The sequence below is a fragment of the Micromonospora sp. BL4 genome (assembly GCF_003667505.1).
Lineage (GTDB): Bacteria > Actinomycetota > Actinomycetes > Mycobacteriales > Micromonosporaceae > Micromonospora.
Window position 1 is genome coordinate 1 of record NZ_RCVJ01000088.1, and the last position, 99,202, is coordinate 99,202.

Genomic DNA, 99,202 nt, shown 5'->3' on the forward strand with positions numbered 1-99,202 from the left:
GTGTCGGCCGCCGCCGCCGCGTCCTTGCCGGCGATGGCGTCGACGATCGGTTGGCCGACGATCTCGCGGCCTGGGCGACCTTGTTGACCAGGGGCCGGTCGTGGCCCACGCCGTCCTTCGTGCTGGCCGCGATGGCCTCGACGAGGTCCTTCGGGTACGTGGCGGTGCCCTCCGGGTTGGCCCAGACCGAGGTACGCGCGCCCGGCACGCCGGACTTCTGCTGCGCGAGCGTCTGCTCCTTGCTGGTCGCCCACTCGACGAACTTCCAGGCGTTGCTCTGGTTCTCCGAGTTGTCGTTGATGCCCAGCGCCCAGGAGGGAATGTTGTACGGCTTGGAACCGGCGGGTCCGGCCGGGAAGGGCGCGAAGCCGACGGTCTCGGAGACCTTCGACTTGGCCGGGTCGGTGGCGTTCTTGTAGAGCGAGTTCGCCTCGGTGTAGAACGCGGCCTTGCCCTGGGTGAAGATGGCCATCGCCTCGGGCCAGCTCATGTCGGTGCTGACGTTCGCCGGGCCGTGGTCCTTGAGGAGCCCGCCGTAGTACGCGTACGCCTGCTTGGCCTGCTCGCTGTTGACGGCGGCCTTGCCGCTGCCGTCGACGAAGTCACCGCCGAAGCTGTAGAGGAAGCTGGAGAACTGGGTGACCGCCGGCGACTTGCCGGTCCGCGCCACGAAGCCCGCGATGCTCGGGTCGGCAGCCTTGATCTTGGCGGCGGCCGCCTTGAGCTCGTCGAGGGTCTTCGGTGGGGCGGTCAGGCCGGCCTTGGCCAGCAGGTCCTTGCGGTAGTAGAGGACCTCCTGCTCGGTGATGATCGGAACGCCGACCGCCTTGTCCTCGTACGAGGTGGCGTCGACCGGGCCGGCCTGGAAGTCGCTGAAGTCCCAGTCCTTGTTGGACTTCACCTTGTCGGACAGGTCGGCGAGGTACTTGTTCTTGGCGAACAGCTTCCCCTCCTGCAGGGGGCGGTACATCATCACGTCGATGTCGCTGGAGCCGGCGTTCAGCTTGACGTTGTACTGGTCGGAGAGCTGGTCCTCGCCGAGCTGCGTGACCTCGACCTTCAGGCCGGTCTGCTTCTCGAACTCGGGCAGGGCCTGCTTGATGTTCTCCGTCCACACGTGGTTGGCCAGGGTCACCCGCACGGTCTTCGACGAGGCGCTGTCGTCGCCGTCGCCGCCGCACGCCGACAGGCCCATGGCGGCAACCACGGCCAGAAAAGTTCCCAATATGGATCGACGCCGCACGTCCATCTCTCCTTCTGTCGTGGTCGCCGCTTCGGGGGTAGAGCGCGACCTCGCTGTTAACGTCCGCTTAACGTCCGGATGCTAGGCCGATAAAGCGGATTTATTCAAGGGGTGATCTTCAACTGATATGCTCCAACGCGTGGACCGGTCCTCATCAGGGGTTGCAGCCGTCCAGAAGGCCCCTGCCGAGGCCGGGCTGCACGCACAAGTTCTCGACCACCTCGGCACCGCCATCTGCGGCGGCCAACTGACGCCCGGCTCCGTCCTCAACATCGACGAGCTGGTCGACCGGTACGGCGTATCCCGCTCGGTCGTCCGCGAGGTGCTGCGGGTGCTCGCCGCCATGGGGTTCATCGAGACCCGCCGCCGGGTGGGGGTGCTGATCCGGCCGACACGCGACTGGAACGTCTTCGACCCGCAGGTGATCCGTTGGCGACTGGCCTCGGAAGGCCGGATGGCGCAGATGCGCTCGATCACCGAACTACGGACGGCCGTCGAGCCGCACGCCGCCTGGCTGGCCGCTCGCCGGGTCGACCACGACGAGGCGAGCGACCTCGTCGGGTTGGCGGCCAAGATGTGGGCCGCCGGAAAAGCGGGGGACGAGGAGCGCTTCCTCCACCTCGACATCGAGTTCCACCGGCGGGTGCTGGCCGCCTCCGGCAACGAGATGTTCGTGAAGCTTCAGGACCTGGTGGCGGAGGTGCTCACCGGCCGGCACCACTACGACCTGATGCCGCACTACCCGCACGAGCAGGCCCTCCAGCTGCACGCCGACGTGGCGCAGGCGATCCAGCGCCGCGACGGGGACCGCGCCCGCGCCGCCATGGTCCAGATCATGGAGCAGGCGTTCGGCGAGATGAAGTCGATGTGGGAGCAGACCGGCGAACCCGGCCAGGGCTGAGCACGACCAGGGCTGAGCACGACCAGTCGGCGCCGCCGGAATGTGACAGACGCACCTCTGCGTGACCCGTCCCCGACCCCAACGGAGCCTGCTGATGACCGACATCTCCGTGCGTCCCATGGCCACCGCCGACGCCGAGCGGGTCCTTGCCATCTACCAGGCCGGGCTCGACGCCGGCGACGCGAGCTTCGAGGTCGCCGCGCCCGCCTGGCCGGCGTTCGACGCCGCGCGGCTGGCCGCGCACCGCTTCGTGGCCGTCACCGGCGAGGGCGCCGTCCTCGGCTGGATCGCCGTCGCACCGACCTCGACCCGCGCGGTCTACGCCGGCGTGGTCGAACACTCCGTCTACGTCGACCCGACCGCACACGGGCGCGGGATCGCCCGACTGCTGCTGGACACGCTGATCGCCTCGACCGAAGCTGCCGGCATCTGGACGATCCAGTCCGGAGTCTTTCCGGAGAACACCGCCAGCCTGGCCCTTCACGAGCGGGCCGGGTTCCGCGTCGTCGGAGTTCGCGAGCGGATCGGTCGCCAGCACGACCGCTGGCGGGACGTCGTCCTGCTGGAACGCCGCAGCCCCACCATCACCTGACGAGCGGCATCGTTGCCGCAGCGGCCGCGCCACGGCTGACGCGCGTCAGTCCAGGCAGAACTCGTTGCCCTCGGGGTCGGCCATCACGATGAAGCCGGCGCTCAGCGGGGGAGCGGGCTCGTCGCGGCGTACCCGCTTCGCGCCCAGCGCGACGAGCCGGTCGCACTCGGCCTCCAGCGCCGCCATCCGCTCCTCTCCCTGGAGCCCCGGGGCCACCCGGACATCGAGGTGGACGCGGTTCTTGGCGACCTTGTCCTCCGGCACCTGCTGGAAGAACAGCCGTGGGCCGTGCCCGTCCGGGTCCTCGATGGCCGATCTCGTGTTGCGCTCCTCCTCCGGTACGCCGATGCGCGCGAGGAAGTCGTCCCACGCGGCCAGCGGGTCGGCGCCCTCGGGCAGATCGACTCCGGGCGGGCCGGGGAGGACGTAGCCCAGTACGTCGCGCCAGAAGGACGAGAGCGCCCGCGGGTCGTGGGCGTCGAAGGTGACCTGGATGTGGCGGCTCATCGGGTGCTCCGTTCGTGGCGGGTGTCGTGGGTCGCGCAGCAAGGCAGACCGTCATCCAGGGCCACCCTGCCATGCCCGGCGGACAGAATCGGTCCGCTATCGCGGGACTCCCCGACGAAGGTCAGGTGTGTACCTTGTAGAGGTCCGACGCGGCGATGGGAGGCCCGGTGACCGGCCTGAGCGGGGAACTGTCAGCGGCGGACCGAATCGACACCACGGTCGCGCACCCGGCCCGCAGGTACAACTACCTGCTGGGTGGCAAGGACAACTTCGCCGCTGACCGGGAGTCCGGCGAAGCCCTCGCTGCCGCGATGCCCACCGTCCGGCTGGCCGCCGTCGAGAACCGGATGTTCCTCCAACGTGCGGTGCGTTTCCTGGCGCGGCAGGGCGTCCGGCAGTTCCTGGACATCGGCACCGGCATTCCGACCGCCGACAACACGCACGAGGTCGCCCAGGCGATCGACCCGTCAGCCCGGGTCGTCTACGTCGACAACGACCCGATCGTCCTCGCCCACGCCCGCGCGTTGCTGAGCAGCACGGCCGAGGGCCGGACCGCGTACCTCGACGCCGACCTGCGCGAGCCGGACACGATCCTCACCCATCCGGATCTGCGGACCACGTTGGACCTGTCCGAGCCCGTCGCGCTGATGCTGGTGGCGATCCTGCACTTCATCCGTGATGACGAGGACCCCAAGGGCATTCTCGACCGGCTCGTCGCCGCGCTCCCGGCCGGCAGCTACGTGGTCGCCTCGCACGTCACCTGGGAATACCTGCCCCCGAGCGTGACCGCCAAGCTGGAAGCCAGCAATCATGACGGCCGGTTCCGCGCCCGGAGCACGGAGCAGTTCGCCGACCTGCTCGACGGGTTGGACCTCGTCGACCCGGGCATCGTGTCCGTGGCGCGGTGGCACGCGGATGACGCACCGCAGCCTCGTCCGTCCGTGCAGGACGTGTCCTTCAACGGCGCCGTCGCCCGCGTCGTGCGATAGCGGCAGCGGCGGCTGACCGACTGCGGCGTCGGGCCCGCGAACAGGTGGCCCGGGCGCCCGACTCGGTGCGGCGGTGGTTCAGCCGGGACGTCTGCGCGTACTGGTGAGCGTGGCCAGCAGCCCGGGATGGTCGGTCGCCCCGCGCATTCCTATCGACCGTCGGCAACAGATCGTGACGTCGGTTGTCGCCATGACGTGTTGTAGCGCGCCGTCGTCGATCCGCAGGTAATCCGGGGGCACGCAGGACTGCACGACGGGGTGGTGGTCATGTCGGAGGTTGAGGTCGCCGCTCAGCACCGTGGGCGCGTACCCGTTGTTGCCGCGGATCGCCGGCACGACCGTGTCGAGCAGGTGACGGCACTGGGCGAGCGCGATGGTGCCGCTGGTGGCCGCCAGATGTGTCGTGCAGGCGTGCACCGCGCCCGGAACGTGGATGCAGAGCCAGGCGCGTTCCTCGGGGTCGGCGACGTCCTGCGTCGGGTAGATCCCGCTGCGCACCGTGTACGGGGTGGTCACCGCCTTGAGGCGGGTCAGCAGGCCGATGCCGTACGGCTCGCCGTTGCGGCACCGGGTGACGGCGCCGCTGGGACGGTCGCCGGCAGCCTGGAAGGCGGACACGACGGCGCCGCCGGGGTGGACGTTGCCGAACGCTCGCTCGAGTGCGGCCACATCGCCCCGGCAGATCTCGTTGAGGGAGACCACGTCGGGTGCCTCCGCGCTGATCACCTCGGCCGCCGCGGTCACCGACCGACCCGTGTAGCAGCCGGCGCGGCCGCTGTTGCAGAGGTTCATCTGGAGCACCCGCAGGGCCGCGGACTGGGTCGTGGCGGCCGCCGACGACCCGGCCGGCACCGCCCCAACGGCGATCAGGCACACGACGGCCAGTGCCCGGCGGGCCGTCCGGTACCGACGGTCGGCCACGCGCCGTCCAAAAAAACTGACCAAGGACGGAATCGCGCGGCGAACAGCACCTCCGGGGGCCGCGGTGACGTCGACGGCGGGCTGCTCGGGCACGCGGACTCCGGATGACGCGGGCGACAGTCTTCGCCGAGGTGCCAGCGATCCTACCGCCGGAGCATCGCTGGAAGCACCGTTGCGCGCGGGCCGTGTGGGGCGCGGAGCCCCACACGGCCCAGTGGTCGGTACAGCCGGACCGGTGGGTCAGCGGCGCGGCTTGGGTGCGATGCGGGGCAGGACGTACGGCGGGCCGGCGAAGATCAGGTCGGACTTCAGCTCGTGGTACGCCCGCTTGGGCTGGTAGTTCTCGTCGTAGATGGTGGCCATGCCCTGCGGCGGCTCGTTGAACCAGCCCGGCACCCAGGAGTGCCGGTCGGTGAAGCCCCAGACGGTGTACGACAGGCAGCTGCGTACGGCCAGGCAGGCCTTCATCAGCACGCTGAAGTTGGCGGCCGACGCCTGCAACCGGGGGTTGATCTCGGCCGAGTTGCCGGCCTGGACCGCCTCGGTCAACTCGCTGCGAACGTCGACCTCGGTGAACGCGGTGGCGACACCGAGCGAGGTGAACTTCTTCAGCGCGGCGGTCACCTGGAGGGTGTCGTAGTTGCCGTACTGCGTACCCAGGTGGCCCTGGGAGCCGATGCCGTCGACCGGGACGCCCTGGGCGCGCAACCCCTTGACCATGTCGTAGACGAACTGCGACTTGTCGTCGGCGGGGTTACCGGAGCCGAACGCCTCGATGTTGTAGTCGTTGTAGAACAGCAGCGCCCGGGGGTCGGCGGCCCGAGCCCAGCGGAACGCGTCGGCGATGTAGCCGGGCCCGAGGTTCTGCGCCCAGAAGCCCTTGTAGTGCAGGGTCGACGGGGTGTCCCACGGGTCGCTGACGGCCTCGTTGACGACGTCCCACTGCCAGATCTTGCCCTTGTAGCGGCTGACCACGGTGGTGATGTGCTTGCGCAGCAGCTCGCGCAGCTCCTGCTTGCTGATGGAGCCGTCGGCGACGCCGCTGGTCAGCCAGGTGGGCAGCTGGCTGTGCCAGACCAGCACGTGGCCGCGCACGCTCTGCTTGTTGCGCCGGGCGAACTCGACGAGCTGGTCGGCCGCGGCCCAGTCGTACACGCCGCGGGTGGGCTCCAGGCTCTCCCATTTCATCGCGTTCTCCGCGGTGACCGAGGAGAACTCGGAGGCGGCCAGTCTGCGGTACTGCGGGTCGTTGGCGTCGTTGAGGGCCGCCAGGTCCACCGCGGTGCCGACCTGGAGGCCGTGGCGCTGCCCGAGAGCGCCCAGGCTCTGGGCAGTGGGATCGTACGGCCGGTTCGCGGTGGCGGGCACCGCGTTCAGTGCCGCGACGGTCGCGACCGCGACCGCGCCGACAGTGATCCACCGTCGTTGCTTCATCTGCCTTCCTTTCGGCACCAATCGATATTGGTCGATCATGAAATGGAGGGTGCGGGCATGGTGCTGGCGGGCTGGGAGCGGGGGCGGTGCCGGGTGTCCGGGGCCTCGGGCCGACCGTGGTGGCGCGGACAGCTTCTGCGAGCGGGGACCGGAAACTTGCCCGAAACGTTAAGGCCGTCGATGCACCCCGTCAAGCGCGAACACTTCCGGAAATCCATTACGTGACCTGCGCGGCCCCCGTGGTGCTGGCTCCGAAACTTTCGAGGGTGGGATGCCGCTGGCAGGTCGGGAGGCGGCGTGGCCGACCGATCATGGCCGCGCGGGCCATCGTTGCGGGCCAACTGCCGCTCGCCGCGCCCAGGGCGCCGTTCGCCGCACCGGGTCGACCGCTCCCGGCGACTGTGTCGTCGCTCAGGTCGCGGCCCCGAACTGCGAGAACTACAGTCGGCAGGAGCGCATCCAATCGATCACCACGCATGTTTTGGTGAGGAGCGAGCCGATGACTGTCCCTGCCGGCGTCGAGGTCACGGGCCCGATGCACCCCCGGTACGACGAGATCCTCACCCCGGAGGCACTGGCCTTCCTCGCCGATCTGCACCGCGCCTTCGATTCGCGTCGCCAGAACCTGCTCGCGCTGCGCCGACAGCGTGAAGCCGAGCTGGCCAACGGCGGGCTGCTGGACTTCCTGCCCGGGACCCGGGAGATCCGCGAGGCCGACTGGCGGGTCGCCGAGCCGGCACCCGGCCTGGTCGACCGCCGCGTCGAGATCACCGGCCCCACCGACGCGAAGATGACCATCAACGCCCTGAACTCCGGCGCGAAGGTGTGGCTGGCCGACCACGAGGACGCCAACACCCCGCTCTGGGAGAACGTCATCTCCGGCCAGCTCAACCTGCGCGACGCCATCGACGGCAAGCTCGCCTTCACGTCCCCCGAGGGCAAGCAGTACGCGTTGCACGACGGCCAACTGGCCACGATCGTGGTCCGACCGCGCGGCTGGCACCTCACCGAGAAGCACATTCTCGTGGACGGTGAGCGCACCTCCGGCAGCCTCGTCGACTTCGGGCTCTACTTCTTCCACTGCGCCCGCCGGCAGCTCGACCGCGGCGCCGGGCCCTACTTCTACCTGCCCAAGATGGAGAGTCATCTCGAAGCGCGACTGTGGAACGACGTGTTCCTGACCGCTCAGGAGAGGCTCGGCATCCCTCGCGGCACCATCCGGGCCACCGTGCTGATCGAGACCTTCCCGGCCGCCTTCGAGATGGACGAGATCCTCTACGAGCTGCGGGAGCACTCCGCCGGGCTGAACGCCGGCCGGTGGGACTACATGTTCAGCGTGATCAAGAAGTTCCGCACCCGGGGCGCGGACTTCCTGCTGCCGGACCGGAACGCGGTGACGATGACCGTGCCGTTCATGCGGGCGTACACCGAACTGCTGGTGCGGACCTGCCACCGGCGCGGCGCGCACGCCATCGGCGGGATGGCCGCCTTCATCCCCAGCCGACGCGACCCGCAGGTCAACGAGACCGCCCTGGCGAAGGTCCGCGACGACAAGACCCGCGAGGCCGGTGACGGTTTCGACGGCTCCTGGGTGGCCCACCCCGACCTGGTGCCGATCTGCCGGGAGGTCTTCGACACGGTGCTCGGTGACCGGCCGAACCAGCTCGACCGCACCCGCGACGACGTGCGGGTCACCGCCGCCGACCTGCTCTCCGTGCGCGCCACCCCGGGCCCGCATAGCGAGACCGGGCTGCGCAACGCGGTCAGCGTCGGCGTGCAGTACCTGGCCAGCTGGCTGCGCGGCTCCGGCGCGGTGGCCATCTTCAACCTGATGGAGGACGCCGCCACGGCGGAGATCTCCCGCAGCCAGGTGTGGCAGTGGCTGCACAACGACCTCACCCTCGACGACACCGGCGCCCGGGTCACCCGTGAGCTGGTCGAGCGCATCGCCGACGAGGAGATCGCCAAGCTACCCGGCGACCCGGACGACTACGCCGCCGCCCGGACGCTGTTCATGGAGGTCGCCGTCGCCGACGACTTCGCCGACTTCCTCACCGTGCCGGCGTACGAACGGATGCCCTGACGACGACCGACCCGACGCGCGGAGGTGGGCGATGAGCACAGCCGGAACGGACCTCGAAGCTCTCACCGCCGCCCTGCGCGCCGCCATCGGCGCGGATCGGGTGATCAGCGACCGACAGCAGCTGCGCACCTACGAGTGTGACGGGCTGGCCCAGTACAAGGTGGTCCCGGCCCTCGTCGCGCTCCCCGCCGACGCCGCGCAGTGCGCCGCCGTGGTTCGCGCCTGCGTCGCCGCCGACACCCCGTTCGTGGCCCGCGGCTCCGGCACTGGGCTCTCCGGAGGCGCGCTGCCGCACGCCGACGGCGTCCTGATCGTCACCTCGCAGATGCGGGAGATCCTGGAGATCGCGCCGGCCGACGAGCGGGCGGTCGTGCAGCCCGGCGTGATCAACCTGGCGGTCACCCGGGCCGCCTCCCCGCACGGCTGGTACTACGCGCCCGACCCGTCCAGCCAGCAGATCTGCTCCATCGGCGGGAACGTGGCCGAGAACTCCGGTGGCGCCCACTGCCTGAAGTACGGCTTCACCACCAACCACGTCACCGGCGTCGAGCTGGTCGCCCCCGACGGCGACCGGGTACGCCTCGGCGGCCGCGCGCCCGACGCCCCCGGCTACGACCTGCTCGGAGCGTTCGTCGGCTCCGAGGGCACCCTCGGCATCGCCACCGAGGTGACCGTGCGACTGACCCGGCTGCCCGAGTCGGTGCGTACGCTGCTGGCCGCCTTCGAGAGCACCGACCAGGCCGGCGCGGCCACCTCGGCGATCATCGCGGCGGGAGTGGTGCCGGCGGCGGTGGAGATGATGGACGCGCTGGCCATCTCCGCCGCCGAGGAAGCCGTGCACTGTGGCTACCCGGCCGGTGCCGGCGCGGTGCTCATCGTCGAGCTGGACGGACCGGAGCCGGAGGTGGCCGCCCAGTTCGACCAGGTCGTACGGCTCTGCCGGGACAACCGGGCGTTCGAGATCCGGATCGCCGCCGACGACGCCGAGCGGGCGCTGTTCTGGAAGGGCCGCAAGTCCGCGTTCGCCGCCGTGGGGCGGATCAGCCCCGACTACATCGTCCAGGACGGGGTCATCCCGCGCACCGCCCTGCCCGCCGTCCTGCGCCGCATCGGTGAGCTCTCCGCCGAACGCGGCATCCGGGTCGCCAACGTCTTCCACGCCGGCGACGGCAACCTGCACCCGCTCGTCCTGTTCGACGCGTCCGTGGACGGGCAGACCGAACGCGCCGAGGAGGTCTCCGGCGCGATCCTCGACCTCTGCGTCAGCCACGGGGGGTCGATAACCGGCGAGCACGGCGTCGGGATGGACAAGGCGAAGTACATGCCGCGCATGTTCACCGACGACGACCTGGACACCATGCAGTTGCTGCGCTGCGCGTTCGACCCGGCCGGCCTGGCCAACCCGGGCAAGGTCTTTCCGACGCCCCGGCTCTGCGGGGAGATCCCCGGTCGACGCAAGGGGGTCCATCCGGCGCAGGAAGCCGGCCTGGCGGAGGCGTTCTGATGCCCACCGACGCGATCCTCGACCAGCTCCGCGCCGCCGCCGAGACCACGACCGACGGCCGGCGCCCGGACGGCTCGGAGTCGGTCCGGCCGGCCGGCGAGCACGACGTGATCGCCGGGATGCCCGCGCGCTACGTCGCCACACCCCGCGACACCGCCGGAGCCGCGACGCTGCTGCGGACGGCCGCCGCCCTCGACCTCGCGGTGACGGTCCGCGGCGCGGGCACGAAACAGTCGTGGGGAAGCCCACCCTCGCGACTCGACCTGATCCTCGACACCACCGCGCTGGCCGGGGTGGTCGAGCACGCCGCCGGTGACCTGATCACCGTGGTCCGGGCCGGCACCCGCCTCGACGAGCTGGCCGCCACCCTGGCCGGCGCCCGCCAGCAACTCGCCCTCGACGCGCCGCTGCCCGGCGGCACCGTCGGCGGGGCGGTCGCCACCAACGCCAGCGGACCCCGCCGGATGCTCTACGGCACCGTGCGCGACCTGATCATCGGGGTCACCCTGGTCCGCGCCGACGGGGTGGTCGCGCACGCCGGCGGCAAGGTGGTCAAGAACGTCGCCGGCTACGACCTGGCCAAGCTGGTCACCGGCGCGTACGGCACGCTCGGACTGATCACCGAGTGCGCGTTCCGGCTGCACCCGCTGCCGACCGCGGTCGCGTACGTCACCCGCCGCACCGACGATCCCGCGGAGGCGGGACGGCTCGCCGGCGCCGTACGCGCCGCGCAGCTCGTGCCCACCGCGCTGGAGGTGGACGCGCCGGCCGGTGGGGGAGCGGCGGTGACGGTGCTGCTGGAGGGCACCGCCGCCGGGGTGGCTGCCCGCGCCGAGGCGACCTGCCGGCTGCTCGGCGTCGACGCCACCGCCGCCGACGAGCCTCCGGACGGCTGGGGACGGTACCCGTGGCGGGACGGCGACACCGGGCTGAAGCTGACCGCCACGCTTTCCTGCGTACCGCGACTGCTGGCCGACGCCCGGGCGGCGGCCGACCGGCGCGGTCTGCCGCTCGCGCTGCGCGGCTCGGCCGGCGTCGGGGTGCTCTACGCCGGACTGCCCGGCACGGCCGACCCGGAGCAGGTCGCCGGCCTGGTCGACGCGCTGCGCACGGCGAGCGCCGCCGTCGCCGGGCACACCGTGGTGCTCACCGCGCCCCCGCCCGTGCGGGACCGGGTGGACCTGTGGGGGCCGGTCGACGGTCTGGCGCTGATGCGCCGGGTCAAGGAGCGCTTCGACCCCGATGCCCGGCTCGCGCCCGGCCGATTCGTGGGAGGGATCTGAGATGTCCGTTCCCCAGCAGCCCGACCCCCGCGACCTGACGAGCCCCGGTCGGCCCTCCGTCCCCGCGCCGCTCTCCTCCCCGGGCGGAACGCGCCCGGCCAGTGGACCCCGTGACGTGCTCGGCCTGGCCGGCCAACCGCCCGGCGAGGGCGCGTTCGACGCGCACCACCCGCCCGCCGCCGAGCTGGTCGCGGAATGTGTGCACTGCGGGTTCTGCCTGCCCACCTGCCCCACCTACGTGCTGTGGGGCGAGGAGATGGACTCGCCGCGCGGGCGGATCTACCTGATGAAGGAGGGCCTGGAGGGCGAGCCGCTGTCCGACTCCATGGTCACCCACTTCGACCAGTGCCTCGGCTGCATGTCCTGCGTCACCGCCTGCCCGTCCGGCGTCCGCTACGACCGCCTCATCGAGGACACCCGGCAGCAGGTCGAACGCCGACACCACCGCGGGCCCCGGGAACGGGCGCTGCGGGCGGCGATCTTCGCGATCTTCCCGTACCCGCGGCGGCTGCGGCTGCTGCGCGGTCCGCTGCGCGCGTACCAGGCCAGCGGGGTGCGCCGGCTGGTCCAGCGGACCGGGCTGCTGCCGCGGCTGGCGCCCACCCTGGCGGCGCTGGAGTCCCTCGCCCCCCGGCTCCGCAGGGCGGCACGCCCGCCGCAGCGGGTGCCCGCGGTCGGCCCCCGGCGGGCGGTGGTCGGCATGCTCACCGGCTGCGTACAGGGTGCGTTCTTCCCCGAGGTCAACGCCGCCACCGCCCGGGTCCTCGCCGCCGAGGGCTGCGACGTGGTCATCCTGCCCGACCGGCAGGGCTGCTGCGGCGCGCTGAGCGTGCACAACGGACGCGAGGCGGAGGCGCAGCGCTTCGCCCGCCGGATGCTCGACACGTTCGCCGCCGCCGGCATCGACTTCTTCGTGGTCAACGCGGCGGGCTGCGGCTCCACCCTGAAGGAGTACGGCGACCTGCTCCGGGACGACCCCCGGTACGCGGCGCTCGCCGCCGACTTCGCCGGCAAGGCGCGTGACCTGTCCGAACTCCTCGACGAGCTGGGCCCGGTCGCCACCCGGCACCCGCTGCCGGTGACCGTCGCCTACCACGACGCCTGCCACCTGGCCCACGCCCAGGGCGTCCGCGCCCAGCCACGCCGGCTGCTGCGCGACATCCCCGGGCTGGAGCTGCGGGAGATCGCCGACCCGGAGATCTGCTGCGGATCGGCCGGGATCTGGAACGTGCTCCACCCCGGGCCGGCAGCCGAACTCGGCGACCGCAAGGCCCGCACCGTACTGGCCACCGGGGCGCGGCTGCTCGTCACCGCCAACCCGGGCTGCCTCATGCAGGTCGCCGCCGCGGTGACCCGCGCCGGCGGCGAGATCGCGCTGGCCCACACCGCCCAGGTCCTCGACGCCTCCCTCCGCGCCCGCCCGGTGGAGGAGCTGCTGTAGGGCCGAACTCACCCACCATTCCCGAGCGTCGAGGTGACCCATGTTCGACCAGTTCACAGTCGTCACCGATCCCGTCAGTGACTCCGTCGCACTCTCGGCCATCTTCGCCGTCCTACCCCTGCTCGCCCTCTTCGTCCTGCTCGGCGTGCTGAAGGTGAAGGCCTGGCTGGCCGGGCTGATCTCGCTCGCGGTCGCGCTGGTGGTGGCGGTCGCCGTCTACGCCATGCCCGTCGGGCAGGCCGTGCTGTCGGCCACCGAGGGCGCCGCCTTCGGCTTCTTCCCGATCCTGTGGATCGTCCTCAACGCCATCTGGGTCTACAACCTCACCGTGGAGAGCGGCCACTTCGACGTGCTGCGCCGCTCGTTCGAACGGGTCAGCCCCGACATGCGGATCCAGGCGATCATCATCGCGTTCTGCTTCGGCGCGCTGCTCGAGGCGCTGGCCGGCTTCGGCACCCCGGTCGCCATCACCGTGGTGATGCTGATGGCGCTCGGCTTCCGCCCGATCCACGCCGCCTCGGTGGCGCTGCTGGCCAACACCGCGCCGGTCGCGTTCGGCGCGCTCGCCACCCCGGTCGTCACCCTGGCCACCGTCACCAGCGGCGTCAACGACGACTCCCGGCTCACCGTGGACACGCTCGGCGCGATGATCGGCCGGCAGACGCCGATCCTCGCGGTGATCGTACCGCTGCTGCTGGTGGCCCTGGTGGACGGACGGCGCGGTATCCGGCAGACCTGGCCCGCCGCGCTGGTCGCCGGCGTGACCTTCGGCCTGGCGCAGTTCGTCGCCGCGAACTACATCTCCGTGCCGCTGACCGACATCGTCGCCGCGCTGGTGTCGGCCGCCGCCGTCGTGCTGCTGATCCGCGTCTGGCGCCCGGTCACCCCCGCCGACCTGGGCCGCGAGCCGGAGACGGCGAAGGTGCCCGCCGCCCGCGAGCCCGCCGAGGCCGAGCTTGCCGACCCCGGCGCCGTCCGCGCCACCGCCGGCCGCCGCTCCGGTACGACCACCGCCGCCGCACCCTCGCTCGACGGCCCGGGCGGCGAGACCCCACCGGGCGACCCGCTGGTCTCCCACGACAGTCCCGGCGAGCACCGGGACCCGGCCGACACCGGCCCGCAGCGGTCGCCCGCCCCCCGGCTCCCCGACACCCCGGCGGAGGTGCTCCGCGCCTACGCGCCGTACCTGATCATCATCGCGATCTTCTCCATCGCCAACCTCGGTCCGGTGAAGGACGCCCTGGCGAAGGAGCCCTGGACGGTGAAGTTCGCCTGGCCGGGCCTGGACATCCTCGGTGGCAACGGCAACCCGCTGTCGTCGGCCACGTTCACCCTCAACTGGCTGCCCGCCGCCGGCACGCTGATGATCCTCGCCGGGGTGCTCACCGCGTTGGTGCTGCGGGTCTCCGCCGGCCGGGCGCTGCGGGCCTACGGGCGCACCTACGTCGAGCTGCGCTACGCCATCGTCACGGTCATGGCGGTGCTCGCCCTGGCGTACGTGATGAACCAGTCCGGGCAGACCAACACCCTCGGCGCGTTCCTGGCCGCCGCCGGTGGGGCGTTCGTCTTCCTCTCGGCGATCCTCGGCTGGATCGGCGTGGCGGTGACCGGCTCGGACACCTCGGCCAACGCGTTGTTCGGGGCGTTGCAGGTGGAGACGGCGGCCCGCGCCGGGCTGGACCCGGTGCTGCTGGCCGCCGCCAACTCCTCCGGCGGGGTGCTGGGCAAGATGATCAGCCCGCAGAACCTGGCCATCGCCGCCGCCGCGGTCGGCATGGCCGGCCGGGAGGGGGAGATCTTCCGCAAGGTCTTCGGCTGGAGCCTGCTCCTGCTGCTGTTCATGTGCGTGCTGGTCGCGCTCCAGGGCTCGCCGGTCCTCGGCTGGATGGTGCCCTGATCCCGCCCGACGGTGGGCCGTCCCCGCCCGACGGTGGGCCGTCCCCGCCCGGGGACGGCCCACCGGCCGGCTAGCGCAGACGGGACTCGATCGCGTCGATGATGCGCGGACGCAGTTCGGCGGCACGGACCACCGCGTCCACCGAGCCGACCTCGACGGCCCGCTGGATGTTGTGCACCCGGTCGAACTCGGTGGCCACCTCGCCGAGCTTCTCCGCGCGTACCGAGGAGCGCAGCTCGTCGAGCTCGGCGGTCAGCGCGGCGCGTTCGGTGCCGGCCGCGGCCGCGACCCGGGCCTCCAGGTCCCGTACGCGGGGGTCGGCGGCCGTGCGGGCGTTGACGTCACCGGCGAACACCACGGCGGCGGCGGGAGCGCCACCGAGCACCGAGGCGAACGAGCCTTCCAGCGCGAGCACCGTCATGTTCGGGTTCAGCGCCTTCGAGAACACCACGAACGCACCGCCGTGGTACCGCGAGATCACGCAGAAGACGATGGGCCCCCGGAAGTTCACGATCGCCCGGCCGATCTCGGCCCCGTACTCCAGTTGGAGCTTGCGCATCGACTCGGGTGAGCCGTCGAAGCCCGACAGGTTCGCCAGCACCACCAGCGGCCGGTTGCCGCTGGCCGCGTTGATCGCCCGCGCGGCCTTCTTCGACGACCGCGGGAACAGCGTGCCCGCGGTGTACGTGTCCGGGCCGTCGGTGGGCGGGAAGCCGCGCCGCGGCACCGATCGCGACTCGATGCCGAGCAGGCACACCGGGATGCCACCGAGGTGCACATCCTGCACCACCGCGGTCTCCGCGTCGGCCATGCCCGCCCAGCGTTCCAGCACCGGGTGGTCCTGGTCGGAGAGCGCCCGCATCACCGTGCGGATGTCGAACGGCTTCTTGCGGTCCGGGTTGGACTCGGCGGAGAAGATCTCCCCGACGGTGCTGAACGCGCTGCCCGCCACATCGTGCGGGAAGGCGGAAATGTCGCGGTCCACCGGGTCGGTGGTGGTCGCCCGCCGGGGCGCGTCCTCGCCGGGCGCGACGTACGTGTGGTCGTAGTGCGACATCAACACGTCCCGCGCGGCGGTCAGGTTCGGCGCCCAGTACTGCGCCTGCCCGTTCGGCCCCATCACCCGGTCGTAGCCGCCGATACCGAAGTTGTCCTCGGCGGACACACCACCGGAGAAGTCGAGCGACTGCTTGCCGGTGAGCACCATCGCCGACTCCGGCGTCATCACCAGGACGCCCTTGGTGTGCATGAGCATCGTCGCCTCGGCGTTCCAGTACGGCTGCGCGCCGACGTTGATGCCCGCGACGACAATGTTGATCTCACCTCCGGCCTGGGTGAACTCGACGATCCGCTTGAGCGCCGCGGCCACCCAGTCCATGTTCTCCGTGCCGGAGGTCATGGAGATTCGGGCCCCGGCGGACAGCGCCCACCACTCCAGCGGCACACCCATCCGCTCCGCCAGGTCCAGCGCGGCGATCACGCGCCGGCACTCCGGCTCCGACAGGGCGCCCAACGACTTCGTCGGATCGCCGAGCAGCACGACCCGGGTGACGCCCTGCGGATGCCGCACCGTCGGCGTGGTGACCACCCCGGCGACGATCGCGGCGCCGTTGCGCCCCTTCGGCCGGTCCACCGGCACCAGCGCGTGGTGGTCGTCGAGGTCGTGCTCGACGAAGTCACCGAGCCGGCCGGTCAACTCGTACGGGTACACCGTGTTGCGGCTGCTCGCGCGCAGCACCTTCAACCGGTACTCGTCGAGCGGTTCGACCGGCTCCACCGGCGGCGCGCCGATGGCCAGCTCGGCGCCGCCCGCGGCGTCGAACGAGATCCGCACGGCGATCTTGGTCAGCTCGCCGGTCCGCCGGTCGCGCTGCCGCGCGATGAACAGGATCTCCTCCAGCCCGGCGCCCGCGGTCGTTGGGCGCACGCGCCCGGCGATCATCTCCATCTCCTCGCGGGTCAGCTCGCTCGGCGGCCACACGTAGATGACGATCCGGTTGGTGTTGAAGCGCGTCTTCGACGGTCGCCGGGACTGGGCGCGGCGGATCGAGTCGAGGCACGCGGCGACCGCGTCCTCGGTCGTCGGCAGCGCGACCAGCCGGCCGTCGTGCTCGCGCAGCTCGGTGAGGTCACGCACCTGCGCGAACGCGACGAGGCGCTCGTCCGACCGGTTCTCCCGCGCCACGGCCTGGAAGAGGTAGACCTCCTCGTCCGACGACGGCAGCCGGGTCAGGTCGAACTTGTGCAGCCGCTCCAGCTGCATCCGCTGCGCGATGTACGGGTGCAGGCCCCGAATCAGCCGGTCCTCGGTCATCCCCTCCCCGGACGGCCGGAAGGTGAAGTGGTGGTGCATCACCGCTCCGCCACGGCCCGCCACGGTGGTGGTGAGTCGGCGCACCCCGGACGGCAGCGGGTGCGCGCTGATGACCTCCAGCAGCGCCACCGCCATCGCGTCGAAGTCCTCCGGCTGGTTCTCCCAGCCGAGGTAGATGTCGGCGTCGACGGCGTCCTCGCCGCTCGCCAGCTCGGCGAGCCCGCGCAGCGCGCCGCCGAGCGCGTCGAAGCTGACCGCGGCGGAGACGACGCTCGAGTCCGCGCGCTCGGCGACCACGAACGCGCAGCCCGCGACCTCGCTGGTACGCACGCTGGTGAGCGCCTTGTTGCCGTAGTACCGCCGGGTCAGCACCTCCAGCATGACCGCGTTGTCGAGGTGGTCACGGACGAGCCGCTGGCCGAGCAGCCGTACCAGTGGCTCGGTGCTGCGTACCATCTCCGCGATGCGCTCGGCGCGGTCCGCCGCGTCCGGCTGCGCGTCCAGGTGACGCAGGTGCCCACGGACCTCGGCGTAGACGCGGGCGCGGTTGCGGCGCAGCAGGGGCTGGGCGAACCAGGCGAACACCACACCACGGGCGAGGTCGGCGACCGAGGGGAAGCGAACCTGGGTCGCCGCCACCAGCCGCTCCAGCGCGAGACCGGCGGGCTCGCGCAGTGTCTCGTCCGGCGGGGTCTCCCGCAGCCAGGCGCGCAGCAGCGTCGCGACGACCGTGGCGTCGGCGGCCGCGCGCTGCTGGGCCAGGAAGATCCGGAACACGGCGGATTCGAGCTCGGGGGAGCGTTCCAGGTCGGTGACTCCGTAGTGCCCGAGCGCCTTCGCGAGCTTGGCCTGGAAGGAGTCCGGCAGCCCGGCCCGCTCGACGTCGAGGCTCTGCAGGTAGGTGTGGAAGTACTCGCGGGCGCTACGCGCGTGTGCGCCGCCGTCCTCACCCGTCGGCCGGTTGCGGCTCAGCTCGGTGAGGTCGGCGAACACGTCGATGAGGTCGAGCTCCTCGGCCAGCGGCCGGTGGCCCGCCTCGGTGGCCTCGCGCCGGGCGGTGAGGTAGTCGTCGAGCACGCGACGGTCGTCGTGCGGGTCGACGTCGAAACCGAGCAGCAGACCGCGCAGGTCCTCCTGGCCGCGCCCGCTGCGCAGGTACGCCGGAACGGTCTCGGCGGTGGCGGGCAGGTCCAGCTCGACGGCGACGGCGGCCGGGTCGTCCGCGGTCTCGGCGGCGTTGTCGGCGAGCGGCTCCAGCCGCAGCAGCGGCGCGCCGGCCTCCACCTGGCTGCCCACGGAGACCGCGCACTCCTTCAGCCGCGCCTTGAACGGCGCCCGCAGCACCGTCTCCATCTTCATGGCCTCCAGCACCAGCACGGGCGCGCCCGCCTCGACCTCGGCGCCCACCTCCAGCGGGGTGGCGACGACCAGCGCCGGCATGGGGGAGCGCAGGACGCCGCCCTCGTCCCGGCTGACCCGGTGGGTCACGCCGTCCACCTCGACCAGATGCGTAGGGCCGTGCGTGCCGGTGAGCAGGCGGAACCGGGCGCCGTTGACGACGATCTGGCCGGTGTGCCGGTCGAAGCGGTCCAGCTCGACGTCGGCGGTGCGCACCTCGGCGCCCACTTCGATGCCGACGCGGAACCGGTGCGCGCCGACCCGCGCCACGCGCATGCGGTAGGTGACCCCGCGCAGCTTGAGGTCCAGCGGCCGGCCGCTCTTGTGCTGCACCTGGGGGCGCCCACCGGAAGCCGTCGACAGCAGCCGCTGCCGCTCGACGCGCTCCTCCTCCTCGTACGCCTCGATGGCGGCGGCCGCCAACGCGACCCCGGAGTGCCGGTGCGCGACGAGCCGGCCCTCGCCACGGACACGGTCGATCCAGCCGGTGTCCGCGCTGGCGTCGATCACCTCGGGCTGGTCGAGCAGGTCGAGCACGAAGCTCTTGTTCGTCGCGCCGCCCTCGATGATCACGGTGGTGTTCGCCATCGCCCGGCGCAGCTTGCCGAGGGCCTCGGCACGGTCACGGCCGTACGCGATGATCTTCGCGATCATCGAGTCGAAGTCGGCCGGGATGGTGTCACCCTCGCTGACGCCGGTGTCCACCCGGATGCCCGGGCCGCTGGGCAGGTCGAGCCGCGCGATGCGGCCCGGCGACGGCGCGAAGTCGCGGTCCGGGTCCTCGGCGTTGAGCCGGGCCTCGATGGCATGTCCGCGCTCCACCGGCGGCGTGCCGTCCAGCCGGCCGCCTGAGGCGACGTGCAGCTGCGCCTTGACCAGGTCGAACCCGGTGGTCAGCTCGGTGATCGGGTGCTCGACCTGTAGCCGGGTGTTGACCTCCAGGAACGCGAACAGGTGATCGCCGGGGTGGTAGAGGAACTCGACGGTCGCCGCGCCGCGGTAACCGACCGCCAGGGCCAGCCGCTCGGCCGACGCCTTCAGCTCGGCCGTCTGCGCCGGGCTGAGCACCGGCGACGCCGACTCCTCGATGACCTTCTGGTTGCGCCGCTGCACCGAGCAGTCGCGGACTCCGAGCGCCCAGGCGGTGCCCTGGCCGTCGGCGATCACCTGGACCTCCACGTGCCGGGCACCGGTGACCAGGCGCTCCAGGAACACGATGCCGCTGCCGAATGCCCGCGCCGCCTCCTGGCTGGTGCGCTCGTACGCGTCGTCGAGCTCGGCCTCGCTGGTGATCACGCGGATACCGCGCCCGCCGCCGCCCGCGGTCGCCTTCAGCATCAACGGGTAGCCGATCTCGGCCGCCGCGGCCCGGGCGGCGGTCAGAGTCTCGACGGCGCCGCGGCTCCAGGGCGCGACCGGTACGCCGACCTCCTCGGCGATCAGCTTCGAGCCGATCTTGTCACCGAGCTGGCGCATGGCTTCCGCGTTCGGCCCGACGAACGTGACGCCGATCTTCTCGCACAGCTCCGCGAACGCCGGGTCCTCGGCGACGAAACCCCAACCGACCCACGCCGCGTCGGCCCCGGTCTCGGTCAGGGCGCGCTCCAGCACGGCGAGATTGAGGTACGGGCGGGTGGACGCCGGACCGAGGTCGTAGGCGATGTCCGCCTCGCGCACGAAGGTGGCGGTGCGGTCGACGTCGGTGTAGAGGGCGACCGTCTCGATCCGGACGCCGGTCTCCGCGGCCAGCTCTCGGACCGCGTGGATGAGGCGCATGGCGGCCTCACCACGGTTGACGATGGCGACACGGTTGAACACCCGACTGACCCCTTTGGTAGACCTGTGACCTGCGCGCCGCGAGACGACAGCTCCCGGCAGTGATCACCCTTCCGTCTGATGGCGGGCAGCGCCATGACGCAATCACCGAACCGCCCGCCCCTCTGTTGTAGGAAACCACCAAAAGTTTTTGGCTGCCAGGCGGCATCGGGGCAGTGAGCCCCGGCACGGGCGCCTTTCGCGTCGTACCGTGAGCGGGCAGCTACCAAGAGTAGGTAGCTTGATCGGCCGGGACACGGGCGCTCGCCCGCCACCTGGCTCGCCACCACACTCGGGAGGCACGGTTTGCCGTTCGACGCGAGCGAGTACGGCCGGCGCGTACCGGCCGACGTCTACGACGAAGCCTTCGCGCACCTGGACCCGACGTCGGCGGTCGAGCGGCTCGTGCAGCTCGCGGACGGTGGCCCGGTCTGCGAGTTCGGGGTGGGCACCGGCCGGCTGGCCCTGCCACTGCAGGAACGCGGGCTGACCGTCGCGGGCGTGGAAGGGTCCCCGGTGATGGCCGCCCGACTAAGGGAGAAGCCGGGTGGGGAACGGATCGAATTGGCCATCGGCGACTTCGCCGCGACCCGGGTGCCGGGCGAGTTCGCTCTGGTGCTGCTCGCGTTCAACACGATCTTCGCGCTGCCGGACCAGGCCACGCAGGTCGCGTGCTTCCGCAACGCCGCCGCGCACCTGCGCCCCGGTGGCCGCTTCGTCGTCGAGGCCTGGGTGCCGGACCTGGCCGCGTTCCGGGCCGGCGCGGCGCTGCGGCCGGTCCAGGTAGCGCAGGACGCGGTCATGCTGGAGGCGGCGCTGCTGCACCCGGCCGAGCAGCGGATGACCACCACCAAGGTCCGGCTCACCGGAACGGGGGTCGACCTGCTGCCCGCCAACCACCGCTACGCCTGGCCCGCCGAACTCGACCTGATGGGCCAGCTGGCGGGGATGGCCCGGGAACACCGGTGGGAGGACTGGACGGGCAGGCCCTTCACCGACGGCAGCCGGGATCACGTGTCGGTCTACCGGCGGACGTGAATCACCGCTGCGACAGTCGGTCGGCCAGCGTGGCGCGCAGGTCCTCGATGCCGGCGCCGGTCACCGCCGAGACCGCAACCGCGTCCGGGTGGACGCGCTGCAGCGCCAGCACCGACTCCGGCGGCGCCACGTCGATCTTGTTGAGCACCAGTAGCTCGGGAACCGAACCCGCCCCGATCTCGTGCAGCACCCCGTGGACGGTGGTGATCTGGTCCAGGGCGTCCGGGGCCGAGGCGTCGACCACGTGCATCGTCAGGTCGCTGCGGGTGACCTCCTCCAACGTCGAGCGGAACGCGTCGACGAGCTGGTGGGGCAGGTGACGGACAAAGCCGACGGTGTCGACGACGGTGTAGGTGAGCTCGCCGGTGCCGATCCGGCGCACGGTCGGGTCGAGGGTGGCGAACAGGACGTCCTGCACCTCGGCATTCGCCCCCGTGAGCCGGTTGAGCAGGGCGGACTTCCCGGCGTTGGTGTAGCCGGTGATGGAGACCGAGGGCACCCGGTTGCGGGCCCGCCGACCCCGGCTCCGCTCACGCCTCCGAGCCAACTCGGAGGCGTTGCGGCGCAGCCGGGTGGCCCGCTGACGCAGCGTCCGGCGCTGGGTCTCCAACCGCATCTCACCGGGACCACGTACGCCCATGCCGGCGCCGCCGGCCATTCGCCCACCACCGACGCGCGACATGGCCCGGCCGTCGCCGCGTAGTCGGGGCAACTGGTACGCGATCTGCGCCAGCTCCACCTGGACCCGACCCTCGCTGGTACGCGCGTGCTCGGCGAAGATGTCCAGGATCAGCGCGGTGCGGTCGACGACCCGAACTCCGACCCGTTCCTCCAGGTTGCGTACCTGCCCAGGGCTCAGCTCACCGTCGGCGATCACGACGTCCGCGTGTGTGCGCTCGGCCAGGGCGGTCAACTCATCGACCTTTCCCGAGCCCACATAGGTGCCCGGATCGGGTCGGCTGCGGTTCTGCACCACCTCGTCGGCGACGGTCAGGCCGTCGGTGTCGGCCAACCGGCGCAGCTCGTTCAGGGACGTCTGCGTGCCCGGTCCGCTGTCGCCCGCCCCGTCCTCCTGACGGACCGCCACCAGCACCGCCGTCGGGCGTTCACCCGGCGCGCCGGCACCGGAGCCCAACAACCAGGATCCCGCCATCGTCCACCTCGCCTCGTCTCGGTGCGCTCGATCTACCCGCGGTGCTGCCGGACATGCGGGCCGGGAGCCGGGCCGCCGCCGAGGCGGGTCGTTGTCGACCGCCGGCCCGGCCGAGCGGCGTGGCGACGAATGAGCAACGACCCGTCGGGTACGCGGACGGAGCCCGGACACGACCAGGAGAGGGTGACTGCGATGAAGGTCAGGAACTCACTGCGCGGGTTGAAGAACAAGATGAACTCGATCGTGGTACGCCGCCGCGGCCGGACTTTCGTGATCAACAAGTCCGATCGGCGTCAGAAGGCGCGCCAGGGCTGAGAGCCGGCAGGCAGGATCGCCCAGCACCGCACGGGGTGCCGGCGGTGCTGGACGACCCTGCACCGCACGGGGTGCCGGCGGTGTCCCGGAACGGGGTCGCCACTGCACCTCGACGGGAGGTGACCATGACGGGATTCGACAATTGTCGTGCGCGCCGCTGTTCCTCGGTCCGAGCGGACGGGCCCTGACGTGTCCTGGCTGGCCGGGATGCCCGGCGCGCTCCAGCAGCGCCTGATCAATCCGATCGTTCGGCGCGCGTGGGACTGGAAGCTCCCGATCCCTGGCGATGCCCTATTGGAGACGACCGGACGGCGTACGGGACAGCGGCGGTACACCCCGGTGTGTGACGGCCTGGACGGTGACGTCTTCTGGCTGGTCTCGCAGCGGGGGCGCCGTGCCGACTGGGTACGGAACGTCGAGGCCGATCCCCGTGTCCGGGTCAAGGTGGGCGGCGGGCCGCACGCACGCTGGCGGGCCGGAACCGCGCGGGTGTTGCGGGACGACGACCCCCGCGAGCGGCAGCGGATCCTCGCGGGGCGTGGTCTCCTGCGCCGGATCTGCCTGCGCACGTCGAAGGCGATGAACGCGAGCCCGCTGACGGTACGCATCGATCTGGATCCAGCCTGATCCTCCGCCGGGCGTGCCGCCCAGGACGGTTCCGCCCTCGGGCTTCCCAACCTCATCTTCCCGGTCGGCCGGCGGGAGCCGCATCCGCCTGATCTGCTGGGAGGTGTGCGGGCCGACCCCTCAACGGCTCGACGTCGGGCGACGGCCGTCCGGTACGGCGCCGACAAACTCACGAGGGGTGATCATGGGAAGAACCACCATTGGTGTCCGGTCGGTGACCGACAGCCTGGGAATCGAGCGGGCCGGGCAGGACCGCGGCTCGGAGGGGCTGGCCCGGTTCCTGGGCTGGCTCAGCCTCGGTCTGGGAGTGACCGCCCTCGCGCGCCGCGAGCAGGTCAGCCGGCTGACCGGAGTCGACGACTCGCCCGTCGCGCGCCAGGTGCTGGCGGCGGCGGGGATCCGCGAGCTGGGCCATGCCGCCGTGCTGCTGATCCCACGGCGCGCGAGGTGGGGCGCGTGGACCCGGGTCGCCGGCGACGTGCTGGACCTCGCCGTTGCCGGCCAGGCGATGAAGGGGCGGCGTGGCGAACGGCGCCAGCGCCTCACGTACACGACCTGGGCGTTGGCCGGGATCACCGCCGTGGACGTCTACACCGCGGTGCGGGCCACCCGTGGGCGTCGGGGGCGGGACGCCAACCGGGTGTACGGATCGGTGACCGTCAACCGCAGCACCGCGGAGGCCTACCGGTTCTGGCACGACTTCGAGAACCTGCCGCGCTTCATGTCCCACCTCCAGTCGGTGCAGACCACGGGCGACCGACGGTCGCGCTGGACGGCGAAGGCGCCGGCCGGTCGGAAGGTCACCTGGGACGCGGAGATCGTCGACGACCGCCCGGGCGAGCTGATCACGTGGCGCTCTGTCGACGGTGCACGAGTGCCCAACTCCGGCTCGGTGCGCTTCGTCCCGGCGGCCGGTGGACGCGGCACCGAGGTACGGGTCGAGCTCGGCTACCGGGTACCCGGAGGCATGTTCGGCGCGCGGGTCGCCAAGCTGTTCGGCGAGAACCCGCAGCAGCAGGTCTGCGACGACCTGCGCAGGTTCAAGCAGGTGATCGAGACCGGCGAGATCACCCGCTCGGACGGCAGCCCGGACGGCAGCACCGTCCACCAACAGCTGAAGCAGCGCCCGGCGCAGCCGCTGGCGACGCGCGGGTCGGGCAGGTAGGGGGAGCCATGCGAGCGAACTGCTGGATGGCACCGAACAACCTGGCCGTCAAGAACGTCCCCGACCCGCAGATCCTCAACCCGCGCGACGCCATCGTGCGGATCACCTCGTCCGCTATCTGCGGCTCCGACCTGCATCTTCTGCACGGGTACATCCCGGCGATGAAGAAGGGCGACGTGCTCGGTCACGAGTTCATGGGTGAGGTCGTGGAGCTGGGTCCGGGCGTACGGGACGGCCTGAGCCTCGGTGACCGGGTGGTGGTGGCCTTCCCGATCGCCTGCGGCAACTGTGCTTCCTGCGAGCAAGGCCTCTACTCGATCTGCGAGAACTCCAACCCCAACGCGGCGATCGCGGAGAAGGTCATGGGCCACTCGCCCGCCGGCATCTTCGGCTACTCGCACCTGCTCGGCGGCTACGCGGGCGGTCAGGCCGAGTACGCCCGGGTGCCCTACGCCGACGTCGGGACCATCAAGATCGAGGACGACCTGGCGGACGAGCAGGTGCTGTTCCTGTCCGACGTGCTGCCCACCGGCTACATGGCCGCCGAGATGTGTGACATCAAGCGCGGCGACACCATCGCGATCTGGGGTGCCGGGCCGATCGGCCAGTTCGCTGCGGCCAGCGCCCTCCTGCTGGGAGCGGAACGGGTCATCGTCATCGACCGGTTCCCCTACCGGCTACGAATCGCACGGGAGAACACCGGCGCGGAGACGATCAACTACGAGCAGACCGACGTCCTGGACGCCCTGCGGGAGATGACGGCCGGCCGCGGACCGGACGCCTGCATCGACGCGGTCGGCATGGAGGGACACCACGCGTCGGCGGCGCTGCACGCGTACGACAAGGCCAAGCAGGCGACGAAGACGGAGACCGATCGGCCACACGCGCTGCGGGAGGCGGTGTTGAGCTGCCGCAACGGCGGCACGATCTCCGTAATCGGCGCCTACGGCGGCTTCATCGACAAGTTCCCGATGGGCTCGTTCATGAACCGGTCGCTGACCATGCGGTCCGGGCAGGCGCACGTTCAACGCTACATGCGGCCGCTGCTGGAACGGATCCGCAAGGGCGAGATCGACCCGACCTTCATCATCACGCACACGATGGGGCTGGAGGACGCCCCGCACGGCTTCGACATCTTCAAGAACAAGCAGGACGAGTGCCTGAAGGTGGTCCTCAAGACGTAGCGCCGGGGCGCCAGCACGAGGGAGCGCGGCGGGCCTGGCCGACGGGCTCGCCGCCCCTCACTGACTGGCCCGTCCCGCCGCTTCCGTACCGGGCTTCAGTGGCCGCGGTAGAGGGCGTCGACGTCGGCGGCGAAACGGGACTGGACCACCTCACGCTTGATCTTGAGTGTCGGTGTGAGTTCGCCATCGGCCTCGGTGAGATCCCGGGGGAGGATGCGGAAGGTCTTGATCTTTTCGGCCCGGGACACCGTCTCGTTGGCCTCGTCGATGGCGGCCTGGATCTCCTTGCGCAGGTCGGGGCTGTCCCGTTGGTCCGCCACCGACGCGTGGGGACGGCCGTGGCTGGCTGTCCACCGCTCCCAGGCCTGCGGGTCGATGGTGATCAGCGCAGAGACGTATGGCTGGTCGTCGCCGATCAGGATGCACTGACTGACGAGGGGATGGGCGCGGATGCGGTCCTCGACCGGGGCGGGGGCGAGGTTCGTTCCTCCCGCCGTCACGATGATCTCTTTGGTGCGGCCGGTGATGCGCAGGAAGCCGTCGTCGTCGAGGCTGCCCTGGTCCCCGGTGCGCAGCCACCCGTCCGCGGTGAAGGTGTCCCGGGTGGCGTCGGGGTTGTTCCAGTAGCCGGCGAACACCATCTCCCCGCGTGCGATGACCTCCGCGTCGTCGGCGATGCGGATCTCCACGCCGGGTATCGGACGGCCGACCGTACCGATCCGCATCGCGGACGGCAGGTTCAGCGTCAACGCCGGTGACGTCTCGGTCAGCCCGTACCCTTCCAGCGCCGTCAGGCCGGCGCCGCGGAAGAAATGACCGAGCCGCTCCCCGAGCGGGGCGCCACCGACGATCGCGGTGCGACAGCGTCCCCCCAGCGTGGCCCGCAGCTTGCGATAGACGATCAGGTCGAACACCCTGCGCGCCAGCCGCAGCGGTCCTCCCGGCCCCGGCGGTGTGTCCAGGGCTCGGCTGTAGCGCACCGCGACGGCGTCCGCGATTCTGAACAGCCATTCCTGGTGTGCGTCGGCCGCCTTCTCCCGTGTCTGGGTGTGCATCTTCTCGAACACCCTCGGCACGGCGAGGATGAAGGTGGGGCGGTGCTGCTGTAGTTGCCCGAGTACGCCGGACATGTTGGAACTGTGCACCAGGGTGGCGCGGGTGAGCACCATGCCGACCTGGATCAGGCGGGCGAACGCGTGCGCCAACGGCAGGAACAGCACCGTCGACGCCCCCGGATGCAACAGCTCCGGCAGTACGGCGGTGGCGTTGCCGATGTCGCAGTAGATGTTGCGGTGCGTCAGCACACAGCCCTTCGGTCGGCCGGTCGTGCCACTGGTGTAGACGATCGTCGCCACGTCGCTGCCCGTGACCGCCGTGCGGCGCACGTCCACCTGGGCGTCGTCGACGCTCCGACCCTGACCGGCCAGCGCCACCAGGTCGCCGCCGTCGATCCGCCACACCTGACGCAGCGCGGGCAGACCAGCGCGTCGGTCGGCGAGCATCGCGGCGTGCTTGTCGGTTTCGACCACACATCCCACCGCGCCGGAGTCCGTGAGAATCCATTCCATCTGCTCCGGGCTGGACGTGTCGTAGATCGGGACGGTGACGGCCCCGATCGACCACAGCGCATAGTCGACGAGCGTCCACTCGTAGCGGGTGCGACTCATCAACCCGACCCGGTCCCCGTGCCCGATCCCGGCGTCGATGAAGCCGCGGGCGAGAGCGAGCACGTCACCGCGGAACTGGGCGCACGTCACGGGCACGTCCCCGCGTGCCGACGGCCCCGCCGGCCAGGCCGGGGAGACCGGGGACGGGCGCAGAAACTGCACCCCTTCGGGATCCTGACGCGCGTTGTCCCACACCATGTCCGCCAGGCCCGGCGAGGCGGCCCCCGTGACCACCGGCGCAACCGACATCTCCCGCACGTTCGCCGCACCCCCTCCATCACCGGAGCCCGCCTGGCACCGAAGCGGCTACGCGGTCATGATGACCGCACCGGCGGTCACGACGACGGTGAACGAAGAAACCGCCGCTCGCGCCGCCGTCCCGTGCGATGAATCAGGCGGTGACCGCTGCGGAGCCACCACGGCGGCGCTTCAGGTCGCGGACGGTTCGTGGATGGTGACGGTCCGGCGGTCGCCCACCATCAGGGTGCGCCCGATCCCGAGCATCCAGAGGATCGTGTACGCGATCACCGTCGGGTTCTTCACGCTCACCAGCACGGAACTCACCAGATTCTGCCACTCGTCCGGCACCAAGAGAGCGATGGCGGCGGTGGGCAGGATGTCGAGCACCACGAAGGCAGCCGCCAGGACGAGGAACTGGAACCAGAAGTCGCGTACCCGCTCGTTGATTCCTGCGGTCAGCCGTAGCCAGCGCTCACCAAGGGTCAGGTTGGCCAGGCCGGGTTCCCGGAACGCCAGCCGGAGCACGACGTAGACCAGGAGCAACCGGGCGAGCCCGGTGAGGATTTCGCCGCCGATCTGGGCGGCGGCCGGCAGGTCGTCGCTGTAGCGGACCGCGATGAACCGCTGCACGGTGGGGATCATCGACAGGCCGAACACGATCCAGAAGTGTCGGGCGTAGAAGTGCGTCGCCCACCGCAAAGCCGCCCAGCTGAGTGCGAGCCCCGTCCGCATGACGCTGCCCTCCGGTCGCTATACTCCAGAGAAATGAACTATCTCTGATAGTGAACTATCCATCAGGCTGAAGCAATGGGTGAGAGCGTGACAGATTACGGCTGGGAGTTGAGCACGGCGGTCGTGCTGTTTCACGAGGCGATCGCGCGACGACTCGGCCTGAACGCCGCCGAGCACAAGGCCCTGGGGCTGATCATGCGCGCCGGCCCGCTGCCGACCGGTGCCCTGGCACCTCAACTCGGGGTCGGCGTCAGCGCCGTCACCGGGATCGTCGATCGGCTCGAACAGGCCGGCTACGTTCGCCGGGAGCCGGACCCGAGCGACCGGCGGCGGGTGCTGGTCGTCGCGGATCCATCCCGGGCCCCCGACCTCACCGGCATCTTCGCCGACCTGAGCCGGGAGATGAACGCCTTCATGAGCCGGTACGACGAACGACAGATGGCCACGGTGGTCGACTACATCGAAAACACGGTGCGGGTGCTCCGATCCCAGACCGCACGGCTCACCGGCGAGGGGAGCAACGGGCCGGACCGACCCCGCTGAACGTGCGTCCCGCGGGGCCGACGGCAGCACCGCCGGCCTGCTACTTCACCTTTCGAGTCGATCGGGCCACGATGTCCTCGTACTGCGGGTGCTTGACCAGCCACTCGGCGAGGAACGGGCAGAGCGGCACGACGGTCCGGCCCCTGGCACGCGCGTCGTCCATGACCGCGCGAGCCAGGGTCGAGCCGACGCCCTTGCCCTCGAACTCCGGATCGACCTCAGTGTGGGTGTAGACGATGATGGCGCCGGTCAGCTGGTAGGTGACCACTCCGGCGACCACGCCCGCCTCGTCGCGCGCCTCGAATCGCTCCCGCGCCGGCGCGTCTGTCACGGTGAACTGCACCGGACCATCCAACCACGCTGTCAGCCGACCGGCCCGTGAGCATGATTACGCCGGCTGGCAGCGCCGTGATCGGCACGAGGCCGGCGACATCGCGGTGTCCGGACGGGTGGGATGCCCGACATCGGTGATCTCGTGTTGACCTTGCCGCGATCGGGTTCGGCGGACCGAGCGGGCCCGATCCGACGTCGTGAGCGGTCAGCTGGCGCGGGACTCAGCGAGCGCGAGCAGCTGCAGGGTGGCGCGGATGTGCTGCCTGTCGGCGGCGGAGGTGCGGGGGTCGGCGAGTCGGTCGCGGATGGCGGCGATGTGTGCCTCCGCCCTCGGATCCGTCAGGGGCGGGGAGGGCTGCGGTACGTCCGCCGGCGGCGGGGTGAGGGCGCGCAGCGCCGCGCCGAGCGGTACGTCCAGGACCGCGCAGAACGCGCGCACCTTGGGGAGCTCCGGGTGGTGCTGCCACTCGCCTGACAGCCACCGAAAGACGGTGGAGCGGCTGACGCCGCTGCGAGTCGCCACCTCGGCGACCGACCAACCGCGCTCGTCGCGGGCGGCCTCGACCGCTTGGCGGACGAACCGCGCGAACGCTGCCTGCGCGGTTGCCGGCGTCTCACCCATGTCTGGCCGTCGCTTCCCCCGTGGTCGATGCTCAGGCTAACCGCCATGTCCGACAGTCGCCATCTGGCGTTGCGCTCCGGCGCCGTCTGACCACCGGTGGTCACCGTAGTGGACGCCGGCGGACAGCCTTCTGGACGTCCTGACCATGCTGGCCGCTGACACCCGACTCAGCCCGGTGCCGGTGGATCCACACACGGTTGAGGTCGTCGGCTTGGCGCTGGTGCCGGGGCGTGATGTTGCGATCGGCCGGCATGTCCAGGCCGAGGAAATCCAGGATCCCGTACGTGGTGGAGAGCATGTCCTCATCCAGCTCCTCGTAGCGGACGATGTGCGGGCGCACGCCGGCCGCGGAGAACCACGCCTGCCATCCGGCGTTGTGCTCCTCGATCGTCTGGATCAGGGCGTCGATCCCGTCCGTGTCGAAGGTCGGCTCCTGACCGGTGCGGTCGCCGCCGCTGATCTCGCCGTTGCCGCCGATGTACCAGACCTGGGTCTGCTCGGCCCGCAGCCAGGACACCGCCTGGGCCAGCACGTCGTCACGCCGCAGATACACGAACCGGGTACGGCCGAACGCCCGTTCCAGCAACGCGACGTCCTGGCCGGCGAGGTCGGGGTGGGCCCTGCCGAGCTTGTCGACCAGCTCGTCGAGCGTGCCCCACATCAGCTTCGCGCCGAACACGCCGTTGTCGGTGCGGCCGGCGTCACGTGCCGCGCGCACGTAGGCCGCGTAGTCGAGGCCACCGTCAGCGGTGCGGGGGATCTGCCATCGCTCGGCCCACAGCGGCTCGTCCGGAGCGCGAAAGTACGCCTGCGGGTGGCCGGCGACACCCGTGGACTCCAGCAACCCCAGGAGCAGCGAACTGCCGGTGCGCGGGGTGCCGCAGATGAAATAGGAGTCGACCCGATCCCGGGCGTTCGGTGGCATAGGCACGAACCAACCGCGTCGGGGGGATGGTGGGCAAGGGAATTACGGCCGCGTCCCGGCCCCGCTCCGGCCAATCTGCCCAATCCCGTCCGACCGGCAGCCGGTAAGGCGAGACTGACAATGAACAGGCACGGGAGCCAGCCGACGGGGCCGGCCGAGGGGAGTGCGCCGTGACATCGGGATCGATGAGTCAACGGATCAAGGGCCTGCTCAACAGCCCACGGGCGCGTGACCTGATGCAGCGGGGTCGCCGCCAGGCGGCCAAGCCCAGCACGCAGCAGAGGCTTCAACAGCTCATGGCCCGCCTGACCGGCCGGTCGAGCCGGCGCCGCTGAGACATCCGGCACGGGAACCAGCGGGAGCTGCCATCGTGAGCGACACCAGTCTCGGCGTCGACGGCCAGCGGGGCAGCGACTACGCCGACCTGTCCCGGCAGGTCCGCGCAGCGGGTCTGCTGGAGCGGCGGCGACGCTACTACGCCGTGCGCATCGGTCTCGTCGTCGGTTCCTTCGCCGCGCTGTGGGCGCTGTTCGGACGACTCGGTGAGTCGTGGTGGCAGCTTGGGGTGGCGGTGGCCCTCGCGGTGGTGATCGCGCAGGCCGGGTTCATCGGTCACGATGCCGGGCACCGGCAGATCGGTCGCTCGCGCCGGGCGAACGACCTGATCGGCCTCGTGCACGGCAACCTGCTGACGGGGATCAGCTACGGCTGGTGGGTGGACAAGCACAACCGGCACCACGCCCACCCGAACACCGAAGGCAGGGACCCCGACATCACCGTGGCGCCCCTGTCATTCACTCCCGACCAGGTCCGGCGACGGCGCGGCCTCGGCGCACTGTTCGTCCGTCACCAGGCGTACCTCTTCTTTCCGCTGCTTCTGCTGGAGGGCCTGCACCTGCACGCCATCAGCCTGCGGGCTGTCCTCGGCCCGCGCCGCCTGGCGCGTCGGCCCGCCGAGGCGGGGCTGCTGGCTCTGCATCTGGGCGGCTACCTCGCCGCCGCGTTCCTGGTCCTGAGTCCCCCGCAGGCGGTCGCGTTCATCCTCGTCAACCAGGGCGTGCTGGGCCTCTACCTCGGCTGTTCCTTCGCTCCGAACCACAAGGGCATGCCGATCCTTGGCGCCGAGGACAACCTCGACTACCTGCGGCGGCAGGTCGTCACCTCCCGCAACGTCCGGGGCGGGAGGTTCCTCGACACCGTGTTCGGCGGCCTGAACTACCAGATCGAGCATCACCTGTTCCCGAACATGCCGTGCCCCAACCTGCGTCGCGCCCGGCCATTGATCCAGCGGTTCTGTGTGGAGCACGCCATCGGCTACCACGAAACCAGTCTGGGTCGCTCCTGGGCGGAAGGGCTGCGCCACCTGCGGAAGGTTGGTAGCCCCGAACCTCGAACCGACGTCGCGGTGCGCTGAGGGGCGATACAAGAGGGCCGATTCAAGCGGCCAGCTCGATGGCAGAGCCTGACAACAAGCACCAATCAGACAGAACGATTTCCGGGAGGGATCATGGCAAGCAGGAGACGCGCGACCAGGCGACCGGCCCTGATGCTCGCTTTCGCGGCAGGGGCGTTGACCGGGGCAGCCGGCATGCTGACCTTGCGGCGCCGCTGGCAGGAGGCCGACATCTCGGCGGACGCCGCCGGCGCCGAAGCGGGTCAGTCGACCCCGCCACTGGGCGGACGATACGACAACCCCACGCAGAAGAACGTCAGCGCGCCAGCGACCCAGCAGGGCTGAACCGGAAATCCACAGCCGCCGAACGTGTGTCATGGCGCGTGGCAAGCGCGGCGGATGGGCAGCATCACATCATCCTTTCGGTTAGGTTTCGGCTGCCCGTTGGTCTAGTCTCTGCTCAGACGGTTGGCGCCGGAGACGCTGGAGTGCGACCGCGGTGATGCGGAGGAACCAGCATGATCACCACCACTGATCGGCCCGCGACGACGAGTACCCACGTCCACCACGACGCCTCTTCCGACTCACCCGCCACCAAGCTGCTTCTCGCCATGGCGGCGTTGCCCGCCGACGACCCGTCCCGCCCCGCGCTGCGGGATCGGGCGATCGAGGCGTGGCTGCCGCTGGCCACTCACCTCGCCCGGCGCTACAGCGGGCGCGGCGAGCCGACCGGGGACCTGACGCAGACCGCGGCACTGGGGCTGATCAAGGCGGTCGACAAGTTCGACCCCTCCCGTGGTGTCGACTTCGCCGGTTACGCGATCCCCACGATCGTCGGGGAACTGAAGCGGCACTTCCGGGACCGCACCTGGGACATCCGGGTGCCGCGCCGGCTGCAGGAGATGCGGCTGGCGATCTCGGACGCCAACAGCACCCTGTTGCAGACGTTGGGTCGTTCGCCCACGGTCGCCGACATCGCCGCCCACCTCGGGCTCACCGAGGAGCAGGTGCTGGAAGGGCTGGAGGGTGCGCGGGCGTACAACGCGGTGTCGTTGTCCACCCCGATCGGCGACGGTGAGCGCGGCACCGAACTGGGCGAGATGCTGGGCGGCGAGGACAGCCAGTTCGCCCTGGCCGAGCTGCGGGTGGCTCTCGGCCCGGCGCTCGCCACGCTCGACGAGCGGGAGCAGAAGATCCTGACTCTGCGCTTCTACGGCAACCAGACGCAGAGCGAGATCGCCGACCAGGTCGGCGTTTCGCAGATGCACGTGTCCCGTCTGCTGGCCCGCGCGCTCGCCAAGCTGCGTACGCAGTTGGTCGACGCCTACTGACCGCCGCCCGTCCCCGGTGCCCGCGTCACCCCGGCCGCGCGCGTCCGCGGCCAGGGCCACCTCGCCCCTGTGGTAGACAGTCGGCGTGGTGGAGGCGAGCCAGTCCGCGGAACGTAGCGTCGACGACACGGTTCTCGACGCTGCCCGGGACTGCGTGCTGGCCTACGGCGTCCGTCGCACGACGATGACGGACATTGCGCGACGCGCCAACGTCTCCCGGATGACCGTCTACCGGCGCTGGCCGGACGTGCAGTCCCTGATCGGTGACCTGATGAGCCGGGAGTGGCATCAGGTGCTGATGGCCGCGGCGGACGTCGAGACCGGCGGCTCGGCCCGGTCCCGTCTGGTGTCGCGGGTGGTCGCGGTGGCGGGGCAGCTACGGGACCACCCGCTGCTGTGCAAGATCCGTGACGTCGATCCCGAGGTGCTGCTCCCGTACCTGCTCGACCGGCGGGGCAACGGCCAGGACGAGATGCTCCAGTTCCTCGCGGCGGCGCTGGCCGACGGTCATGAGGACGGCTCGATCCGGTCCGGCAGACCCGACGTTCTGGCCCGCGCGATATTCCTTACCACGCAGTCGTTCGTGCTGTCCGTCCGCACGGTCGCCGACGACGTGCCGCTCGCCGAGTTCGACCGGGAGTTGGCGCTGCTCGTCGACGGCTACCTGCGACCGGGCTAGCCGGCGATGACGCGCAGCGCCTGCGGGCGGACCTCGACGTGCAGCTCGTCGGTCCGGCCGACGGGATCACCGTCGCCGTACACCGTCATCGGACGGTCGGCGCACACGGTGACCGACGTGCCGCGGTAGGAGAAGACGTGCCCGCGCCGCAGGTGCCGGCCGGTGCGCATCTGTCGCAGCGCCACCGGGAACAGCAGCTTCGGTGCGTGTCCGATCACGACGACGTCCATCGTCCCGTCGTCGGGCTGCGCCGCCGGGGCGACGTGCAGGCCACCGCCGTAGTACCCGCAGTTGGCGACCACCACCGTGTAGGCGTACGTCCGCTCCGTCCGGCCGTCCACCGCGATCGTGTACCGGGTGCGCGGCCAGCGCAGCAGCGCCCGCAGGCCGGCGGTGGGATACACCAGCGGCGCGGGCAGACGCGACCGGTTCGCCAGCTCGTTGGCCGCCGCGTCGACGCCGACGTAGACGCTGCCGACGACGGTCCGACCCGCGACGCGAAGGACGTCGAGGTGCCGCGCCCGTCCGTGCAGCAGCAGGTCCGCGATCGCGTCAGGGGAGTGCGGCAACCCGAGCTGGCGGGCGAAGTCGTTGCCACGACCGGCGGGGACGACGCCGAGCAGACCGCCGGTGTCGGCGACCACGCCGCCGAGCAGCCGGATGGTGCCGTCGCCCCCCGCTGCGACGACGACCTCACCGGCCTGCACGGCCGACGTGGCGCACCGGCGAGCCTCTTCGGCTGTCTGCGTGTAGTCGACACGGATCCGAGCGCCGGCGGCGCGCAGCAGATGCGCCACCGGCATCAGGCGGGACAGGCCTCGGCGCGCGGTGGGCCCGAGGATCACTGCGAAGGACCGCACCTCACGGCACCAGGATGCCGGGATTGAGGATGCCGGCCGGGTCCAGCTGCTGTTTGACCGCCCGCAGCAGGTCCACGGCGACGTCGCCGATCTCGGCGGCGTACCAGGCCCGATGATCCGCGCCGACACCGTGATGGTGGCTGATGGTGGCACCGGTGGCAGCGATCGCATCGCTGGCCGCCGTTTTCGCGTTCCGCCAGCGCTCGACCGGGTCCGAGCCGGGGGAGCAGATCACCGTGAAGTACAGCGACGCGCCGGTCTCGTAGACGTGGGAGACGTGCGACAACACCAGCGCCCCGTCCGGCAAGGCGTCGAGGATCGCCTGCCGGACCCGGTCGTGCACCTCCGGCAGCGCCGACCAGTACGTCGCGGTCTCCAGGGTCTCCGCGAACGCGCCCGCGTCCAGCAGGGCGTCCCGCAGGTACGGGGCGTCGAAGCGGTGCCGTGCCCACTGGTGACCCGGCGCTTCGCCCAGCGGCACCCCGCCGTGCGCCGCCAGCACGTCAGCGGCCGCTTCGACGGTGGGAACCACGTCCGCGCCGTCGTACCCGACGATGAGCTGGCAGCCGCCTTCGGCGTGGCCGGACCCCGTCGCCCCGATCATGGTCTCGACCTCGTCGGACAGCCGCAGCACCGTCGGCCGTGGCCCGTCCTGCGCCAGCCGCCGTACGGCGTGCAGACCGTCGGCGAACGACTCGAACCGCCAGCCCTCGTGGTGTGACTGCATGGGTAGGGGGCGGATCCGGACGGTCACGTCGGTGATGACGCCGAGTGCTCCCTCGCTGCCGAGGAAGAGCTGCCGCAGATCGGGGCCGGCGGCCGAGGCGGGGGCGCGGCCGGCCCGTACGGTGCCTCGGGGCGTGGCGACCGTCAGCGCCACGACCATGTCGTCGAAGCGGCCGTAGCCGGCCGACGCCTGGCCGGACGACCGGGTGGCGGCGAATCCACCGATGGTGGCGTACTCGTAGGACTGCGGCACGTGCCCGAGGGTGAACCCGTGCTCGGCGAGCAGCTCGGCAGCCCGTGGGGCGCGCAGCCCGGCCTGGAGCGTGGCGGTCCGCGACACCGGGTCGACGGCGACGACGGCGTTCAGCCGGCTCAGATCGACGGCGACGTGTCGCGCCGCGGACGGCGTGAGCCCACCCACGACGGAGGTGCCGCCACCGAACGGGACCACGGCCACCCGGTGCCGGGAGCAGAGGTCGAGGACGGACAGCACCTCGGCGTGGTCGGCCGGGCGCAGCACGGCCTGCGGAGCCACCCGCACCTCGCCGCTGCGGTGACGGAGCAGGTCCGGCGTCGACATGCCCGACGCGTGTCGTGCCCTGGCGGCCGGGGCGGTGACCACGTGCTCGGCGCCCAGCACCCGTCGCAGCGCGTGCAGGACCGTGTCGTCCAACTCGAGGTCCGGCACCGTCGCCTCGGCCAGCGGTACGGCCGGCGGCGGGGGTGTCAGCTCGAGGACCTGCGCCAGCAGCGTCGAGGCGGAGCCCGGCAGCGCCTTCGCGTCCGCCGTGGTGCCCCAGCGGGCCCACCCGACGGTCGACGCTTCCCCTTCCATATTCATGTGTGACAGAGTGACATTGAACGTCACTACATCGCAAGGAGGCGTGTGAAAACCTCGCTGACCGTCTCCCGCCGGGAACGTGACCTCACCGAGCTGGCCACCGGGGCGCCCGTCGACGTCCTGGTCGTCGGGCTGGGTGTCACCGGCGCCGGAGTGGCGCTCGACGCCGCGAGCCGCGGACTGTCCGTGGTCGCCGTCGACGCCGACGACCTGGCCCACGGCACCTCCCGCTGGAGCTCCAAACTGATCCACGGCGGCCTGCGCTATCTCGCCCACGGGCAGGTCGGCATCGCCTACGAGAGCGCCGTCGAACGCCACCTGCTGCTGACCCGCACCGCGCCGCACCTGACACGCCCGTTGCCGATGCTGCTGCCGGCGACCGCGTACACCAGTCGTTGGCAGGCGGGCGCGGCGGCGGCCGGCCTGCACGCCGGAGACCTGCTGCGGACCTGGGCGGGAACCTCCCGACGGACCCTGCCCGGTACGCGCAGGCTCGGCTCGGCCGAAGCGGGCGCGATGGCGCCCGCCCTGCGGCCGGCCGGCCTCCGCGGAGCACACCTGTCCTGGGACGGCCAGCTCTGCGACGACGCCCGACTCGTCGTCGGCCTCGCGCGCGCCGCCGCCGCCCACTCCGCCCGCGTCCTGACCCGCTGCCGGGCGATCAGCCTGCACCGGGAGGGCGCCACCATCGAGGACACCCGCACCGGGGCACGCATGCACGTCGCCGCCCGCGCCGTCGTCAACGCCACCGGCGTGTGGGCCAGCAGCCTGACTCCCCACGTCCGCCTACGCCCGTCCCGGGGAACCCACATCGTCCTGTCCGCCGCCCGTCTGGGCGGGCTCTGGGCCGGCCTGACCATCCCGGTCCCCGGCGAGTTCACCCGCTACGTCTTCGCCCTGCCCCAGACCGACGGCCTGGTGTACGCCGGACTGACCGACGAGCCGGTCGACGGACCGGTCCCCGACGTGCCGCAGCCCACCGACGCCGACATCGCGTTCCTGCTCGACGTCCTCAACAGCGTCCTCGATCAGCCGCTGCGACCCACCGACGTTCTCGGTGCCTACGCCGGGCTGCGGCCACTGCTCGCCGACTCCGACACCCGGACCGCCGACCTCTCCCGCCGACACGCCGTCATCGACGACCCCGACGGGATCATCAGCGTGATCGGCGGCAAGCTCACCACCTACCGCCGGATGGCTCAGGACGCCGTCGACACCGCCATCCGTCGACGCCACCTCGCCGCCGGCCCCTGCCGCACCCGCCGCCTCCCACTGCCCGGCGCGGCGAGCAGAGCACAACTGGCCCGGGTCCCCGCGCCACGCCGGCTCGTCCACCGCTACGGCACCGAAGCCGTCGACGTCCTGGCCGACGCGCCCGCCGAACTCCGGAAGCCGATCGGCCCCGACATCCCGGTCACCGGCGCGGAACTCCTCTGGGCCGCCCGGCACGAGCTCGCCCTCACCGTCGACGACCTGCTCGACCGGCGCACGCGCATCGGTCTCGTGCCGGCGCACCGCGAGGCCGCACTGCCGACGGCGCGAGCCGCCCTCGCCCTGGCCGCCGAGCGGTGACCGGAAATTCCGTCCGAAGTCGGACCATTTCCCCCCGCCCTGCTAGCGTCGTACCTGGCCAGGAAGGCTGCGCGGACCCGGTTCACAGGGATCGACGCCGCCCGGACCAGCAGGGGTGCCGCCTGGCAGGACCGGCGACGACGGTCCTCACGAGCCGCGAAGGGTCCGGGCGATGTTCGAGGGATTCGAGGAGTTCGACATCCCCACGTCCGGGGCGACGATCCACGGCCGCCGTGGCGGAAGCGGGCCCCCGGTCCTGCTCCTGCACGGCATCCCCGAGACGCACCTGATGTGGCACCGCGTGGCGCCGCAGCTCGCCGAGCACCACACCGTGGTCGTCACCGACCTGCGCGGCTGGGGCGACAGCGGCAAACCGCCGAGCAGCGCCGACCATGAGCCGTACAGCATGCGAGCGATCGCCCGCGACCAGATCGAGGTCATGCGAAGCCTGGGCCATGAGCGGTTCGGGCTCGTCGGGCATGATCGCGGCGCACGGTGCGCCTACCGTCTCGCGCTGGACGAACCAGACGTCGTCAGCCGGCTCGCGGTCCTGGACGTCGTCCCGGTCGGCGACGTGTACGACCGCGCCGACATGGCGTTCAGCCTCTCGTACTGGGTCTGGTCCTTCCTGGCGGCGCCGGCGCCGGTGCCCGAGCGGTTCATCGACGCGGCGCCCGCCGTCCTCGTGGATTTCATGCTCGACACGTGGCCTGAGGTGAAGGACGCCTTCCCGGCCGAGGTGCGGGCCGCCTACGTCCGGCAGTTCAGCGATCCCGCCACCGTCCACGCGATCTGCGAGGAGTTCCGCGCCGCCGCGACACTGGACTACCAGCAGGACGAGGCGGACCGGGGCAACCGGAAGATCGCGTGCCCGGTGCTGTTCCTCTGGAGCCAGCGGGGTCAGGTCGCACGGCTCTATGACGACCCGCTCAGCATCTGGAGGCAATGGTCCGACGACGTTCGCGGCGGGCCGGTCCCGGTCGGGCACTTCATCCCGGAAGAGGCTCCGGAGGAGACCGCACGGCAACTGCTGGACTTCCTGCGGTAGAACGACGGTACGTGGCGGGCTGCCGTGCCACGCCGACACCGAGGAGTTACCAGCATGTCCGGACCGATCGTCCCGCTCACGCTCGGCACGTGGCCCACGCCGGTCGAGCCGATGCCCCGCCTGGCCACGGCTCTCGGCCTCGGTCGCGACGACCTGCTCATCAAGAGGGACGATCTCACCGGCCTCGGCGGCGGCGGCAACAAGATCCGCAAGTTGGAGTGGACGGTCGCCGAAGCGCTCGCCGGTGACGCGGACACGCTGGTCACCACGGGAGCGCCGCAGAGCAATCACGCGCGGCTCACCGCCGCGACCGCCGCGCGCCTCGGTCTGCGTGCCGTGCTGGTGTTCCCGGGTGCACCGGCGACGGCTCGAACCGGCAACCTCGTTCTGGACGCGTTCCTCGGCGCCGAGATCGTCTTCACCGGCGTGCAGGGCCGGCAGGCGCTCGCGGACGCCGCCACGCGGGTGTGCGACCGGCTGCGTTCCGAAGGCGCCCGCCCAGCCCTCATCCCGTTCGGCGGGTCCACCGAGTTGGCGGCCCGCGGCTACGCCCGGTGCGGCGAGGAGTTGCTGGCCCAGGTGCCCCACCTGCGTACCGCCGTGGTCGCCCTCGGCTCGGGCGCCACGATGGCCGGGCTCGTCGCGAGCCTGGGCCCGGACCGCACGCTGGGCGTCGACGTCGGGGCGGTGGACGACCCGCGGCAGCGCGTCGCGGGGTTCGTCACCCCACTCTCGCCGGAGGTACGCGCCGAAGACCTGCGCGTCGACCGGGACCAGGTCGGGAACGGCTACGCGAGTCTCACCGCGACGGTCCAGGAGGCGCTGACGCTCGTCGCCCGGCTGGAGGGGATCATCCTCGACCCCACGTACACCGGGCGGGCGATGGCCGGACTCATCGCGGCGATCCGGCGCGGTGAGATCGCACCGGGCCACACGACAGTCTTCATCCACACGGGCGGGCTGCCCGGGGTGTTCGGGCACCCCGACATCCCCGCGTACGCCGAGAGCCTCCCGCCTGGACGGTAGGGAACACCGGCGGGCGTCGGAGGCGGCGAGCTGACCGGGCCCGTGGTTGGATGTGCGCCGTGCGGCTGTCTCCCGGATCCGTGTGCTGGCCGGTTGTCGCCGGCGCGTCGGTGGTGCACGTGGCTGGCGCGCTGTCGGGCGCGCCGGTCCTCGCGGGACAGGCGATCGGGGTGGCGCTGACCAGCCTCGCGGCGATCGTGCTGCTCGGTGCCGGGCGGGGCCGCCTCGCCGTGGCTGCTGGTGTCGTCGTGCTCGCCGTCGACGTCGTGTCGTCGGCGAAGGGCTCGGACGGGCCGAGGTACCTGTCGCCGTTCTACGCGCCGCTGAGCGCTCCCCGTCCGTCCGTCGGCGAGGATCTCGCGTGGCTGGGTATGGCGTTGTCGGCGCAGGTCACGCAGCATTGGCCGGCGTTGCTGGGCCTGTCGCTGATCTGCGGCGGTTCGGTGGTGACGTTGACCGACCGGGCACGGACGGACACCCGGTGGCTCCGTCGGGTCGCGTGGGCCGCCGTCGCGGGGCTGGCCGTCGCCCTGCTCACCTCCGTCGGCGGGGGTGATCTGCCCCGGCTGCTGGTCGCGCTCGCCGCCCAGTTGCCGACCATCGCGGCGGTTTCCGCCGGGCTGACGGTGCTCGTGGTGGCCGCCGGCCGACAGCGGCGGTTCGGCGTTCCGGCCATGCTGGGGGCCTTGGTGCTGATCGCGGCCGTCATCGACGCTGACCTGGCGGCTGTGGCGCCGCTCCGCCCAGCTGTCCTGGAGGAGATGCACTCGTTCAGCCAGCAGTCCGCGTTCCTCGAGCCGGGCATCCGCTCGCCCGTGGAGGTTGCCGTGGCGCTCGGCCACACCTCCTCGCCCGGCCTGGCGACGGCACCGCTGCTGGGGCTCATGCCGGTCCTTGCGATCGCACTGCTCGTGTTCGCGGCGCCGACCTGGGGCCACGGGTCCAGCCGCCGCGATGGCGGCCACGACGGGGCGCGAGGCGTGGATCCCGGCGACGGGGGCGACCCTCGCGGTCAGCACGACGGTCGCGGCCCGGAGGGGACCTGACGGCAGGTGGGGCGCGAGCACGATCGTGCACCGTCGGTTTCCGGACCCGCAGGCTCGCCTACCTCGTATCGTGACGATGTCCCCTGGTCGCGTGGACGGTGAGGTGCATGGACGACGGAGAACGCGAGCAGGCGTTGCTCACCGCCCTGACCACCGAGCATTTCGTGCTTCAGACCTCCCGCAGCGCCACTGTCACCGAGTCGGTGGGCAGGGCGACGGTCTTCCTCTCCATGCTCTCGGCCGCTCTGATCGGGCTGGGTTTCGTCAGCAGCAACGCCGCCTTCGTCGGGCCGTACCTCGGGGCGGTGCTGCCCACTCTGATGATCACCGGGTTGCTCACCTTCCTGCGGCTGGTGCAGAACATGGTGGAGAACGAGCTGGACCTCGCGCGGATCCAACGCATCAGGGCGTACTACCAGCATCGGCTGGCCGGCGACCACGACTTCTTCGCCGACGCGGTGCAGGGCGAGGGCATCATGCGGGCGAGCTGGGCGGCGGTCGGCAACACGCCCGGGCGAGCGCAGCTGCTGCTGACCACGGCGGCGATGGTGGGTGCGGTGAACGCGCTGCTGGCCGGGCTCTCGGTCACGCTGCTGGCCGGACTGGCGGGGCTGTCGTCCGGGTTCGCGATCGGCGTCGGCGCCGTGTTGGCCCTGCTGGCCTTCGCCGCCCAGGTCGCCTACATCAACCGCGCGTCGATCTCCGAGCCCGGGTAGGGCCTGGGCGACAGTGGGCCACCCGACAGAAATGGCGGGTGCTCGTGTGCCACCGGCACGAGCCGCCATGATGGGGCGGTGAAGATCCTGTCCATCCAGTCCTCGGTCGCCTACGGCTACGTCGGCAACTCAGCGGCCGCCTTTCCCCTCCAGCGGCTCGGCCACGAGGTCTGGCCGGTGCTGACGGTCCACTTCTCCAACCACACCGGGTACGGCGCGTGGCGCGGGCCGCTGCTGGAGCCGGCCCAGGTGGCCGAGGTGATCGAGGGCATCGCGGACCGCGGCGTCCTCGGCACCGCCGACGCGGTGCTGTCCGGCTACCAGGGCGACCCGGCGGTCGGCGCGGTGATCCTCGACGCGGTGGACCGGGTCAAAGCCGCGAACCCGAAGGCCGTCTACTGCTGCGACCCGGTGATGGGCGACATCGGCCGCGGGATGTTCGTCCGGCCGGGCATTCCGGAGTACATGCGGGATGTCGTCGTCCCGCGCGCCGACATCATCACCCCGAACCATTTCGAGCTGGACTTCCTCGCCGGCCGTACGACGAACTCCCTCACGGAGGTGCTGGAGGCGGTCGACGTGGTACGCGAGACCGGGCCGCGGCACGTCCTGGTCACCAGCGTGCTGCACGGCGACGTGCCGGCGGGGTCACTGGAGGTGGTGGCCGTCTCGGACGAGGGCGCCTGGGCGGTCACCACACCGCTGCTGCCGATCAACCCGAACGGCGGCGGCGACGTCACCGCGGCGCTGTACCTCGCGCACCTGTGCACGACAGGTTCGCCGGCGATCGCGCTGGAACGCACCATCGCCTCCGTCTTCGCCGTCCTGGAGGCAACCCTCACGGCCGGCACCCGGGAGATCCAGCTGATCGCGGCCCAGGACGCGATCGCCGAGCCGCCAACCAGGTTCACCGCCCGGCGGCTGCGCTGACCCACGGTACGCCGTGCCGCGAGCCGACCCGGGCAACCACCCGCTGTCACTCTCGGGCAACCCGTAGTGTCGTCATGCGGTGGTCATGAGCGGGCGCGGGGTGATCGATGACTGCGGAGGGCGACACGGGGTTGCCGGCGCGTGGCCGGGGGGATCCGGCGCATCCCGCGTACCTGGAGTTGTTCTTCGATCTGGTCTACGTGTTCGCCCTGATCTCGCTGGCGGAGGAACTGGCCACCGAGCTCACCTGGACAGGCATCGCCCAGACCCTGGTGCTGCTGCTCGCGTTCACGCTCATCTGGGCGCTCACCGTATGGGTGCGCGACACGCTCGACCAGGCGAGGTCGGCGGTGCAGGTGCTGTTCATCGGGACGGTGGCGGCGAGCCTGCTGCTGGCGGCCACGGTTCCGGACGCGTACGGCAACCGTGGCCTGCTGTTCGCGATCACGTACGTGACGATCCGCCTCGGCTCCAACGTCTACACCCTGCTGTTCGTCCGGGAGCCGTTCCACCGTTCGAGGAGCGTTCGCGTCCTGCTGTGGGAGGCCATCGCCACGATCGCGTGGATCGGTGGAGCAGTTCTCGATGAGACGGACCGCCTGATCCTCTGGGCGGTGGCGATCGGGATCGAGTACGCCTCGGCCGCACTCGGCTGGCCCGTGCCACGACTCGGGCGTTCGCATTCGGAGGAGTGGCGGCTGACCGCTGAGCGACTCTCCGAGCGGTACCGGCAGTTCGTCATCGTCGCGCTCGGCGCGTCGCTGTTCGTGACCGCGGAGACCTTCAGCCGGAGCGACTTCGCGGCCCCGCGGGTCTGGGCGCTCGTGGTCGTCTTCCTGATCGTGGTGCTGATGTGGCGGATCTACATCTACCGGGCCGGAGAACTGCTGACCGAGGCGATCGCCAAGTCGGCGAGACCCTCCCTGCTCGGCCAGTCCGCCGCGGTCACCCATCTGATCATGGTGGCTGGTATCGGGGGCGCCGCCGTCACCAGCAAGCTCGTCATCGATCGGCCGTTCGGCGAGACCCCGCCGTCCTGGATCGCGGTCATCCTCGGCGGTCCGGCTCTCTTCCTGCTCGGCCGTGGGGTGCTCGACTACACCGTGTTCGCTCGGGTGTCCAGGTCGCGGCTGGTTGGTCTGGTCCTGCTGGGCGGGGTGGCACCGGTCACGTACCTGCTGCCGCCGCTCGTGGTCGCCCTTCTCGCCATGATCGTTCTGGCGGCGGTCGCGGTGGCGAACCTGCTGAGCACCCGGTCGCACCCCCGTACGGCGGCGCCTCCGGCACTGCGCTGACCCGATCATGCGGGTGCCGCCGGTCGCCGGCCCGCCGGCTCAGCGGGCGGGCACGGCGGCACTCGTCAGCCGCGAGCGCGGGGCCGCCACCTCGCCGATCAGCGTGAGCAGCAGGACCAGGTTCGCCACGACCAGGACCCCGACTGGTGGCAGCAGCGGCATCGCGGGCCCGAGGGCGCCCAGCACGACGATCCCCACCACCCGTGGCCAGAGGATCCGACCGGTGACCACGAAGTCGAACAGACAGCCGCCGAGCAGGAACAGGGCGGGCCCACCCAGGATGGCGACGACCCAGCCCGACGGTGTCTCCCCGAACGGACGGCCGATGACGAGCGTGTCGCTGGCCGAGATGACCACCACCCCCGCCACCATGACCAGATGGGTGTACGAGGTGGAGGTGCCGGAGCGGACCCGCTCCACCGTCGAGACGGTGGTCGGCGCCAGTAGCTGTCGCATCCGGTGGAAGTACATGTGGAACAGCACGAGCGCGTTGGCGAGCGCGACCGTGCACGCCACCACCCGGCCGGCCTCGAAGTCGCTCGCGGCCAACCCCACGCCCGCGGTCAGGATCAGCTCACCGAGGGAGATGATGAAGATCTGCCGGTGCCGTTCGGACAGGTGGGCGCCGGTGAAGATCTGACTGGCGAGTTCGGTCCGACCGAGCCTCGGTGTCGGCCAGCCGATCCGGGCCGACCCGAGGTCGACCGCCACCGCGATGGACCAGAGCACCAGCCTTGCCGTGCCGTCCACGAGGGCCCCGGCCACCCATGGTCCGGCGGTGACGCAGAGCCAGAAGAAGACGCGGATGCTCCTCGCCTGGATCGGCCGGTTCACCCGGGTGCTGGGAATGAGGACCGAGTCCCGGACCAGGTGGATGGCGAAGTACGCCACGACGAAGAGCCACCCGTGTGCGCCGAACGCCCTCGGGATCGCGATGGCCATCAACAGGGTGCCGAACATGACCACGAGAACGGTGGCCTGGATCAGCGGCAGGCGCGGGTTGAACAGGTCGGTGAGCCACGCGGTCAGCACCCAGACCCACCATGCGGCGAGCAGCAGGACCGCGGTCTGCACCGCGTTCCGAACGCTCAGGTCGTGCACCAGCCCCGCGGAGAGCCGGGAGAACATGAAGATGTAGACCAGGTCGAAGAAGAGTTCCAGGAACGTCGGAAACTCGGGCTCGCCGCGTCGGCGAAGAATCCGGGGTAGCGGACTCGACGTCACGGCGGCTGCCTCCTAGGGGACGCCCGACCGGGAGTGGAGGCGCTGGCGACTGGCAAGGTTCCTGTCACCTCCGAACCTACAAAACGGGACATGCCCGGACACCCGAAAGGGCTCACCTCCGGGCGTCCCGCCGGGGCCGCCGTTTCCGGGTCGGGCCCGGGCGGGCGCTCGCCGGTGACGCGCGAGCGGCCGCCCGTGCCCTTCCTCTGCGGACGCCGTCCGCCTCAGCAGCGGCCGAGATCCTCCCACTGTTGTGTCCAGCCCGGCTCCGACCCCTGTGTCCAGTACCGCGCCCGCCACAGGTGCTTGCCGTCACCGGACGGCGGACCGCTCGGGTCGCCGTACCTGCTCCTCTCGTGCTTCACCGTCTGGCCCCCGGTGTACGCCGTGCCGAAGGACCACTCCGGCGCGGTGGAACAGTTGCCGGCCGGCGGCGGTGTGGTGGGAGGCGTCGTGGTGGGAGGCGTCGTGGTGGGCGGCGTCGTCGTCGGCGGGTTCGTCGGCGGGTTCGAGCAGCCACCCGTCGAGTCGACCGTGTCGGCGAACGTGCTGCCCGCCGAGCGGTACGCCGCCGTCTTCGCCGTCACCTGCGCCGGGGTGAGTGCCTGGTTCTTCGCGAACAGCACCCAGTCGACCTGCTGGATGTAGGTGCTCAGCCCGCCCGAGTGGGCCGCCGTGTCGATGAACCAGAGGTTCCAGTTGATCGTCATCGTCTGCCGGGGGTAGAACTTGCCCGAGTGGTCGCCCACCTGCACGCCGTCGATGTAGTAGATGACGTGGCCGTTCGCCACCGTCGCCACGAGGTCGTGCCAGCCGTTGAGGCTGCGGCGCTGCTCGGAGTGCACGTTGTCCGCGTACCAGGGCTCGTTGCGGTACGTGTACCAGGTGGTCTGGTAGTTGATCGGACCGGTCTCGCCCCATCCGCCGTTGGGCAGGTACTCGGAGATGTCCAACTCGCTGTACGTCGGGTCGAGGTCGCCGTTCAACGGGCTGATCGTGAAGAACGTCTGGTTGATGTGGTCGCCGTCGTTCCCGCTGACCGGCGTGTCGGTGAAACGCACCCGACTGGCGTAGGTGCCCTCCAGGTAGCGCTTCTGGGTGCTGTACAGCTCCGCCTGGTTGGTGCCGGCGCCGGTGCCGTCGGTCGAGGCGGTGAGCTGCATGACCTTCTGGCCGTCGGCCGTGGGGAAGGTGATGCTGTTCGGGGACCAGGTCGCCCCGGGCACGCCCGGGCCGCCGGAGTAGCTGCGCGGTGTCCAGCCGTGCGCGGTCAGGGAACTGTCGCTCGACGAGGTGTAGGAGAAGTCGTCGAACAGGTAGCCGCACTCGGCGGCGGACGCACTGGGTGCGCTGGTGAAGACTGCCAGCGTGCCGAGCAGGGCGGCAGCTCCCACGAACCCTAAAGATCTACGTCTGTCGATGGACATGAGCCGGGACCTCCGTTGGGTGGGGATTGAGAAGGGACCTACTTGACCGCGCCGGCGGTCATACCGGCGCGGATGTGCCGTTGGAACGCGACGTAGGCGACGAGCACCGGCAGCATGGCGATGGTCAAGCCGGCGAACAGACCGCTCCAGTCGCTGCGATACCCCTGGCTGACCGACAGGGCGGCCAGACCCTGTGCCAGGACGTACCGGTCCGGGTCGGGGTTGAGAACCAGTGGCAGCAGGTACTGGTTCCAGAGCCCGAGGAAATTGAAGATGCCGACGGCGACCAGACCCGGCCGGGCCATCGGCAGCATCACGCGGAAGAAGACCCCGCTGTGCGAACAGCCGTCCATGAACGCCGCCTCCGCCACCTCACCGGGCAGCGTGCGGAAGAACGCGTGCAGGAAGAAGACCGTGAAGGGCACGGCGTACGCCGCGTACACCAGGATCAGACCGGGGTACGTGCCCAGCAGTCCCAACTGTTGGACGACGAAGAAGAGCGGCACCAGCGCCAGGAACACCGGGAAGAACATCGCCGCCACGAAGACGTAGTAGATGAGCCGGTTGCCGCGGAACTCGTAGCGCGCCAGGGCGTAGGCGACCAGCGAGCCCAGCAGCATGGTCAGCAACAGCGCGCCACCCACGACGATGACGCTGTTGAGGAAGTACCGGCCGATGCTGGCCTGCGTCCACGCCCGCGACCAGTTGTCGAGTTGCGGCGAGGCCGGCAGGGACCACGGCTCGTTGAGGATCTCGTTGTCGGTCTTGAAGGAGCTGACCACCGCCCAGAGCAGCGGCAACGCGGTGACGACGGCCCAGGACAGCATGGCGAGGTGCACCGGAAAGGCGGCGGGGGAGCGCCGGGCACGACGCCCCGGGGCAGGCGGGGCGGCGGCGACCGTGCGCTCACGGGTCAGGGTCATGCCAGCTCCAGTCTTTCCCTGCGGCCCGACCGCAGCGCCAGCACGGCCAGGGTCAACGTGGCGAAGAACAGGGCAACCCCCATGGCCGAGGCGTAGCCGAACTTGCCGTACTGGAAGGCATTGCGGTAGAGCGAGAGGCCGATCACCTCGGTGGCGCCGTCCGGGCCGCCGGGGCCGACGGTCATCACCTGTACGACGGCGAAGGCATCCAGGGCCGCTATGCCGAGATACACGAACGCGACCTGCACGCTCTCCCGGACCAGCGGCAACGTCACCGTGCGGAAGGTCGCCCAGCCACCGGCCCCGTCGAGCAACGCGGCCTCGAACAGCTCCCGGGGAATGCTGTCGATGGCGGCGCTGAACAGCACCACGTAGAAGCCGACCGACGACCAGACCAGCACCGCCATCACCGCCACCAACGCCAGGGACGGCGACGCGAGCCAACTCCGGGTCAGCCCGTCCAGGCCGACCGACCGCAGCGCCCCGTTCAACAGGCCGTTGTTCGGGTTGTAGACGAACCCCCACAGCACCGCGATGACCACGAGGGACAACAACTGCGGAAAGAAATACACGATCTGGTACGCGCCCGAGCCCGCGATCGCCCGTCGCCCACCGCGGCCGCCCAGGTGCATCATGCTCGCCAGGAACAGCCCGATGCCGATGGTCACCAGTGGCACCACCACCAGCATCACCGCGTTGTTGCGGACCGCGTCCAGGAACAGGGAGTCGCCGCCGAGGCGGGCGTAGTTGCCCGCCCCGACGAAACGCGCCTCGCCGGCGACGCCGGTCCAGTCGGTCAGCGACAGGTAGAAGGCCTGCGCGTACGGCGACAGCACGAAGACCGCGTGCAGCACCAGCGCGGGCACCAGCGCGCCGGCCAGGAACCGCCACCGACCGTGCTTCATCAGCGGGTGTACTTCTTCACCGAGGAGTCCTTGGCCAGCGCGTCGGCCGCCTTCTGGATCCGGTCCGACCACTGGGCGGCGGTGCTACGCCTGTTCACCAGTTCACCGGTGGCGTCGTCGACCGCCTTGGCCAGCGGCGCGTACCAGGTGCGGAACCGGTAGGTGAAGGTCTCGTTCCCCGCCGCCTGGACCGCGTCGCGGACCGAGCCCAGGCCACTGCTCAGCGTCAGACCGTCGGTGGCGCCGGCCACCGCGGGCAGGGTCCCGGCAGTCTCGGCGAACGCCTTCGCCGACTGCTTCGAGAACAGGATCCGCAGGTACTCCATGCCGCCGGCGGGATTCTTCGCCTTCGCCGGCACCAGGAACGATTCGCTGCTGGCCGCCTGCACGGCCGTCTGCTTCAGCGCGTCCGCCGTCGTCCGCGACGGCACCGGACCCATCACCATGTCGAACGTCGCCGGCGTGACGCCCTTCTGCTCGCTCTCCAACCACGAGCCGCACGGGATGAACGCGGCCTTGCCCTGCGACCACGCCGCCTGCGCCTCGGTGTGGGACAGCGCCTCGGAGCCGGACATGATGTAGCCCTTGCCGGCCAGCTCCGCGAACGCCTCGGCCGCGCCGATCAGACCGGGGGCCTTCCACGCGTTCGGTTCGAGGTTGTCCACGGCCTTGACCAGCGACAATCCGCCGGTCTTGGCGGCCATGCTGAGCAGCGGATCGTTGATGTACTCCGGATACTTCCCCTGGTACGTCCACGGTGCCAGGCCCGCCGCCTTGATGGTCGCGCAGAGCGTCAGCATCTCCTCCCAGGTCTTGGGGAAGGCCCAGCCCTTCGACGCGAAGAGCGGCTTGGAATACCAGAGACCCCAGACGGTGTAGGTGAAGTTCAGGGTCAGCGGCACGGCGTCGAACGTGCCGTCGTCGACGACGCCGGGCAGCAGCGTGTCGCGGACGGTCTTGTTCGGATCGTCGTAGGCGGGAGCGTCCAGCAGTTGGCTCAGGTCGCTGACCTGACCGGCGGAGACCAGGGTGGCGATGTCGAGGCGGCTGGCGCCGGTGTTGTCCACGACGTCCGGCGGGGTGTTCGCGACGAACCGGGGCTGCAACGCCTCCCCGATCTTCTGGATGCCCTGGTGGTCGATCTTCGCGCCCGCGTACTTCTGGGCGTAGAGCGTCTCGGCGCGCTTGGCGTACTCGTCGCCGTACCCGCCCTTGAAGATCACGACCTCGAGCGGCGCGTCCGCCTTGACTCCCAGCGGGTTGTCGGCGCTCTTGGCGCCGGTGTTGCCGGCGGCCGGGTCATCGTCGTCGCTGCCACTGGTCACGCAGGCGCTCAGCAGGGGTACGGCCACACCGGCGGTCACCGCCGTGCGCAGCACAGTTCGTCTCGTGGGGTACGGTCCGGACAGGGGTGAAGGGTTCATCAGCTGGGCCTTTTCCCTAAGCGGTACGCCGGATGCGCCCGGCGTACCGCGCTTCGATGTGTCTGTTGTGCTCCCGCCCGCCCGGCACGTTGTCGGACAGGTAGACCGGCGGGGTGACATTGAGTGCCAGCAGCCGTGCCACCACCTCGGTGACGATCTGCTGAGCCAGCAGTGCCGCGGTGATCGACGAGACGGCCCCGACGGCGCCGTTGCCGTAGTCGAGGGACGCGTCGCCGTACGGTGCGCCGTTGTCGAGCACGACATCGGCGAGGTCGGCGAGCTTGAGCCCGCTGTCGTGCCGGGATTCGACCCGGGTCGAGTGCTCGACCGAGGTGATCGCGATCAGCGCGTGCCCGCGCTGCTTGACCAGGTGCGCCATTTCCACCACCGCGCCGTTGACGCCGGAGTTGGAGGCGATGACGAATGCGTCGTCGGGCTTGATCGGGGCGAGGTCGTAGAGGCGGTGCGCGATGCCGGGCGTGCGCTCGAGTTGGGGGTCGCTGAGCACACTCGTCGGCTCGCCGCCGTACAGGACGATGTCGCGTAGGGCGATCCTGTTGGTCGGCACCAGGCCACCGGCCCGGCCGGCGATCTCCATGGCGAGGGCCTCGGAGTGTCCGCAGCCGAACGCCTGGATCACCCCGCCGGCCTGAAGCGTCGCGGTCAGCAGGTCGGCGGCCTGCGCCACCCGGTCGCCCTGGGTGGTGCTGACGCGTTCGATGGCCTTGGTGATGACCTCGACGTAGTCGGCGCTTGTGATCGTCACAGCGGCTTTTCCCTCCGTGCTCGCTTGCGGTTGGCGGTGGTCTCCGGCACCCGGTGCGCGTCGACGGCCCGTACGGTCAGTTCGAGCGCCTCGGCGGTGCGTTCGTAGGTGCGTTGCGCGACGGCGACGTAGATGAGGTCGAGGATCAGCAGCTGCGAGTGCAGGGCGGACAGGGCCGCGAGCCGGAACGTGGTCTCGTGCACCGAGGTGGTGAAGACGACGTCGGCGACCTCGGCCAGCGGCGAACGCGCGAACGACGTGACCGCCACGGTCAGCGCGCCGTGGTCGGCGGCCTCGGCGAGCACCTCGATCGCTTCGCGGGTCCGGCCCGAGTGGGAGAGGCTGATCGCGACGTCGCCCGACCCGAGCAGGGCGGCGTTGGTCAGGGCGGTGTGCGTGTCGGCGCGGTACCGCACCGGAACGCGGATGCGTTCCAGCCGGAACGCCATCTCGCTGCCCGCGGTGCCGCTGCTGCCCAGCCCGAAGATCTCGACTCGGCCGGCGGCGGCGATCGCGGCCGCCACGCGTTCGATCGCGGCAGTGTCCAGGCCGGACGCGGTCGCCTGGATGGCCCGGGTGTCCGCGGCGGTGATCACGTCGAGGACGCTGCCGAGGGGATCGTCGGGTGCGATGTCCCCGGAGATGTCGGTCTCCCAGCGTGCCTGCTCGGCCCGGCCGGTCTCGGTCGCGACGGCCACGCGGAGGTTCGCGTAACCCTTGAAGCCGAGGGCGCGGCTGAACCGGGTGACCGTCGCGGTGGACGTCCCGGACCGCTCGGCCAGATCGACGATGCTGGCGTGGGCCGCCGTCTCCGGATCACTCAGAATCGCCTCGGCGATCTTCGCCAGAGCCTCCGGCATGGCCGGCCCCTCCATGCGGAGCCGCACCAGCAGCCCGCCACTCTCACCCGTCACCAGTGATCGTCCTTTTCATCGACTCGCTTTGGTAATGAAAATTACGACCGCTCGTGCGTCTAGTCAACAAGAACTTTCTATGCTTCGATCTGCCGCATGGTGCTGGTACTGGGTGTCGACGCGGGTGGCACGGCGTCCCGCGCGGTCGTGGTGACCCGGGACGGCACCGTGACAGGACGCGGCTCGGCGGGCCCGGGCAACCCGACGGCGACGGGCCCGGCGGCCGCTCGCTCCATCGGCGCGGCGGTGCGGGAGGCCCTGGGCGGCCACGACCCCGCATCCGTGCGCGCCGGCGTCGTGGGCATCGCCGGCGCCGGCATCATGGTGGATCCGCTGATCGCGGCGGCCTTCGACCGCGCGTGGACGGAGTGCGGCCTGACCTGTCCGGTCGCCATCGTCGGAGACGCGGTGACGGCCTTCGCGGCCGGCACCCCGGCGCACTCGGGCGCGGTGCTGATCGCCGGCACCGGCGCGGTCGCCGCCCGCATCGACAACTGGCGCGTCGGCCGCACCGCCGACGGTCTCGGCTGGCTGCTGGGCGACGAGGGCTCCGGCCTGTGGCTGGGACTCCAGGCCGTCCGCGCGGTGGCCCGGGCCTGGTCCACGCCGACCGTGGACACCGGGCTGGCGGCCACGATCGCGGCGCATACCGGGGCGACCACCTGCGACGAACTCGTGCACTGGGCTGGCCGTCAGCAGCCGGGGGCATTCGCCGCGCTGGCACCCCTGGTGTGCGCGTGCGCCGTGGCCGGTGACCCCCTCGCCGAGCGGCTGACCGCCGACGCCGCCGCCCGGCTCGTCGCCACCCTCGGTGAGCTCGGCCCGCCGGACGGCCCGGTCGTGCTCGCCGGCAGCCTGCTCACCAGGACCACCCCGGTGCGAGCGGCCGTCCTGGCCACCCTCGCCGGCCCGGTTGCGACCGCCCGGGATCCGGCCGTCGGGGCCGCCTGGCTCGCACTGCGCCAGGTCACCGACCCGGCGGAGGCGGCGCGCCTGCACCCCCGCATGCTGCTGGACGTGGTCCCCGCGGCTGGGCCGCTCCCCGGCGCGGCGGGCGGCGGCGCGCGCCAGGTGATCCCCTGAAGCGGTGCCCAACTGCACCCGGCCGAGCGCCGTGACGTGGCCGAAGGGGTCGTGCGGCGGGTTGGTGAGAGAGGCCGGCGCGTAGCGTTGGCACGTCTGTGCCACCACCGCGATCCTCGGGAGACGTCAAATGACCGCCGCCACCTTCCGCGCCCTGCACCACGGCCGTGCCAGCGGCGACCCGCTCGTGCTGCCGGGGCCGTGGGACGCGGCCAGCGCCCGGATCTTCGCCGACGCCGGTTTCCCCGCGCTCGCCACACCGAGCGCCGGGATCGCCGCGTCGCTCGGCTACGAGGACGGCGCCACCCCGCCCGATGAGATGTTCGCCGCGGTGGCGAGGATCGTCCGCGCCGTTTCCGTGCCCGTGTCCGCCGACATCGAGGGCGGTTACGGCCTCGCCCCCAGTGAGCTGGTCGGGCGGCTCCTGGAGACGGGCGCCGTCGGCTGCAACCTGGAGGACTCCGAGGGCCACGCCACGCTCAAGGACCCTCAGCGGCACGCGGACTGGCTGGCCGAGGTGCGTGCGGAGGCGGGCGACGCGCTCTTCATCAACGCGCGCGTCGACACCTTCCTGGTGGGGACGGGTGATCCGGCTGACGCGGTGGCCCGCGCCCGCCTGTACGTGGCCGCCGGCGCCGACTGCGTGTACCCGCTCATGGCACCGCCCGAGGTGCTGCCGCTGCTGCGGGAGGGCATTGCGGGCCCCATCAACATGGCTGCCGAGCCGAACAAGGAGTCCGTGGCCGAGCTGGGACGGCTGGGCGCCACCCGTCTCACCTTCGGCCCGGGGATGCAGCGGTACGCGGCGCGGGCGATCGGCGAGCTGGCGGCGGCGCTGCGCGTCTGACGTCCGGCGGTCCGGGTCGCATCCTCCCTGGCCGACAGCGCCGACAGCGCCGACAGCGCCAACGCCGACAGCTCGACTCGCCGACGAGCCGACGTCGGGCATGGGTCGCCAACGAGCGGTATACCTCAGGGTCATATTTATGACTCCCAGGTATACCGCTCGCAACACCGCCTGCCTGGAAGGGCGACCCCGCCCCGACCGGACCCCACCCATCTCACCCCTGGCGGGCGTCGAAACCGAAGATATATACGCGGTGTATACCTCCGGTGTATGGTGCTGCCATGAGCGTTCCTCTGACCCTCCTCGGCCTGCTCGACCGCGAGCCCAGCCACGGGTACGACCTCAAGCGCGAGTACGACACCTACTTCGGTCGCGGTAAGCCGCTGCCGTTCGGCCAGGTCTACTCGACCCTCAGCCGCCTGGCTCGCGACGGCAAGGTGGTGATCAGCGAGGTGGGCCCCGGCGAAGGGCCCGACCGCAAGCGCTACATCATCACCGACCTGGGCGCCACCGAGGTCGAGCAGTGGCTGACCCAGCCGGTCGAGCCGGAACCGCATCTACAGACCGTCCTCTTCGCCAAGGTCGTCCTCGCGCTGATGCTGGACCGTCCCGCCGACGAATACCTCGACACCCAGCGCAGCGCGCACCTTCAGCGGATGCGTGAGCTCACCGACATCAAGCGCACCGGCAACCTCGTCGACGCGCTGCTGGCCGATCACGGCCTGTACCACCTGGAGGCGGACCTCAGGTGGATCGAGATGACCGGCGCCCGGTTGGACGCCCTGAGGAAAGCGGTACGGCCATGACCATCGCGATCGAAGCGAGGAACGTCGTCTTCTCGTTCGGCCAGACACCCGCGCTCCGGGGCGCGAGCATCGCCGTCGAGTCCGGGGAGATCGTGGCGATCATGGGGGCCAGCGGCTCGGGTAAGTCGACGTTGCTGCACTGCCTGGCCGGCATCCTGGTTCCGGACTCCGGCGAGGTCCTGTTCGACGGGGCCCGGGTCGATTCCCTGACCGAGGCCCGACGCAGCAGCCTGCGCCGGGACCGCTTCGGGTTCGTCTTCCAGTTCGGTCAGCTCGTCCCCGAGTTGACCACCGCGGAGAACGTGGCACTGCCACTGCTGTTGAACGGCACCGGCCGGGCCGAGGCGCTGCGCAAGGCCCACGGCTGGTTCGAGCGGCTCGGCCTGGAAGGGCTGGAGCAGCGCCGGTCGGGCGAGCTTTCCGGGGGGCAGGCCCAGCGGGTCGCCCTGGCCCGAGGTCTGGTCGCCGGGCCAGAGGTGCTCTTCGCCGACGAGCCGACCGGCGCACTCGACTCGCTCACCGGCGAGCAGGTCATGGACCTGCTGGTCACCGCGGCCCGTGAGCAGGGCACCACGGTCATCCTGGTCACCCACGAACCGCGGGTCGCCGCGTACGCCGACCGTGAGGTCATGGTGCGCGACGGCCGCGTGAACGCGCCGGACCGGATCGCGTCATGATTCGCTTTGGGCTCCGCCTCGCCGTGGCCGGCGGGCGGGAGGCGCTCACCCGCCTCATCATCATCGCGACCGCCGTCGCGGTCGGCGCCGGGCTGCTGCTCGTCACCCTCGCCGGGCTCAACGCCGTGAACGCGCAGCTCACCCGGTACGCATCGCTCTATCCCAGTGCGTCGGCGGACGGCAGCGCGGATCCACTGTGGTGGTCCACGCGCGACGACTACTTCCGCGGCGAGCAGATCGTACGGATCGACGTCGCTGCCTCCGGGCCGGGCTCGCCGACCCCGGTCGGCATCCCGAAGACCCCGGGGCCGGGGGAATACTACGTCTCACCGGAACTCACCGAGCTGCTGGCCGCGACCCCCGCCGCCGAACTCGCTGATCGCTACCCCGGGCGGAGCCTCGGCACGATCGGCGACGCGGCCCTGCCCTCGCCCGACGCCCTCGTCGTTCTCGTCGGCCACACCGTCGACGACGCCGCCGCGCTGCCGAACGTCCGCCAGCTCACGAGCGTCGGCGCCGAAACCCCCGCGCTGCCGGAGACGGTCGTCGACCTCATCCTCGGCGTGGTTGCCGGTGGGCTGCTGTTCCCGGTACTGATCTTCATCGGTACGGCCACCCGGCTCAGCGCCGCCCGCCGGGAGCACCGGTTCGCGGCGATGCGTCTGGTCGGCGCGACGCCCCGGCAGATCTCGATCATCGCGGCGACCGAGGCCGCCGCCGCGGCCGTCGCGGGCACCGCCCTCGGTTTCGCGCTGTTCTACGCGTTCCGCGGCCAACTCGCGGCGATCCCGTTCACCGGCATGCGCTTCTTCCCCGGCGACATGGTCCTGCGACCACTGGACGTCCTGGTGGTCGCGCTCGGCGTTCCGGCCGGCGCGGCGCTGGCGGCGTGGGTCTCGCTGCGGCGCGTCCGGATCTCCCCGCTCGGCGTCACGCGGCGGGTCACCCCCCGGCCACCAAGCGCGTACCGGCTGATCCCCCTCGTGCTGGGGGTGGCCGAGCTGGCGTACTTCATCGGCCGCCGGCCCGTCACGTCGGACGGCCAGACGGCGGCGTTCCTGCCCGGCCTCCTGCTCATCATGGCCGGTCTGGTCCTCGCCGGCCCGTGGCTCACCATGGTCGGCGCTCGTGTGCTGGCCAACCGCGCCCGTCGCCCGGCAGCGCTCATCGCGGCGCGACGCCTGGCCGACAACCCGAAGGCGGGCTTCCGGGCGATCAGCGGCATCATGCTCGCGCTCTTCGTCACGAGTGTGTCGATCGGTGTCATCACCACCATCGTCGCCAACCGTGGCCCGGCCCCGGTCGGCTCGACCGATGCCGCCACCCTCTCCACCGGCCTCTCCGACGACGAGCTCTCGGTGCCCGACACACTGCTGGTCGAGCTGCGCTCGATCCCGGGCGTACGCAGCGCGACGGCGGTGCACCGGAACCCGGACCGGATGGCCGATCCCGGCGTGCTCGCGTGCACGGACATTCCCGCGGCGTACGGCCGATGCGCCGACGGCGCCACCGTGGCGGCGGTGGCCCACAACTTCATCCCGTTCGACGGGTCGGCGTCCGCCACCCGGGTCTGGCCCGCCGCGCCCGTCTCCCTCGACGACCTCCAGCGGTTGCCGGTGGCGTCGATCGTCGTCGGCACGGACGGTTCGGCGACCTCGCTGGAACGGTCGCGTACGGTCCTCTCGCGGGCCTTCCCGGACTTCTGGGTGGCCCCGAGCGTGCCCGGTGAGTTCGAATCGTCCTTCGCCGACCAGTTGCGTGGCTGGCAGCAGTTGGCCAACGTCATCATCGTCGCCAGCCTCGGCCTGGCCGGTTGCAGCCTGGCGGTCAGCGTGGTGGGCGGTCTGAGCGAACGCAGACGGCCGTTCAGCCTGCTCCGCCTCAGCGGCGCGCCGGTGCGGGTCCTGCGCCGCGTCGTCGCCCTGGAGAGCACCGTACCGATGCTCGCCGTCTCGGTGGTCGCGATCGGCATGGGCTTCGTCGCCGCCCAGCTGTTCCTCAAGGCGCAGATGGACTACGCGCTCACCGCCCCCGGCCCGGAGTTCTACGCGATCGTGATCGTCGGCCTGGCCGCCTGCCTCGGCATCATCGCGTCCACCCTGCCGTTGCTGGAAAGGATCACCGGCCCGGAAACGGCACGCAGCGAGTGACCGCGCGAGCGGCGGGGGACACACGCCCCCGCCGCTCCGGTCACCGCGAGGAGGCCGGGCGCCGGCTCACTGGCCGATGCGGCCGTCGACGCACTCGCGCAGCAGGTCGGCGTGGCCGGCGTGGCGCGCGTACTCCTCGATCATGTGCACGAGGACGTCCCGGACGCTGACCGTGCCGTCGCCGAGGGGCACCTCACGCCCGAGGTCGTCCTCGTCGAGCGCGTCGAGCCACTGATCGGCCGCCGCGATCTCCGCCTTCCAGGTGGCGAACGCCTCCTCGACGACCGCGGGGTCCGCGACGGCGTCGTTGAAGTCCGCGTCCCGGTCGTCGTCGCGGCTGAACAGGCGCGGCTGGTCGGTTCTGCCCTGCAGGACGCGCTGGAACCAGCTGTGCTCCACCTTGGCCATATGCCGGACCAGGCCGAGCAGGCTCATGGTGCTCGGCGGCACCGAGCGGCGGGCGAGCTGCTCGGCGTCGAGACCGCCGCACTTCATCTCCAGGGTCAGCCGGTAGTTGGCGAGGTACTCCCGCAGGGTCGCCTTCTCACCCTTGGGGTTGCCGGAGGTTCGTGGATCGTCGGCGGGGTCCACCCACATGTCGCTCATGGCTCCCGACCCTGTCGACAAGCCGCGACGGATGCAAGCGGGTTACCGGCTCGGCCGGGCCGGTCGAGGTGGCGTGGGCGGCCCGCCGGCCGCGGCGTCGGCATAGCGGCGGGCCAGGTGCGCGAAGGCGTCTCTGAGCTCGGTCGGCCCGACGATCTCGATGTCGGCGTCGAACCGACCGATGGCGGCGGCCAGGCCGGCCCAGGACCACGAGCCGACGACGAGCCGGCAGCGGTCCGGGCCGAGGGCCTCGACGAGTCCGTCGTTGGTGTAGCGGGCGGCGACGTCGGCGGGGAGGTCCAGGATCACCTCACCTCGGCAGGGCCACCCTTCGGGGCCCTGGAACCTGCTGACCACGAAGGCGGCCACGTCCCCTCCGGGTAGTTCCCGTGGGGTGAAGCGAGGACCGGTGGGGGTGCGGGGCGTGATCCGGTCGGCGCGGAAGATGCGCCAGTCGTCGCGGTCGAGATCCCAGGCGACGAGGTACCAGCGCCCACCCCAGGTGACGACGTGGTGCGGCTGCACCCGGCGTGGCGCGGTGTCGGCCTGATCGTCACCGTCGGCGGCTGGCGCGAATGCGGGGTCGTAGTCGAAGCGCAGCACGTCGCGGGCGTGGACGGCGGCGCTGAGCGCCATGAGCACGCCGCTGTCGGCCGGTGGGTTCGATCGGGCCGCGGGCCGCTCGACGGCGGTGACCTGGATGGTGTCGATGCGACGGCGCAGTCGTGCGGGTATGACCTGCCGGACGGTGTGCAGCGCGCGCGCTGCGGCTTCCTCGATGCCGGCGCCGGCGGTGGTGGCGATCTGGAGTGCGACGGCGAGGGCGACGGCCTGCTCGTCGTCGAACAGCAGAGGCGGCAGGTCCCTGCCCGCGTCGAGCCGGTAACCCCCGTCGGGGCCCTTGGTGGCCACGATGGGATAGCCGAGCTCACGCAGGCGGTCGACGTCCCGGCGCACGGTGCGCGGACTGATGTCCAGCCGTTCGGCCAGCAACGCGCCCGGCCAGTCCCGGCGCGCCTGGAGCAGCGAGAGCAACGACAGCAGCCGCGCTGAGGTCTTCAGCACGAGTCCCGATACTGCCATGAGAAGAGGCCAGATCCTGGCCGCTACACCTGCGACCGTTGCTCGTATGTCCACCACCCAGGCGATGGGCCGACGAGCCCTCCGAGGCGCCATCCGATGACGGTGCTCGACACCCGCGCGCTCAATCGCGCGACGCTCGCCCGACAGCTACTGCTCGATCGCGCCGACGTGCCGGTTCTCGACGCCGTCGCGCACCTCGGCGGCCTACAGGCGCAGGAACCGCAGGAACCGTACGTCGGGCTCTGGTCGAGGCTGCGCGCGTTCGACCCGGCGGTGCTCTCGGACCTGCTGACCCGCCGGAGCGTGGTGCGGACGCACCTCATGCGTCGTACCGTCCACCTCCTCGCCGCCGACGACGTCGTGGCCTGGCGGGCCCGCCACGACGCCATGCTGCGCCAACGGGTGCTCGGCACCTACCGCCGAGAACTCGACGGGATGGACCTCGACGAGCTGGCGGCGGCGGGCCGCTCGGTGATGGCGGACGACGAGCCGCGCACGATGAGCGAGCTCGCGCGGGCCCTCACCGAGCGCTGGCCGGCGCCGGGGCCGAGGCCGATCGGTGAGATGCTCGTCGCCGCGCTGATCCCGATGGTGCAACTGCCACCGCGCGGCGTGTGGCGCACGAGGGCCGGCGCCCGCTACGCCCTGCTCTCCTCCTGGCTCGGCCGGGAGATCGACCCGCCGGCGCCGGAGGGCACCGATCCGGTCGGCCAGGTGCTGGTACGCCGCTACCTGGCCGCCTTCGGCCCCGCGGCCACGGCCGACCTGCGCGCCTGGAGCGGCCTCGCGGGACTGCCGGCCGCGGTGACCGCGCTGCGCGGGGAGCTGGTGACCTTCCGCGACGAGCGCGGCCGCGAGTTGTTGGACCTTCCCGAGGCGCCGCGCCCCGACCCGGACACACCCGCACCGGTCCGGTTCCTGCCGGCCTTTGACAACGCGATACTCGGCTACCACGATCGGAGCCGGATCATCGACGACGCGCACCGCGGCCTGTCGGTGGCCGGCGAACGCGCGGTCCTGGTCGACGGTCGGGTCGCCGCGACCTGGAGCGTCGAGGCCGGCACCGTGACCGTCACCCCGCTGCGCAGCCTCTCGCGAGCCGACCGCGAAGCCGTCGCCGAACAGGGGCGGGAGTTGGCGTCGTTCCTCTCCGACAAGGAGAGCCACCGGGTGCAGGTCACCCCGTTCCCAACATGAGCACGGGCGTGCGACGCGCCGCCGCCGGCCGTAGCGGACCGGCGGCGGCGCGCACGGACGATCAGGAGTAGGGAAGCCGGAGCACCGACTGGTTGCCGATGCCCACCGTGCTCGGGTTGTTGCCGATCGCCGACCAGACCTCCACCCGGACCGTGCCGTTGCTCAGCGCGCCCAACGTGCCGGTTGCCGAGGCCAGGCCGGTGCTCTGCGTGTAGTGCTCGTAGCCGGGGACCGGGTCGGTGGCGAAGTAGCGGGATGTCTCCACCCGCTCCCAGCTGCCGTTGCCCGTCAGGTCGTAGGAGATCCGCACCTGCACGCCGTTACCGACCGCCGTGCCGGCGTCGAGGAACAGGTCGAACGCGGTCTGTCCGCCGGCGTAGGCGAGGTTGAGGCCGGTCGCCGTGAAGACCTGCGGGTTGGTCGGCGTACCGTCGTGGTTTCCGTTGGCCGCCGCGACCGTGGTCGTTGCCGCGCCGCCGGCGGCGCCCAGGCCGCCACCGGGCAGCAGGTACCGCGTCGGCGAGCCGGACGGAGGCGGGGTTGTCGGCGGCGGGGTTGTCGGCGGCGGGGTCGTCGGCGGCGTACCCCCGGGGGTACGCCGCCGGCCGCGTTGCCGCCGCTCCAGGTGTACGCCCCGGTGGTGGCCGTGCGTCCGGCCGCCACGGTGAGCGTCGTGCCGTTGGAGAACGTCACCGTGATCGGCGTCGCGGTCGGGTTCGACGCCACGTAGGTGCGCGCCCCGTTGCGGGAGAACACCGCCGTCAGCGGGTGGTTGGCGGTCACCGTCGTGTCGACGGTGCCCAGCGCCGCGAGGTTACGGATCCAGTGGAAGGTGTGCGCCCGGCTCTCTCCCTCCTCCGGGGTGTAGCCGGGGTTCGCGCGGAGGTTCGCCAGGGCGGCGTCGCCGTCGCCGAGCGCCTGGAACTGCCAGAGGATGTCCTGCCACACCGTCGGCTGCCCGCCGTTGTTACGGACCAGTTCGGCGTAGTTGGTCCGTACGTACGCCGGGTTGTTGCCGAGGTAGAGGTGTCCGCCGGTGACCGGCAGCAGGTTGATGCCCTGGATCATCTCCGGCTCGCCGCTGAACCAGGTGGCGTACGCGCCGCCGTCACCCCAGACCATGCCGACCGTCGAGTGGCCGAAGGCGGCGGGGAAGTTCTGGTCGCTGACGTCGAACCAGTACTCCTGGATCGCCGCGGCCTGGGTGGTGTAGAGGAAGACGCCGGCGTCGCGGACGGCGGTGTCGCCCGTCGCCTGACCCCACTGGATCAGGGCGTTGGCGAAGTTCATCCCCTCCGACGACGACTCCTGGTTGTTGCCGGAGCCGAACGAGCCGTGCCCGGACGCCCAGTCGTGGCCGGCGTAGATGTCGAAGTCGCGCAGGTAGGGGAAGCGGGTGTCGTCGCGGCGGTAGTTGTTGGCGTCCCGGATCAGCAGGTCCACCATGCCGCCGTAGCGGCTCTTGGCGGCCCAGGCCGGGTCGAACTTCGCCAGCGTCGCGGCGGCGGCGATGTAGTAGCCGTAGTGGAAGTGGTGGTCGTTGAGCTCCTGGTCGGACCCGTACGACGCCGGGTAGCCGATCAGCGTGCCCCAGTTGGCGTCGTAGTAGAAGACCTTCGAGGTCTTGCCGCTCGACGCGGTGAACCAGTCGGTGAGCGTGCCGCGGATGGCGTTCAGCGCGCTGTCGCGCGTCGCGGTGTCGTTGACCAGGTCGGCCACCTCGGCGAGCCGGGCGGCCCGGCCGAGACCCTTGCCCGTCCAGTACGTGTCGCCGCCGCGCTGGTCCATCGGGTTCGCTCGGGCGGCGGCGAGGTGACCGGTGAGCGTCGCCAGGTCGGCGCCGCTGCCGTCGCCGACGGCCGGCAGTTCTGGCAGGACGCCCTGGAACTTCATGGCGGTGCGGAACTGGTTGACGCCGGTGAGCACCTTCATCCGGCCCCGAGCCGACGGGTAGGTCGGAGTGATCGGAGTCGAGCCGGTCAGCGATTTCCACTGGTGCGGGTAGAGGCTGACCACGGTCTGCGTGGCGGTTCCCTCCCGGGCGGTCGTGGTGAACGCGTACGTGGTGGTCAGCCCGCTGGTCGCCGGGTTGTAGGCGTACGAGACCTGCGTGCCGGTGACGTGGGCGTGCGCGTACCGCCCGTAGGTGGTGGACAGGTCGGCGCGCTCGGCCGTGCTCGACGTCGGCGGCAGAAGGGCGACGGAGAAGTAGCCCCGACCGGCCAGGGTGGAGGAGATCCGGCCGCCGCTGACGGTCCAGTTGGCGCCGCTGGGGGCGTACCCGACGTAGTCGTGGCCGTTGACCCGGAAGCCGATGGTGGCGCCGCTGTTGGACCAGACGTCGAGGGCGCCCGTCGTGCTGATCACCGCGTTCCCACCGGTGGTCTGGAAGTACGCGAAGGGCAGGCCGTGGCCGATCGTGGCACGCATGGTCCGGGTGCCGTCGCTCCAGTGCGGGCTCACCGTCCAGTCGGTCCAGCCGTCGACCTTGACCTGGGGCGCGCCGAGCCCGGCGACGCCGACGCGGATGTCCTGGACGTACGGGTAGTGGTACTCGCCGACCCCGGTCGCGGTGCCGCTGATGGCGGGCGTCGAGTTGGCGGAGAAGCCGAGGCCGTCGGTGAAGGTGTCGTACGAGATCGGGTGGGCGTGCAGGGGCTCGCTGAAGGCGCAGTCGGTCCGCTTCCAGAGCAGCGAGGACCACCAGTCGTTGGTGGGCACGGCACCGGCTGGCGCGTTGGCGGTGGCGAACTGCCGGGGGTTGCTCGACATCTGGCCGCAGCCGGTGGGGAGCGGTCCGACCGGGGTGGTGGTGTAGCTGCCGGCGCCGACGGGGGCGGCCACCGCGGGGCGGGTGAGGGTGATCGTGAGGCCGCCGGCGATCAGGGTCAGAGCGGTGGCGGCGGCCAGGATCCATCGGCGGTGGGGGACGGGAGGTTTCACGGTGCCTCCATCGCGTGCCAGGTTGCCGGCCTCGCCGGGTCCGACACGTTGTCTGGATTGAGAAGAAGGTGCGGTGAGAGAGCGCTCTCCCAGTCGGCACGGTAATCGAGGATCGTGACTTCCGTCAATGTGTCCGGCTGGTTGCGTGCTCATGTCGCGATTTGAACGCCCTCGGCCCCGCACCCCACCCGCTAACGCCGCCGGCTGACACCTCAGCCGACCGCGCTCACCACCTACCACCGCGCGCCGGTGCGCCCCTCGGCGACCCGCCACTGGCCGTCGGCCTGCCGGATCAGCAGCAGTTGCAGCGGCGCGACCTCGCCGTCGACGAAGCGGGCCTGCGCCAGTACCTCGGCACGAGGTTGCCCAGGGCCGACGATCGTCGTCCCCTCCACCGAATAGCCGGTGAGCCGCTGGCCACCGGAGTGCAGGTCGGAGAATGTGGGCAGGTCGCTGGCCTGCCGACGCTGCTCGGTCAGCAACTCGTACGCGACCGCGAACTCAGCCGCCACGAGCGCGTCCAGGTACGCCGTGGCGGTCGCCTGGGCGGGACCGCGTTCCCGGACCGCCTTCGTCACCGTCAGCGCCGTCCACGCCACGACGCCGATCGCAGCGATGATGCCCAGGGCAACGATCTCCCACACCGGCAGATTGCGGGTGACGCAGCCGTAGCACACGACCAGGATCAGCCCGATCGCCAGGATTCCGAGTGCTCGCGTCCAGCGCCCCGACATGCTCCGGACCTTAGCTTCGCGAGACCGCCTCTGCCAGAGCGCTATGACGACGGGACGCCACCCTCATCCCGCGACGGCGGACAGGTCGACCGCGGCGGCGGCGACGATCGCCTTGTCACCGTCGTTCTGGACGTAACCGACCACCGCGGACTGTCGAGGGTCAAGGTCTGGCGGCGCCTCCAACTCCACCCGCCCGCGCTCGGCGTCCACACCGACGGACGTGAAAGCCCGCACCACGTTGTCCTGCCGCAGCGTCCGCCCGGCATTCTCACCCCGGGCGACCGCACTCTCCAGGCCGCGCTCGACGATCGCCACGTTCAGCACCGCACGGTGCGGAGGCCGGCCGGTCTCGTAGCTTAGCGCCACCCGCTGCCCGGTGCCCGTGCCACCGGAGTACTCCTGGACCGACAGTGTGAGCGGGATGGTGGCTGCCGAGGTCAGTGCCGACGCGATCGAGGTCGCCGCTCGTCGACGGTCGGAGCCGACGAACTCGACGGTGCCGTTGACGACCATCTGGGGGGTGTAGAGGCGCCCGGTGCCGAAGGCCCGCGCGTACGCCTCCTGCCGCGCCGTGTACGCCGCGTCGGCGAACCGGTCGGGCCAGCCCAGGTCGTCCCAGTAGTCGACGTGGAATCCGAGCGCGAAGACCGGCTGCCCGCGCATCCGGGCGTCGCGCTCGATCTCGGTCAGCACCTCCTCCGCGGGAGGGCAGCTCGAGCAGCCCTGGGAGGTGAACATCTCCACGACGGCGAAGCCGCCGTTCGGTGGCGCGACGTCCGCCGTCCGCAGCGGCGAATCCGGCAGGCGGGCACGATCCGACCCGGGGTCCGTCATGGCGCCTCCTTCGTCGGTGCTGCTGGCGGCTCTCCGATTCCCGCTACCGCCGCGACCATGCCTGCCCGCTGGCTGGCAACTCCCGGCACGCGGGCTGCTCAGGTCGTCCGGCTGTCGCCCGCGGAGCGAGCGGGGGCGTCCCGCCGGGCGGGAGCGCCGTCGCCGTCCCGGCCCCGGGGGACGGCCGGACGTTCCACCGAGGTGACGGTGTGTGGCCCGCCGGGTCGCATGAGGACGGCCACGAGCAGGCTGGCGAGGATACCGACGACGCCTGCCACGACGAAGGTCGCCTGCACGCCGGCGACCCCGGCGGCGTGCGCCGCGCTGTCCAGCAGTTGCCGCCCCGCCGCCGGCGCGGCACGCAGCAGGCCGGGTGTCTGCCCGCCGGCGATGGCGTGCGCGACCCGTGCCGGGTCCGGAATGCCACGGCCGGCCAGGACGGACTGCGCCTGGGCGGTGAAGACGCTGCCCAGCGCGGCGATGCCGAACGCGAAGCCCAACTGGCGGGTGGTGTTGACGGCCCCGGCGGCCATGCCGCCGCGCTCGGCGGGCACCAGGGACATGGAGACCGAGCCGAGGATGGGCGTCGCGAGGCCGACGCCGACGCCGATCAGGGCGAGCCCCGGCAGCAGCGCGGGCCAACTGGCCGTACCGTGCACGAGCGCCGCGGTGAGCAGGCTGCCGAGGCCGACGAACAGCAGACCGGCGCCGATCACCAGGTCCGGTCGACGGCCGTGCAGCACCCGGCCCAGCGCCGCCGAGACAGCGAACGCGGTGACGGACATCGGCAGGCCGGTCAGCCCCGCCGCGAGCGGGCTCAGTCCCAGCACGGACTGCAGCCAGATCGAGGTGTAGGTGAGCGTGGTGAAGGCCGCGAACGTCAGCAGCAGACCGGCGAGCAGCACCGCGACGAACGAGCGGTTACGCAGGAGAGCGAGGTCGAACATGGCGTGCCGGGTGCGCGCCTCGATCGCGACGAACCCGGCCAGCAGGAGCGCGGCCACCACCAGCAGCCACCAGACGACGGCTGCGGACCAGCCGTCCTCGTTGGCCCGGATGAGCGCGTACGTCGCGCAGGCCGCGGCGGCGGTGAAGCTCGCCATGCCCGCGAGGTCGATCCTGCCGCGGACCGCCGCGTGGGCGACGGGGAGCGTCCTGCCACACAGCAGGATGGCGACGACGCTGACCGGCAGGTTCACCAGGAAGATCCAGCGCCACGAGGCGCCCTCGGTGAGCAGCCCGCCGAGGATCGGGCCCACCGCGGCCGAGGCGCCCGCCACCGCGCCCCAGATGCCGTACGCGCTGCCCCGGTCACGGCCCGCGTAGGCGCTGTTGAGCAGGGCGAACGTGGTCGCGAACATGGCCGCCGCGCCGACGCCCTGCACGGCGCGCGCGACGATCAGCACGCCTGAGGTCGGCGCGAGACCGCAGGCCAGCGACGACACCGCGAAGAGCAGGAGCCCGATGACGTACGCCCGGCGGTGCCCCACCCGGTCGGCGATCGAGCCGGCGCCGAGCACCAGCGCGCCCAGCGCCAGGGCGTACGCGTCGATCACCCACTGCAACGCCCGGAAGGACGCGTCCAGATCGTCGACCATGTCGGGCAGGGCGACGATCACGATCGTGACATCGATCAGGAGCATGAACGTACCCAGGCAGACCGTCAGCAGCGGCAGCCACTTGCGCATTCTGATACCTGTTTCTTCCGGGCGGACGCCTCGGCGCGTCGGTGGCGCGAACTCCGGCTGGTCGACCAGACGCAACCAGCTTTCGGCCGACCGGCATCGGACAACCTGTGCGCGGTCTCCGGAGCGGCCGCTCCCACCGGGGATTCGAACCCGTTCGAATCACTTGGCCGGCGATTGCGGACAGACGTTCACTGTGCCGGTCCTGAACCGCCTCCCGGCGGGGCACGAGAGTACGGAGGCACCTTTGACAACCTTGCGATCGCGGATCATGGCGGTACTCGCCGCGCTTGTCCTCGGCGTGTCCGGGAGTGCGTTTCTCGCCGGCCCGCCGGCGCAGGCCGCCACCGGAACCTGCTCAGGTTCCAAGATCGGTGGGTTCGACCTGTACGGAGACGTGGCCATCAACGGCTCCACGAGGTACGGGTACGTCGAGATCTACTACAGCGGCGGACACAACTGCGCGCGGACCGTGTCGAGTGCGAACACCTGGGGCGTCAGCAAGGTCATGTCGGTCGAGCTGTGGGTCTGTTCGTCCGGCGTCAGCAACTGTCGGCTGCTGGAGGCGAACGACCGGGACCACGGCACCTACCGGTACTACGCCGGTCCGGTGACCGCGTACGCCAGTGGAAAGTGCATCTGGGTCATCGGCAACATCTACTACCCGCCCACGGATTCCAACGCCGGCAACAACAGGTCGGGGTGGTGTGGCTGACGACCGTGGTGTGCGTCGTGCCGGGCAGGGGGCGCTGCCCGGCACGACTGCGTCAGCGGTCGTCGGTGTCAGCCGGCGGTGCAGGAGCGGATCTGTGGTCGGGCGCTGCTGTTGCCGTTGACCATCGTGGTGAAGCCGAAGGTCGGATGCATCGGATCGGGAGACGCCCCGGAACTATCGGCAGCGGAGACGCCGTCGCTCAGCCGCGCTGTGCGGCGGCGAGCATGTCGAGCGACACCTGCCACAGTCGCTCGGCCGCCGCGGGGTCGAGCGCGTGGTCGGCGACGCCCTGAAGCGGTGCCTCGGGGTTGTAGCGCGGCGCCTCGTTGCAGTCCTCGAAGTACCGACCGCCGATGCCGTCCAGCTGCGGCCAGGCGGCGAGCAGCACGGAGGTCGCCGCACCCTGCTGCGGGGTCTTGAAGTCGTACGCCGGAAGCTGCGCCAGGTCCTCCTCGGTGAGGTGGCGGCCCAGGTTGGTGGTGACCGCGCCCGGGTTGGCCGCGTTGACGGTGATGCCGTCGGCGGCCCAGCGCCTGTTCGCCTCGACCGCGAACAGCGCGGTCGCCGTCTTCGACTCGCCGTAGGCCAGGAGACGGTCGTAGGGGCGTTCGCGGAAGCTGACGTCGTCGAAGACCATCGGCGCCTGCACGTGTGCGATCGAGCTGAGCGACACCACGCGGGCCCGGCCGGCTGCCGCGAGGGCCGGGTGCAGCCCGTTGGTGAGCGCGAAGTGGCCGAGGTGGTTGGTCGCGAACTGCAGCTCCCAGCCCTCCGCCGTGCGCATCTCGGGGGTCGCCGACACCCCGGCGTTGTTGACCAGAATGTGCAGGGGGCCTTCCCAGGCGCTGACGAAGGCGGCGACCGACCCCTGGTCGGAGAGGTCCAGCGGAGCGACACCGATCAGCCGGCTCCCCGTGGTGGCGCGGATGTCCTCCGCCGCCCGTTCGCCGGCCACCAGGTCGCGTACCGCCAGGGTCACCGCGGCGCCCGCGGCTGCGAGGGCCCGGGCCGTCTCGACACCGATGCCGGACGAGGCGCCGGTGACGATGGCGCGCTGCCCGGTGAGGTCGAGACCGGCGACGACGTCAGCGGCGGTGGATCGGGCGTCGAAGGGCGTGGTGAACCGCTGTGCATTCATGATCGGCTTCCTCGGATTCGTTGTCGCTTCGTTCGGCGGTGACAGCCGCGTCGGGACTGAGGTTCTGTCCGACTTCGGCGCTCGCCGTGGTCCGGAACCCATCGTGCGCGGCAGCCTTCGAAGCGCCCAACACACGCTTCCTGGCATGGCTACAGTCTGTTCCTGTGACCACCCCTGAGCTGCGGCAACTGCGGTATTTCCTGGTCCTCGCGGAGGAGTTGAGCTTCACGCGGGCCGCCGCCCGCCTGATGATCGCTCAGCAGTCGCTGTCCCAGCAGATCACCGCCCTGGAACGCTCCCTCGGGGTGCGGCTGTTCGACCGCGACAGCCGCGGCGCCACGCTGACCGACATCGGCGCCCTGTTCGTCCCGGAGGCACGCGCCGTGACGGACCGCGCCGACGAGGCCGTCGCCGTGGTGGGCCGGGCCCGCAGGGGCGAGGTCGGCACGCTCAACCTGGCCTTCCTCGCCACCGTCGCCAACCACCTCCTGCCCCCGGTGGTCCGGGTCGTACGCGAGCACCTACCCGACCTTCGCCTGACGACGGAGTCCACCGGCATCGCGCCCCTGGTCGAGGGCGTTCTCGGCGGGCGCTACGACGTCGCCTTCACGAGGACCCCGCTCGTCCCCGCCCTGCGATCCAGGACCCTGGCGACCGAACCGGTGTGCGCCGTCCTGCCCGAGGGCCACCCGCTCGCCGAGCGTGCCGAACTGAAGCTCGCCGACCTGGCGGAGGAGCGGTGGGTGATGACGCCGCGCAGCTCCTGGGAACCCTGGCACCGCGCCTACGACGACCAGTTTCGCGAGGCGGGCTTCGTTCCGAACGTCGTCCAGGAGGAGGCCAGCGTGCAGAGCCTCCTCGGCCTGGTCGCCGCCGGAATCGGCGTCACCCGCCTCGCCCACTCGGCACGCAGCCTCCGCCGCACCGGCGTCGTGTTCGTGCCGCTGACCGGCGTGTTTGCGCGGATCGAGATGGTGTGGCTGTCGGGCAACACCGCACCCGCCCTGCGCCGGCTCCTGGACGTGGTCACCGAACTCGCGGCAACGACCGATCTGACCGAGGCCGGCTGAGCTGCCGGTCAGTCGAGGACGAACTCGCCACCCGGGTAGGCGAACGACGAGCGCGGCGAGTAGAAGCCCCAGACGAACTCCAGCGGCTCGGCCGGACGCAGCGCGTACACCGGGTGGTCGGGTTCGAGGAACTCCAGGGACTCCACCTCGAAGGGGTCGACCGGCGCCGCCACGAAGGGGTAGTTCCCACCTACCAGCCTGCCGTCCACCTGGGTGAAGTAGCGCAGTTGTCCCTGGTTCACGGCGTCACCGGTGCGGCCGACGCGGGCCGTCGTCCGGATCACGGGTACGCCGTCCGCCTCGGTCGTGGCGACGAGCCGGCGCCCGCGTACCTCGATGGTGGTTGTCCCCACCGTGGCCGGCACGCCGCGGGCGGCGGCATACGCGCGGACGACCGGACTGGAGTTGAAGTAGTGGGTCCACCAGCGACCGGGCGTCACCCCGTCGGGCGCGTCGACCCCGGACAGGTCGGGCCCGAGATACGTCAGCGAGTACGCGCCGAAGCCGGACGTCTGCGCGGCGTCGTCGACGACGTACTGGTTCATGAAGACCTGTCGGTTCGGGGCCGGTTTGAGCCCCGGGGGCACGAGGGCGGCCACCGCTTCCGGGTCGGCCGGGACCCAGCCGAAGTAGATCATCCTGCTGTTCACGACGAGCTGCGGAGCGACGAGGTCGGTCACGAGGGGTCCTTCCGCGTGGCATCGAGTTGTAGTCGCGACGCTACGGAGAGCCCCACCCGGAGACAACGACGGATTGCTGACACGCCAGCGGCCGGCGGCGGTGGCCCGCGTCGAGTGCGTCAGCGGGCCTGAAGTGGCGGCGGGCGGCGTTATAGTTGGCGCGGCAGAGCGCCTGCCAGCGCCCGCTGTGGTAGCCCACGTCTGACCACACGCTGGGGCCAAGAGTCTCCGACTCCGCGCGGGGTTGTGTCCACCTTCGGCGTGCCGATCACGCCGCCTGTTCGGTGGAGGGCGTGGGACTGCACCGGAGACGCCATGTCTGATCAGAATTCCCGCCGTACCCCACGCCCCGGGCGTGCCCGCAAGCGCGCGATCCGGGAGCAGGCGGCCCGGACCGGAGTCGCCTACTCGGTGGCTGCCCAGCAACTCGAAGCGGTCGGTCTCCAGCCTGGCGAAACTCTCTCCAGCTACGGCCGGACGATTTATCCGATCGGCTCCGACCCACACCGCCAGCTGCTCGTCGAACGCCGGGAGCGGCGGTCGTTCGCGGAGCGGGTGACGGACACCCGGCGGGCCGCGACCCTGCCGGACGGCCGCGCCCAGCACCTCGTCGAGCGGTTTCCGCCCACCCGGGGATCCAAAGGCACCGGGGTCGGCCCGCTCTATCACGGCGAAGGCCGCCAGGACCTGCTCGCGATGGTGTACATCGTGGTCGCCACCGAGTCGCCGGGGCTGCTGCCCGACGTGGGTGACCTCGTGTGGGTCGCGGAGATGGGCGAGGACACGGCGCTCGACACCGCCTGCGCCGAACTGGACCACGAGGCCCGTCGGCTGCTGGACCGGGAGCCGGTGGCGCTCTGGTCGACGATCGAGAAGGCGCTGGCCGCCGCGGAGCGCAGCACGGACTGGAAGATCCGCCAGGAAGCGCTGCGCCATGCCGCGCTCCTGCGGACGATGATGTCCCCGCGCGAGGGGTACGTGGGGGAGTTGTACGTCGAGGGGCTGCCGGTGGCCGGCGTCCGGCAGATCCTGGACGCGCTGCTCATCGTCGCCGAGGACGGGCATGCGCCGGGAACCCGGGTGCGCCTGCTCGACAAGCACCACGAGGGGCGAACGGCCACGATCATCGGCGCTGGGTGGGGATCGTCGGGTCCGCCGGTGGGCTACCTCGTCTGGCTCGACGGCGCGAAGACGCCGCTGCCGGCCCGTGCCGATCAACTGGTCGTGCTGGCCGGCCAGGAGTCCCTCCCGCGCTGAGCATCAACGCAGCGCGTCGTCGCGGAGCACGGCGTGCGCGCCGACGGTCTGGTTGACGATCTGCGTCACCCGTACGTCGACCGCGACGCTGGCCAACGCCACCGCGTCCGGACGGCTGACGCCGTGCAGCCGTTGCATCAGGGTCAGCATCGAGTCCAGCGCCATGAAGGTGGCGTCGTCGAGGGTCGCTCCGACGCCGAGGGTCAGCCAGGCGTCCGCGGTTCGGGCCACCGGGCCGGTGACGGGGAAGTCGTCGCGGACGTCCACGGTCAGCGTCACCTCGTCCATCGGGCACTCGATCGCCGTACCGCCGACCTCGCCGTCGCCCTGCGCGGCGTGCCCGTCCCCGACGGAGAACAGCGCCCCGTCGACCGGGATCGGCAGCAGCAGGGTGGTGCCGGCGGTCAGGTCCTTGCAGTCGAGGTTGCCGCCGCAGGGCCGGGGCGGGACCGTCGAATGCTTTCCCGGCTCGGCCGGCGGCATGCCGAGCACCCCCATGAAGGGGCGCAGCGCGACCGTGTGGCCGTGCTGGTTGCGGCCGGTCATCGCCACCGGGTCCAGTGCCCAGTCGTGCACCACCCCTTCCTGCTCGACGCCGTACCGCTCGTTGAAGCCAGTCGGCCAGCCACCCGCCACGGTGGTTCCCCAGGTCGCCGGGACGATCGCGTCGATCCGCACCTCAAGGGTCTGGCCGACGCGGGCGCCGCGGACCGCGACCGGACCGATCAGCGCGTGTCCGTGGTCGGGCTGGTGCTGCGGGACGCGCGGCCGGTCCCGGTTGTGCCCGCCGGGGTACGGGCCGGCCGACCACCAGCAGTCCAGGGTGCGGTAGGTGACGGTGTCACCGGGGTCGATGGTCAGGACCGGCGGGAAGTCGGGGGAGAAGTGGCCGTGCAGGGTCTCGTCGCCCGGTGTGAGGGTGTGTCGCATCTGGGCAGGCTAGTTGTTGCCGTCAGGGCCGGGTAGATGCGTGCCGCCGGTGAGCGGGTCCATCTCGGGGGCGGTCGTGGCTTCCGGTCCGAGAAGATTTCTGTCACTATCCATCGACGCATAGAAACTTTTCGTCGCCTTGGTTGTTCCCGATCACCGCCCTGGAGGATCAGTGCCCACTCGGAGACATCTACTGGTCACCGCCGCCGCTGCGACGGCGTCGCTGGTTGCCGCGGGGCAGGCTGCCCAGGCCGCGCCGGCCGCCGCCCTGCCCCAGGTCAACATGGAGGCGCTCATCAAGGCCGCGCAGATCGACCCGCGTCGCGCCGACAGCGCGATCACCGCGGGCAGCAAGGACAGCGTGCTGGCGGTGGAGCGAGCGTTGCAGGCCCGGGGCCTGCTGGCCGCCACCTACGTCGACGGCCACTTCGGCACCAGCACCGTCGCGGCGTACGCCGCCTACCAGCGGTCCCTGGGGTATTCCGGGCTCGACGCCACCGGCCTGCCCGGGCTGACCTCGCTGCGCCTGCTCGGTGACCAGCGGTACACCGTGACCATGCCGCTCTCACCGGGCAGCACGGTGGCCTTCCGTGGGGCCACCGTGAACACGCGCACCAGGGCCATGCTGCTGGAGGCGGAGCGGTTGCTCGGCCGGCAGTTGACGATCACGCAGGGCTCGTACAGCTCCGGCAACTCGAGCTCCGCCGGCACCCACGACGGCGGGGGAGCCCTGGACCTCTCGGTGAGCGGCCTGTCCACCACCTACCGCACCACCGTGGCGCGCCAGCTGCGCCAAGTGGGCTTCGCGGCGTGGCTGCGCACGCCGTCGCAGGGTGACTGGCCGTACCACATCCACGCGATCGCGCTGGCGGACACCGACCAGTCGGCTGCCGCGCAGCACCAGGCCGGGGACTACTACCTGGGTCTCAACGGACTGGCCAACCGCGGCGCCGACGACGGCCCGCCGGTCACGCCCAAGGTGTCCTGGGAGGAGTACCAGCGAGCCGCCTGAGCAGCGACGGACGGTGGTGAACGGGGCTCAGCGCAGCCGGCGGATGTCGCCGTACGCCCGGTAGAACCCACCTCGGCCCGACTCGCGGACCTCGGTCACCAGGTAGCGGGCACCGGGCTCGCGGATGCCCTTGGGGAACTGCAACGACCAGTCACGCCGGTAGCCGTCGGACAGCACCTGGACTCGCATCCGCCCCCGGTCGGTCAGGCACTGCACCACCACGCCCGCGCCGGCGTCGCTGGTCACCTCGACGACCGTCGGCTCCACGGTCCGCGGTGCCTGACGGGGCGCCTTGACGTCCAGCACGTCCGGCACGTCCCCGGTCTGGGCCGCCCGGATCGCCGACTCGCTGGCGTCGATGCAGGCCAGGTGGCCGCCGGTGGTGACGACGTAGAGCCGATCGCCGTGATATTGCATCGAGTACGCCGAGCCGCAGCCGGTGCCGAGCTTCCACAGCCGGGTGCCCGCCGCGTCGAAGCAGTAGATCGAGGACTGGCTGTCGCCGGCGAACACGAACCGGCCACCCTCGGCGGTGGCGCAGGAGAAGACCGGGGCGTCGCACCGGTAGCTGCGCTCGACCCGGCCGTCCTTGGCCAGCCGCACCACCTCGCGGGTGCCCGTCCCGGCGAACACGCTGCCGCGCTCCTGCCACCCGAAGAGCACCGAACCGGTCGTGGTGTGCCAGAGCTCGCGGCCGGTACGCCAGTCGTAGCCGGTCACCCCCTTTGAGTGGCCGTGGTAGAGCGCGTCGGGGTCGCAGCGCACCATCCAGGCCGAGCGGCCCCGCCCGGGCCGGCGCCAGAGGAACTCGTCCTCGTGGTCGATGGCGGCGATCCCGCCGTCGGCGTCCGAGACGCCCAGGACGCCGTCGTGGATGTCCAGCCAGTAGATGTCGATCTCGGGGGCGATCGCGTACGCGACCCGGGGGATCTTGCCGGAGAGGTCGTAGACGTTGCCGTCGTCGCAGCCCGCGTAGATCCAGGCGTCGTCGGCGACGATGCACTTCACCCCGTCGGGGAGCCGGACCTGACCGCGCACCTGGGCGTCGTGCCCGAGGGTGGTGATCACGCCCTGCTCGTTGCCCACCATGCAGTGCTGGTCGTCGACGAAGATGCCGAAGGCGGGGGCGCCGGAGTCGTAGCGCCACAGCACCGGGGCGGTGCGGGCCGTGGAGCGGGTGCTGACGATCTGTCGCCGGGAGATGCTGCGCTTCGGTCGGACGCCGGGGACGGCCGGAGAATAGCCCTTGCGGACCTTCTCGCCGATCTTCTTCGCCGCGGCCGCCCGGGCCCGGGCGTTGTCCGGGTAGGCGCTCGCCTTGACCTGCCCCTGGTCACCGATCCGGCCGTAGCGCACGGTCAGCGTGGCGTCGTCGACGACGACCTCGTAGAACTTGTGCGCACCGTCCACTTCGGACAGTTCGAGGTAGGTCGTCTCCTGCGGCATGGGGGCCTCCGAGGGGGTCAGCGACCGGCCCGAGGTGGCCGGCGCGGCGACAGTGACCACACGCTAACCACGCCCTCCGACAAGATCGGCTGCCGCCGCGCATCCGCCGGCGCGACGCCGGAGCGCGGCCGGCTGAACCAGCCGGCCGCGCTCCGGGTCACCGATCAGTCGACGATTCAGGGCTTGCGGGCCACCGCGCCGTACGCGTCGATGCCCTGGGCGTCGGGCTCGTCCGGGCGCCACAGCGGGATCGGCACCAGGCCGGGCTCCACCATCGTCAGGCCGGAGAAGCAGCTGGCGAGCTCCTCGGGGCTGCGCAGGATGTACGGGACGCCGCCGTTCTCCGCCAGCCGCTGGGCGCCGGACACCACCGCCGGGCTGGTGTTGGTGCCGTCCCAGAACACCAGGTGGCTGCCGGACGTGGTGGCGTCCATCGTCCGCTGGACGATCGAGCGCACCACGTCGAGGTCGGGCTCGTAACCCATGACGCCCATGTACATCACGGCGACGGGCTGGTCGAAGTCCAACGTCCGCGCCGCCTCGGCGAGGATCTTCTCCGGATCGTGGTAGTCGGCGGGCACGTAGGTGGTGACGCCCTCCGAGGTCGTGTTGGCCAGCAGTGCCCGGGCGTGCACGAGGACCATCGGATCGTTGTCGACGTAGACGATCCGCGACTCGGGCACGATGCCCTGGGCGACCGCGTGGGTGTTCTGCATGGTGGGCAGGCCGGTGCCGATGTCCAGGAACTGCCGGATGCCCGCCTCGGCGGCCAGGTGGCGAACGGCCCGCACCAGGAACCGGCGGGACTGCTGTGCCATGACGACGATCTCCGGATAGACCTCGGCCACGGCGTCGCCGGCCGCCCGGTCGGCCTGGAAGTTGTCCTTGCCACCCATCCAGTAGTTCCAGATCCGTGCCGCGTGCGGCACGTCGGGCTCAAGCTTCGCTGCGAGTTCGGCATCCGGGCCGGCCATGCCAGGCTCCAATCGGAAGGTCGTCAGACTGTGGGCACCGTTGCGGTACGAGCGGCATCGTACCCGCGCGTCCACTGTCGACGGTTCGGCGTCCGGCGCGGGTCGGCGTCCGCGTCGACGTGGCCGAGCCCTCTCACGGCGCGTCGACGACCTCGCGGCCGAGGGGCCAGAACGCGGCCGGCACGAGCTTGAAGTTGGCGATGCCGAACGGGATCCCGATGATCGTGACGCAGAGGGCGATGCCGGCGACGATGTGGGACAGGGCGAGCCACCAGCCCGCCAGCACCACCCACAGCACGTTGGCGAGCCCCGAGGCGACACCCGCGCCCGGCTTGGGCACCAGCGTGCGGCCGAACGGCCACAACGAGTAGACGGCGAGACGCAGCGACGCGACACCGAAGGGAATGGTGATGACCAGGACGAAGCAGATCAGCGCGGCGATGCCGTAGCCGACCGCCAGCACGATGCCACCGCCGAAGATGAGCCAGAGAACGTTCAGCACGAAGCGAATCACCTCTTCAGCATGAGGGGCGCTCGCCACCGGCGGTCCGCGCCCAGCGCCCGGCACAGCCTGGGGCGTCTTGTCGGACCCGCCGACTACCGTGCGGACGATCCGTCCCGAAGGAGTAGCGAGATGCGCGACACCAGCAGAGCCACCCCGGACTTCGAGCCGGCGTCCCGCGCGTTGACGTCGCTGGTGCTGGGGGTGACCGATCAGCAGCTCACCTCTCCCACCCCGTGTGCGGGATGGGTCGTGGGTGACCTGCTCGACCATCTCGTCGGCCTCACGATCGCCTTCCGCATGGCCGCAGAGAAGGCGCCCGACGGTGCTCCGGACGGCCCCGGCGAGTCCACGATGGCCAACCTGGATCCTGAGTGGCGCACGGTTCTGCCCGCGCAGCTCGACCAACTGGCTGCCGCCTGGCGCGTGCCGAGCGCCTGGACGGGTGATGCGGCGGCCGGCGGAGTCGTGCTGCCGGCCGAGGTCATGGGCCTGTTCGCGCTGAACGAGCTCGTCGTGCACGGTTGGGATCTCGCCCGGGCGACCGGCCAGGCGTACGACGTGGACCCGCAGATCGTCGAGTGCCTCCATGGTCTGGTGTCGCAGCAGGCGAGCAGCGAGGGCAGTCCGGGTCTGTTCGGGCCGTTGATCACGGTGCCGGCCGAGGCCGCGCTGCTCGACCGGGTCGTCGGGCTCACCGGGCGCGACCCGGCATGGACCGCTCCGACGGCTTCGTAGCCGACGTCGGATGACGGCGCACCGGCCTGCCCGGCCGGTGCGACATCGCCGGGTCGCAACTGCCCGATGCTGGCCCTGATCAGCCGGTGCTGGTCATCAGCGGGCGCGCCGGCAGTGCCGAGACTCGCTGAGCAGGGCGTCGATCTGGCCGCCGAGTTCGTCGGGATGGCGCAGTGCCGAGCGGAACCTCAGCCGGACGTCCCGATCGCCGGCGGGCAGCTCCAGGCGGAGCACGACACCGTGGCGATCGAGGCGCAGCGGCCGGACCTGGCGAACACCCCGCATGTGGTGGGTGGGAACCAGTCGGCACAGCCGGTCGACGGTGTACGCGTGGTGGTGGTCGAGATGGCACAACAGGTCGGCTTCGGTGGCGGCCAGTGGGTCGGGCTGGGCGGCGGCGAACGCGGCCGGGTCGATCGAGGTGGTGCCGTCGGCGGTGGTCACCTCGGCGGTGGCGAGATCAAGGACCGCCACCAGGTCGTCGTCACTCCCGTCGTACCCCGAGGTGTCGCCTCCGGTCGGAGCCAGCCAGCCGGTGAGCGTGCCGCGTCCCCGGACCCGGTTGCGTACCGGGGTGGGTGCCAGGTCGGTCACCTCGATCATCGCCACGGTCTCCCGCTGGTGCGCGAGGCGCTGCGCGAGTTGGCAGTTGGCCGGTAGCTCGACTCGCACCCGTCCATCACCTGTCACCGTGTGCCGTCCGGCGACGTGCGCCTCGTGGCCGGGGATGTGCAGGGTGAGGGAATGAGCGGCGACGAGCATCGATCGAAGACGGACCGCCGGGTCGTCGGTGGAGTCCGTCGTGCTGGTCGAGGGGTTGCTCAACCCGATCACCTCCTAATAAGGTTAGGCTTACCTTACTTGAGAGGTGAAGGATGAATCAGACCCGCCCCAAGGTCAAGCGGTCCCGTGCTCTCGGCATCGCACTGACCCCGAAATGTGTGCGCTACTTCGAACGCCGCCCGTTCCCACCCGGGCAGCACGGCAGGGCTCGCCGCACCACCAGCGACTACAAGGTCCGGTTGCTGGAGAAGCAGCGACTCAAGGCGCAGTACGACCTGCACGAGGGCCAACTGCGGCGCGCGTTCGACCGGGCTGTCCGGCGGCCGGGCAAGACCGGGGAGGAGCTGATCGTCGATCTTGAGTGCCGGCTGGACGCGCTGGTGCTGCGGGCTGGCTTCGCCCGCACCATCTACCAGGCCCGTCAGGTCGTCACCCACCAACACGTCACAGTCAACGGCCGCCGGCTGGACCGGCCGTCCGCGCGGCTGCAGCCCGGCGACGTCATCGCCGTGGCGGAGCGCAGCCGGGGCAAGGCCCCGTTCGTCGTCGCGGCTGCTGGGGCGCACGCACCGGAGCGGCCCGCGCCGTACCTGGAGGTCAGCCTGACCGGCCTGACCGCTCGCCTGACCCGAGTCCCGCTGCGGCCGGAGGTTCCGGTGGTCTGTGACGAGCAACTCGTCGTCGAGTACTACTCACGCTGAGCGAGGGGTCGGCCGCCCGCGACCACCGCCGCGGGCTGCACCTCCGGTACGCGCGTTGACGCCTCCTGCGCGTCGCCGTCGAGCGGCGACGTCCCGGTCTCGCTGGCCGGAGGTTCGACGGCGGCGCCAGGGCTCCTCGACAACCCCGCGCCGGGGGAGTGGCCGAGCCGAGCGAGACCCGGGATGCCGTAGTGCTGGTCGAGCACCTGCATGGCAGCGCCCGCGGCGATCGCGTCCGCGCCCAGGCTCGACAGGGTCACGTCCGTGCTGAGCCAGTCCCTGCGCCGCGCGTCCGCCCGGACGGCCCGCTCGACCTCGGCGAGGTAGGTGTCACCGTGCCGCAGAAGATCCGCGCCCGCCAGCACCACGTGGGCGAGGTCGAGTGTCTGGAGCAGGTTGACGACGCCGATCGCCAAGACTCGGGCCGCGCGGGGGATGTTCCCCGCGTCGGCGGCCTGGTTGTGGACGATCTCCAGGCATCCGTGGCGTCCGCAGACGCAGAGCGGCCCGTCCAGGTCGACGACCGTGTGGCCGAACTCTCCGGCATTGGTGTGTGCGCCGCGGTGTGCGCCACCGCCCAGCCAGAAGCCGCCACCGATGCCCGATTCGACCATGATGAGGGCCGTGTCGCCGAACGTCGCGCCATGACGCCACGCCTCGGCCGTGATCCCCGCGGCGACGTCCTTGTCGAGATGCACCGGCAGGCCCAGGTACGCCTCGGTGATCTCGCGCAGTGGTACGTCGTGCCAGTGCCGCAGACCGTGCGCGTCACGGATGAGGCCGTGCTCGTGGTCCAACGGGCCGATCATGCCGAGCCCCACGCCGGTCAGCCGGCCGCGGACATCGTTGCCGCCGGTGATGGTGTCAATGCCCGACTTCAGGGTGCGCAGAAGCTGCTCGGGGGTGAAATCGCTGGGCAGCGGGCTGACCGTCGAGTGCCGCACGGTGCCGGCCAGGTCGACCAGGACCAACCGCAACGTGCGCCGGGCGACGTGGGCGCCGATGGCGTACCGGCTGTCGGGGACCAGTTCGTAGACCACCGCGGGCTTGCCGACGGCCGCGCGACGGACACCGGCGGAACGGATCAGACCGTCGGCGACCAGACGGGCGATGACCTTGGAGACGGCCTGCGGCGTCAGGCCGGTGGCGTGGACGACGGTGGACCGTTCGAACGTCCGCGCGGTACGCCCCACCGCCATGACGAGCCCCTGGTTGTAGCCGCGCAGGAACGTGACGTCGGCTGTGGTGCGTGTCATCCCACCACCATATTACGCAACGCTGTTGCTAAATTCGCTCCGTGCATGGATTGAGCAGAGGTCGACGCCTGGCTGCGGTCGTCGCCCTGGCCCTGGGTGGCGTCGCGGTCGGCCTGACCGAGTTCGTGGCGATGGGCCTGCTGCCCGAGATCGCGCGCGGCCTCCTCCCGGACCAGTACGCCCAGTCGACGTCGGGCGCGGTGGCCCGGGCCGGCTGGATGATCACCGCGTACGCGCTCGGTGTGGTCGTGGGCGCGCCCCTGATCGCCGTCCTGAGCGCGCGCGTACCCCGCAAGAAGCTCGTGCTCGGGCTACTCGTCCTCTTCGTCGTCGGCACGATCGCGTCCGCGACCGCCCCGACGTTCGGCCTGGTGCTGGTGGCCCGGTTCGTCTCGGCGCTGCCGCACGGCGCGTACTTCGGCGCGGCCGGCCTGCTCGCGGCGGCCCTGATGGGTCCGGGTAAGGAGGCGCGCGGCTTCGCCACCGTGCTCAGCGGCCTGACCGTGGCCAACGTGGTGGGCGTACCGCTGATCACCCGGCTCGGGCAGGCGGCCGGCTGGCGCACCGCCTACCTGGTCATCGCCGGGGTCTTCCTGCTCACCCTGCTGGCGGTGCTGGCGGTCGTCCCGGAGGTCGCCGCGGCGGCGGACGGCTCGCCGGCCGCCGAACTGCGGGCGCTGCGGACCTCGCAGGTGTGGCTGGTCGCGGCCACCGGAGCGGTCGGCTTCGCCGGGTTCTTCGCGGTCGACTCCTACATCGCGCCGGTGACCACCGACGTCGCCGGCCTCTCGGCCGCGACGGTGCCGTGGGCGCTGGTGGCGGTGGGCCTCGGCATGACCGTCGGCAACGCCCTGGGCGGCTGGCTCGCGGACCGGGACCTGCGCCGGAGCATGATCATCGGCTTCGTCGCGATGATCGCGAGCATCGCCGTGTTCAGCCTTGTCGCGTCGACCCGCACCGGCCTGTTCGTGGGCGCGTTCCTGGTCGGCGCGACCAGCCTCTACCTGGGCCCGGTCCTGCAGGCGCGCCTGATCACCGCCGCACCGGGAGCCCAGCTGATGGGCGCGGCGGTCAACCAGTCGGCCATGAACATCGCGAACAGCCTGGGCGCCGCGCTGGGCAGTGTCGCCATCGCCGCCGGGCTCGGCTACCTCGCGCCCGCCCGGGTGGGCCTGGCCCTAGCGGTCCTCGGACTGGTCCTGGCCGGCGTCAGCCTCGCCGCCGACCGTCGCTCACGCGATCCCGATCCGGTCGCCGTTCCGCTCTGACCACCCGTGCGGACGCGTCCGGGTCAACGCGGCGGGAAACTGATCTCATGTCCTCGACGATGCTGGTGGTCGGCCCGAAGCTCGCCCTGGCGCTGGTGGTCCTGACCCTCGTGGCGGCGGTCGTCGTGACCGTCGGGAAGCTGGGTCACGGTCGAGAGGTCATGGTCGCCGCCGTCCGTGCCGCGATCCAGTTGGGCGCCGTGTCGCTGCTCATCGCGGCCATCGTGTCGTCGCTCTGGGCCACGGCCGCGTTCGTGATCCTGATGTGCGCGGTGGCGGCGGGCACCTCCGGCCGGCGCATCACCGGTGGCCGGCAGGGGTGGTGGGCCGGCGTGCCGATCGTCGCGGGCAGCATGCTGGTGGTGCTGGGACTGCTGCTGGCGGGCCTGGTGCCGCCGCGTGGCATCGCGATCATTCCGGTCGCGGGGATCCTGATCGGCGGGGCGATGACCGCCACCTCGCTGGCCGGTCGCCGTGCGCTGGACGAGCTGACCAGCCGGCGCGGTGAGGTGGAGGCCGGCCTGGCCCTGGGCCTGCTGCCCCGGGACGCCGTGCTGCTGGTGTGCCGTCCGGCGGCCGGGCAGGCGCTGGTCCCGGCACTCGACCAGACACGGACGGTGGGCCTGGTGACCCTCCCGGGTGCGTTCGTCGGGGTGCTGCTCGGTGGGGCGAGCCCCCTCGCCGCCGGTGTGACGCAGTTGGTCGTGCTCGTCGGACTCCTCGCCGTCGAGGCCGTCGCTGTCGTCCTCACCGTCGAACTGGTCGCCCGTGGCCGGCTCCGACCCGCCGGATCGGGGCCGCGGCGACCCGGTCGGGCCCGGACCCGCGGCACGCCGTGGTTGGCCCGGGGACCCGCGGCCCGCCGGGAGCAGCCCTGACCGGTCCCCGTCTCAGTCGGCCCGCGGTGCGCTCAGCCGTAGCTGCCACCGTGCCCCGTGACCGGTGAGCCGGACCATCGCCAACGGCTCGACATCCAGCTGCCGGAACGTCGCCAACGGCAGGTCGAGGGCGTGAACGACCGCGACCCGGATCACGATCGGATGGGTGACGGCGATGATCCGCTCGCCGCGCCCCCGCTGCGCGTCCAGCCAGCGGCCGACCCGGTCCCGGAGTGCCACGATCGACTCGCCCCCGTGCGGCGCCGCGTCCACCTCGGACAGCCATGCTTGCAGCGCCCGAGGCTGTTCGGCGCCGACCGCCTCCAGCGACCGCCCGGTCCAGTGGCCGTGGTCGCAGTCGGCCAGCGCCGCCTCGGCGCTCGGCGTCAGCCCGAGGGCGTACGCGGTCTCGATGGCCGCCGGCGCGGGACTGGACAGGCAGACCGTGTTGCCGCCCCGCCGGTCCCGCCCGGCGGAGGCCCGGGCGAGGGCGGCGCGTCGACCACCCTCGTCCAGGCTCTCGTTTCCCCCGCCGAACGTCGCCCGCCGCAGCGCGGCCGTGTGCCCGTGCGCGACCAGCCGCAGGCGGGTGGTGCTCACGTGCTCGGGGCTGCGATGGCGGCCCTGCGGCGCCCGTCCTGGTTCATCAGGGCCGCGAACAGCAGCCCGATCCCCGTCCAGAGCACCACCTGGGTGCCGAGCGAGGCGAGCCGGAAGTCCCACAGCAAAGTCGCGGGAAAGTCGTCCGGGACCTCCTGGAAGGACGGCAGCACCACGTAGGCCACACCGGTCACCAGCAGGAACCCGCCGACGGCGGCCCCGGCGCGGAGCCACAGTGGCGCCGCGCCGCCGACCGACCGGTAACCCAGCGAGCCGGCCCAGACCGCCACCAGGCCGAGCGCCACCATCAGCAGGTAGGTGCCGGTGCGCTGGTCGATGGTGGCCGGGTCGCCGACCGCCGGTGGATTCGCCGGGTACTTGACGAACGGCACGATCACCACACCGAGCAGCGCGGCGCCGGCCAGCAGCAGACCCGACCGGCCGTCGTCGTACGCCCGCCGCCGACGGCAGAGCAGAACGTACGCGGTGGCTAGCAGGCCACCCATCGCCGCGCCGAACAGGCTGGTGGCCAGGAACAGGCCGCCACGCTGCCCGTCCCTGCTGACCAGCGCGTCATCGTGATGGTGCCCACCGGCGGTGGGATCGGCGTGTGCCGCCGCGTCCTCGATCGCGATGGCCGCGTCGACGTGCGGTTCGCCGGCCACATAGGCGAACGTTCCGGCGAGCAGGCCGGCGACCAGGCCGGCGAGCAGCCCGCGGACGAGAACGGTGACGAACCGTGGTGCGGTGGTGGTGGTCAGTGGCACGGGACACCCAGCAGGTGCCGACCGTCGTGCATCAGCTCGTGCAGGTACATCCCGCTGCGGGAGACCGCCCCCTGGTCGAAGGCGACAAGATAGGCCAGCAGGAGAAGCACGGCGACGGTGGCCAGGGCCGTCCACAGCAGACGGACGTTGCCCGCGGGCTGCACCAACGGCTGGCTGGACGTGGAGCTGGACATGATACGCAAACCTCCTCGGGGATGACGCGTCCCCATCGCAAGGCTGCGGACAACCGAGTGTCCTGGCTCGCGGACCCCGTGGGGACCGCTCACAGTGGCGCGACCGCGCCGGATTCACACCGGCTTCCCTCGCGTCGCCGCAGATAGTGGATCGACGGTATCGGCGCCGATCCGGCCGGTCAACCGCGCCCTCTGTGACGCACGGCATCGAGTGAGTCGTGGCGACCGCCGGCCGCGCACCGACCCAGGTCATGCCACGAGTGTGAAAATTTCGGTCCGCGTGCCGATGCCTTCGGAAAGCAGGACCCCATGAGGGGTTCCATTCGGGATGCGGCAAAGGCCTTGACCAGTATGGAAACAACTCGTAACGTCCCGGCCATCGATCGGCATTATCGGTCAGGCATCGAAAGTTCCGGAGCTTCCACCCATCGTCATGCGCCGTGACGCCGAGGGCGCGATCACCAGTCAGGGAGGCCGGACGTGGGCTCCGACATCGGACGAAACGTCACCATCGCGATGATCGCGCGGCTGGCCGGTGTCTCCGTACCCACGGTGTCCCGGGTCATCAACGGCCGCTCCGACGTCGCACCGCAGACCCGGGAACGGGTCGAGGAACTGCTGACCCGGCACGGCTACCGTCGTCGCTCGTCGCCGAAGCGGACCGACGCCGCCCTGATCGACCTGGTCTTCAACGACCTCGACAGCCCATGGGCGGTGGAGATCATCCGCGGCGTCGAGGACGTCGCCCTGAGCAGCGGCGTCGGCACCGTCGTCTCGGCCATCCACTGGCGCATCTCCTCGGCCAAACAGTGGCTCGACAACATGCGCACCCGCTCCACCGACGGGGTCATCTTCGTGACCTCGATGGTGAATCCGCCGCTCCAGGCCGAGCTGAGCCGGCTCCACCTGCCGGTGGTCATCGTCGATCCCGCCGGCGTGGACCCACAGGCGGCGCCCACCATCGGCGCCACCAACTGGGCGGGCAGCCTGAGCGCCAACCAGTACCTGCTCGGCCTCGGCCACCGACGCATCGGCTTCATCGCCGGCCCACCGCACCTGATGTGCAGCCGGGCCCGGTTGGACGGCTACCGCGCCGCCCTCGCCGCCGCCGGCATCGCCCTCGACGACGCCCTGATCCGCCCCGGCAACTTCTACCACGAGGCCGGCTACACCGCCGGTACGCAGCTGCTGTCCCTGCCCGACCCGCCCACCGCCATCTTCGCCGCCAGCGACCAGATGGCGCTCGGCGTCTACGAGGCGGTCCGCAAACGTGGCCTGCGGGTGCCCGGCGACGTCAGCGTGGTCGGCTTCGACGATCTGCCCGAGGTCCAGTGGTGCTCCCCGCCGCTGACCACGGTTCGCCAACCTCTGGCCAAGATGGGCATGCTGGCCGCGCGTACCGTGCTGCGCCTCGCCGCCGGCGAGACGATCGAGAGCCCGCGCGTCGAACTCGCCACCGACCTCATCGAACGCGACAGCGCCGCCGCGCCCCGGCACCGCTGACGCGGACAACGGCTCGCAGCCGCCGCGTCCGAGTGGGCCGGGACACCTGTCGTCGTCAGCAGATCGTCATCAGCCGGTCCGGAGAGCGTCGTCGACGCCGGTCTCGCGGCGGCCGAGATGGGCCGGGTCACGGCCGGAGAGCAGGTCCAGGGCGGCCTTCAGGCAGGCACCGTACTCGCGGGTGGAGCTGACCCGCCACGGCCGGGCGTACCGCTTCATGGTCTCGTCGCCGACGCCGTTGGCGTCGATGCCGAGGCGCCGGCACAGAGCCACGGCGCGGGGCAGGTGGAAGGCCTGGGTCACCACGGTCGCGCGTTTCACCCCGAAGATCCGCTCCGCCCGTGCACACGAGTCGTACGTGTCGAAGCCGGCGTGGTCCAGCACCACCTGCTGCGCCGGCACGCCCCGGTCGACCAGCCAGCGCATCATCGCCGCGGGTTCGTTGTAGTCGGCGTTCATGTTGTCGCCGGACACCAGGATCGCCCGGACCCTGCCGGCGTCGAACAGCCGCCGGGCGATCTCCAGCCGGGCGGCGAGGAACGCGGACGGCTCGCCGTCCGCGTCCACCTTCGTGCCCAGGACCAGGGCGATCGGCGCGTCCGGCACACCGGCCTCGCTGTAGATGTGGCCGTCCGCGTCACCGCGAACCCACGCCACGCTGGCCAGGGTCCCGCCGATCAGGAGCACCACACCGGCGACCAGCGCGAGGAGGATGCCGCGGCGTACGGCCCTCCTGCGCTTCCCGTACCACCGTCGGACCGCACCGATTCGTCCCCGCATGCGGCGAGATTATCCCCGGTCGGCCGGCCCGCCGCTGTGGCGGGCGGCCCTCAGAGGAGCTTGGCGAGGACGTCGCCGAGGGCGGCGCGTACCGGGTCGGGGTCCGCCCAGCTCCAGTTGGGGTGGGCCCGGTTGGTGAGCAGCGCGAGGACGAGTTTGCGGTTGGGGTCGACCAGGAGTGAGGGGCCGGCGAAGCCGGTGTGGCCGAAGGTTCGCGGGGAGGCGAGCCTGCCCATGAACCAGGGTTGGTTGAGGACGACACCGAGGCCGTGAGCGGCGGTGCGGTTGGGGCGCTCGGGGTCGATGGCGGGCTTGCCGGCGTTGTGGTCGGTGAGCATCCGTTGAACGGTGGCGGCGGCGAGGATGCGCTTGCCCTGGTATGTGCCGCCGTTGAGCAGGAGTTCGCCGATGGCGGTCAGGTCGGTGGCGCTGGCGAAGATGCCGGCGTGACCGGCGACGCCGCCCAGGTGGTTGGCGACGTCGTCGTGGACGGTGCCGCGGAGCAGGCCGCGGGACGAGCGGGCGTCGGTGGCGACCAGGCGGGTGGCCTTGGCGTCGTTGGACAGCCAGGTGTTGGGATTGAAGCCGGTGTCCCGCAGGCCGAGGGGCCCGGTGATGGTGGACCTGAGGGCCTGGTCGAGGAGTTGGCCGGTGACCTTCTCCACGATCTTGCCGGCGACCATGAGCCCGACGCTCGAGTAGCGGAACGTGTCCCCGGGCACGGCGCCGGAGACCAGTGGGGTGGCGAGCACGGCGTTCCAGCGTGCCGCGTTGTCCGGCAGACCGGTGACCTTGGCGCCGACCGGGAGGCCGCTGGTGTGGGTGAGCAGCATCTCGACGGTGACCCGGTCCTTGCCGGCGCCGGTGAAGGCGGGCAGGTAGTCCACGACGGGGGCGGCGAGGTCGACGCGCCCCTTGTCGACCTGTTGCAGGAGCAGGATGGAGGTGTAGACCTTGGTGACCGAGGCGAGGTCGAAGATGGAGTCGGGGCGCATCGGGACGCGCTTGTCGACCGGGAGGAGCTTCGGACCGGCCGAGTAGCGGAGCGCCTCCCCGAGGGCGGCGTGCACCGTCGCCTTGCCGTTGACCTGGACGAGGGCGACAGCACCGGGGAAGCCGCTGTGCTGGAAGGTCTGCGGCGTGGCGGGCAGGTGCTGCCGGAGCAGACCGGTCACGTAGCGGGCCTGCTTCGCCGGGATGCTGCCGCCACCCGGGGCCGCGCCGTGCTCCGCCGTGCCGGCCTCCGTCGCGCCGGCCTCCGCCGAGGGCGACGCCGCCGACGGCTTCCCGGATGGGCCGAGCCCTGCCCTGTTGCCGGCGGCGCCGGTCGCGGTCGCCGCATCGCCCCGGCCGGTCCACCCCGTGCCCGATCCGCGCCCGTCATCGCAGCCGACGACGGCGGAGGTTGCGGCGGCCAGGCTGGCCCCGAGCAGGGTACGACGGGCGACAGGCATGCCGTGATGGTGGCAGCCGTCCCGCCCGCGCGCCACCCCCGTCCCGCCCGGGCGCGGAGCCTTCCGGACCACTGACGGTGACGGCCCTTGAGATCGTCGAATCGACCGTGAGACTCTTGAACGTCGATGACATGCCGCGCGCGGGGCTGACGCCCGTCCATGGGCAGCCGGGAGCACTTGCTGGATTCCCGGGGGACGGTGGCACCAGAGATGGCACACCGGGAGCCGTCCGTCCACGAGTCTGCCCCGCCGCCGCGCCGCGTCTGCTGATGCGACCGACGCGTGACGGGCTGGGCGACTCACTGTCGTTCTCCGCTTAAGGAGCCCAGCCACATGCCGTACCCGAAAATTCGCGGGCCCCGGCCCGCCCGGTCCCGTCGCACCGCTCTCCTGACGAGCCTGTTGCTCGCCGTGGGCGCGCTCAGCGGCGTCAACCCCCCGAACGCCAGCGCGGCAGTCGATCCGGTCGCCGTCACCGTGAACGCGCGGGCGGGGTTGGCGACCGTGCCCGCCACCGCGCTGGGCGTCAACCACGCCATCTGGGACCAGAACCTCGGCACCGCCGAGACGTCGGACCTGCTGCGCGACGCCGGCGTGCGGATGATGCGGTACCCCGGCGGTTCGTACGCCGACATCTACCACTGGAAGGACCACACCGCGCCCGGCGGGTACGTCGCGCCGGGAACCGACTTCGACACCTTCATGGCGGCGGTCCAGCGGGTCGGCGCCGAACCGATGATCATCGCGAACTACGGCACCGGCACCCCGGCCGAGGCCGCCGACTGGGTGCGGTACGCCAACGTGACCAAGGGCTACGGCGCGAAATACTGGACGGTCGGCAACGAGAACTACGGCAACGGCCACTACGGATCGGCCTGGGAGGCCGACGACCACCCGGACAAGAGCGCGACCCAGTACGCGAGGCTGGTCGTCGAGTACGCCGACGCGATGAAGGCGGTCGATCCCAGCATCAAGGTCGGCGCGGTGCTGACGATGCCGGGCAACTGGCCGGACGGGATCACCGCCGGCGCCGACCCGGGCCCCTGGAACCAGACCGTGCTCTCCCTCGCCGGCCCGAAGATCGACTTCGTGGACGTGCACTGGTATCCGGGTGGTTCCGCCGCGGAGTCACTGGCCCGGACCAACCACATTCCCGACGCCGCCTACCTGCTCCGGGAGCAGATCACCCGGTACGCCGGCCCGAACGCCGCGCGCATCGGCATCAGCTTCACCGAGCTGAACGTCGACGCGGGCCGGACCACCCAGCCGGCGGCGCTCTTCCTGGCCGACGCCTACAGCGGGCTGCTGGAGAACGGCGTCTTCACGGTGCAGTGGTGGAACGTGCACAACGGCATCGGCACGGTGTCGGAGGTGGCGGGCCAGACCGACTACGGGGACTTCGGCATCCTCTCCAGCGGCGCCTGCACCCAGGACGGCTCGGTGTGCGAGCCGCCGCTGAACACACCGTTCGCGCCGTACCACGCGCTGACCATGCTGAAACTCTTCGCCCAGCCCGGCAACCAGTTCGTCCGCGCCGGCACCGACCAGCCGCTGGTGAGCGCCCATGCGGTGCGCCGGGCCAACGGCGACCTCGCGGTGCTGCTGGTCAACAAGGACCCGGACACCGCGCATCCGGTAACCATCGACTACGCGGGGTTCACCCCGTCCGCCGCCGCGCCGACGGTCTCCACCCTCACCAACGGCGCGGCCGGCATCGCCACCGGCCAGTCCGGCTCCGCGACCAGCCGGACGCTGCCGCCGTACTCGCTCACCACGCTCGTGCTGCGCCCGGCCGGCGCGACTGCCGGGCGGCCCGCGGCGCCGGGCCAGCCCACGGCCGGCGCCGTCACCGACCGGACCGCGACGATCTCCTGGCCGGCGGCCGCACCCGGTGGCAGCCCGATCGCCAAGTACGAGGTGTACCGACAGAACGGTGCGATCAGCGAGCAGTTGGGCGAGACGAGGTCCACCTCGTTCACGGTCGGCAACCTGGTGCCCGGCAGCAGGTACACCGTCAACGTGCTGGCCCGTGACACCGCCGGTCGGGTGTCCTGGTCCTCACCGCCGGTCACCTTCGCCACCGGCAGCCCGGCCGCCAGCGCGTGCGGCGTTCGCTTCACCACCAGCGGCGACTGGGGCAACGGCTACATCGGGGGTGTCGAGATCACCAACAACGGCACGAGCCCGATCAACGGCTGGACGCTCACCTGGACGTGGCCGACGGCCTGGCAGCAGGTGAGCAGCGGCTGGAGCGCCACCTGGGAGCAGGTGGGTACCGCCGTGCGGGTCACACCCACCGACGACAACCGACAGATCGCCGCCGGCGGCAGCGTGAGCGCCGGCTTCGTCGGCGCGTACAGCGGCCCGAACGTGCTGCCCACCGCGTTCACCCTCAACGGCATCCGCTGCACGAGCGGCTGAGACCGCGGCTGCGCGAAGCGCCCGCCCCCGACGCGGGGGCGGGCGCTCCACTGCGCAGGTCCGGCGTCAGCCCACCACGGACCGCAACGGCACCTGGGCAGCACGCAGGGCGCGTACCAGATCACCCAGGAACGGGTGCTCGTCGGCCTGGAGTCCCTCCGGGTTCGGGATCACCAGGTAGGCCGAGCCGCCCGTCGTGGACGCCCGCGCGTCCGCGGTGAACCGCTCCACGATCGCCCGGGTGCGCGGCAGGTCCGTCGCCGCCACCTCGATGGTGGTCGGTCGCCACCCACCATCCAGCTCCGGCGCCACCGGCGCGGCCGCGGCGCTGGCGCGCGCCGGGTCGATGCCCGGCGTGCGCCGGGCGTCCGGCGCGCTGGTCGCCGCCGGGTAGAGCAGCGCGTTGGCCACCAGGTGCAGACCATTTTCGTTGTACGCCCGGAAGAGCGGATTGAACGCGAACAGCACCGCCCGACCGGCGCCGGTCGGCTCGTCGACCACTGCCGACGTGCCCTTCAACGCGTCCGCGCCGACGGTGTAGCCGTTGGCCCAGAACGTGTTCCCGGCCGGGTAGCGGAGCACGTTCGTCCCGGTGGTGCTCGGGTTGAGGATCGGGTCGCTGTTGTTGAACTCGAAGTCCTCCGCCGGGCGGCCCAGGGCGACCGGGCTGTCCCGGTCGACGTCGACCCGCAGATGCGAGCCGATCACCAGGTAGTCGGTCGGCTTGGTCTTCTCCGTCGTGGAGGTGAGCCCGGCCGCCCGAGCCATCCGGGTGCCCTCGTTGCGCAGCCCGATGTAGGTGTGGCCCTGGGCGATCCACGCGCGCAGGTTGGCCTGCCCGGCGGCGGTGAGGCCGCCGGTCGGGCTGCTGCCGTCCGGCACCAGCAGCACCGTGCGTCCGGTGAACGCCTCGGTGTTGTCGTTGATGTCGGCCGTGGTGACCGGCTTGAGGTCCAGGCCCCACCGCTTGCCGAGCACGTACCGGGCCTCACCGTGCGAGCCCGACGTGGTGGAGATGCCGGTGCCCTGGAACAGCCCCACGTCCGGCAGGTCGAGTCGGGTCCCGCTGGGCCGCCCGCCCGGGGTGAGGGTCACCCCGAACGACTCGGCCAGCTCATCGACCGTACGGCTCAGCCTGGCCGCCGGTAGGGCGACCGTGCTGGTCTCCAGGTTGCGCACGAGCGGCACGCCACGCTTGAGCAGGGTGAAGGTGAGCTCCGCGGCTGCCGCCGAGTCCAGCGGGTACGTGTACGAGCCCCACGGCCACGCCAGGCCGCTGCGGCCGCCGGAGATCGTGCGGACCAGCTGCGCCTTCGGCCGGACGTTGTCGCCGGTGTAGATGGTGGAGACACCCATCAGCAGCGGGTTGCTCCAGGACGACACGTCGTAGAAGTACGGGAAGGGGACGTACGGGTCCTCGCCCATGATCGCCTGGATCCAGTGCTTCTGCGGCTGGTCCATCGGGATCCAGTACGCGCCCTTGGGCACCGTCACGTTGGTGGCCGTCCGGCCGCCGAAGACCCGCGCGGTGGGCACCCGGGTCGGTTTCTGCACCTCGTACACCTCGACGTCCATCCGGCGCAGCCGCTCGACGAGCTGGCGGACGTCGGCGAGCTGCCGGTCGGGCAGCAGGAAGTACGAGCGGATCTTGATGTCCGGCACCGGGAACTGGACCGCGTTGGTGGGCTGGACCACCTCGTTCGGCTCCAGCGTGCCCGCCCTGCCCTGGGCGAGCGCGTCGGTCCAGATGTCGAAGTAGTCGTTGAGCACCTCGCGCTTGTTCGCGGCTGCCCAACCGAGCGTCGCCCACTGGGTGTTGAACTGCTGCTGGACCCGGTCGGCCACCGCCGACGCGCTGCCCTTCTCGTACGTCATGCCGGCGGCGCCGAAGCCGGTGGTCGGCACCGTGTCGCCGTAGCCCATGAAGAACATGTCGTACGTGTCGTAGTTGAAGTAGCACTCCGTGCTGTCGTCGTCGACGCAGGCGCCGTTGTAGCCGAAGCCGGCCTTGTTGGCCTCCCCGATCCGGTTGATCCAGTCCACTGCCTCGCCGGCGATCTCGTGGTGGATCGGGTCGGCGTTGGGCGGGAAGAAGTACTGCCGGCCGCCCATCTCGTGCGCGTCGATGAAGACCTGCGGCGGGTACCGTCGCAGGAGTTCGAGCTTGCCGTCGGTCTCCTGCTGGGTGCGCGCGAACCAGTCCCGGTTCATGTCGAAGCCGAACTCGTTCTGCCGCCGGGTCGCGTCGCGCCCGTCCGGGTTCTGCGTCGGGACGATGATGGTGACCAGGTTGTCGTTGCGCTGCTCGACCGCGCAGGACAGGCCGGCCGCCAGCTCGTACAGCGTCTTGAGCGCGGCGTCGGTGCCGCTCTTCTCGCCGCCGTGCACGTTCGCGGTCACCCAGACGATGGCCGGGCTGTCCTTGGCGGTCCGCGCGGCCGTCCTCGCGCTGGTCCGGCGCGGGTCGCGCAGGTCCCGCACGTCGTCGGCGATCTCGCGCAGCGCGGACGGCCGGGCGTTGCGCTCGTTGGACACCACCGCGTACGGCAGCGGCTGACCGAGAACGCTGGTGGCCATCACGCCGGTGACGACCCGGTTGGAGGCGGTGTCCACCGCTCCCAGGTAGGTCCGGACCTCGTCGTTGGTGACGACCCGCTCCTGACCCACCCCGAGCGGAAAGCCGAGCACGGTCTCCGGGGTGGGCACGGTGCTCAGACGCGCCGTCGGGTCGGTGCTGCAGGGGGCGGAGGGCCGGGCGGCGCTCGCGGCGGATGTGCCACTGAGCAGGGGAATCGTGCCGAGCAGGAGCGTGATCGCGGCGGCGCTCGCCAGCCGCCTCGGAGGGACCGTCCAGGACGGACGCATCGATCGGGCCATGTCTCGTGTTTCCCTTCTCGGGAACAACCTGGCAGTGGCCGGAGCCTATGAACCACCGGTACCTGGGTCAAGGTCGGATCGACTCCGGTGACTTCATGGGATGCCCGGCGGGGGATCGGCTGGCAGGATGATGGTGTGCGGGTGGCCTCGTCCGGAAGGAGGAGACGGTGCTGACGTCTCAGGAGACGATCACGATCTCGGTGTATCCCGATCTTCCGTCCGCCGACGCCCGACGTTCGCTGGCGTCGTGGCTGCGATCCGAGGAGCGGCTTCGCGATCAGGTGACCACCGCACCCGACGCCGGTTCGCCGCCCGAGCAGGAGCCGGCGGGGGCCACGGACGGGCTGGTGGTGGCCGTCGACAGCGGAGGCGTCGTCATGGTGCTGGTGCAGGCGATCGCCGACTGGCTGACCCACCGCCGCGAGGACGTGACGGTGCGGCTCACCCGTCCGAACGGATGGTCGGCCGAGTTGGACGTACGCCAGGCACGGGACATGGACCAGGTCACCGCGCTGATCGAGGCGGCGGTGCGCGCGGCGCAACCGGAGACCAGCGAGCCGTGAGCGCCTGCCGGCCCGCCGCCGACCGAGGTCGGCGACGGGCCGGGGGACCACCGCAGGCGGGGTACGGCTACCAGGTCGTCAGCCCGAGGCCGATCGTCTTGGTCAGCGTCGCGTTGTCGTCGTCGCCGTCCAGCGACCAGATCATCGCCCCGGCCAGACCGGCCCGCCGGATGTAGAGCGTCTTCTGCAGCACGACCGCCGGGTCGTCGTACGTCCAGAACGTCGTACCGTCGAACAGCCAGGCGTGCCCGGAGCGCAGGTCGCGGTGCACGGTGTAGCCGTTGCCGGCCAGGGTCTTGAGCTTCTTGTAGTCCTCGTACCCGGCCTCGAAGGTGGCCGGCGCGGGCCCGGTGGCCGGCTTGAACAGGCCGTTGCCGCCGCCGGTGACGCCGGTCCAGCCGCGACCGTAGTACGGGATGCCCAGGACCAGCTTGTCGCGCGGCGCGCCGCGGGCGATCCAGCCGTCGATGGCCACCTCGGCGGAGAAGTCCGGGTTGTCCGGCGCTCCCGCCGGTACGCGCAGCGCGGACTGCTGGTTGGTCACCGCGTCCCAGCCGCCGTGGAAGTCGTACCCCTGCACGGTGGCGAAGTCCAGGTACTTGAAGATCTTGCGGCCCTCGTAGCCGGCGTCCATGGTGGCCGGGTTGGCCGGCAGGAAGGCGGTCAGCGCGTAGTGCGCGCGGGTCGTGCGCCCGTACGCGTCGAGTTGCCGGCGGAACTCGGCGAGCAGCTTGGTGAAGTTCTCCCGGTCCTCCGGGCGGATGACGTTGCCCGGCTCGCCGGCCCAGTTCGGCCACTCCCAGTCGAGGTCGATGCCGTCGAAGACACCGGCGGCCGCACCCGGGCCGCCCGCGGCGCCGTCACCGCCCGGCAGGTTGCCCTTGAGGTAGAGGTCGATGCAGGAGGCGACGAACGCCTTGCGGGAGGCGTCAGTCAGGGCCGCGTTCGAGAAGTACGTCGACCAGCTCCAGCCGCCCAGCGAGATCAGGACCTTCAGGTCGCGGTGCTTGGCCTTCAGCTTGGCCAGCTGGCCGAAGTTGCCGTTGAGCGCCTGACCCGGGGCGTCGGCGACGCCGTCGACGCTCTCCTCCGCCGGGACCGGACGCTGGTAGTCGGCCCACGCGTCGCCCTCGCCCGGCCCACCGTCGATGTAGCAGCGTCCGTCCTCACTGACGTTGCCGAAGGCGTAGTTGACGTGGGTGAGCCGGCTGGCGGCCCCGGAGGTGTCGAGCTTCTTGACGGGGAAGGCCCGGCCGTAGATGCCCCACTGGGTGAAGTAGCCGACCCGGTGGTAGCCGGCACGGCGGTCGGGCTTGTCGCCAGCGCTCGCGGCGGTCGGCGGTGCTGCGGTGACCAGCATCGTCGCCAAGGCGACGACGGCGGTGAGACGGCGGTGACGGAATGGTCGCATCGGCACTCCCACGAGGAATGGAGCGGAATTAGTAAAGACACTTATCTGATTGATGAAGTTAAGGCGATCACGCTCTGGGGTCAAGAGCCGTCCAGCCACATGGGGGATTGTGGCGGCGTTACCGGGTGGTAACGATGTTGTGCCATGGACTCAGCCCTGACCCTGATCGGTCTGCCCATCGCCCTCGGCATCATCATGCTCGGCCTGGGTCTCGGGCTGACCATTGCGGACTTCCGCCGGGTGGCCCACCATCCGAAGGCCGCCGTCATCGCGCTGGTGTGCCAGGTGCTGGTGCTGCCGGCGCTCTGCTTCGCCCTGGTCCTCGCCTTCGACCTGGCACCGGAGCTGGCCGTCGGGATGATGCTGCTGGCCGCGTCCCCCGGCGGCACCACGGCCAACCTCTACAGCCACCTCTTCGGCGGGCACGTGGCCCTGAACATCACCCTCACCGCCATCAACTCGGTGCTCGCCGTGTTCACGCTGCCGATCCTGGTGAACCTGTCGGCGGCGTACTTCCTACCCGACGGCAGGAGCATCGGCCTGCAGTTCGACAAGGTGCTGCAGGTCTTCGCCATCGTGCTCGTCCCCGTCGCGATCGGCATGCTGATCCGGGCCAGGGTGCCCCGGATCGCCGAACGCCTGAACCGCCCGGTCCGCATCCTGTCCGTCGTCGTCCTCGTCGCGGTGATCGCCGGCGCCGTACTCGGCGAACGCGAGAACATCGCCGACTACTTCGTCTCCGTCGGCCTCGCCGTGCTCGCCTTCAACCTGCTGAGCCTCGCCATCGGATACGGCGTACCCCGGTTGGCCGGGGTCGACCGCAGCGCCGCGACCGCGGCCGGGTTCGAGATCGGCATCCACAACAGCACCCTGGCCATCACGATCGCGCTCAGCCCGGCGCTGCTCGACAGCACCCAGATGGCGATCCCGGGAGCCGTCTACGGCATCGTCATGTTCTTCACCGCGGCGGCCTTCGGCTACCTGGTGACCCGCGTCGGCGCACCGGCTGCCGCCACCGTAGAGCCCTGACCTGCTGACCCGGCCGGCGTTCGGCCGGCCGGGTCGTTCCGTACTGGTCAGCCGATCTGGCTGTTGTCCTTGAGCGCACCCCAGCCGTGCCAGCGGTCGATCTCGATCAGGGCGCTGACCCGAGCGCGCTCCCGCCGTGGGTACGCGTTCCCCGTGTAGTGCTCGGACAACCGGTCGATGTCCGCGAGATCCTCGTCGTCGCGCAGTTCGGCGACGTGCCCGATGATGCTGACGTGGGTGTACCAGCCGGCCTCATCCAGCACTGTGAGCGAGACCCGGGGGTCGTTCCGGATGTGGTCCAGCCGGCGGCGACTCGCGTCCATGTTCACCAGGATCCGGCCGTCCTCCCACAGGTACCACGTGGCGGCGGACACCGGCTGACCAGTCGCCTGGAGGGTCGTCATGACGGCCGGGTTCGGCTTCTGCAGCATGGCGATCGCGGGCTCGGGCAGCGGTGGCTTGGACATGAAGTCTCCTCTTCGCGTCAGGGGTTACCCCTGCACGTTACGCACGTGCCGGCCCGACCGCCGTTGGATGAGGATCGTGGCGGGACAGGTGTGCGGTCCGTCGTTCCGCCTCATGGGGTGGGGGTGGTCGAGGGGGTCGCCGCGCCGATCAGTCCTCCGAAAAAGACCATCATCGTCAGCATGATCATGGGGGCGACGAAGACGTACCCGAGGACCAGGCCGGCGACCGCCATGCCGCGCCCGGACTTCATGTCGTTGCGGGTGTCGTGCAGGCCGACGTGGCCGAGGACGACGGCGAGCAGGCACGGCAGCCCGAACAGGCACCACCCGCCGAGCACGCCGAGAATTCCAAACACCAGCGACGTCACTGCCAGGCCGGAGGTGGGCGGGCCGTGCACGACGATGTGCGCCGGCGGGTAACCCACCGGCGGGTACGGGCCGGGGCTGGCCGGCGGGGCCGATGCCGGCAACGCGGGCCGGTGGGGGTCATGGCCGGGGTGGTAGCTCATGGTCGGTCACTCCTGTACGGGTGGGTAGGTCCGGTCATCCCTGGTCGAGTCGGGCGAGCAGCGCGCTCACCTCGGCGTGCAGCCGACGCAGCTCCGCAGCCGTCGGCGCCAGCTCGTAGCAGTGGTGGTGCGCGGCGGTCGAGAGCGTGGCCCACGCGTACGCCACCCGCCGGGCGATCTCCGTGCCCGGCCCGAGCCGTCCCCGCAGCATCAGCTGCTTGGCTCGGCCCTGCCGGCAGGCCGCGACGGTCGGCTTGACCCGCCGCCAGTAGGCGTCGATGCCGCCTTCCAGGGCGAGCCGGATCAGGCAGGCGCAGGCCCGAGGCCACCAGCCGCCGGGAACGGCGACGGCCCCCAGCAGGCCGGAGCCGCTCAGCAACTGGTCGGCCGCCGCCAGGCAGCGCTGCGGCGTCGGCGCGGTCACCGCAGCGCTCCGGCCAGGAAGCGGGCGTCCGCGACCAGGCCCGGCAGGTCCGCCAGGTACGCGCCGTGCACGCCCTTCCGGCACGCCTGGTACGCGTCCACCGCCCGTCGTCCGTGCCGACGGCCCAGCTGGCCGAGCACGTCACCACCCCGATCGGCATCGTCGAACAGCGCCAACGCGACGATGGTGGCCAGCCGGCGCGACGCGGCCTCGATGGCCGCCTCGATGTCGTCGTGCGGGACGCCCCGCGCGACCCGTACCCGCCAGACCACCCGGTGGCAGGCCGCCTCCACCGCCGAACGGCACAGCTCCGCCACCACCGGCCCGCGCACCTCAGCGGGGATGTCCCCGTTGCGCGACAGCGCGTACGCGTCGTCCAGGTACCGGCTCACCGGATCGGAGCCGGGCCGCAGCGTCACCACAGACTTCTCCGCCCGGTGCACCTCGACGATCCGGGCGTCACCGAGGCCGAGCCGGGTGACCGCGTCGGGCAGACGGGTGTCGTGAGTGAAGACCACCACCTGCCGCTGCTCGGCCAGCTCGTCGAGAACCCGCGCGAGACCGTCCACCTTCGACGGGTCCATGCTCTGCACCGGGTCGTCCACCACGATGAACCGGAACGGGCTCTCCGGGGCGCAGCTGCGCGGCAGGAACGTGGCCAGCCCGAGCGCCTGCATCTCGCCCTGACTCATCACACCCAGCGCGGTGCCGTTGTCGGCGCCGTCCACGCTGACCGGAAACACCACCCGCCGCCGGGTGTTCGCTCCTTCGAGCGTCATCGCCCCCAACTCGACGTTGCTCTCCTGCCGCAGCTGCGCCCAGATCCGCTGCGAGTGCCCGGCGAACGGCTCGACCCGCTCGTTGCGGATCGCCGCACCGGCGTCCTTCAGCCAGCCCCGCGCGGCCTTCAACCGGGCCAGGGTCGCCTCCCGCGCCGGCAACCCGCCGGCCGCGCCCACCCACTCGCGCACCTCGGCCGCCGTCGCCCGCCAACCGGTGTCGCGCTGCCGAAGAAACCCCTCCGCGTACGAGCGGGCCGCGTCCGCCGCGGCCACCACCGCTGGGTACCGCGCGGCCAGGTGGTCAGCCAGGTCGGCCGGCTTCCCGGGTACGCGCCGCAGCGCGGCCACGGCATCGCGCAGCGCCCCGACCGGCGGCTCCGACCCGGGACCTTCGGGCACCGCGAGATCATCGATCAGGTGGTGGGTCTGCCGGAGCAGAGCCGTGAGCCGGGTCGTCGCCGTCTGGGCGACGACACTGCGCTGCCGCAGGTCGGTCAGCGACTGCGCGGCGGCCGTACGCCATCCGCCGTCGAGGGTGCCGGTGGCGCAGACCGGGCACGATCCGTCGCCCTCGTCCTCGTGATGTTCGAGGGCGAGGCGGAGCAGTTCGGCGCTGCGCAGCGCGGCCCGCGACCGGCCGCCGTCGTACCGCAGGGCCTCGACCGCCGCATCCCGCAGCTGACCGGCCAGCCGGGTCACCTCGTCGACCACCGGCGGGGCGAGAGCGGCGAGTTCCCGGCAGAGCAGCACCGCCCCGTCGGTGGTCGCCTCGTCCGGCTCGTCGAGGATCGCCGTCACCGCCGCGAGGTCAACCGCGGCCCGGCCGCGCAGCAGTACGGCGGTCCGCCGGGCCCGATCGTCGGTGATCCTGGACAGCGCCTCGACCAGGGCGGTGCGCTGTGCGCGTACCTCCTTGATGGTGGTGTCGTGCGGCCGGGCGGCGCGCAGCAGACGCTGGTCGGCGTCGGTGAGCGCGTCCAGGCCGAGGATCGCGAAGAGCGCGTCGAAGAGCTGGCTCTGCGTGCCGGCGGCGAGCTTGCCCAGCTCGGCGGCGGTGAGGAACGGCCGGTACAGCTCCAGCGGACGGGCCAGACCCAATTCGGACAGGCCACTGTGCCGGCCACGCGCGCTGGTCACGGTCACCTCGGCGTCGGCCAGCTCGGCCCCGACGGGCCAGGCGCGGTTCACCCGGGTCGGTGTGGCCACCCCGTCGAGCCGCAACTCCACTCCGACCCAGCACGGGTCCTGGGCGTGCAGGTTGCGCCAGCCGGTACGCCAGACACTGGTCTTGTCAGCCCACCGGGCGCTGTCGCCGGTGAGAGCGAGTTCGACGGCCTCGGCGAAGCTCGACTTGCCGGAGCCGTTGCGACCCACGACCAGGGTGAGGCCCGGACCGGGGTCTACCTGGAGGGTCCGTTCCGGGCCGACGCCCCGGAAGCCGGCGACGGTCACCGACTTCAGCCAGATCTGTTCCGCCGATCCGTCGGCGGTGGGGGAGCGGGGGTCGAGACGGGTG

At 71.5% G+C, this 99,202-nt stretch carries 90 protein-coding genes and 1 riboswitch; of the genes, 44 read left to right on the top strand and 46 right to left on the bottom strand.

What is annotated here, in order from left to right:
• On the bottom strand, window positions 1-1,195 hold a 1,195-nt coding region (locus tag EAD89_RS08205; protein WP_199733442.1), incomplete at its 3' end, for a sugar ABC transporter substrate-binding protein.
• Window positions 1,196-1,382: 187 nt separating this feature from the next.
• Here EAD89_RS08205 and EAD89_RS08210 point away from each other — a divergent pair.
• Window positions 1,383-2,144, top strand: a complete 762-nt coding sequence (locus EAD89_RS08210) for a FadR/GntR family transcriptional regulator (RefSeq protein ID WP_233578327.1) — start codon at window positions 1,383-1,385, stop codon at window positions 2,142-2,144.
• 94 nt (window positions 2,145-2,238) lie between these two features.
• A complete protein-coding gene (locus EAD89_RS08215) occupies window positions 2,239-2,736 on the top strand; it encodes a GNAT family N-acetyltransferase (RefSeq protein WP_121675308.1) in 498 nt (165 codons plus the stop codon).
• A gap of 45 nt (window positions 2,737-2,781) precedes the next feature.
• Here EAD89_RS08215 and EAD89_RS08220 read toward each other — a convergent pair whose 3' ends face one another.
• Complete coding sequence (locus tag EAD89_RS08220) at window positions 2,782-3,243, bottom strand: VOC family protein (protein WP_121657076.1); 462 nt, start codon at window positions 3,241-3,243, stop codon at window positions 2,782-2,784.
• Between the two features lie 155 nt (window positions 3,244-3,398).
• On the opposite strand from EAD89_RS08220, the gene EAD89_RS08225 reads away from it, so the two are divergent.
• The gene (locus EAD89_RS08225) at window positions 3,399-4,232 is read left to right on the top strand and encodes an SAM-dependent methyltransferase (protein WP_121675309.1); all 834 of its coding nucleotides are present in this window, start codon (window positions 3,399-3,401) and stop codon (window positions 4,230-4,232) included.
• 78 nt (window positions 4,233-4,310) lie between these two features.
• Here EAD89_RS08225 and EAD89_RS08230 read toward each other — a convergent pair whose 3' ends face one another.
• Both EAD89_RS08230 and EAD89_RS08235 read right to left on the bottom strand, forming a co-directional pair.
• On the bottom strand, window positions 4,311-5,153 hold the full coding sequence (locus EAD89_RS08230) for an endonuclease/exonuclease/phosphatase family protein (protein WP_199733443.1): 843 nt from the start codon (window positions 5,151-5,153) through the stop codon (window positions 4,311-4,313).
• Between the two features lie 240 nt (window positions 5,154-5,393).
• Complete coding sequence (locus EAD89_RS08235; protein ID WP_121675310.1) at window positions 5,394-6,587, bottom strand: endo-1,4-beta-xylanase; 1,194 nt, start codon at window positions 6,585-6,587, stop codon at window positions 5,394-5,396.
• A gap of 499 nt (window positions 6,588-7,086) precedes the next feature.
• Between EAD89_RS08235 and aceB the strand changes: the two genes are divergently transcribed.
• Genes aceB through EAD89_RS08260 form a run of 5 tightly spaced genes read left to right on the top strand, consistent with a single transcriptional unit; the run spans window position 7,087 to window position 14,795 of the window.
• Complete coding sequence (gene aceB / locus EAD89_RS08240; protein ID WP_121657079.1) at window positions 7,087-8,670, top strand: malate synthase A; 1,584 nt, start codon at window positions 7,087-7,089, stop codon at window positions 8,668-8,670.
• A gap of 31 nt (window positions 8,671-8,701) precedes the next feature.
• Window positions 8,702-10,174, top strand: a complete 1,473-nt coding sequence (locus EAD89_RS08245; protein ID WP_121675311.1) for an FAD-linked oxidase C-terminal domain-containing protein — start codon at window positions 8,702-8,704, stop codon at window positions 10,172-10,174.
• The gene (locus EAD89_RS08250; protein ID WP_233578335.1) at window positions 10,174-11,457 is read left to right on the top strand and encodes an FAD-binding oxidoreductase; all 1,284 of its coding nucleotides are present in this window, start codon (window positions 10,174-10,176) and stop codon (window positions 11,455-11,457) included. The genes EAD89_RS08245 and EAD89_RS08250 overlap by 1 nt, the downstream gene beginning before the upstream one ends.
• Window position 11,458: 1 nt before the next feature.
• A complete protein-coding gene (locus tag EAD89_RS08255; protein WP_121675312.1) occupies window positions 11,459-12,898 on the top strand; it encodes a (Fe-S)-binding protein in 1,440 nt (479 codons plus the stop codon).
• A gap of 40 nt (window positions 12,899-12,938) precedes the next feature.
• Window positions 12,939-14,795 carry an L-lactate permease gene (locus EAD89_RS08260; RefSeq protein WP_121675313.1) on the top strand — a complete coding sequence of 619 codons (1,857 nt, stop codon included), beginning with the start codon at window positions 12,939-12,941 and terminating at the stop codon, window positions 14,793-14,795.
• Between the two features lie 70 nt (window positions 14,796-14,865).
• On the opposite strand, the gene EAD89_RS08265 is transcribed toward EAD89_RS08260, so the two are convergent.
• The gene (locus EAD89_RS08265) at window positions 14,866-20,325 is read right to left on the bottom strand and encodes a carboxyl transferase domain-containing protein (RefSeq protein ID WP_121675314.1); all 5,460 of its coding nucleotides are present in this window, start codon (window positions 20,323-20,325) and stop codon (window positions 14,866-14,868) included.
• Between the two features lie 303 nt (window positions 20,326-20,628).
• Between EAD89_RS08265 and EAD89_RS08270 the strand changes: the two genes are divergently transcribed.
• Entirely contained in the window at window positions 20,629-21,360 is a 732-nt protein-coding gene (locus tag EAD89_RS08270) for a class I SAM-dependent methyltransferase (protein WP_121675315.1), read from the top strand.
• Window position 21,361: 1 nt separating this feature from the next.
• Here the strand turns inward: EAD89_RS08270 and hflX are convergent, their stop codons facing one another.
• Complete coding sequence (gene hflX / locus EAD89_RS08275; protein WP_121675316.1) at window positions 21,362-22,513, bottom strand: GTPase HflX; 1,152 nt, start codon at window positions 22,511-22,513, stop codon at window positions 21,362-21,364.
• A gap of 192 nt (window positions 22,514-22,705) precedes the next feature.
• On the opposite strand from hflX, the gene EAD89_RS08280 reads away from it, so the two are divergent.
• The 4 genes from EAD89_RS08280 (at window position 22,706) to EAD89_RS08295 (ending at window position 25,804) form a co-directional block, all read left to right on the top strand.
• The gene (locus tag EAD89_RS08280; RefSeq protein WP_074311439.1) at window positions 22,706-22,828 is read left to right on the top strand and encodes a ribosomal protein bL36; all 123 of its coding nucleotides are present in this window, start codon (window positions 22,706-22,708) and stop codon (window positions 22,826-22,828) included.
• Between the two features lie 189 nt (window positions 22,829-23,017).
• Window positions 23,018-23,455, top strand: a complete 438-nt coding sequence (locus tag EAD89_RS08285) for a nitroreductase/quinone reductase family protein (protein WP_199733444.1) — start codon at window positions 23,018-23,020, stop codon at window positions 23,453-23,455.
• 214 nt (window positions 23,456-23,669) lie between these two features.
• Entirely contained in the window at window positions 23,670-24,620 is a 951-nt protein-coding gene (locus EAD89_RS08290; protein WP_233578338.1) for an SRPBCC family protein, read from the top strand.
• Between the two features lie 8 nt (window positions 24,621-24,628).
• Window positions 24,629-25,804: a zinc-dependent alcohol dehydrogenase gene (locus EAD89_RS08295; RefSeq protein ID WP_121657086.1), complete on the top strand. Its 1,176-nt coding sequence runs from the start codon at window positions 24,629-24,631 to the stop codon at window positions 25,802-25,804.
• Between the two features lie 95 nt (window positions 25,805-25,899).
• Here the strand turns inward: EAD89_RS08295 and EAD89_RS08300 are convergent, their stop codons facing one another.
• Together EAD89_RS08300 and EAD89_RS08305 are read right to left on the bottom strand one after the other, a co-directional pair.
• Window positions 25,900-27,729, bottom strand: a complete 1,830-nt coding sequence (locus EAD89_RS08300; RefSeq protein WP_121675317.1) for a long-chain fatty acid--CoA ligase — start codon at window positions 27,727-27,729, stop codon at window positions 25,900-25,902.
• Window positions 27,730-27,900: 171 nt separating this feature from the next.
• On the bottom strand, window positions 27,901-28,443 hold the full coding sequence (locus tag EAD89_RS08305; protein ID WP_121675318.1) for a hypothetical protein: 543 nt from the start codon (window positions 28,441-28,443) through the stop codon (window positions 27,901-27,903).
• 75 nt (window positions 28,444-28,518) lie between these two features.
• Between EAD89_RS08305 and EAD89_RS08310 the strand changes: the two genes are divergently transcribed.
• On the top strand, window positions 28,519-28,986 hold the full coding sequence (locus tag EAD89_RS08310; RefSeq protein ID WP_121675319.1) for a MarR family transcriptional regulator: 468 nt from the start codon (window positions 28,519-28,521) through the stop codon (window positions 28,984-28,986).
• Between the two features lie 40 nt (window positions 28,987-29,026).
• On the opposite strand, the gene EAD89_RS08315 is transcribed toward EAD89_RS08310, so the two are convergent.
• From EAD89_RS08315 to EAD89_RS08325, 3 genes are all read right to left on the bottom strand, one after another.
• A complete protein-coding gene (locus EAD89_RS08315) occupies window positions 29,027-29,329 on the bottom strand; it encodes a GNAT family N-acetyltransferase (RefSeq protein WP_121657090.1) in 303 nt (100 codons plus the stop codon).
• A 195-nt stretch (window positions 29,330-29,524) separates the two neighbouring features.
• Window positions 29,525-29,941 carry a helix-turn-helix transcriptional regulator gene (locus EAD89_RS08320; protein WP_121657091.1) on the bottom strand — a complete coding sequence of 139 codons (417 nt, stop codon included), beginning with the start codon at window positions 29,939-29,941 and terminating at the stop codon, window positions 29,525-29,527.
• A gap of 100 nt (window positions 29,942-30,041) precedes the next feature.
• The gene (locus EAD89_RS08325) at window positions 30,042-30,866 is read right to left on the bottom strand and encodes a Stf0 family sulfotransferase (RefSeq protein WP_121675320.1); all 825 of its coding nucleotides are present in this window, start codon (window positions 30,864-30,866) and stop codon (window positions 30,042-30,044) included.
• A 185-nt stretch (window positions 30,867-31,051) separates the two neighbouring features.
• Between EAD89_RS08325 and EAD89_RS30435 the strand changes: the two genes are divergently transcribed.
• The 5 genes from EAD89_RS30435 to EAD89_RS08340 all read left to right on the top strand — a co-directional run bounded on the left by EAD89_RS30435 (window position 31,052) and on the right by EAD89_RS08340 (window position 34,269).
• Entirely contained in the window at window positions 31,052-31,201 is a 150-nt protein-coding gene (locus EAD89_RS30435) for a hypothetical protein (RefSeq protein ID WP_158609853.1), read from the top strand.
• A gap of 35 nt (window positions 31,202-31,236) precedes the next feature.
• Window positions 31,237-32,280, top strand: coding sequence for an acyl-CoA desaturase (locus EAD89_RS08330; RefSeq protein WP_199733445.1), 1,044 nt, complete (start codon window positions 31,237-31,239; stop codon window positions 32,278-32,280).
• Window positions 32,281-32,454: 174 nt separating this feature from the next.
• Window positions 32,455-32,604, top strand: coding sequence for a hypothetical protein (locus EAD89_RS30440; protein WP_158610726.1), 150 nt, complete (start codon window positions 32,455-32,457; stop codon window positions 32,602-32,604).
• A gap of 173 nt (window positions 32,605-32,777) precedes the next feature.
• On the top strand, window positions 32,778-33,590 hold the full coding sequence (locus EAD89_RS08335) for an RNA polymerase sigma factor SigF (protein WP_121657095.1): 813 nt from the start codon (window positions 32,778-32,780) through the stop codon (window positions 33,588-33,590).
• 85 nt (window positions 33,591-33,675) lie between these two features.
• Window positions 33,676-34,269, top strand: coding sequence for a TetR/AcrR family transcriptional regulator (locus EAD89_RS08340; RefSeq protein WP_121675322.1), 594 nt, complete (start codon window positions 33,676-33,678; stop codon window positions 34,267-34,269).
• Here the strand turns inward: EAD89_RS08340 and EAD89_RS08345 are convergent.
• The gene (locus EAD89_RS08345; RefSeq protein WP_121657097.1) at window positions 34,266-35,129 is read right to left on the bottom strand and encodes a diacylglycerol kinase family protein; all 864 of its coding nucleotides are present in this window, start codon (window positions 35,127-35,129) and stop codon (window positions 34,266-34,268) included. The genes EAD89_RS08340 and EAD89_RS08345 overlap by 4 nt on opposite strands.
• A gap of 1 nt (window position 35,130) precedes the next feature.
• Window positions 35,131-36,696 (bottom strand): FAD-binding oxidoreductase, encoded by a 1,566-nt coding sequence (locus EAD89_RS08350; RefSeq protein WP_121675323.1) that lies wholly within the window; start codon window positions 36,694-36,696, stop codon window positions 35,131-35,133.
• Between the two features lie 45 nt (window positions 36,697-36,741).
• On the opposite strand from EAD89_RS08350, the gene EAD89_RS08355 reads away from it, so the two are divergent.
• From EAD89_RS08355 to EAD89_RS08385, 7 genes are all read left to right on the top strand, one after another.
• Window positions 36,742-38,268 (top strand): glycerol-3-phosphate dehydrogenase/oxidase, encoded by a 1,527-nt coding sequence (locus EAD89_RS08355; RefSeq protein ID WP_121675324.1) that lies wholly within the window; start codon window positions 36,742-36,744, stop codon window positions 38,266-38,268.
• Window positions 38,269-38,440: 172 nt separating this feature from the next.
• Window positions 38,441-39,316, top strand: a complete 876-nt coding sequence (locus EAD89_RS08360) for an alpha/beta fold hydrolase (protein ID WP_121657100.1) — start codon at window positions 38,441-38,443, stop codon at window positions 39,314-39,316.
• 54 nt (window positions 39,317-39,370) lie between these two features.
• On the top strand, window positions 39,371-40,342 hold the full coding sequence (locus EAD89_RS08365; RefSeq protein WP_121675325.1) for a pyridoxal-phosphate dependent enzyme: 972 nt from the start codon (window positions 39,371-39,373) through the stop codon (window positions 40,340-40,342).
• Window positions 40,343-40,401: 59 nt separating this feature from the next.
• Window positions 40,402-41,388, top strand: coding sequence for a hypothetical protein (locus EAD89_RS08370; RefSeq protein ID WP_158610727.1), 987 nt, complete (start codon window positions 40,402-40,404; stop codon window positions 41,386-41,388).
• Between the two features lie 107 nt (window positions 41,389-41,495).
• A complete protein-coding gene (locus EAD89_RS08375) occupies window positions 41,496-42,104 on the top strand; it encodes a hypothetical protein (protein ID WP_121675327.1) in 609 nt (202 codons plus the stop codon).
• A 78-nt stretch (window positions 42,105-42,182) separates the two neighbouring features.
• Window positions 42,183-43,034 carry a pyridoxal kinase PdxY gene (pdxY, locus tag EAD89_RS08380; RefSeq protein ID WP_121657104.1) on the top strand — a complete coding sequence of 284 codons (852 nt, stop codon included), beginning with the start codon at window positions 42,183-42,185 and terminating at the stop codon, window positions 43,032-43,034.
• 107 nt (window positions 43,035-43,141) lie between these two features.
• Window positions 43,142-44,329, top strand: a complete 1,188-nt coding sequence (locus EAD89_RS08385) for a low temperature requirement protein A (RefSeq protein ID WP_121675328.1) — start codon at window positions 43,142-43,144, stop codon at window positions 44,327-44,329.
• A gap of 39 nt (window positions 44,330-44,368) precedes the next feature.
• Here EAD89_RS08385 and EAD89_RS08390 read toward each other — a convergent pair whose 3' ends face one another.
• From EAD89_RS08390 to EAD89_RS08420, 7 genes are all read right to left on the bottom strand, one after another.
• Window positions 44,369-45,553 carry a low temperature requirement protein A gene (locus tag EAD89_RS08390; protein ID WP_121675329.1) on the bottom strand — a complete coding sequence of 395 codons (1,185 nt, stop codon included), beginning with the start codon at window positions 45,551-45,553 and terminating at the stop codon, window positions 44,369-44,371.
• Between the two features lie 224 nt (window positions 45,554-45,777).
• On the bottom strand, window positions 45,778-46,980 hold the full coding sequence (locus EAD89_RS08395) for a glycosyl hydrolase (protein ID WP_121675330.1): 1,203 nt from the start codon (window positions 46,978-46,980) through the stop codon (window positions 45,778-45,780).
• A gap of 38 nt (window positions 46,981-47,018) precedes the next feature.
• On the bottom strand, window positions 47,019-47,903 hold the full coding sequence (locus EAD89_RS08400) for a carbohydrate ABC transporter permease (protein WP_121675331.1): 885 nt from the start codon (window positions 47,901-47,903) through the stop codon (window positions 47,019-47,021).
• Window positions 47,900-48,808, bottom strand: a complete 909-nt coding sequence (locus EAD89_RS08405) for a carbohydrate ABC transporter permease (RefSeq protein ID WP_121657109.1) — start codon at window positions 48,806-48,808, stop codon at window positions 47,900-47,902. Before EAD89_RS08405 ends, EAD89_RS08400 begins: the two co-directional genes overlap by 4 nt.
• Complete coding sequence (gene ngcE / locus EAD89_RS08410) at window positions 48,808-50,187, bottom strand: N-acetylglucosamine/diacetylchitobiose ABC transporter substrate-binding protein (RefSeq protein ID WP_233578347.1); 1,380 nt, start codon at window positions 50,185-50,187, stop codon at window positions 48,808-48,810. Before ngcE ends, EAD89_RS08405 begins: the two co-directional genes overlap by 1 nt.
• Before the next feature lie 61 nt (window positions 50,188-50,248).
• The gene (locus EAD89_RS08415; RefSeq protein WP_121675333.1) at window positions 50,249-50,998 is read right to left on the bottom strand and encodes a sugar isomerase domain-containing protein; all 750 of its coding nucleotides are present in this window, start codon (window positions 50,996-50,998) and stop codon (window positions 50,249-50,251) included.
• Window positions 50,995-51,912, bottom strand: a complete 918-nt coding sequence (locus tag EAD89_RS08420) for a MurR/RpiR family transcriptional regulator (protein WP_121657112.1) — start codon at window positions 51,910-51,912, stop codon at window positions 50,995-50,997. Before EAD89_RS08420 ends, EAD89_RS08415 begins: the two co-directional genes overlap by 4 nt.
• 96 nt (window positions 51,913-52,008) lie before the next feature.
• Between EAD89_RS08420 and EAD89_RS08425 the strand changes: the two genes are divergently transcribed.
• From EAD89_RS08425 to EAD89_RS08445, 5 genes are all read left to right on the top strand, one after another.
• Complete coding sequence (locus EAD89_RS08425) at window positions 52,009-52,995, top strand: N-acetylglucosamine kinase (RefSeq protein ID WP_121675334.1); 987 nt, start codon at window positions 52,009-52,011, stop codon at window positions 52,993-52,995.
• A 130-nt stretch (window positions 52,996-53,125) separates the two neighbouring features.
• Window positions 53,126-53,842, top strand: coding sequence for an isocitrate lyase/phosphoenolpyruvate mutase family protein (locus EAD89_RS08430; protein ID WP_121675335.1), 717 nt, complete (start codon window positions 53,126-53,128; stop codon window positions 53,840-53,842).
• Between the two features lie 281 nt (window positions 53,843-54,123).
• Window positions 54,124-54,648 carry a PadR family transcriptional regulator gene (locus EAD89_RS08435; RefSeq protein ID WP_121657115.1) on the top strand — a complete coding sequence of 175 codons (525 nt, stop codon included), beginning with the start codon at window positions 54,124-54,126 and terminating at the stop codon, window positions 54,646-54,648.
• Window positions 54,645-55,325 (top strand): ABC transporter ATP-binding protein, encoded by a 681-nt coding sequence (locus tag EAD89_RS08440; protein WP_121675336.1) that lies wholly within the window; start codon window positions 54,645-54,647, stop codon window positions 55,323-55,325. The genes EAD89_RS08435 and EAD89_RS08440 overlap by 4 nt, the downstream gene beginning before the upstream one ends.
• Window positions 55,322-57,475 (top strand): FtsX-like permease family protein, encoded by a 2,154-nt coding sequence (locus EAD89_RS08445; RefSeq protein WP_121675337.1) that lies wholly within the window; start codon window positions 55,322-55,324, stop codon window positions 57,473-57,475. The genes EAD89_RS08440 and EAD89_RS08445 overlap by 4 nt, the downstream gene beginning before the upstream one ends.
• A 66-nt stretch (window positions 57,476-57,541) precedes the next feature.
• Here EAD89_RS08445 and EAD89_RS08450 read toward each other — a convergent pair whose 3' ends face one another.
• Window positions 57,542-58,081, bottom strand: a complete 540-nt coding sequence (locus EAD89_RS08450) for a DinB family protein (RefSeq protein WP_199733446.1) — start codon at window positions 58,079-58,081, stop codon at window positions 57,542-57,544.
• A 42-nt stretch (window positions 58,082-58,123) separates the two neighbouring features.
• Complete coding sequence (locus EAD89_RS08455) at window positions 58,124-59,146, bottom strand: YafY family protein (RefSeq protein WP_121675338.1); 1,023 nt, start codon at window positions 59,144-59,146, stop codon at window positions 58,124-58,126.
• Window positions 59,147-59,260: 114 nt separating this feature from the next.
• Between EAD89_RS08455 and EAD89_RS08460 the strand changes: the two genes are divergently transcribed.
• On the top strand, window positions 59,261-60,361 hold the full coding sequence (locus EAD89_RS08460) for a winged helix DNA-binding domain-containing protein (protein ID WP_121675339.1): 1,101 nt from the start codon (window positions 59,261-59,263) through the stop codon (window positions 60,359-60,361).
• Between the two features lie 61 nt (window positions 60,362-60,422).
• Here the strand turns inward: EAD89_RS08460 and EAD89_RS30985 are convergent, their stop codons facing one another.
• The 5 genes from EAD89_RS30985 to EAD89_RS08480 form a co-directional block, all read right to left on the bottom strand.
• Complete coding sequence (locus EAD89_RS30985) at window positions 60,423-60,671, bottom strand: hypothetical protein (protein ID WP_233578349.1); 249 nt, start codon at window positions 60,669-60,671, stop codon at window positions 60,423-60,425.
• Window positions 60,650-63,304 carry a glycosyl hydrolase gene (locus EAD89_RS08465; protein WP_233578359.1) on the bottom strand — a complete coding sequence of 885 codons (2,655 nt, stop codon included), beginning with the start codon at window positions 63,302-63,304 and terminating at the stop codon, window positions 60,650-60,652. Before EAD89_RS08465 ends, EAD89_RS30985 begins: the two co-directional genes overlap by 22 nt.
• Window positions 63,305-63,537: 233 nt before the next feature.
• Window positions 63,538-64,038 carry a hypothetical protein gene (locus EAD89_RS08470; RefSeq protein ID WP_121675340.1) on the bottom strand — a complete coding sequence of 167 codons (501 nt, stop codon included), beginning with the start codon at window positions 64,036-64,038 and terminating at the stop codon, window positions 63,538-63,540.
• A gap of 63 nt (window positions 64,039-64,101) precedes the next feature.
• Complete coding sequence (locus EAD89_RS08475; RefSeq protein ID WP_121675341.1) at window positions 64,102-64,872, bottom strand: thioredoxin family protein; 771 nt, start codon at window positions 64,870-64,872, stop codon at window positions 64,102-64,104.
• Between the two features lie 98 nt (window positions 64,873-64,970).
• Window positions 64,971-66,560, bottom strand: a complete 1,590-nt coding sequence (locus EAD89_RS08480) for an MFS transporter (RefSeq protein ID WP_121675342.1) — start codon at window positions 66,558-66,560, stop codon at window positions 64,971-64,973.
• 244 nt (window positions 66,561-66,804) lie between these two features.
• Between EAD89_RS08480 and EAD89_RS08485 the strand changes: the two genes are divergently transcribed.
• Entirely contained in the window at window positions 66,805-67,272 is a 468-nt protein-coding gene (locus tag EAD89_RS08485; protein WP_147458779.1) for a hypothetical protein, read from the top strand.
• A gap of 199 nt (window positions 67,273-67,471) precedes the next feature.
• Here the strand turns inward: EAD89_RS08485 and EAD89_RS08490 are convergent, their stop codons facing one another.
• Window positions 67,472-68,410 (bottom strand): SDR family NAD(P)-dependent oxidoreductase, encoded by a 939-nt coding sequence (locus EAD89_RS08490; RefSeq protein ID WP_121675344.1) that lies wholly within the window; start codon window positions 68,408-68,410, stop codon window positions 67,472-67,474.
• Between the two features lie 164 nt (window positions 68,411-68,574).
• Between EAD89_RS08490 and EAD89_RS08495 the strand changes: the two genes are divergently transcribed.
• Entirely contained in the window at window positions 68,575-69,480 is a 906-nt protein-coding gene (locus EAD89_RS08495) for a LysR family transcriptional regulator (RefSeq protein WP_233578365.1), read from the top strand.
• Window positions 69,481-69,488: 8 nt separating this feature from the next.
• Here EAD89_RS08495 and EAD89_RS08500 read toward each other — a convergent pair whose 3' ends face one another.
• Window positions 69,489-70,160 carry an acetoacetate decarboxylase family protein gene (locus EAD89_RS08500; RefSeq protein WP_233578367.1) on the bottom strand — a complete coding sequence of 224 codons (672 nt, stop codon included), beginning with the start codon at window positions 70,158-70,160 and terminating at the stop codon, window positions 69,489-69,491.
• Between the two features lie 315 nt (window positions 70,161-70,475).
• Here EAD89_RS08500 and EAD89_RS08505 point away from each other — a divergent pair, with 315 nt between their 5' ends.
• Window positions 70,476-71,417 carry a hypothetical protein gene (locus EAD89_RS08505; RefSeq protein WP_121675345.1) on the top strand — a complete coding sequence of 314 codons (942 nt, stop codon included), beginning with the start codon at window positions 70,476-70,478 and terminating at the stop codon, window positions 71,415-71,417.
• 3 nt (window positions 71,418-71,420) lie between these two features.
• On the opposite strand, the gene EAD89_RS08510 is transcribed toward EAD89_RS08505, so the two are convergent.
• On the bottom strand, window positions 71,421-72,347 hold the full coding sequence (locus EAD89_RS08510; protein WP_121675346.1) for an acetamidase/formamidase family protein: 927 nt from the start codon (window positions 72,345-72,347) through the stop codon (window positions 71,421-71,423).
• 172 nt (window positions 72,348-72,519) lie between these two features.
• Between EAD89_RS08510 and EAD89_RS08515 the strand changes: the two genes are divergently transcribed.
• Complete coding sequence (locus EAD89_RS08515) at window positions 72,520-73,359, top strand: peptidoglycan-binding domain-containing protein (RefSeq protein ID WP_121675347.1); 840 nt, start codon at window positions 72,520-72,522, stop codon at window positions 73,357-73,359.
• Window positions 73,360-73,386: 27 nt separating this feature from the next.
• On the opposite strand, the gene EAD89_RS08520 is transcribed toward EAD89_RS08515, so the two are convergent.
• From EAD89_RS08520 to EAD89_RS08530, 3 genes are all read right to left on the bottom strand, one after another.
• Window positions 73,387-74,805, bottom strand: a complete 1,419-nt coding sequence (locus EAD89_RS08520; protein WP_121675374.1) for a WGR domain-containing protein — start codon at window positions 74,803-74,805, stop codon at window positions 73,387-73,389.
• A gap of 176 nt (window positions 74,806-74,981) precedes the next feature.
• The gene (locus EAD89_RS08525) at window positions 74,982-75,779 is read right to left on the bottom strand and encodes an SAM-dependent methyltransferase (RefSeq protein WP_121675348.1); all 798 of its coding nucleotides are present in this window, start codon (window positions 75,777-75,779) and stop codon (window positions 74,982-74,984) included.
• A gap of 133 nt (window positions 75,780-75,912) precedes the next feature.
• Window positions 75,913-76,293 (bottom strand): YccF domain-containing protein, encoded by a 381-nt coding sequence (locus EAD89_RS08530; protein ID WP_121675349.1) that lies wholly within the window; start codon window positions 76,291-76,293, stop codon window positions 75,913-75,915.
• 120 nt (window positions 76,294-76,413) lie between these two features.
• On the opposite strand from EAD89_RS08530, the gene EAD89_RS08535 reads away from it, so the two are divergent.
• Complete coding sequence (locus EAD89_RS08535) at window positions 76,414-77,019, top strand: TIGR03086 family metal-binding protein (protein WP_121675350.1); 606 nt, start codon at window positions 76,414-76,416, stop codon at window positions 77,017-77,019.
• A 96-nt stretch (window positions 77,020-77,115) separates the two neighbouring features.
• Here the strand turns inward: EAD89_RS08535 and EAD89_RS08540 are convergent, their stop codons facing one another.
• Window positions 77,116-77,781 carry a DUF2470 domain-containing protein gene (locus EAD89_RS08540; protein WP_121675375.1) on the bottom strand — a complete coding sequence of 222 codons (666 nt, stop codon included), beginning with the start codon at window positions 77,779-77,781 and terminating at the stop codon, window positions 77,116-77,118.
• A gap of 113 nt (window positions 77,782-77,894) precedes the next feature.
• On the opposite strand from EAD89_RS08540, the gene rpsD reads away from it, so the two are divergent.
• A complete protein-coding gene (gene rpsD, locus EAD89_RS08545; protein ID WP_121675351.1) occupies window positions 77,895-78,503 on the top strand; it encodes a 30S ribosomal protein S4 in 609 nt (202 codons plus the stop codon).
• Here the strand turns inward: rpsD and EAD89_RS08550 are convergent.
• Window positions 78,491-79,759: an ROK family transcriptional regulator gene (locus tag EAD89_RS08550; RefSeq protein WP_121675352.1), complete on the bottom strand. Its 1,269-nt coding sequence runs from the start codon at window positions 79,757-79,759 to the stop codon at window positions 78,491-78,493. The genes rpsD and EAD89_RS08550 overlap by 13 nt on opposite strands.
• Window positions 79,760-79,800: 41 nt before the next feature.
• Here EAD89_RS08550 and EAD89_RS08555 point away from each other — a divergent pair, with 41 nt between their 5' ends.
• Window positions 79,801-81,027 carry an MFS transporter gene (locus EAD89_RS08555; RefSeq protein WP_121675353.1) on the top strand — a complete coding sequence of 409 codons (1,227 nt, stop codon included), beginning with the start codon at window positions 79,801-79,803 and terminating at the stop codon, window positions 81,025-81,027.
• 47 nt (window positions 81,028-81,074) lie between these two features.
• Window positions 81,075-81,905, top strand: a complete 831-nt coding sequence (locus tag EAD89_RS08560) for an ABC transporter permease (protein ID WP_233578370.1) — start codon at window positions 81,075-81,077, stop codon at window positions 81,903-81,905.
• Window positions 81,906-81,917: 12 nt separating this feature from the next.
• On the opposite strand, the gene EAD89_RS08565 is transcribed toward EAD89_RS08560, so the two are convergent.
• Genes EAD89_RS08565 through EAD89_RS08575 form a run of 3 tightly spaced genes read right to left on the bottom strand, consistent with a single transcriptional unit; the run spans window position 81,918 to window position 83,466 of the window.
• Window positions 81,918-82,505, bottom strand: coding sequence for a histidine phosphatase family protein (locus tag EAD89_RS08565; protein WP_121675354.1), 588 nt, complete (start codon window positions 82,503-82,505; stop codon window positions 81,918-81,920).
• Window positions 82,502-83,272 carry a CbtA family protein gene (locus EAD89_RS08570; protein ID WP_121675355.1) on the bottom strand — a complete coding sequence of 257 codons (771 nt, stop codon included), beginning with the start codon at window positions 83,270-83,272 and terminating at the stop codon, window positions 82,502-82,504. Before EAD89_RS08570 ends, EAD89_RS08565 begins: the two co-directional genes overlap by 4 nt.
• On the bottom strand, window positions 83,263-83,466 hold the full coding sequence (locus EAD89_RS08575) for a CbtB-domain containing protein (RefSeq protein ID WP_121653814.1): 204 nt from the start codon (window positions 83,464-83,466) through the stop codon (window positions 83,263-83,265). Before EAD89_RS08575 ends, EAD89_RS08570 begins: the two co-directional genes overlap by 10 nt.
• A 33-nt stretch (window positions 83,467-83,499) precedes the next feature.
• Window positions 83,500-83,646, bottom strand: a riboswitch (cobalamin riboswitch).
• A gap of 300 nt (window positions 83,647-83,946) precedes the next feature.
• Between EAD89_RS08575 and EAD89_RS08580 the strand changes: the two genes are divergently transcribed.
• Window positions 83,947-84,969: a LacI family DNA-binding transcriptional regulator gene (locus EAD89_RS08580; RefSeq protein WP_121675356.1), complete on the top strand. Its 1,023-nt coding sequence runs from the start codon at window positions 83,947-83,949 to the stop codon at window positions 84,967-84,969.
• Window positions 84,970-85,038: 69 nt separating this feature from the next.
• On the opposite strand, the gene EAD89_RS08585 is transcribed toward EAD89_RS08580, so the two are convergent.
• Together EAD89_RS08585 and EAD89_RS08590 are read right to left on the bottom strand one after the other, a co-directional pair.
• The gene (locus EAD89_RS08585; RefSeq protein ID WP_121675357.1) at window positions 85,039-85,749 is read right to left on the bottom strand and encodes a vancomycin high temperature exclusion protein; all 711 of its coding nucleotides are present in this window, start codon (window positions 85,747-85,749) and stop codon (window positions 85,039-85,041) included.
• A 50-nt stretch (window positions 85,750-85,799) separates the two neighbouring features.
• Window positions 85,800-87,203, bottom strand: coding sequence for a serine hydrolase (locus EAD89_RS08590; protein ID WP_121675358.1), 1,404 nt, complete (start codon window positions 87,201-87,203; stop codon window positions 85,800-85,802).
• A 333-nt stretch (window positions 87,204-87,536) separates the two neighbouring features.
• On the opposite strand from EAD89_RS08590, the gene EAD89_RS08595 reads away from it, so the two are divergent.
• A complete protein-coding gene (locus EAD89_RS08595; RefSeq protein WP_121675359.1) occupies window positions 87,537-89,624 on the top strand; it encodes a cellulose binding domain-containing protein in 2,088 nt (695 codons plus the stop codon).
• Between the two features lie 66 nt (window positions 89,625-89,690).
• Here EAD89_RS08595 and EAD89_RS08600 read toward each other — a convergent pair whose 3' ends face one another.
• On the bottom strand, window positions 89,691-92,501 hold the full coding sequence (locus EAD89_RS08600; RefSeq protein ID WP_121675360.1) for a M14 family zinc carboxypeptidase: 2,811 nt from the start codon (window positions 92,499-92,501) through the stop codon (window positions 89,691-89,693).
• 167 nt (window positions 92,502-92,668) lie between these two features.
• On the opposite strand from EAD89_RS08600, the gene EAD89_RS08605 reads away from it, so the two are divergent.
• Entirely contained in the window at window positions 92,669-93,064 is a 396-nt protein-coding gene (locus EAD89_RS08605) for a hypothetical protein (protein WP_121675361.1), read from the top strand.
• A gap of 67 nt (window positions 93,065-93,131) precedes the next feature.
• Here the strand turns inward: EAD89_RS08605 and EAD89_RS08610 are convergent, their stop codons facing one another.
• A complete protein-coding gene (locus EAD89_RS08610; RefSeq protein ID WP_121675362.1) occupies window positions 93,132-94,475 on the bottom strand; it encodes a glycoside hydrolase family 18 protein in 1,344 nt (447 codons plus the stop codon).
• Between the two features lie 144 nt (window positions 94,476-94,619).
• Between EAD89_RS08610 and EAD89_RS08615 the strand changes: the two genes are divergently transcribed.
• The gene (locus EAD89_RS08615; protein ID WP_121675363.1) at window positions 94,620-95,504 is read left to right on the top strand and encodes a bile acid:sodium symporter family protein; all 885 of its coding nucleotides are present in this window, start codon (window positions 94,620-94,622) and stop codon (window positions 95,502-95,504) included.
• Window positions 95,505-95,551: 47 nt separating this feature from the next.
• Here the strand turns inward: EAD89_RS08615 and EAD89_RS08620 are convergent, their stop codons facing one another.
• The 4 genes from EAD89_RS08620 to EAD89_RS08635 all read right to left on the bottom strand — a co-directional run.
• Window positions 95,552-95,971 (bottom strand): PPOX class F420-dependent oxidoreductase, encoded by a 420-nt coding sequence (locus tag EAD89_RS08620; protein ID WP_121653805.1) that lies wholly within the window; start codon window positions 95,969-95,971, stop codon window positions 95,552-95,554.
• A gap of 110 nt (window positions 95,972-96,081) precedes the next feature.
• Entirely contained in the window at window positions 96,082-96,480 is a 399-nt protein-coding gene (locus tag EAD89_RS08625; protein WP_121675364.1) for a DUF4190 domain-containing protein, read from the bottom strand.
• A gap of 34 nt (window positions 96,481-96,514) precedes the next feature.
• Window positions 96,515-96,904, bottom strand: coding sequence for a hypothetical protein (locus tag EAD89_RS08630; RefSeq protein WP_121675365.1), 390 nt, complete (start codon window positions 96,902-96,904; stop codon window positions 96,515-96,517).
• Window positions 96,901-99,202: AAA family ATPase (locus EAD89_RS08635; RefSeq protein ID WP_121675366.1), on the bottom strand; the 2,302-nt coding region annotated here is incomplete at its 5' end. The genes EAD89_RS08630 and EAD89_RS08635, both read right to left, overlap by 4 nt.

What these genes read in the sequence shown, in the direction of transcription:
- EAD89_RS30435 (WP_158609853.1), top strand. Translation starts at nt 31,052, where the DNA reads ATGAGTCAACGGATCAAGGGCCTGCTCAACAGCCCACGGGCGCGTGAC.
- EAD89_RS08320 (WP_121657091.1), bottom strand. Translation starts at nt 29,941, where the DNA reads ATGGGTGAGACGCCGGCAACCGCGCAGGCAGCGTTCGCGCGGTTCGTC.
- EAD89_RS08480 (WP_121675342.1), bottom strand. Translation starts at nt 66,560, where the DNA reads ATGCGCAAGTGGCTGCCGCTGCTGACGGTCTGCCTGGGTACGTTCATG.
- EAD89_RS08360 (WP_121657100.1), top strand. Translation starts at nt 38,441, where the DNA reads ATGTTCGAGGGATTCGAGGAGTTCGACATCCCCACGTCCGGGGCGACG.
- EAD89_RS08525 (WP_121675348.1), bottom strand. Translation starts at nt 75,779, where the DNA reads ATGGCCGGCCCGGATGCCGAACTCGCAGCGAAGCTTGAGCCCGACGTG.
- EAD89_RS08350 (WP_121675323.1), bottom strand. Translation starts at nt 36,696, where the DNA reads ATGAATATGGAAGGGGAAGCGTCGACCGTCGGGTGGGCCCGCTGGGGC.
- EAD89_RS08235 (WP_121675310.1), bottom strand. Translation starts at nt 6,587, where the DNA reads ATGAAGCAACGACGGTGGATCACTGTCGGCGCGGTCGCGGTCGCGACC.
- EAD89_RS08620 (WP_121653805.1), bottom strand. Translation starts at nt 95,971, where the DNA reads ATGTCCAAGCCACCGCTGCCCGAGCCCGCGATCGCCATGCTGCAGAAG.
- EAD89_RS08540 (WP_121675375.1), bottom strand. Translation starts at nt 77,781, where the DNA reads ATGCTCGTCGCCGCTCATTCCCTCACCCTGCACATCCCCGGCCACGAG.
- EAD89_RS08430 (WP_121675335.1), top strand. Translation starts at nt 53,126, where the DNA reads ATGACCGCCGCCACCTTCCGCGCCCTGCACCACGGCCGTGCCAGCGGC.
- EAD89_RS08445 (WP_121675337.1), top strand. Translation starts at nt 55,322, where the DNA reads ATGATTCGCTTTGGGCTCCGCCTCGCCGTGGCCGGCGGGCGGGAGGCG.
- EAD89_RS30440 (WP_158610726.1), top strand. Translation starts at nt 32,455, where the DNA reads ATGCTGACCTTGCGGCGCCGCTGGCAGGAGGCCGACATCTCGGCGGAC.
- EAD89_RS08590 (WP_121675358.1), bottom strand. Translation starts at nt 87,203, where the DNA reads ATGCCTGTCGCCCGTCGTACCCTGCTCGGGGCCAGCCTGGCCGCCGCA.
- EAD89_RS08470 (WP_121675340.1), bottom strand. Translation starts at nt 64,038, where the DNA reads ATGTCGGGGCGCTGGACGCGAGCACTCGGAATCCTGGCGATCGGGCTG.
- EAD89_RS08385 (WP_121675328.1), top strand. Translation starts at nt 43,142, where the DNA reads ATGACTGCGGAGGGCGACACGGGGTTGCCGGCGCGTGGCCGGGGGGAT.
- EAD89_RS08295 (WP_121657086.1), top strand. Translation starts at nt 24,629, where the DNA reads ATGCGAGCGAACTGCTGGATGGCACCGAACAACCTGGCCGTCAAGAAC.
- EAD89_RS08535 (WP_121675350.1), top strand. Translation starts at nt 76,414, where the DNA reads ATGCGCGACACCAGCAGAGCCACCCCGGACTTCGAGCCGGCGTCCCGC.
- EAD89_RS08220 (WP_121657076.1), bottom strand. Translation starts at nt 3,243, where the DNA reads ATGAGCCGCCACATCCAGGTCACCTTCGACGCCCACGACCCGCGGGCG.
- EAD89_RS08475 (WP_121675341.1), bottom strand. Translation starts at nt 64,872, where the DNA reads ATGACGGACCCCGGGTCGGATCGTGCCCGCCTGCCGGATTCGCCGCTG.
- EAD89_RS08450 (WP_199733446.1), bottom strand. Translation starts at nt 58,081, where the DNA reads ATGAGCGACATGTGGGTGGACCCCGCCGACGATCCACGAACCTCCGGC.
- EAD89_RS08510 (WP_121675346.1), bottom strand. Translation starts at nt 72,347, where the DNA reads ATGCGACACACCCTCACACCGGGCGACGAGACCCTGCACGGCCACTTC.
- EAD89_RS08615 (WP_121675363.1), top strand. Translation starts at nt 94,620, where the DNA reads ATGGACTCAGCCCTGACCCTGATCGGTCTGCCCATCGCCCTCGGCATC.
- EAD89_RS08365 (WP_121675325.1), top strand. Translation starts at nt 39,371, where the DNA reads ATGTCCGGACCGATCGTCCCGCTCACGCTCGGCACGTGGCCCACGCCG.
- EAD89_RS08280 (WP_074311439.1), top strand. Translation starts at nt 22,706, where the DNA reads ATGAAGGTCAGGAACTCACTGCGCGGGTTGAAGAACAAGATGAACTCG.
- EAD89_RS08625 (WP_121675364.1), bottom strand. Translation starts at nt 96,480, where the DNA reads ATGAGCTACCACCCCGGCCATGACCCCCACCGGCCCGCGTTGCCGGCA.
- EAD89_RS08595 (WP_121675359.1), top strand. Translation starts at nt 87,537, where the DNA reads ATGCCGTACCCGAAAATTCGCGGGCCCCGGCCCGCCCGGTCCCGTCGC.
- hflX (WP_121675316.1), bottom strand. Translation starts at nt 22,513, where the DNA reads ATGGCGGGATCCTGGTTGTTGGGCTCCGGTGCCGGCGCGCCGGGTGAA.
- EAD89_RS08600 (WP_121675360.1), bottom strand. Translation starts at nt 92,501, where the DNA reads ATGGCCCGATCGATGCGTCCGTCCTGGACGGTCCCTCCGAGGCGGCTG.
- EAD89_RS08585 (WP_121675357.1), bottom strand. Translation starts at nt 85,749, where the DNA reads ATGCGGGGACGAATCGGTGCGGTCCGACGGTGGTACGGGAAGCGCAGG.
- EAD89_RS08440 (WP_121675336.1), top strand. Translation starts at nt 54,645, where the DNA reads ATGACCATCGCGATCGAAGCGAGGAACGTCGTCTTCTCGTTCGGCCAG.
- EAD89_RS08425 (WP_121675334.1), top strand. Translation starts at nt 52,009, where the DNA reads ATGGTGCTGGTACTGGGTGTCGACGCGGGTGGCACGGCGTCCCGCGCG.
- EAD89_RS08575 (WP_121653814.1), bottom strand. Translation starts at nt 83,466, where the DNA reads ATGTCCAGCTCCACGTCCAGCCAGCCGTTGGTGCAGCCCGCGGGCAAC.
- EAD89_RS08395 (WP_121675330.1), bottom strand. Translation starts at nt 46,980, where the DNA reads ATGTCCATCGACAGACGTAGATCTTTAGGGTTCGTGGGAGCTGCCGCC.
- EAD89_RS08435 (WP_121657115.1), top strand. Translation starts at nt 54,124, where the DNA reads ATGAGCGTTCCTCTGACCCTCCTCGGCCTGCTCGACCGCGAGCCCAGC.
- EAD89_RS08245 (WP_121675311.1), top strand. Translation starts at nt 8,702, where the DNA reads ATGAGCACAGCCGGAACGGACCTCGAAGCTCTCACCGCCGCCCTGCGC.
- EAD89_RS08255 (WP_121675312.1), top strand. Translation starts at nt 11,459, where the DNA reads ATGTCCGTTCCCCAGCAGCCCGACCCCCGCGACCTGACGAGCCCCGGT.
- EAD89_RS08325 (WP_121675320.1), bottom strand. Translation starts at nt 30,866, where the DNA reads ATGCCACCGAACGCCCGGGATCGGGTCGACTCCTATTTCATCTGCGGC.
- aceB (WP_121657079.1), top strand. Translation starts at nt 7,087, where the DNA reads ATGACTGTCCCTGCCGGCGTCGAGGTCACGGGCCCGATGCACCCCCGG.
- EAD89_RS08375 (WP_121675327.1), top strand. Translation starts at nt 41,496, where the DNA reads ATGGACGACGGAGAACGCGAGCAGGCGTTGCTCACCGCCCTGACCACC.
- EAD89_RS08520 (WP_121675374.1), bottom strand. Translation starts at nt 74,805, where the DNA reads ATGCCGCAGGAGACGACCTACCTCGAACTGTCCGAAGTGGACGGTGCG.
- EAD89_RS08405 (WP_121657109.1), bottom strand. Translation starts at nt 48,808, where the DNA reads ATGAAGCACGGTCGGTGGCGGTTCCTGGCCGGCGCGCTGGTGCCCGCG.
- EAD89_RS08260 (WP_121675313.1), top strand. Translation starts at nt 12,939, where the DNA reads ATGTTCGACCAGTTCACAGTCGTCACCGATCCCGTCAGTGACTCCGTC.
- EAD89_RS08400 (WP_121675331.1), bottom strand. Translation starts at nt 47,903, where the DNA reads ATGACCCTGACCCGTGAGCGCACGGTCGCCGCCGCCCCGCCTGCCCCG.
- EAD89_RS08490 (WP_121675344.1), bottom strand. Translation starts at nt 68,410, where the DNA reads ATGAATGCACAGCGGTTCACCACGCCCTTCGACGCCCGATCCACCGCC.
- EAD89_RS08215 (WP_121675308.1), top strand. Translation starts at nt 2,239, where the DNA reads ATGACCGACATCTCCGTGCGTCCCATGGCCACCGCCGACGCCGAGCGG.
- EAD89_RS08310 (WP_121675319.1), top strand. Translation starts at nt 28,519, where the DNA reads ATGGGTGAGAGCGTGACAGATTACGGCTGGGAGTTGAGCACGGCGGTC.
- EAD89_RS08610 (WP_121675362.1), bottom strand. Translation starts at nt 94,475, where the DNA reads ATGCGACCATTCCGTCACCGCCGTCTCACCGCCGTCGTCGCCTTGGCG.
- EAD89_RS08250 (WP_233578335.1), top strand. Translation starts at nt 10,174, where the DNA reads ATGCCCACCGACGCGATCCTCGACCAGCTCCGCGCCGCCGCCGAGACC.
- rpsD (WP_121675351.1), top strand. Translation starts at nt 77,895, where the DNA reads ATGAATCAGACCCGCCCCAAGGTCAAGCGGTCCCGTGCTCTCGGCATC.
- EAD89_RS08505 (WP_121675345.1), top strand. Translation starts at nt 70,476, where the DNA reads ATGTCTGATCAGAATTCCCGCCGTACCCCACGCCCCGGGCGTGCCCGC.
- EAD89_RS08225 (WP_121675309.1), top strand. Translation starts at nt 3,399, where the DNA reads ATGGGAGGCCCGGTGACCGGCCTGAGCGGGGAACTGTCAGCGGCGGAC.
- EAD89_RS08560 (WP_233578370.1), top strand. Translation starts at nt 81,075, where the DNA reads ATGTCCTCGACGATGCTGGTGGTCGGCCCGAAGCTCGCCCTGGCGCTG.
- EAD89_RS08550 (WP_121675352.1), bottom strand. Translation starts at nt 79,759, where the DNA reads ATGACACGCACCACAGCCGACGTCACGTTCCTGCGCGGCTACAACCAG.
- EAD89_RS08460 (WP_121675339.1), top strand. Translation starts at nt 59,261, where the DNA reads ATGACGGTGCTCGACACCCGCGCGCTCAATCGCGCGACGCTCGCCCGA.
- EAD89_RS08305 (WP_121675318.1), bottom strand. Translation starts at nt 28,443, where the DNA reads ATGCGGACGGGGCTCGCACTCAGCTGGGCGGCTTTGCGGTGGGCGACG.
- EAD89_RS08335 (WP_121657095.1), top strand. Translation starts at nt 32,778, where the DNA reads ATGATCACCACCACTGATCGGCCCGCGACGACGAGTACCCACGTCCAC.